Source organism: Dyadobacter sp. SG02 (assembly GCF_900109045.1).
GTDB lineage: Bacteria > Bacteroidota > Bacteroidia > Cytophagales > Spirosomataceae > Dyadobacter.
Genome location: NZ_FNYL01000012.1, coordinates 57,672 through 173,014 on the forward strand (window position 1 = coordinate 57,672; position 115,343 = coordinate 173,014).

The 115,343-nt window shown below is 50.2% G+C and carries 104 protein-coding genes, 1 tRNA gene and 1 pseudogene (2 of these 106 cut by a window edge); 45 read left to right on the forward strand and 61 right to left on the reverse strand.

Features of this window, described 5'->3' with window-relative positions; all coding sequences use genetic code 11:
• From BMW93_RS25080 to BMW93_RS25105, 6 genes are all read right to left on the reverse strand, one after another.
• A protein-coding gene (locus BMW93_RS25080; RefSeq protein ID WP_090382858.1) for a DNA polymerase III subunit beta crosses the window boundary here: on the reverse strand, positions 1 to 114 show its 5' portion. 1,083 nt of this gene lie to the left of the window's left edge; 114 of the gene's 1,197 nt are visible here — the first part of the coding sequence; it begins with the start codon at positions 112 to 114; the stop codon falls past the left edge of the window.
• A gap of 46 nt (positions 115 to 160) precedes the next feature.
• A complete protein-coding gene (locus BMW93_RS25085; protein WP_090382860.1) occupies positions 161 to 694 on the reverse strand; it encodes a hypothetical protein in 534 nt (177 codons plus the stop codon).
• A gap of 21 nt (positions 695 to 715) precedes the next feature.
• Positions 716 to 1,945 carry a hypothetical protein gene (locus tag BMW93_RS25090; RefSeq protein WP_090382863.1) on the reverse strand — a complete coding sequence of 410 codons (1,230 nt, stop codon included), beginning with the start codon at positions 1,943 to 1,945 and terminating at the stop codon, positions 716 to 718.
• A 473-nt stretch (positions 1,946 to 2,418) separates the two neighbouring features.
• On the reverse strand, positions 2,419 to 2,628 hold the full coding sequence (locus BMW93_RS36340) for a ParB N-terminal domain-containing protein (RefSeq protein ID WP_090382865.1): 210 nt from the start codon (positions 2,626 to 2,628) through the stop codon (positions 2,419 to 2,421).
• A gap of 348 nt (positions 2,629 to 2,976) precedes the next feature.
• Positions 2,977 to 3,186, reverse strand: coding sequence for a single-stranded DNA-binding protein (locus BMW93_RS25100; RefSeq protein ID WP_090382868.1), 210 nt, complete (start codon positions 3,184 to 3,186; stop codon positions 2,977 to 2,979).
• A 444-nt stretch (positions 3,187 to 3,630) separates the two neighbouring features.
• Entirely contained in the window at positions 3,631 to 4,503 is an 873-nt protein-coding gene (locus BMW93_RS25105; RefSeq protein ID WP_090382870.1) for a hypothetical protein, read from the reverse strand.
• A gap of 638 nt (positions 4,504 to 5,141) precedes the next feature.
• On the opposite strand from BMW93_RS25105, the gene BMW93_RS35730 reads away from it, so the two are divergent.
• The gene (locus tag BMW93_RS35730; protein ID WP_090382872.1) at positions 5,142 to 5,603 is read left to right on the forward strand and encodes a hypothetical protein; all 462 of its coding nucleotides are present in this window, start codon (positions 5,142 to 5,144) and stop codon (positions 5,601 to 5,603) included.
• Positions 5,604 to 5,831: 228 nt separating this feature from the next.
• Complete coding sequence (locus tag BMW93_RS25115) at positions 5,832 to 7,508, forward strand: hypothetical protein (protein WP_090382876.1); 1,677 nt, start codon at positions 5,832 to 5,834, stop codon at positions 7,506 to 7,508.
• A gap of 353 nt (positions 7,509 to 7,861) precedes the next feature.
• On the opposite strand, the gene BMW93_RS25120 is transcribed toward BMW93_RS25115, so the two are convergent.
• Positions 7,862 to 8,587 carry an AI-2E family transporter gene (locus tag BMW93_RS25120; protein ID WP_310590244.1) on the reverse strand — a complete coding sequence of 242 codons (726 nt, stop codon included), beginning with the start codon at positions 8,585 to 8,587 and terminating at the stop codon, positions 7,862 to 7,864.
• Positions 8,588 to 8,600: 13 nt separating this feature from the next.
• Here BMW93_RS25120 and BMW93_RS25125 point away from each other — a divergent pair, with 13 nt between their 5' ends.
• The 3 genes from BMW93_RS25125 to BMW93_RS35930 are packed head-to-tail and all read left to right on the forward strand — an operon-like array spanning position 8,601 to position 9,807.
• Positions 8,601 to 8,912, forward strand: coding sequence for a transposase (locus BMW93_RS25125; protein WP_090382878.1), 312 nt, complete (start codon positions 8,601 to 8,603; stop codon positions 8,910 to 8,912).
• 20 nt (positions 8,913 to 8,932) lie between these two features.
• Positions 8,933 to 9,334 (forward strand): IS3 family transposase, encoded by a 402-nt coding sequence (locus tag BMW93_RS35925; protein WP_090382880.1) that lies wholly within the window; start codon positions 8,933 to 8,935, stop codon positions 9,332 to 9,334.
• Positions 9,253 to 9,807 (forward strand): IS3 family transposase, encoded by a 555-nt coding sequence (locus BMW93_RS35930; protein WP_143061722.1) that lies wholly within the window; start codon positions 9,253 to 9,255, stop codon positions 9,805 to 9,807. The genes BMW93_RS35925 and BMW93_RS35930 overlap by 82 nt, the downstream gene beginning before the upstream one ends.
• Positions 9,808 to 9,963: 156 nt before the next feature.
• Here BMW93_RS35930 and BMW93_RS25140 read toward each other — a convergent pair whose 3' ends face one another.
• Together BMW93_RS25140 and BMW93_RS25145 are read right to left on the reverse strand one after the other, a co-directional pair.
• Complete coding sequence (locus BMW93_RS25140; protein WP_090382885.1) at positions 9,964 to 10,764, reverse strand: hypothetical protein; 801 nt, start codon at positions 10,762 to 10,764, stop codon at positions 9,964 to 9,966.
• Positions 10,765 to 11,110: 346 nt separating this feature from the next.
• Complete coding sequence (locus BMW93_RS25145) at positions 11,111 to 11,755, reverse strand: hypothetical protein (RefSeq protein WP_090382888.1); 645 nt, start codon at positions 11,753 to 11,755, stop codon at positions 11,111 to 11,113.
• A gap of 272 nt (positions 11,756 to 12,027) precedes the next feature.
• On the opposite strand from BMW93_RS25145, the gene BMW93_RS25150 reads away from it, so the two are divergent.
• The 4 genes and pseudogenes from BMW93_RS25150 to BMW93_RS35935 form a co-directional block, all read left to right on the forward strand.
• Positions 12,028 to 13,941 carry an ATP-dependent endonuclease gene (locus tag BMW93_RS25150; RefSeq protein WP_090382890.1) on the forward strand — a complete coding sequence of 638 codons (1,914 nt, stop codon included), beginning with the start codon at positions 12,028 to 12,030 and terminating at the stop codon, positions 13,939 to 13,941.
• Positions 13,925 to 15,859: a UvrD-helicase domain-containing protein gene (locus BMW93_RS25155; RefSeq protein WP_090382892.1), complete on the forward strand. Its 1,935-nt coding sequence runs from the start codon at positions 13,925 to 13,927 to the stop codon at positions 15,857 to 15,859. The genes BMW93_RS25150 and BMW93_RS25155 overlap by 17 nt, the downstream gene beginning before the upstream one ends.
• Positions 15,860 to 16,157: 298 nt before the next feature.
• Positions 16,158 to 16,430 carry a hypothetical protein gene (locus BMW93_RS25160; RefSeq protein ID WP_229240791.1) on the forward strand — a complete coding sequence of 91 codons (273 nt, stop codon included), beginning with the start codon at positions 16,158 to 16,160 and terminating at the stop codon, positions 16,428 to 16,430.
• Between the two features lie 8 nt (positions 16,431 to 16,438).
• Positions 16,439 to 17,224 (forward strand): annotated as a pseudogene (locus tag BMW93_RS35935) (recombinase family protein); the annotation flags it as partial.
• 736 nt (positions 17,225 to 17,960) lie between these two features.
• On the opposite strand, the gene BMW93_RS25170 reads toward BMW93_RS35935, so the two are convergent.
• From BMW93_RS25170 to BMW93_RS25190, 5 genes are all read right to left on the reverse strand, one after another.
• Positions 17,961 to 18,032: transfer RNA gene (locus tag BMW93_RS25170), tRNA-Arg, on the reverse strand.
• A gap of 100 nt (positions 18,033 to 18,132) precedes the next feature.
• Positions 18,133 to 18,804 (reverse strand): NUDIX hydrolase, encoded by a 672-nt coding sequence (locus BMW93_RS25175; RefSeq protein ID WP_090382895.1) that lies wholly within the window; start codon positions 18,802 to 18,804, stop codon positions 18,133 to 18,135.
• A gap of 18 nt (positions 18,805 to 18,822) precedes the next feature.
• Entirely contained in the window at positions 18,823 to 19,503 is a 681-nt protein-coding gene (locus BMW93_RS25180; protein ID WP_090382897.1) for a hypothetical protein, read from the reverse strand.
• 128 nt (positions 19,504 to 19,631) lie between these two features.
• On the reverse strand, positions 19,632 to 21,638 hold the full coding sequence (gene glgB, locus BMW93_RS25185) for a 1,4-alpha-glucan branching protein GlgB (protein ID WP_090382900.1): 2,007 nt from the start codon (positions 21,636 to 21,638) through the stop codon (positions 19,632 to 19,634).
• 129 nt (positions 21,639 to 21,767) lie between these two features.
• Positions 21,768 to 22,976 carry a dipeptidase gene (locus tag BMW93_RS25190; protein ID WP_090382903.1) on the reverse strand — a complete coding sequence of 403 codons (1,209 nt, stop codon included), beginning with the start codon at positions 22,974 to 22,976 and terminating at the stop codon, positions 21,768 to 21,770.
• Positions 22,977 to 23,192: 216 nt separating this feature from the next.
• Between BMW93_RS25190 and budA the strand changes: the two genes are divergently transcribed.
• From budA to BMW93_RS25235, 9 genes are all read left to right on the forward strand, one after another.
• Positions 23,193 to 24,020, forward strand: coding sequence for an acetolactate decarboxylase (gene budA, locus BMW93_RS25195; RefSeq protein ID WP_090382906.1), 828 nt, complete (start codon positions 23,193 to 23,195; stop codon positions 24,018 to 24,020).
• A 90-nt stretch (positions 24,021 to 24,110) separates the two neighbouring features.
• Positions 24,111 to 25,121 (forward strand): alpha/beta hydrolase, encoded by a 1,011-nt coding sequence (locus BMW93_RS25200; RefSeq protein ID WP_090382909.1) that lies wholly within the window; start codon positions 24,111 to 24,113, stop codon positions 25,119 to 25,121.
• A 91-nt stretch (positions 25,122 to 25,212) separates the two neighbouring features.
• Positions 25,213 to 25,890: a response regulator transcription factor gene (locus tag BMW93_RS25205; RefSeq protein WP_090382912.1), complete on the forward strand. Its 678-nt coding sequence runs from the start codon at positions 25,213 to 25,215 to the stop codon at positions 25,888 to 25,890.
• Positions 25,887 to 27,140, forward strand: coding sequence for a HAMP domain-containing sensor histidine kinase (locus tag BMW93_RS25210; protein ID WP_090382914.1), 1,254 nt, complete (start codon positions 25,887 to 25,889; stop codon positions 27,138 to 27,140). The genes BMW93_RS25205 and BMW93_RS25210 overlap by 4 nt, the downstream gene beginning before the upstream one ends.
• Before the next feature lie 169 nt (positions 27,141 to 27,309).
• The gene (locus BMW93_RS25215) at positions 27,310 to 28,848 is read left to right on the forward strand and encodes a Do family serine endopeptidase (protein WP_229240793.1); all 1,539 of its coding nucleotides are present in this window, start codon (positions 27,310 to 27,312) and stop codon (positions 28,846 to 28,848) included.
• Between the two features lie 73 nt (positions 28,849 to 28,921).
• Complete coding sequence (locus BMW93_RS25220; RefSeq protein WP_090382917.1) at positions 28,922 to 29,494, forward strand: DUF4136 domain-containing protein; 573 nt, start codon at positions 28,922 to 28,924, stop codon at positions 29,492 to 29,494.
• A gap of 104 nt (positions 29,495 to 29,598) precedes the next feature.
• Entirely contained in the window at positions 29,599 to 30,909 is a 1,311-nt protein-coding gene (locus BMW93_RS25225; protein WP_090382919.1) for a hypothetical protein, read from the forward strand.
• 157 nt (positions 30,910 to 31,066) lie between these two features.
• Positions 31,067 to 31,636: an REP-associated tyrosine transposase gene (locus BMW93_RS25230; RefSeq protein WP_229240795.1), complete on the forward strand. Its 570-nt coding sequence runs from the start codon at positions 31,067 to 31,069 to the stop codon at positions 31,634 to 31,636.
• A gap of 176 nt (positions 31,637 to 31,812) precedes the next feature.
• Positions 31,813 to 32,454, forward strand: coding sequence for an HAD family hydrolase (locus BMW93_RS25235; protein ID WP_090382924.1), 642 nt, complete (start codon positions 31,813 to 31,815; stop codon positions 32,452 to 32,454).
• Here BMW93_RS25235 and BMW93_RS25240 read toward each other — a convergent pair whose 3' ends face one another.
• On the reverse strand, positions 32,455 to 32,955 hold the full coding sequence (locus tag BMW93_RS25240; RefSeq protein ID WP_090382927.1) for a DinB family protein: 501 nt from the start codon (positions 32,953 to 32,955) through the stop codon (positions 32,455 to 32,457).
• A gap of 96 nt (positions 32,956 to 33,051) precedes the next feature.
• Between BMW93_RS25240 and BMW93_RS25245 the strand changes: the two genes are divergently transcribed.
• Positions 33,052 to 33,603, forward strand: coding sequence for an NADAR family protein (locus BMW93_RS25245; protein ID WP_090382929.1), 552 nt, complete (start codon positions 33,052 to 33,054; stop codon positions 33,601 to 33,603).
• A 49-nt stretch (positions 33,604 to 33,652) separates the two neighbouring features.
• On the opposite strand, the gene BMW93_RS25250 is transcribed toward BMW93_RS25245, so the two are convergent.
• A complete protein-coding gene (locus BMW93_RS25250) occupies positions 33,653 to 34,447 on the reverse strand; it encodes a class I SAM-dependent methyltransferase (protein WP_090382932.1) in 795 nt (264 codons plus the stop codon).
• Positions 34,448 to 34,648: 201 nt separating this feature from the next.
• Here BMW93_RS25250 and BMW93_RS25255 point away from each other — a divergent pair, with 201 nt between their 5' ends.
• The 4 genes from BMW93_RS25255 (at position 34,649) to map (ending at position 37,725) form a co-directional block, all read left to right on the forward strand.
• Positions 34,649 to 35,464, forward strand: a complete 816-nt coding sequence (locus tag BMW93_RS25255; protein ID WP_090382933.1) for a helix-turn-helix domain-containing protein — start codon at positions 34,649 to 34,651, stop codon at positions 35,462 to 35,464.
• A 73-nt stretch (positions 35,465 to 35,537) separates the two neighbouring features.
• On the forward strand, positions 35,538 to 36,011 hold the full coding sequence (locus BMW93_RS25260; protein WP_218147736.1) for a VOC family protein: 474 nt from the start codon (positions 35,538 to 35,540) through the stop codon (positions 36,009 to 36,011).
• Positions 36,012 to 36,159: 148 nt separating this feature from the next.
• The gene (locus tag BMW93_RS25265) at positions 36,160 to 36,945 is read left to right on the forward strand and encodes a DUF3050 domain-containing protein (protein WP_090382936.1); all 786 of its coding nucleotides are present in this window, start codon (positions 36,160 to 36,162) and stop codon (positions 36,943 to 36,945) included.
• A 15-nt stretch (positions 36,946 to 36,960) separates the two neighbouring features.
• Positions 36,961 to 37,725, forward strand: coding sequence for a type I methionyl aminopeptidase (gene map / locus BMW93_RS25270; RefSeq protein WP_090382940.1), 765 nt, complete (start codon positions 36,961 to 36,963; stop codon positions 37,723 to 37,725).
• Here map and BMW93_RS25275 read toward each other — a convergent pair whose 3' ends face one another.
• The 3 genes from BMW93_RS25275 to BMW93_RS25285 form a co-directional block, all read right to left on the reverse strand.
• Positions 37,726 to 38,415 (reverse strand): hypothetical protein, encoded by a 690-nt coding sequence (locus BMW93_RS25275; protein ID WP_090382944.1) that lies wholly within the window; start codon positions 38,413 to 38,415, stop codon positions 37,726 to 37,728.
• A 136-nt stretch (positions 38,416 to 38,551) separates the two neighbouring features.
• A complete protein-coding gene (locus BMW93_RS25280; RefSeq protein ID WP_090382946.1) occupies positions 38,552 to 39,400 on the reverse strand; it encodes an AraC family transcriptional regulator in 849 nt (282 codons plus the stop codon).
• On the reverse strand, positions 39,360 to 41,885 hold the full coding sequence (locus BMW93_RS25285; RefSeq protein WP_090382949.1) for a M1 family aminopeptidase: 2,526 nt from the start codon (positions 41,883 to 41,885) through the stop codon (positions 39,360 to 39,362). Before BMW93_RS25285 ends, BMW93_RS25280 begins: the two co-directional genes overlap by 41 nt.
• 116 nt (positions 41,886 to 42,001) lie before the next feature.
• Between BMW93_RS25285 and BMW93_RS25290 the strand changes: the two genes are divergently transcribed.
• The 3 genes from BMW93_RS25290 to BMW93_RS25300 all read left to right on the forward strand — a co-directional run bounded on the left by BMW93_RS25290 (position 42,002) and on the right by BMW93_RS25300 (position 46,119).
• Positions 42,002 to 44,371 carry a prolyl oligopeptidase family serine peptidase gene (locus BMW93_RS25290; protein ID WP_090382951.1) on the forward strand — a complete coding sequence of 790 codons (2,370 nt, stop codon included), beginning with the start codon at positions 42,002 to 42,004 and terminating at the stop codon, positions 44,369 to 44,371.
• 62 nt (positions 44,372 to 44,433) lie between these two features.
• A complete protein-coding gene (locus BMW93_RS25295; protein WP_090382953.1) occupies positions 44,434 to 45,216 on the forward strand; it encodes a DUF1080 domain-containing protein in 783 nt (260 codons plus the stop codon).
• Positions 45,217 to 45,234: 18 nt separating this feature from the next.
• Positions 45,235 to 46,119 (forward strand): cyclase family protein, encoded by an 885-nt coding sequence (locus BMW93_RS25300; protein WP_090382956.1) that lies wholly within the window; start codon positions 45,235 to 45,237, stop codon positions 46,117 to 46,119.
• 64 nt (positions 46,120 to 46,183) lie between these two features.
• Here BMW93_RS25300 and BMW93_RS25305 read toward each other — a convergent pair whose 3' ends face one another.
• Positions 46,184 to 47,473, reverse strand: coding sequence for a sorbosone dehydrogenase family protein (locus tag BMW93_RS25305; protein WP_090382958.1), 1,290 nt, complete (start codon positions 47,471 to 47,473; stop codon positions 46,184 to 46,186).
• A 124-nt stretch (positions 47,474 to 47,597) separates the two neighbouring features.
• Here BMW93_RS25305 and BMW93_RS25310 point away from each other — a divergent pair, with 124 nt between their 5' ends.
• The 4 genes from BMW93_RS25310 (at position 47,598) to BMW93_RS25320 (ending at position 51,392) form a co-directional block, all read left to right on the forward strand.
• Positions 47,598 to 47,924 carry a hypothetical protein gene (locus BMW93_RS25310; protein WP_090382961.1) on the forward strand — a complete coding sequence of 109 codons (327 nt, stop codon included), beginning with the start codon at positions 47,598 to 47,600 and terminating at the stop codon, positions 47,922 to 47,924.
• A 112-nt stretch (positions 47,925 to 48,036) separates the two neighbouring features.
• Positions 48,037 to 49,674 carry a T9SS type A sorting domain-containing protein gene (locus BMW93_RS25315; RefSeq protein ID WP_090382964.1) on the forward strand — a complete coding sequence of 546 codons (1,638 nt, stop codon included), beginning with the start codon at positions 48,037 to 48,039 and terminating at the stop codon, positions 49,672 to 49,674.
• Between the two features lie 119 nt (positions 49,675 to 49,793).
• On the forward strand, positions 49,794 to 49,991 hold the full coding sequence (locus BMW93_RS35280) for a hypothetical protein (RefSeq protein WP_143061723.1): 198 nt from the start codon (positions 49,794 to 49,796) through the stop codon (positions 49,989 to 49,991).
• Between the two features lie 222 nt (positions 49,992 to 50,213).
• Positions 50,214 to 51,392: an AGE family epimerase/isomerase gene (locus BMW93_RS25320; protein WP_090382965.1), complete on the forward strand. Its 1,179-nt coding sequence runs from the start codon at positions 50,214 to 50,216 to the stop codon at positions 51,390 to 51,392.
• Here the strand turns inward: BMW93_RS25320 and BMW93_RS25325 are convergent, their stop codons facing one another.
• Genes BMW93_RS25325 through BMW93_RS25335 form a run of 3 tightly spaced genes read right to left on the reverse strand, consistent with a single transcriptional unit; the run spans position 51,393 to position 57,418 of the window.
• Positions 51,393 to 53,567, reverse strand: coding sequence for a c-type cytochrome domain-containing protein (locus tag BMW93_RS25325; RefSeq protein ID WP_090382968.1), 2,175 nt, complete (start codon positions 53,565 to 53,567; stop codon positions 51,393 to 51,395). It lies immediately after the preceding gene.
• A gap of 45 nt (positions 53,568 to 53,612) precedes the next feature.
• Complete coding sequence (locus BMW93_RS25330) at positions 53,613 to 55,067, reverse strand: DUF1501 domain-containing protein (protein WP_090383294.1); 1,455 nt, start codon at positions 55,065 to 55,067, stop codon at positions 53,613 to 53,615.
• 32 nt (positions 55,068 to 55,099) lie between these two features.
• Entirely contained in the window at positions 55,100 to 57,418 is a 2,319-nt protein-coding gene (locus tag BMW93_RS25335; RefSeq protein WP_090383297.1) for a PSD1 and planctomycete cytochrome C domain-containing protein, read from the reverse strand.
• 146 nt (positions 57,419 to 57,564) lie between these two features.
• Here BMW93_RS25335 and BMW93_RS25340 point away from each other — a divergent pair, with 146 nt between their 5' ends.
• Positions 57,565 to 58,212, forward strand: a complete 648-nt coding sequence (locus BMW93_RS25340) for a hypothetical protein (protein WP_090382970.1) — start codon at positions 57,565 to 57,567, stop codon at positions 58,210 to 58,212.
• Between the two features lie 50 nt (positions 58,213 to 58,262).
• On the opposite strand, the gene BMW93_RS25345 is transcribed toward BMW93_RS25340, so the two are convergent.
• From BMW93_RS25345 to BMW93_RS25360, 4 genes are all read right to left on the reverse strand, one after another.
• Positions 58,263 to 60,041: a DUF885 family protein gene (locus BMW93_RS25345; RefSeq protein WP_090382972.1), complete on the reverse strand. Its 1,779-nt coding sequence runs from the start codon at positions 60,039 to 60,041 to the stop codon at positions 58,263 to 58,265.
• Between the two features lie 98 nt (positions 60,042 to 60,139).
• Positions 60,140 to 61,672: a DUF1501 domain-containing protein gene (locus BMW93_RS25350; RefSeq protein WP_229240797.1), complete on the reverse strand. Its 1,533-nt coding sequence runs from the start codon at positions 61,670 to 61,672 to the stop codon at positions 60,140 to 60,142.
• 11 nt (positions 61,673 to 61,683) lie between these two features.
• Positions 61,684 to 63,318, reverse strand: a complete 1,635-nt coding sequence (locus BMW93_RS25355; RefSeq protein WP_090382975.1) for a DUF1800 family protein — start codon at positions 63,316 to 63,318, stop codon at positions 61,684 to 61,686.
• 40 nt (positions 63,319 to 63,358) lie between these two features.
• Entirely contained in the window at positions 63,359 to 64,555 is a 1,197-nt protein-coding gene (locus BMW93_RS25360; RefSeq protein ID WP_177194194.1) for a T9SS type A sorting domain-containing protein, read from the reverse strand.
• A gap of 362 nt (positions 64,556 to 64,917) precedes the next feature.
• Here BMW93_RS25360 and rbsK point away from each other — a divergent pair, with 362 nt between their 5' ends.
• Together rbsK and BMW93_RS25370 are read left to right on the forward strand one after the other, a co-directional pair.
• Positions 64,918 to 65,829 carry a ribokinase gene (rbsK, locus tag BMW93_RS25365; RefSeq protein WP_090382979.1) on the forward strand — a complete coding sequence of 304 codons (912 nt, stop codon included), beginning with the start codon at positions 64,918 to 64,920 and terminating at the stop codon, positions 65,827 to 65,829.
• Complete coding sequence (locus tag BMW93_RS25370) at positions 65,826 to 66,767, forward strand: nucleoside hydrolase (protein WP_090382981.1); 942 nt, start codon at positions 65,826 to 65,828, stop codon at positions 66,765 to 66,767. Before rbsK ends, BMW93_RS25370 begins: the two co-directional genes overlap by 4 nt.
• Here BMW93_RS25370 and BMW93_RS25375 read toward each other — a convergent pair.
• The 19 genes from BMW93_RS25375 to hutH form a co-directional block, all read right to left on the reverse strand.
• Positions 66,764 to 67,996, reverse strand: a complete 1,233-nt coding sequence (locus BMW93_RS25375; protein WP_090382984.1) for a multidrug effflux MFS transporter — start codon at positions 67,994 to 67,996, stop codon at positions 66,764 to 66,766. The genes BMW93_RS25370 and BMW93_RS25375 overlap by 4 nt on opposite strands.
• Positions 67,997 to 68,402: 406 nt before the next feature.
• Positions 68,403 to 68,618, reverse strand: a complete 216-nt coding sequence (locus tag BMW93_RS25380) for a hypothetical protein (protein WP_090382987.1) — start codon at positions 68,616 to 68,618, stop codon at positions 68,403 to 68,405.
• Positions 68,619 to 68,836: 218 nt separating this feature from the next.
• Positions 68,837 to 71,068, reverse strand: coding sequence for a sodium-translocating pyrophosphatase (locus BMW93_RS25385; protein WP_090382989.1), 2,232 nt, complete (start codon positions 71,066 to 71,068; stop codon positions 68,837 to 68,839).
• 284 nt (positions 71,069 to 71,352) lie between these two features.
• Positions 71,353 to 72,513, reverse strand: a complete 1,161-nt coding sequence (locus BMW93_RS25390; protein ID WP_090382990.1) for a DUF2062 domain-containing protein — start codon at positions 72,511 to 72,513, stop codon at positions 71,353 to 71,355.
• Positions 72,514 to 72,534: 21 nt separating this feature from the next.
• Positions 72,535 to 72,900: a 3-hydroxyacyl-ACP dehydratase gene (locus BMW93_RS25395; protein ID WP_090383301.1), complete on the reverse strand. Its 366-nt coding sequence runs from the start codon at positions 72,898 to 72,900 to the stop codon at positions 72,535 to 72,537.
• Positions 72,901 to 72,905: 5 nt separating this feature from the next.
• A complete protein-coding gene (locus BMW93_RS25400; RefSeq protein WP_090382994.1) occupies positions 72,906 to 73,535 on the reverse strand; it encodes an outer membrane lipoprotein carrier protein LolA in 630 nt (209 codons plus the stop codon).
• Entirely contained in the window at positions 73,522 to 74,295 is a 774-nt protein-coding gene (locus tag BMW93_RS25405; protein ID WP_090382996.1) for a polysaccharide deacetylase family protein, read from the reverse strand. Before BMW93_RS25405 ends, BMW93_RS25400 begins: the two co-directional genes overlap by 14 nt.
• Positions 74,285 to 75,235 carry a beta-ketoacyl synthase chain length factor gene (locus tag BMW93_RS25410; protein WP_090382999.1) on the reverse strand — a complete coding sequence of 317 codons (951 nt, stop codon included), beginning with the start codon at positions 75,233 to 75,235 and terminating at the stop codon, positions 74,285 to 74,287. The genes BMW93_RS25405 and BMW93_RS25410 overlap by 11 nt, the downstream gene beginning before the upstream one ends.
• A complete protein-coding gene (locus BMW93_RS25415; protein ID WP_090383001.1) occupies positions 75,228 to 76,412 on the reverse strand; it encodes a beta-ketoacyl synthase in 1,185 nt (394 codons plus the stop codon). The genes BMW93_RS25410 and BMW93_RS25415 overlap by 8 nt, the downstream gene beginning before the upstream one ends.
• 12 nt (positions 76,413 to 76,424) lie before the next feature.
• Positions 76,425 to 76,685, reverse strand: coding sequence for a phosphopantetheine-binding protein (locus BMW93_RS25420; protein WP_090383004.1), 261 nt, complete (start codon positions 76,683 to 76,685; stop codon positions 76,425 to 76,427).
• Positions 76,686 to 76,708: 23 nt separating this feature from the next.
• Complete coding sequence (locus BMW93_RS25425; protein ID WP_090383006.1) at positions 76,709 to 77,335, reverse strand: hypothetical protein; 627 nt, start codon at positions 77,333 to 77,335, stop codon at positions 76,709 to 76,711.
• Positions 77,332 to 78,414 carry a beta-ketoacyl synthase N-terminal-like domain-containing protein gene (locus tag BMW93_RS25430; RefSeq protein ID WP_090383008.1) on the reverse strand — a complete coding sequence of 361 codons (1,083 nt, stop codon included), beginning with the start codon at positions 78,412 to 78,414 and terminating at the stop codon, positions 77,332 to 77,334. The genes BMW93_RS25425 and BMW93_RS25430 overlap by 4 nt, the downstream gene beginning before the upstream one ends.
• Complete coding sequence (locus tag BMW93_RS25435) at positions 78,411 to 78,824, reverse strand: thioesterase family protein (protein ID WP_090383010.1); 414 nt, start codon at positions 78,822 to 78,824, stop codon at positions 78,411 to 78,413. Before BMW93_RS25435 ends, BMW93_RS25430 begins: the two co-directional genes overlap by 4 nt.
• 17 nt (positions 78,825 to 78,841) lie before the next feature.
• Positions 78,842 to 79,261: a hypothetical protein gene (locus BMW93_RS25440; protein ID WP_090383011.1), complete on the reverse strand. Its 420-nt coding sequence runs from the start codon at positions 79,259 to 79,261 to the stop codon at positions 78,842 to 78,844.
• Complete coding sequence (locus BMW93_RS25445) at positions 79,258 to 80,127, reverse strand: lysophospholipid acyltransferase family protein (RefSeq protein ID WP_090383013.1); 870 nt, start codon at positions 80,125 to 80,127, stop codon at positions 79,258 to 79,260. The genes BMW93_RS25440 and BMW93_RS25445 overlap by 4 nt, the downstream gene beginning before the upstream one ends.
• Positions 80,128 to 80,129: 2 nt before the next feature.
• The gene (locus tag BMW93_RS25450) at positions 80,130 to 80,375 is read right to left on the reverse strand and encodes a phosphopantetheine-binding protein (protein ID WP_229240799.1); all 246 of its coding nucleotides are present in this window, start codon (positions 80,373 to 80,375) and stop codon (positions 80,130 to 80,132) included.
• Between the two features lie 292 nt (positions 80,376 to 80,667).
• Complete coding sequence (locus BMW93_RS25455; RefSeq protein ID WP_090383018.1) at positions 80,668 to 81,888, reverse strand: beta-ketoacyl synthase; 1,221 nt, start codon at positions 81,886 to 81,888, stop codon at positions 80,668 to 80,670.
• A 3-nt stretch (positions 81,889 to 81,891) separates the two neighbouring features.
• Positions 81,892 to 82,623, reverse strand: coding sequence for a 3-oxoacyl-ACP reductase FabG (gene fabG / locus BMW93_RS25460; RefSeq protein ID WP_090383020.1), 732 nt, complete (start codon positions 82,621 to 82,623; stop codon positions 81,892 to 81,894).
• Positions 82,620 to 84,149 carry a histidine ammonia-lyase gene (gene hutH, locus BMW93_RS25465; protein ID WP_090383022.1) on the reverse strand — a complete coding sequence of 510 codons (1,530 nt, stop codon included), beginning with the start codon at positions 84,147 to 84,149 and terminating at the stop codon, positions 82,620 to 82,622. Before hutH ends, fabG begins: the two co-directional genes overlap by 4 nt.
• A 146-nt stretch (positions 84,150 to 84,295) precedes the next feature.
• Here hutH and BMW93_RS25470 point away from each other — a divergent pair, with 146 nt between their 5' ends.
• Genes BMW93_RS25470 through BMW93_RS25480 form a run of 3 tightly spaced genes read left to right on the forward strand, consistent with a single transcriptional unit; the run spans position 84,296 to position 90,964 of the window.
• Positions 84,296 to 88,159, forward strand: a complete 3,864-nt coding sequence (locus tag BMW93_RS25470) for a trifunctional MMPL family transporter/lysophospholipid acyltransferase/class I SAM-dependent methyltransferase (RefSeq protein ID WP_090383025.1) — start codon at positions 84,296 to 84,298, stop codon at positions 88,157 to 88,159.
• A gap of 22 nt (positions 88,160 to 88,181) precedes the next feature.
• Complete coding sequence (locus tag BMW93_RS25475) at positions 88,182 to 89,714, forward strand: NAD(P)/FAD-dependent oxidoreductase (RefSeq protein WP_090383027.1); 1,533 nt, start codon at positions 88,182 to 88,184, stop codon at positions 89,712 to 89,714.
• Positions 89,715 to 89,716: 2 nt separating this feature from the next.
• Positions 89,717 to 90,964 carry an NAD(P)/FAD-dependent oxidoreductase gene (locus BMW93_RS25480; protein ID WP_090383029.1) on the forward strand — a complete coding sequence of 416 codons (1,248 nt, stop codon included), beginning with the start codon at positions 89,717 to 89,719 and terminating at the stop codon, positions 90,962 to 90,964.
• Here the strand turns inward: BMW93_RS25480 and BMW93_RS25485 are convergent, their stop codons facing one another.
• Together BMW93_RS25485 and BMW93_RS25490 are read right to left on the reverse strand one after the other, a co-directional pair.
• Positions 90,965 to 92,008 (reverse strand): beta-ketoacyl synthase chain length factor, encoded by a 1,044-nt coding sequence (locus BMW93_RS25485; RefSeq protein WP_090383032.1) that lies wholly within the window; start codon positions 92,006 to 92,008, stop codon positions 90,965 to 90,967.
• A 42-nt stretch (positions 92,009 to 92,050) separates the two neighbouring features.
• Entirely contained in the window at positions 92,051 to 93,682 is a 1,632-nt protein-coding gene (locus BMW93_RS25490) for a glycerol-3-phosphate dehydrogenase/oxidase (protein WP_090383034.1), read from the reverse strand.
• 196 nt (positions 93,683 to 93,878) lie between these two features.
• Here BMW93_RS25490 and lysM point away from each other — a divergent pair, with 196 nt between their 5' ends.
• Positions 93,879 to 94,343, forward strand: a complete 465-nt coding sequence (gene lysM / locus BMW93_RS25495) for a peptidoglycan-binding protein LysM (RefSeq protein WP_090383036.1) — start codon at positions 93,879 to 93,881, stop codon at positions 94,341 to 94,343.
• Between the two features lie 118 nt (positions 94,344 to 94,461).
• Here lysM and rplI read toward each other — a convergent pair whose 3' ends face one another.
• The 4 genes from rplI to BMW93_RS25515 form a co-directional block, all read right to left on the reverse strand.
• Entirely contained in the window at positions 94,462 to 94,908 is a 447-nt protein-coding gene (rplI, locus tag BMW93_RS25500) for a 50S ribosomal protein L9 (protein WP_090383039.1), read from the reverse strand.
• 20 nt (positions 94,909 to 94,928) lie between these two features.
• The gene (rpsR, locus tag BMW93_RS25505; protein WP_015811483.1) at positions 94,929 to 95,180 is read right to left on the reverse strand and encodes a 30S ribosomal protein S18; all 252 of its coding nucleotides are present in this window, start codon (positions 95,178 to 95,180) and stop codon (positions 94,929 to 94,931) included.
• A 3-nt stretch (positions 95,181 to 95,183) separates the two neighbouring features.
• The gene (gene rpsF / locus BMW93_RS25510; RefSeq protein ID WP_090383041.1) at positions 95,184 to 95,564 is read right to left on the reverse strand and encodes a 30S ribosomal protein S6; all 381 of its coding nucleotides are present in this window, start codon (positions 95,562 to 95,564) and stop codon (positions 95,184 to 95,186) included.
• Positions 95,565 to 95,695: 131 nt separating this feature from the next.
• Complete coding sequence (locus BMW93_RS25515) at positions 95,696 to 96,637, reverse strand: hypothetical protein (RefSeq protein WP_090383044.1); 942 nt, start codon at positions 96,635 to 96,637, stop codon at positions 95,696 to 95,698.
• A gap of 140 nt (positions 96,638 to 96,777) precedes the next feature.
• On the opposite strand from BMW93_RS25515, the gene BMW93_RS25520 reads away from it, so the two are divergent.
• A complete protein-coding gene (locus BMW93_RS25520) occupies positions 96,778 to 97,440 on the forward strand; it encodes a YggS family pyridoxal phosphate-dependent enzyme (RefSeq protein WP_090383048.1) in 663 nt (220 codons plus the stop codon).
• Here BMW93_RS25520 and BMW93_RS25525 read toward each other — a convergent pair.
• Positions 97,432 to 98,505, reverse strand: a complete 1,074-nt coding sequence (locus BMW93_RS25525) for a glycosyltransferase family 9 protein (RefSeq protein ID WP_090383051.1) — start codon at positions 98,503 to 98,505, stop codon at positions 97,432 to 97,434. The two genes, BMW93_RS25520 and BMW93_RS25525, sit on opposite strands and share 9 nt — an antisense overlap.
• A gap of 191 nt (positions 98,506 to 98,696) precedes the next feature.
• Here BMW93_RS25525 and BMW93_RS25530 point away from each other — a divergent pair, with 191 nt between their 5' ends.
• Positions 98,697 to 99,074, forward strand: a complete 378-nt coding sequence (locus BMW93_RS25530; RefSeq protein WP_090383055.1) for a DUF423 domain-containing protein — start codon at positions 98,697 to 98,699, stop codon at positions 99,072 to 99,074.
• 159 nt (positions 99,075 to 99,233) lie between these two features.
• On the opposite strand, the gene rodA is transcribed toward BMW93_RS25530, so the two are convergent.
• The 3 genes from rodA to BMW93_RS25545 all read right to left on the reverse strand — a co-directional run bounded on the left by rodA (position 99,234) and on the right by BMW93_RS25545 (position 104,218).
• On the reverse strand, positions 99,234 to 100,517 hold the full coding sequence (gene rodA / locus BMW93_RS25535) for a rod shape-determining protein RodA (protein WP_090383057.1): 1,284 nt from the start codon (positions 100,515 to 100,517) through the stop codon (positions 99,234 to 99,236).
• 22 nt (positions 100,518 to 100,539) lie between these two features.
• Complete coding sequence (locus BMW93_RS25540) at positions 100,540 to 102,528, reverse strand: penicillin-binding transpeptidase domain-containing protein (protein ID WP_090383060.1); 1,989 nt, start codon at positions 102,526 to 102,528, stop codon at positions 100,540 to 100,542.
• A gap of 121 nt (positions 102,529 to 102,649) precedes the next feature.
• Positions 102,650 to 104,218 (reverse strand): NFACT RNA binding domain-containing protein, encoded by a 1,569-nt coding sequence (locus BMW93_RS25545; protein ID WP_090383063.1) that lies wholly within the window; start codon positions 104,216 to 104,218, stop codon positions 102,650 to 102,652.
• Positions 104,219 to 104,366: 148 nt separating this feature from the next.
• On the opposite strand from BMW93_RS25545, the gene BMW93_RS25550 reads away from it, so the two are divergent.
• Positions 104,367 to 104,585 carry a hypothetical protein gene (locus BMW93_RS25550; RefSeq protein ID WP_090383065.1) on the forward strand — a complete coding sequence of 73 codons (219 nt, stop codon included), beginning with the start codon at positions 104,367 to 104,369 and terminating at the stop codon, positions 104,583 to 104,585.
• Between the two features lie 8 nt (positions 104,586 to 104,593).
• Entirely contained in the window at positions 104,594 to 104,998 is a 405-nt protein-coding gene (locus BMW93_RS25555; protein ID WP_090383068.1) for a putative toxin-antitoxin system toxin component, PIN family, read from the forward strand.
• A gap of 91 nt (positions 104,999 to 105,089) precedes the next feature.
• Here the strand turns inward: BMW93_RS25555 and BMW93_RS25560 are convergent, their stop codons facing one another.
• From BMW93_RS25560 to BMW93_RS25575, 4 genes are all read right to left on the reverse strand, one after another.
• Positions 105,090 to 106,664, reverse strand: coding sequence for a DHA2 family efflux MFS transporter permease subunit (locus BMW93_RS25560; RefSeq protein ID WP_090383070.1), 1,575 nt, complete (start codon positions 106,662 to 106,664; stop codon positions 105,090 to 105,092).
• A gap of 42 nt (positions 106,665 to 106,706) precedes the next feature.
• Positions 106,707 to 107,807: an HlyD family secretion protein gene (locus tag BMW93_RS25565; RefSeq protein WP_090383073.1), complete on the reverse strand. Its 1,101-nt coding sequence runs from the start codon at positions 107,805 to 107,807 to the stop codon at positions 106,707 to 106,709.
• A gap of 103 nt (positions 107,808 to 107,910) precedes the next feature.
• Complete coding sequence (locus tag BMW93_RS25570; RefSeq protein WP_229240801.1) at positions 107,911 to 109,251, reverse strand: TolC family protein; 1,341 nt, start codon at positions 109,249 to 109,251, stop codon at positions 107,911 to 107,913.
• The gene (locus BMW93_RS25575) at positions 109,229 to 109,873 is read right to left on the reverse strand and encodes a TetR/AcrR family transcriptional regulator (RefSeq protein WP_090383078.1); all 645 of its coding nucleotides are present in this window, start codon (positions 109,871 to 109,873) and stop codon (positions 109,229 to 109,231) included. Before BMW93_RS25575 ends, BMW93_RS25570 begins: the two co-directional genes overlap by 23 nt.
• A gap of 248 nt (positions 109,874 to 110,121) precedes the next feature.
• Between BMW93_RS25575 and BMW93_RS25580 the strand changes: the two genes are divergently transcribed.
• Together BMW93_RS25580 and BMW93_RS25585 are read left to right on the forward strand one after the other, a co-directional pair.
• Positions 110,122 to 111,879 (forward strand): M12 family metallo-peptidase, encoded by a 1,758-nt coding sequence (locus BMW93_RS25580; protein WP_177194195.1) that lies wholly within the window; start codon positions 110,122 to 110,124, stop codon positions 111,877 to 111,879.
• A gap of 47 nt (positions 111,880 to 111,926) precedes the next feature.
• Positions 111,927 to 113,300, forward strand: coding sequence for a T9SS type A sorting domain-containing protein (locus BMW93_RS25585; RefSeq protein WP_090383083.1), 1,374 nt, complete (start codon positions 111,927 to 111,929; stop codon positions 113,298 to 113,300).
• A 2-nt stretch (positions 113,301 to 113,302) separates the two neighbouring features.
• Here BMW93_RS25585 and ruvC read toward each other — a convergent pair whose 3' ends face one another.
• Positions 113,303 to 113,887: a crossover junction endodeoxyribonuclease RuvC gene (gene ruvC, locus BMW93_RS25590; RefSeq protein WP_090383085.1), complete on the reverse strand. Its 585-nt coding sequence runs from the start codon at positions 113,885 to 113,887 to the stop codon at positions 113,303 to 113,305.
• Here ruvC and BMW93_RS25595 point away from each other — a divergent pair.
• Both BMW93_RS25595 and BMW93_RS25600 read left to right on the forward strand, forming a co-directional pair.
• The gene (locus BMW93_RS25595; protein ID WP_090383087.1) at positions 113,886 to 114,887 is read left to right on the forward strand and encodes a lysylphosphatidylglycerol synthase transmembrane domain-containing protein; all 1,002 of its coding nucleotides are present in this window, start codon (positions 113,886 to 113,888) and stop codon (positions 114,885 to 114,887) included. The genes ruvC and BMW93_RS25595 overlap by 2 nt on opposite strands.
• Positions 114,884 to 115,343, forward strand: the 5' end (the start) of a protein-coding gene (locus BMW93_RS25600; RefSeq protein ID WP_090383304.1) for a glycosyltransferase. Its footprint extends 692 nt past the window's final position; 460 of the gene's 1,152 nt are visible here — the first part of the coding sequence; its start codon is at positions 114,884 to 114,886; its stop codon lies off the right edge, out of view. The genes BMW93_RS25595 and BMW93_RS25600 overlap by 4 nt, the downstream gene beginning before the upstream one ends.

Below are 115,343 nucleotides of genomic sequence, written 5' to 3' on the forward strand. Positions count from 1 at the left end.
TCGTCCCACGCAAAACGAAACGGCCTTCAACCTCTCAAAAAGCAGACGGGAAGAAAGAATAATTCTTACTGGATCAACCCGATCCAAAACGAGTACATCAGCTATTTTCTCCACAAGCTTAATTATGTTTTACTTAGAAATCGACTTCGGACGAAAATCATCATTGTTCGGTGGAAGGGAGTCCGTAGCCCCTTGATACATTCAAGTCCCTGATCGCACAATATATCTCAAAGAACCCCCGGCTGTTGACCACTGAGTCAATGACAATATTGAGAATAATTTCGGCATCCTCAATGTGTCCCATCCTACTATCTGCTCCACGGATCCCCCTCTCATTTTTCCGAAGCCCCCGTGTAAGAAAGCAATTCTTTTCTTCATAAATAAGCTCTCTGGACTTTTGAAAATCTGTACCCTTGGGTAGGTAGCCGCGCAATAATTTGTCTATCCCCTTATAATATACATCATACATTTTGGAAGGATCATGAACATTTTCCAACACAAAATTGCGTATCTCGTCCTTAGTAAACAGCTGCCCTTCGTTATCAATGGCCAGTTGTTGCCCTTTGACGCTATCTGCACGCATCAAAATCTCCAACCTTTCCTGCTCGTAGTCAGGATTTACATTTTTATCAAAATCCTCGTCAAATTTCGAAGGCAGCTTTTTCCCGCTCCCCGCTAATCCATTATCTTCCATAGAATCTTTTGAAGTAATTAGTTACACATTAAAAACCACTCTTTTTAGATATTCTATACTCTCCTTCAAGGTATCTTTTTCAAATGCCCTGGTATTCAAAAGTGACAAGCTGGCCTGACAAACAGGAATTTTCTTGGCTAGTTTATTCCCCCACGCGTTGGTAAGCCCTTTTTGTGTCAAATCATGCAGATAGTATGCGTATGCAAACGAAGCGTGGACCTGAGCAGCGTCGGTAAACCTCTTAACAATAACCTCATCATTGATGAAAGGTAGGATCTGCTTTGACCTCTCAGTACTAAACAGATACTGCCTGGCAAACTCGTCAGCTTTATTTTCATTAACCAGAAAAAGGTCCGGCTGGCCCGACAGGTGAACTTCCCTTTTTTGTATCTCTTCCAGATCATACAATACATGGTGTAGCTCATGGATCAAGGTATGCCATAGCGTTGTGTACCTATTCAGATAATCAGTTAATACAATACAGGGCTTCCCATTAATCACCATAGTAGCCCCCCGAACCTGGATCGCCCTCAGGTAGGGCTGGTAAATAACTGTAACCCCTATACGGTATAGCGCTTTAATGACGGTCAGCAGACCCGCTTCTATGTCTTGGGTGTAAGGCCTGAGCTTTGGCAGCAGATCAATTAATTCACTTCGACTAAAATCATAGGGGTTTGCAACATTTCTAAACTGTATTGAAGCTGACTTAACCCAAAACTCTCTCATTAAAGCATTTGAATCTCTTTTCGACCGGCTGAATGCCGTCTTGACCCCAATGTCAGAATACTCATATATGCTCTCTAAGCCAAAAAATGTATTTACGCGATCCTCAATACTTTCGACAGAATTAATATTTTTCACAAAATTCTCCGACTTCAATCCCTTCAGATCCAAGCTGGTTGACAAATAGCTACCTTTTCTTGCACGCTCTATCTGACCAATCACCGAAGGCTCCAGCTGGCCTGTATACATGACTGCAAAATCTTCAATTGTAACATCAAGAAAATGTGACAGCTTAATCGCGTTGACCAAATCCACACGCTTAGCAGTACCATCTAAAATAGGAATCAGGGATTTATGCTCGATTCCGATCAACTCTACGGCATTATTGATCGTTATTCCTAAATCCTTAATTCTTTGATCGAATCTTTTCTTTATCGTATTTTCATCTCCCGTTTGTACCGTTTGGTTGACTGGTTGAACCAGCTTCCTGAAGAGCACGGAATAATCAGAATCTCTTGAATCACTCATAACCGAAATTTTTCCATAAAGATAGCAACACACCCAATAAACCCAAATAAAAGTTTGGTAAATTTACCAAACTTTTATTTTCAAACTACATTTCATACCGGCAAGAGACTACCTGTTCATGCCAATTCGACACCGATGAACAGATACCAGCTTCCTCCGAAGACCATCAGGTGCAACCAGCAACTCATTCAGATAATCTCATAATGCCACGTGGTAAAAGTCCGCGCGACCCGGTCTACGCGACCCGGTCTACGCGACACGGTCCTTTCTTTTGTTTCTTTTCTTTGCGACCCGGGGGGCAAAGAAAAGAAGCCCGCGCCAAATGCGCGGGTTTGAACGTCCTACCCTCCTAACTCAACTATAAACCTGATCCGGCTTGTTGCATGCGGGCGATGGCTTGCGATTCATACAACGGATCCGGGATTTCATCTTCGGGCTTTGCGACCAGCACAGGGACAAGGGAAAGGCCGGCATTAACGCAGCCGGAGCCTCCGCTCACCGGCTACAAGTTCAAACTCTGCCTGAGCGGACTTCCTGACCAAAAGCGGTGACAGTATCCGGTGAACAAGGATCTCAGCTGCAAATTCTTGCAGCGCGGTTTGATCTATTTGTCTGTGGTAACCACCGGAGCAAAAACGGATTTCCAAAGGTGGCAAATATCGCAATTCCGCCGAAGCGATCACAGTCTCGACAGAAGCGGCTGACCGTGCTCGGTTTGCAGTTTTTTTTGAGTGTTGATTTTACTAGCCATGGTATTGGATGGATTGATGTGTTGAAATAAAAGGTTGAACAAGGTGGCGGTGAATCACCGCCACTTAAGATTGCCCTTAGCAAGAAGGCCAGGATCACAATGGCAGGTCATCATGCTCTGTTGCTGTGTCCGCCTGCCCGCTTTGATGGACCTGATCATACCTGAGAGATTGGCTTTTCTTTGTCATACCTACCACTATTTTGAATGCGGAGGTATGAAACTGTAACCCGGCCTTCGCATCACCATCGGAGTTATGCCACACATTTGCCGAAATCCGACCCTATAATTGTACTATGGTTCCTTTCGTCAACAGCTTTGCAGCCCCGGAGTTAAGCCAGTAGGCGCATCTGACAAATTCGGTCCGATCTACCCACGTGCCGCTGTTGTCCTTACAACCGCCGGGAACGGCCAAGTTGAAATTGATTACCGTGCGCTCATCATTCAAAGCGTTCAGCACCGCGTCCTTCGTAATTCTCTCTTCGATTTCCATTTCAAATAATATTTAAGAGTTGATAATTGTTTCCTCCGGCCTGCCCGGTCACAGGCTTTTATTTGTCTTGGATTTCTGTCTATAAATGCTGGGCGTTTCCATATGCTATTTGATTTTTTTGCAGAAAGAAGGGTCGACCGGCGCCCGACCTGGAAGGCGTGGCGACAGGAGCGTCAGCCGCGAAAGCCCTTGCAGACTAATTGCGACAAGCATTAGCTTTCGGAGAAATAAATCGAAGCAGAAACGCCAGTTTTTCGGCTCGTCCAGGTCAAGCGCATGCACTAGGGTTCGACGAAGATTTTAGCAGGACGCGCCTGCTGACGATGGTTGCTTGAAGGCTATAAATTTGTTTGACCGGCGGCAATTACAGAATGGGTAAAAAATAAAAGCCCTGTCTCAGAATAATTCCGAAACAGGGCACGATTATGCAAGATATTGGTTTGGTCACAGACCGCTGATGAGCAGCTCACATTCTTTCACATATCGAAAGCGCGGCTGACTCGAAGAGCAGTTAAATGTTTGTTGCTGTTCTGTCTGAAAGATTTTTTCGAACGACTTTTCAGCCAGTCCATGATCAAGCCATTTGTTAAAAAGGCCCGCAATAAAAGGCGCAGCGAGGCGCTGCTCAATATGTCCACGCGCGCTTAACGTATAGTAAAGTGCGGCGATCTGCAATCTGGAACCCTTTCCACGATTGCGAAATCTGTACCGACCGTCCTGGGTTTGTCCACCTAGCCAGCCTTCCTTCTGCAATAATACAATCAGCCGCGCGAACTTGGATTTCCTCTGGGCATCATCTCTGCCAGTCAAAACCTGATAAAACTCTATCACTTGATTCCTTGGAGTTGCTTTTGCCGGCATTGTTTCAAACAGGTGTCGGTACTGTGCATCCAAACTATCCCGCCAGGTGACAAGCTCAGGCTTGAAGACACTTGTGCCGGAATCCCGGGAAAGCCAATCCCGAATCCGCCTGATCGCTTCGATTTTTCGGGACAGGCTTAGAAAGTCAGTTTTTGCCAACAAGTCAGTAAAAATATCCCGCTGTAGACTCAACACCATAAGCATCCTTCGGCGAAGTGTATTCATACGGTGAAGCCTTCGCGCTGAAAGCCACCAGAATGCTATTGGCTCAGAAAGATAGGCCTCGTACTCATTCAGGAAGTTTTTCTCACTTCCGTCGATGGCGAACGAAACCCTGTTGTAGTAAAGTATCAACATTCGGTTAATGCACGAAAGCTCACTTTCATAGAAGCGCCCTGTGAGCTCTTCGGCCAAAAACTTAGTAAGTGGGTAGCGTAAATTTTGTTGTAGGTTCATCTGTCCTGTTGTTTCGTTTCTACTAAACCATTCTCATCGCCAATGATTTTCATGTTTGCCCTGAAAAGGTAATAAATCATGAAAGTGGCTCCAAGGAGCTCATCCCATAAATAGACCAACAGGGGCTCAACTCCTCGCTTCCAGGGATTTTTTTGCAGGCAGTAAAGGCATCTACGCCGCGCAGCCGGAACGAAAATGAAGCCAGCTGTTAAAGACTCACGCGCACATTTAAATCCTTAAAGCGACTGAATAGGCCGGGTTCAACCAAAGACAAATGCAATGTTGTCTAAACTTCACATACCTGGTTTGCTTCTTTTGAACCGCTTCGATAATGGTAGGTTTGCGGCAATTTCTATTGTCCAACAAGTGTTCACTACCTTTTCCGATGTGCAGTGCGATGTTTCGATATACGAGCTGACAAACAAATGATTTCCCGGTAAACGAGCCGAGCGACAATACTGCCAAAATCCGTGCGAATACCATACTGTCGCAGATAACAGCCATAACTTACATTACCATAGCAATTCATGTGCAATGTCGTCCCAATTGCATAGTTTAGCGGCAATGTCGTGATCGTTAACGATTTAAAGCCAATAGAGCGACTGAAAGAATCGAAAAACAACAAAGCCCCAACTTTTATGGATCAGATCGATACACCGAATATAGACGCAGATCAGCACCCTCACGACCTGGACGAGTACAAACAGTTGACAACCTTGTTTCAAGGTTATCTTAACCTTACGGTAACGACCCTGAATTATACATTACTGCTAGCTGGCGGGTCGACGGCTTATTTTCTTAACCAAAAAAACCCTGAGTCTCCGGCTAAGTACGGACTTTGGGTACCTGCATTTATCTGCTACGCTATTGCGTTGGGATTTTACAAGGCTATCCCCTCATCGAAGGAGCTTACCACTACGCTTCACGATATCAAAGGCCGACTCAGGCTACAACTTGCTCCACACAGCGAAAACTTAACGAAAACGTTGAGTTGGTCAAGTGTTCTGCTGGCCATCGTAGGAACGGGAATAGTGGTTCTTTTTTGGTTATCCAATTGCCATTGTCTGTTATCAGAATACTTTTTGGGGAACGTAAAATAGAAGTATTGTCCCTAGAAAAATCACCAAACTGAGAAATGGCAATCGCATAAATAACAGCATCAGGCAAACATCTCAATACTCGGATTTTACCGAAGTATAAACTTTGGCATTGAAAGTGCCTACAAAAAAACATAAGTGCCAACTGCACGCCTGGTGTTGTAGTGGCAATGCAGCGGATTGTATAACTTTGATGCGAAGCGTCCGAAAAGAATTAAACCTGATTTTTAAATGGATATAGAATTCCGTGAATTCTTTGAACATTTGCTCGAAGCAGCACATACTGCGCTTGCCGAAAAGAACGGAGAAGTAATCAAAATAAATATTACAAAAGAAATACCCGGATCGGTAGATCTTTCTTCCCTAACCCGGAATGCCCTATATGTGGTGGAAAATAATGTTGAAGAGTGGATAGGGTTGAGTGTTGAAGTATTCTTAAGAAGGCACTTTAAGAAAATTGTGGTCGACAACAGTTTCCCCTCGAAACTTTCACTTATTGATGTACATGGAGATTCTGTGACAGTTCGCGAAAGCACAATGAGGGCCGGGTCTGAAAAAAAAATAGATCTTTACTTTTTTACTTCGTGGCTAGTCGAGCTCAACGTTGAAGGATCAATTGGCCTGTTTGACTCAGACCATCTCTCGGTGGAAAGCTTCAAAATAGCCAATGACCGGTCGGCAGCAGTCCATATTGAGGACCTGGATTTACAGGGCAATGTTGATCAATTTTTCATTCACAACACCCTTGTCGAAAAGGCCAGGATCGATTTGCTTGGAACCGTCGGCAAAGCTGAGGTCATCAATGTAAATTTTCACTATTTCAATCCTGGACAGCTGTACATGAGCTCCCACAAGATGATTAATTTGGCTTGTGAGGGAGGCAAATCCGAGCAATTTGCCTTGATTTTACATTCCGATGCAGGCTCGATAGTCATGCAGAACACGGATCACGAGCACTTTAATCTTGAACAAAAGCAAGGAAAAATTACCAGTCTGGCACTTAAAAGAGTATCAGCGTTAAAAACGCTTACAATTACCGGACACAATCATGACGGGCAAGCCAATAGGATTGACGATCTGTACCTTCATTCGATCAATTTCACCAAGGACTTCGTTGGCGTATTCGAGTATTTCCAAGTTCGGAAAGCCGTTACATTTTACGATGTTGTAAATCAGGGGGCGATACGCTTTTCAGATGTAGACTTAGGCAATGCAGATCTCAGGATTGGAAAATCCCGGATTGGAAATTTCAGTTTTTTCAGTTCTAAGTTGTCTAAAAAAATCTATGTGGAAGCATCCAATCTCGAAGATATAAGATTTGCAGGCACTTTAGTTCCCACGCAGATATTGGGACTGAACACCAAAACGAGCAACAAGGCTAAATTGACCAATCAAATCCAGGTAGTCCAGCAAATGAAGACTGTTATGGAAAAAACAGGCGATAAAGACTTGTCAAAGTATTTCAGGCAACAGGAGCTCCGCCTTACATACGAAAAACTCGGGTTTTTCAATAAAAAGGAGTTTGAGGAAAAGCTCACATTGTGGTTCAATTTCTCCAACGCCCACGGTCAAAGCTGGATAAAACCCTTACTGATTGCCTTGGCGGCAAGTGGGCCAATCATTTTCTCGCTTTTTGTTTTCACGATAGGCTACAGGTTAGATTTCTCAGCAAAATCTTTTCAGACATTCAGTGATCTTTGGGGCCACTACTTCGACGTGATCATTCCTTCTTACGTTTATCCCGCCAAGAACAAACTTGCTTTTCTGGAAGCCTTTCTCGGCCAGGAGAAAAACGAGCTCTGGAAATTGCCTTTTAGTGCCCAAATGCTTGTGCTGCTGAACGATGTACTGATAATGCCATTCCTGATTATACAGACGGTAACTGCTTTTAGAAAGCATGTTGCTTAGAGTGCTATCCATGCTGACCTTACATTAGGATTCATTTTGGTACCACATAAATCAGCACAGTCCGGCCGCACCGTCACAGGGGCTGATCAGGGCAGTCCTGCAAGCAGCGGCCAAGTTAAAATTGCCAATATGCAAACCAAGATTTCGTTCGCATATCGGGCGTTGGAGATCAAAATAAGAATTACTGGCTGGGTAATCCGGGCAGCTTGACTATCAACCATGCCTGTGATACCGGCTATCAACAACTACGGGACACCTGCATGTTGTATAGTTCGGATGGTATTGTTCAGATCACGGCGCGGTCTGGTTGCCATATTCGTGCTTAGTACTAACCACTTTATAACCCGTCGTAATCAAGGTTGCACTTCGGGGCCTGCCGTCGGAACCGCATCCTGCGGCAATGTGTCGCCCAAGAGCTTGCCCCACGGTTTAAGTTCATCGATACGGTCGAATACAATTTTTAGAACCGCGACAAATGGAATTGACAGAAACATTCCACTAAACCCCCATAGCATGCCGCCTAACAAAACTGCGAGTATCGAGATAAGAGCGTTTACGGAGACTTTGGATGAAACTACCCTGGGTACGATTATATGATTGTCTACAAACTGGATAACCGAATAGCTTACCAGGATCAAAAGCGGAGTCGTGTAGCCATCCTTGGTGACAAATGAAACGAGTACCGGTAATGCGATGGCAATGATTCCACCGATGTAAGGGATCAGATTCAGGATAGCACCCAGAATACCTAACAATAGCGCATACTGGACATCGAGCACTAACAGCACAGCCCAGTTCAGGCCTGTAAATATGCAAGTTTCGATCATCAGCCCAACGATGTAGCTTTGTACTGCCCCTTTGGTTTCTTTCAGGATTTCGGAAACGGAAACGGAATTATCCTCCCTGAAAACTTCAAAAATGAAGTTAAGCATCAGGGGTTTGTAGAACAAGAGCAAAAACACATAGAGTGGTAGTGTAAGCTTACAAACGCGGGGAAGCTTACAAAATCGGGAAAGCTTACATTCGATATAGAAATGGAAGCTTGAGGTGGCTCCTAAAAGCGGCACACATTTTTGCACAACCTGATGCGAAATGGGAGGTCAGAAAGGGGTTAAAACCCGGAAGAGTTACGATGCTGACTTTAAGCAGGAATTAACGAGTATGTTGGCTTCTGGAAGAAGCGCGAAGGAAATTTCCGAGACGTTTGGAATTGCTGAAAATCTTCTATATCGTTGGAAGAGAATGGCAACTATGAAGACAAAAACAAAGAATGTGGAGAGTGAAGGTAGTAAGGCTGCAAAACTTGCTGCTGAAAATGCTAAGCTACGAGCGGAAGTTGAACGCCTGAAAACCGACCGTGAGATCTTAAAAAAGGCGTTGGGTCCCTTCAGCACGTCCGACTAAGAGACGTCTATGACTTAATAATGTCGCTCTCGAAGACAAATAAGGTAAGTTATCTGTGTTCGCTTTTTGAAGTAAGCCGCACAGCCTATTACCGGTACAGGCGAGGAGAAAGTCATAATGCGGACAAAAAATACAATCGCCCAAAGCATGAAATACGGATTGAGTTTATCCGCAATTTGAAGCGATATGGCAGTCGGCGTATCAAAGAGTCCTTGAAACAAAAAGGCATCAAGATTAGTCGCCGAAAAGTCGCTGAAATCATGCGAAAAGAGGGTTTGAGGACTATTCAACCAACTAGGTTTATTCCGAGGACGACCGATAGTAAACATGGGAAACGAGTTTGTCGAACCTTCTGCTTGAACAGCCAAAGCCAGATCGACCTAATGCAGTTTGGACATCGGATATTACATACATGCCGCTGAAAGGTGGAAAATGGGCGTATCTCTGCACTTGGATGGATTTGTATTCCAGGCAGATTGTTGGTTGGCAATTAGCCGACAATATGGAAGAAAGCCTTGTCAGGGAACCGTTGGTGAGGGCACTTTTAAAGCGAAGAGCCAAAAGGGGAATGATAGTGCACCGCCGGGCGGCCCCGTCGGATCGTGGCGGACAATATTTGTCGCGAAAAATAAAGAAAGTGATCAAAACTTTCAAGTTGAGACAAAGCATGTCCCGCGCCGATGATCCGTACGATAACGCATGGGCTGAGTCATTCTGGAGTAGGATGAAGGCCGAATTAGATATGCCCAAAGGCGGTTATGAGAATATTGAAAAATTAAAGTCTGCTCTATTTGAATACATCGAAGTATATTACAATACAAGAAGGCTGCATTCGTCTTTGAGCTATTTAAATCCAGCAGCCTTTGAGGCTGAATATTACCGACAGACGGGATAAGAATTGAAGTTTTTAATATTTACTAACCCGCAAAAGTGTAAACCAAAACGGAACCACGTCAGCTTTCCCAAATTAAGACAAGCTTACCAATTCTGAATAGTCTACATTACGAGCGATCTTCTGAGGATATCTCCGATCAATAAATCACAGACAATTTTACTGTTTTTTTGCTTTATCCGACTTTTGCTGATTCATCAACAACTCTTTTAGCAGATCGATTGTATTTTGCTTTTCTTTCAAAGCCATACTATCAATACTATTGCCTATCCTTTCCGATGCTCTAAGCTTTTTAGTCAAAGTCGAGTCAGCCTCTGACTTAGTCCCCATCTGAGCGTAAAGTGTGTCTATATGCCTGAAAGAAAGATAGAATACTGCTAACAAGACAATAAATTGTGCCACGAATACCAGTTGTAAAAGTTTAAGGTTTGTCGTTAGATAGTTCAAGGTTGAAAAAATATGGCTGTTGGCAACGGAACTATTATTATAGCTAGGAAACGAAGACATAAAAGTATAACCACCAGTAAAGGAAATAGAGTTTCCCAACCAAATTGCCAGTTTGTTGAAATCCTTCAAAAGCCTATCCAAACCATCGCGTATATCGTTATAATGTGCAAGCCCCGTTCCAATCAGCAAGATCGCTTCAATGAGGTACGAACCCGGCTGTTCAATTAAGCTAAGTGTAAATGGTCGGCGCCATTGATCCTCAGCATCTGGTCTTCTCAGATGTTGAAAGGCTTTTTCAAGATAAAGATTGACAAGGCCCTTCAGAATTAGGGTCGAATCTTCCTTTTCCGGTGGTATATCAGCTCTTCCGATAACCTCCAGCCGCGCCTGTTGAAGAACTAGGTTTTGAATCTCAGAAAATCCAATTACTGGGCTTGAGAAATACAAATAAATCTTGACCTGCTGAAAGTCATTCATCTCTTCACGATAGAATTCAGTTTTCCTATAATTCATCAGAAAAAATTTTTGATATGACCGAAGAAGCAAATATTGTAAAAGATCAAAATCACATCCAGAGCAATCACTCCTTGACGATATTTATTGTGCATAATTAAACAGATAAATAGTAAATTATATTCGTATTTGACCTCCTGAAAAGAATATTTCATCCAGTAAAGGACAAATCTTTGCTTTGAAAATAAATTCAGCCGCAAAGATCACTAATTTGCTGGATAGGATATCGGCATCCACACGTCGATCGCCAATAGCATGGCACTTTTCACTCCTGCTTTTTGAACCACTAGCAATCAACATTCGATAACAACTTGAGCATGCAACAAACCGGATCGAAGGAGTTTGACTATTTGCCGCGCGAATACGAATCCTCCTTAAAGGCTATTACCGCAACAACGATCGAGACCAGAAGCGTGCCAATCAGACATCCCCAGACAAGCCAAGGGATCTGCAGGACCGCCTTTTGGATAGACTTTTCCGAATTACTATCTGGATTAAAGACAATTCCGAGCAAAATAATGAAAGGAATCAACAAATGAGCAACAATACCAGCAACCTTGACCCAACGGGATTTTTGCTCATAAAGAACGCCTCCAACGATAGTAAGCAATGCCGCTATTCCAGAAAGGATATACCATTCGAATTTTGAGCCAGGATAGTATTCGTCACAAAGGTTGACCAAGAATCCTGTGAGGACCGAAAGTATTGGAACCGTCCACTTAAAGGGCTCATCTTTTACTAACTTATTTATTTTTGCGACAATGAGAACCGTTCCTGCTGTTCCTGTCACACCTAAGAACCATGCAGAATATTTTGAGACCTCAGCTGTGATTGCGACTCCGGCAACACTACCAGTGACAGCTATTGAAACCATGCAACCTAGCGCATAAAGGATAGTTGGCAAAACCCAACCAAGCGCAAGTATAACCAACGCCAAAGCGACACCGATAGCAATAATTATCGATGGGTTTAAAAAATTTTTTTCATTCATAGTTTCACGCATGTAGATAGAGGTGCCGTATTCTTGGTTAGCTACGGTGTAGACGCCATGATACTACAAAAAAATGATAAATACTTGATTACCGATAATTTACATACAAAACAACGGCGCTAATTACCCAACGGCCTTTAATTCCATTGGCTGTACCACTCATGCTAGGAAAATGGCGACATAACCGGGTAAATTGCTTTCTTAACCGACAACTAACACGTGCTTTGCTCGGAATAATAAAATTAGAAAATTGCCACAAAAACTGAAAACTTATGTATTTATCAAGATTGAAACTTTGGGATTTCCGAAAATTCGGCTCATCCAATGGCTTCGACCTCGCTAAACCAAATTTGGATCTTCCCTTTGACGCTGGAAACAATCTTTTGATCGGCGAAAATGACAGCGGAAAAACAGCCATTGTTGATGCAATAAAGCTAGTTTTAAATACGTACAGTTATGAATCCAATCGCATTGACGAGCTGGATTTCTACACAGGAAAATCCAGGTTGCGGATCGAATGCCATTTTGACGATTTCACCGACTCCGAAGCAAAAAACCATATTGAATGGCTTGGCTGGAAAACCGAGGCAGGAGGCAGAAAGCCAACTTTAAAGTTAATTCTTGACGTTTCAAAAACGGCAGATCGGATATTGGCCAGTGAGGTTAAAGCCGGCCCCGACAATGACGGCCATAGCCTCTCTTTTGAAGCGAAACAATTCCTGCGGGCCACCTATCTCCGTCCGCTGCGCGATGCCAGATCGGAATTAACGCCGAGAAAGAATTCGAGGCTATCGCAAGTTCTGCTCAGCCACGAAGCGTTCAAGCAGCAGCCAGGGATCGAGCACAACTTCGTCCAGAAAGTCAAAAAGCTAAACAACGCGATAGTAGGTTTTTTTGAGGGAAAGGATGGTGACGGCAATGACCTAGATACCAGCCAGCAACAGGGAAAGGAGCTCAAAACGATTATCGACACATACTTAACAAACTTCCTAGGCAAAAAGTCAAAGTTTGGCATCAATGGCGATAACCTTCGAGAGATTCTAGAATCTCTATTTTTGATTTTCGAAAGTGAACTAAACCTCGGATTGGGAAGTCACAACCTGTTGTGTATTGCAGCGGAATTGCTCCACCTAGAAAAAATTGGTTGGGAAGGTCTACGTCTAGGACTTATAGAAGAGATTGAAGCTCACTTGCACCCGCAGGTACAACTACAAGTAATCGAAACACTCCAACATGAGGTAACCAGGACAAAAGTTCAGCTCATTCTCACTACTCATAGCCCGAATATTGGCTCAAAGGTCCCACTCGCTAACATTATTGTTTGTAACAACGGAAGCGCGTTTCCCATGGGGGCTATTCATACCAAGCTTGTACCGACGGACTATTCTTTTTTAGAGAGATTTCTGGACGTCACCAAAGCCAATTTGTTTTTCGCAAAAGGTGTAATATTAGTGGAAGGTTGGGGAGAAGAGTTGCTTTTAGCGACCTTGGCAAGTAAAATCGGTATTAATCTTACCCGCCACGGAGTATCTGTCGTTAATATTGGTAATACAGCTTTTCTTAGATACTGCCGAATATTCCAACGCGTGAACCAACCCTACATGGATGTGCCGGTGGCCATCGTCACTGACGCCGACATCCCACCTCTTGAACACGGCGAGACTAAAAAGACCCCCGATCCCACTGACGGCTCCAAGATGATCGATGTCCCTTACACGGCAACTGAAATAGCAGCCTTACTTACCCAGGCAAAGGCTCAAAAAACTCAAAAATACAACGGTCAGCTTGTTAAAACTTTTGTATCCGAATTTTGGACATTGGAATATTGCATAGCGCTCAGTCCCCGACTCTCCAAACTCTTCTACAAATCCGTCTTGGAAGCGCTAAAAGAGCAAAAGATAGACGATGACGTTAGAGATCTTGCAAGCTATGAAACCGCGATATCTAATCTGGACTCCCATTTTAGTGATTGGACGTTGCCCCAAAATGAAATTGCTTATCAGATCATGGATCAAATTCTGACAGGAATCAATAGTGTTGGTGTGGCAAAAAAGAAGATATCAAAATCAGTAATCGGGCAAATCTTCGCTAAAAATCTCTCTGACTCATCCGAAGATTTTGACCTAAATAATCAAACAACAATTCAATACCTTTTGAAAGCTATTCGTTATGCTACCGGTCAATGATCAGCTCATTACAGAAATTGAACAAATCCTGCTTCCAACTGGAAAAACCTTTGACCCTGAGCGCAGAGAATTTATCAAGGATCTAACCACGTGCGACCTCAAAGCTGTTCCCGGTAGTGGGAAGACTACTGTACTTCTCGCCAAATTGATGGCGATCGAAAGACAACTACCTTTAATCGATGGCAAAGCCATTCTTGTGATATCCCACACGAATACCGCTGTGGATGAAATCAAGAAAAAAATCAGCAACCTATGTCCGAAATTGTTTTCGTACCCCAATTTCGTAGGGACAATTCAAGGGTTCGTTGACGAGTTTTTGGCAATCCCCTACTATTGCCAAAAGTACGGTCACAAACCTGTCCGGATCGATAATGAAATCTACAACGAAAAGATTGGGCAGCTAAGAACCAGGCATAATTTCCAGGCTCGAAACTGGCTGAGCAGAAGATCAGACGCCCAAACCCTGGTAGAAGGGCTTAGATTAAACACAAATTTTCAGCTCTGCGATCGAAAAGGGGTGCTGTTTAATATTGTCGGACCGACAACACCGACCTATCTGGCTCTAAAAACTATGAAGATCAGCTTACTGGAAGATGGATTTTTGTGCTTCGATGACGCCTATCTGCTTGCAAATCTCTACATGGTTGAGTTTCCAGAGATTGTACAACTTATTAGAAATCGTTTTTCGATTGTTTTTATTGACGAAATGCAAGACATGGACAAACATCAGCATGACTTGCTTGAAGCCTTGTTTTTTACTGGTAATAATTCAACGATCTACCAGCGCATAGGTGACCGCAATCAATCTATTTTCAGTGACGGCATTGATGAAGAAACCGCATGGACCCCGCGGCCAAAAACGCTGACAATTGCTGGCAGCAATAGATTGTCACCAGCGATTTCAAGGATAGTGAGTCCATTTGGTCTTTATGACAATATACCTATAACAGGCTATGGACCATCACCTTTACTACCTCACATACTGTTGTACGATGATGTGAATCCGCAATCAGTACTTCCCTACTTTGCCAACCTCGTCCAGGAGCATCGATTAGCGGGCAGAATCTATAATTTATCTGACCCGGTGAAAGCGATCGGTTGGGTAGGAAAACCCTTGGAGGCCAATAAAACCTTTATAAATAATTATCACGATGACTATAAGAAAGATAATCAGGGCCAAAAGATTGACTACAGTAGCTTGATTGGCTATCTGGAAATTTTGGCCAATACAGAGGTATCATACCGAGAAGCTAGATCTCGAATTTTGAGCGCTTTCCTGAAAATATTTCGTAACCAAGGACTGAAGATCAATGGAAGAGAATATACTAAAACGCAGTTTTTAAACGAGCTCAAAACGTCATCACCTCAACTTCTTGAGAGATTAAATCTGAACCTGCTACTGTGGTGCAACAAGCTGATCATGGAGAAAAATTCAGAAAAGTGCAGACAAGCCATTGTCGGTTTCATCCCAGGATTTTTGTACGAGTGGAAGACCGTAGGAACTTTGCACTCGGAGGTCATCTCGTTCCTGAGCTCAACCAGCACTTTGACTACTTCTCCTACTCAACCGACATCAGAGCAAAACTATGGCAATGTATATGAGTTTAATGGTTTAAAGATAGAGGTGACAACTGTTCATTCAGTGAAAGGGGAAACACATTCTGCAACACTATACATGGAAACAACCTACCACAAATGTGAGTCAGAAAAATGTCTTGACCAACTCAAAGGAAATTCCGCTACCAGTCTAAGCCAGGCAAGAAAAAAAGAAGCGAGTAAAATGATGTACGTTGGATTTTCGAGGGCGACATGTTTTTTCTGCTTTGCGGCGGCGAAAAGCCGCTTGTTAGCTCATAAGGATGAGCTGGAGCGTGCTGGCTGGGAAGTCCTTGAAATTCAAGAGCCACGCGTTTCATGAGTCATTTACGTAGGCAATATGTGCCCGCGCTGTTAAACTCAACCATGTATAACACGAGCTACCAGCACATACCGAAAGACCTGATGTCCCATGGATTTTTTTCAAATTCGCATTAGTCTTGAAATTATAAAAAAAACCTAATACGCTAGCTATAAGACCACTATACTTACCAACCTTTGCAAATCAACCAGCATTTGGTTCGACATTTGTTCCGTTGCAGTTAGGATATTCCACTTCTTGTGCTCCACAGGCAAAGGGCAAATGACGAAAGCTGTTCTTCAAAACGTTCATCTCCGCGTTGACCCATTCGAAAATCGAAAGGGTGTTTGATCCCCGTTATCGCAGGCCTAAATTATGGCTTGGAGAAAAGAACGAGGAAATGGGGAAACGAGGCGAACTTAACAATGAGCAAGTAATGAATGCCGTCAAACACCTGAAAGATACCGGCGAAGACATAACTATCGAGCAGGCAGAAAAGATGCTGGAATCGATGCAACACCTGGTCACATTGGCTATTAATCAGTATTTTCGTAAGGCTTCTGGTTCGAAGCGCAATTCGTCAACAAAATAATCAAGACCATGTCCAGAGCTATTCTATATGTCAGGGTAAGCACTGATGAACAAGCAGAAAAAGGCTATTCTCAGCGAGATCAAGAGGAAAGGTTGCGAAATTGGTGTAAATACAATTCCGTGGAAGTTGTCGAAGTGATCGTCGAGGACCATTCGGCAAAAACATTCTTGCGACCAAAGTGGCAAATGCTACTTGCCCGATTGAGGGAGAATAAACGACTTCGGATTGATCAAATCCTATTTACAAAATGGGATCGATTTAGTCGCAACGCTGGTGATGCGTACCAAATGATCAATATCCTCCGCAAAGCGGGTATTGAACCGCAGGCTATCGAACAACCACTTGATATCCGAATTCCAGAAAACAAGATTATGCTTGCTTTCTATTTAGCTGCGCCCGAAGTTGAGAATGATCGTCGCGCGTTAAATGTCTTCCACGGCATGCGGCGAGCTAAGAAAGAAGGACGCTGGGTTGCCACAGCCCCAATAGGATATCGTAATGCACGGTCATTTGACGGAAAAAAAATAATTGAGCCTGACACAAATAAGGCACCGATAATGAAATGGGTGTTTGAAGAACTTGCATTGGGTAGGTTTAACACGGAACAAGTATGGAAGCAAGCGGTCAGAAAAGGACTAAAGTGCAGTAAAAACAACTTTTGGCTCGCAATTCGGAATCCGGTCTATTGCGGACAAATATTTATTCCCGAATTCGAAGAGGAAAAGGCACAGCGTGTGAAGGGATTGCACGAGCCAATAGTGTCGCCATCAACGTTCAATTTAGTGCAGGATATGATTTCCGGACGAAAACGGAATCCATATCAAAAGCCAAAAATCGTCTCAGATGACAACCTTCCACTCCGGGGGTTCTTACGTTGTACCAAATGCGATAGAATGCTATCAGGAAGCGCATCGAAAGGAAGAAGCAATTACTACTACTATTATCATTGTTCCTCGTCGTGTGGTGTTCGATTTAAGGCGGACAACGTAAATGAAAAATTCGAACGTCAACTCAACATGCTATTACCGCGTCCCGGCCGGATGAAAATTTATTCTGATCTGGTGCTTAGTAGCTACAAGGAACAGACGAAAATACGGGAAAAGGAGCGGCGTGATTTGGTGGATGAACTCGACAAGATAAATGAGAGATTACGAAATGCCCGAATCAAATTGGTCGATGGGCTTATCGCGACAGAAGACTTCGAGCATGTTAAATCGCATTGCACAAAACGAATTGAAGAACTTGAAATTAAGCTGAACAGCTTTTCCGACGATCAAGCAGAAATAGGTGCCTATTTAAAGCATATCCTCACGGGACTCGAACACCTCTCAAAGCTTTATAAATCAGGCACCTTAGAAGAAAAAAGACAGATAATTGGTTCGATCTTCCCCGAAAATTTGACTTTTGACGGAATGGAACATCGAACCGCTCGACTGAACGAAGGGATTGATCTTATCTATCAGATAACGAGCAAGTTAAGGACACAAAAAAAAGGGACAAGTGCGTTTAAAAACGACTTGTCCCTTAGGGTGCTCCCGAAGGGATTCGAACCCCTATCGATGGTACCGGAAACCATTATTCTATCCATTGAACTACGGGAGCATTCGTTGGCTTTCGGCCGGTAACGGGGTGCAAATATAGCTCCTATTTTGAATTTCGAGCAAATCACGCCCGATTTGTTTTCAAATTTCTCCCCCGAAAATCATAACTTTTTCAGCAACTCCCAGTCGCCCACGCTTTTCAGGTAGAGATAGTCCAGTAATACCCCGTTTACGTTCGTGATCAGCTTGTGCCCTTCCTGGAATGGTACCACGAAGGTCTTGATGTATTCGTGGTCGGAAAGCAGGCCTTGCACAGTGTTGTGGTACGACTGGATAGCTTCCGAGGAGAGTTCCAGCTCGCAGTAAAACATGTACATCGCTTCGTCGCTCGTGCCGGTGGAGGGGTAAAATGGCTCGCTGTTGACGCTGATCAGCCGGGATTTGTCGACAGCGATGCCGGTTTCTTCGAAAACTTCACGGGCGGCCACGGAGGCCGCGTCGCTTTCGCTGTCGAGCATGCCCGCGGGGTGTTCGTAGGTCATGGAACCGTCGCAAATGCGGCGTTGCTGTACGAGGAGCAGGTATTTTTCCCTTGTTTCGACATCGATGAAGCATACGAGTACACTCACGACTTCGCCTTTGAGGAAGCAGATCGGCGGGATTTTATTGCCTTCCGGCGTGGTAGCGTCGGTGTAAAGGAGCGAGAACAGCACTTCGCCGTGACCATTGCGGCGGGTGTAAAGTTCGTCTACCCGATGGATGTCCAGGCCGTTGGCGACCAGCCGGTTTTTCCAAAGGTTGTATTTATGCGAATCGGTGAGATTCTCTGCCATAAGTGAGTATGGTGATTACTAGTTGTACAACGGAAACGACAGTGCCACGTAGGGAACGCCGTAAGTGGTCGAATAGCGGGTCTGACCGTTGATAAGCTTTTCAGGCGACGCGTAGGTGACGCGCCCGTGTACGTACGCGACTTTCAGGCCGATCTGATCCGTAATCCAGAAGCGGACATAGGCTTCCGACTGCCCGTTTTGTTTGTCCATAAAAAGCGGTAAAGCGTTCAATGTCGCCGGAGCGCTTTTCAGGTAAGCATTGTAGTGCACGCTGCCTTCGTCGTACAGCTTACCGCCTGCGTACAATGCATTGCGTTTTAGACCGAATGCGAGACCGAAAAGGTCCGTATTGGCACCGATATCAAATTTCCAAACCCTTAAATTGGCCCCGAACACGAAGCTGGCGCCATTGGCAGAAATCTTGCCAAATTTGAGCGTATCCGAATTGAGGGCACTGGTCTTGGGTAGCATGTCCGTGCGACCTGCGTAATAGCCCCAGCCACGCACACCCCATCCTATCCTGAACCACGGAAAGTTCGCGAGACTCAACTCCTGATGGTATGTGACGGAAGGCACCCAAACCTTGTCCTGATAGCCCAGGCCGAGGTCGATGCCGGAAGTAACGCGGGAAATATCCTGGGAAAAAGCTTTTGATAAACTTAAAAAAACAAAAAGTACTATGAATCGAATGGCTTTCATCTGATCGTGATGTTTGGATCGGCAAAGGTAAAAAAATAAGGCAGAGACCCCAGCCTCTGCCTCAAGATCATCTGCGAATTAAGTAAACGGTAGACACTCATCAGCCACTTCACCGTTGCTTCCCTCCATTATTTCCGCTTTTTGGCCGCCTTTCTAAGTACTACTGCTCCGAGCGGAGGCAGGTCGAGGATCAACGAATGCGCTTTCCCGTGCCATTGGTGGCTTTCCGCGGTGACGGGCTCGTAGTTGATGATCCCGCTGCCGCCGAATTTTTCCGCGTCCGAATTGAATATCTCCTGCCAGCTTCCTTCCGAGATCACGCCCACCCGATAGCTTTTCCGGGGAACCGGCGTCAGGTTCAGCGCGACGATCACATTGCGCTCTGGATCAGTTGATTTGCGGGCGTACACAAGCACTGAATTTTCGCGGTCCTGCGTATCGATCCACTCGAAACCGTCGTGCGAGAATGAGTAGTCGAACAATGCAGGCTCTTCCTTGTACAGTTTGTTGAGTGCAATCACGCATTCGCGGACGCCTTTGTGCGGCGCGTGTTCCAATAAATGCCAGTCGAGGCTCTGCTGGAAATTCCATTCGGAGGTTTGCCCGAACTCGCCGCCCATGAACATCAGCTTCGTACCCGGGTGCGTGAACATGTACGTGAACATCAGGCGCAGATTCGCGAACTTCTGCCATTCGTCGCCGGGCATTTTGTTAATGAGCGATTTCTTGCCGTAAACGACCTCGTCATGCGAGAAAGGCAGCATGAAATTCTCCGAGAATGCATATACCAAACTGAAAGTGAGCTGATCCTGGTGCCATTTCCGGAACGCCGGGTCTTTCTCAAAATACTTCAAAGTATCGTTCATCCAGCCCATCATCCATTTCATACCAAAACCTAATCCGCCCACAAATACAGGGCGCGATACGCCCGGGAATGCGGTTGATTCTTCGGCAATCGTCTGAACATCCGGAAACTCGGTATAAACGGCGACATTCATTTCACGCAACAGGGAAATCGCTTCCAGGTTCTCGCGCCCGCCAAACTCGTTCGGTATCCATTCGCCATGTTTGCGTGAATAATCGAGGTACAGCATCGACGCCACGGCATCCACACGCAGGCCGTCGCAGTGATAGCGGTCCAGCCAGAAAATAGCATTACTGATCAGAAACGACCGTACTTCGTTTCTTCCATAATTGAAAATATAGCTCTTCCAATCGGGATGATAGCCTTTGCGAGGGTCTTCGTGCTCGTACAATGCCGTGCCGTCGAAGCGGAAAAGCCCGTGCGCATCGCCGGGGAAGTGCGAAGGGACCCAGTCCACATACACGCCGATACCCGCCTGGTGCAACTGGTCTACGAGGTACATCAACTCCTGCGGCGTACCCATACGCGACGAGCACGAGAAATAGCCCGTAATCTGGTACCCCCACGACGGCGCGTAAGGGTGCTCCATAACCGGCATCAGTTCCACGTGCGTGAAGCCCATTTCCTTCACGTAAGGCACGAGGCTTTCGGCGATTTCCTTATAGGTAAGGTGCCTTTCCGGATCGGATGGGTCGCGCTGCCAGGAGCCCAAATGCACCTCGTACACCGAAGTCGGCGCATTCAGCTTGTTCTTTTCCCTGCGCACTTTCATCCACTCGGCGTCATTCCACTCGTACCAGGTATCCCAAACGATGGAAGCCGTGCGCGGAGCCACCTCGCACCAGAGCGCGAACGGGTCCGATTTTTCGAGGTGCTGCCCGTCTTGCGAAATAATGTAGTATTTGTAAACTTCTCCTACCCCGACATTAGGTATCCAGCCCTCCCAGATCCCGGAGCTATCCCAGCGCGGCGCCAGCGAATGCGTGCCGTGGTTCCAGCCGTTGAAATTCCCGATCACCGACAGGTAGGTCGCATTGGGTGCCCACACTGCAAAATAGGTCCCTACCACCCCATTGACCTCCATCACATGCGAACCCAGCTTCTCATAAAGCTTGAAATGCTTGCCCTGACGGAACAAGTGTATGTCGAAGTCTGTAAAACGGCTAATGGTTTCCACCGCATTCACCGACTGGGCCGCCACAGAAGTGCCGGCATCCTCGGCAGGATCGACGGTTGCGTTTGCTTTTTTCTTTTCGGTTGACTTAGCCATTTGTTACTCTTCAATTAAAATGTGTAATCTGTTCGAGGACGTAAGATTTACAATTTTATTAAACTATTTATTAAAATGTATATATTTTTTGTCCCCTAGGTAACGTCCCGGGCGCCACTTGAAGACAAATCAGATGTTGCCTGCGGCCTTTTCTACCTGATCCAGAACGCGCATGATGTTGCCGCCCCATATTTTTTCGATATCCTTCGCAGAATAGCCTCTTTTAACCAGTTCCTCGGTGATCGCACCGATCTGGCTAACGTCCTGCAAACCCACGACTTCGCCTCCCCCATCCATATCCATGCCAATGCCGACGTGATCCACGCTCGTAAGTTTGATCACGTGCTCGATGTGGTTCACCGCGTCCTGCACCGTAGGCATATCCGATTTGTACTTTTCATTGATCGCCTTCATTTCATCACGCAGGGCTTTCTTATCCGCGTCCGAAAAGTCGGTCTGGCGGATTTTAAGGCGCAATGCTTTCAACGACATTTCGTGCGGCTCGGAAGGCTTTTTCACAAAGCCGGGCACAAAGTTGATCTGGATCACACCGCCGTTTTTGGCCAGCGTTTTGATCATGTCGTCGGTCATGTTACGCGGCACATCGCACAATGCGCGGCACGACGAATGCGAAGCGATCACAGGCGTTTTCGTGAGTTTGATCACATCGTAGAAAGTGGAGTCGGAAACGTGCGAAATGTCGACCATAATACCCAAACGGTTCATTTCCTTTACCACCTCTTCCCCAAATGCGCTCAGTCCGTTGAATTCCGGGCCGTCGCCGTCTGTCGAAGAGTCGCAAATGTCGTTGTTCAGCGAATGCGAAAGGGTAATGTAGCGCAGGCCGAGGTCATAATAGAGTTTCAGATTTGTGATGTCCTTCCCAACCGGCCAGCCATTTTCCATACCGATAAAAACGGAGCGTTTGCCTTCTTTTTGTAAAAGGTAGGCATCTTTGGAAGTGGTGGCCAGTCCACAGGTCTGCGGATTGGCCTTCACAGCCTCGTGGATTTTGTCAAAAATCGCCAGTGCCTTCTTCTTGGCTTCCGCATTTGCGGCTTCTGTGCGCTTACCCTGCCCGAGGTAGACGGCGAAAAACATCCCGTCCATTCCGCCCCGGATCATGCGGGGGAAATCGATCTGTGAGCGCTCTTTTTCAAAATCGTGCTCCACGGCTACGTCGAAGCCGGGCTTCATCATGTTTATAGGAACATCGGCGTGGGTGTCGATGGTGAGTGCCGCGGCGTGGATCTTTTTGGCCTTGTCGGACATCACGGGCGATGCGAGTTGCGCATGCGTAAGCGCGGGAACGAGTAACAGGAGTAAAAACCTTTTCATTTTCTGGAGTAATTGGTGATTGGTAAAGGAATATTAGCTGTTTTTAAATTGATCTTTTTTTACCGCAATGTCAACTACCGCCCCGCTTTCCCTCCTATTCTCCTAATTATCCCCGGTCAGATGCTATAATGCCTTTGAATAGAATGTCACCGCGCGCTTTGCAAAGATTCGCCCGTATGCCGTCATTTGTAACCATTTGCCAAACCCTTTCCGCTCATGGTTCGTCTTTCCGCATTTCCCAAGATCATCTTCCATTGCCTCGTGGCTGGATTTGCAATCGGCTTTTTCGCAACTGACAGCTTCGCGCAATCCGCCAGAAAACGCCACACAACAGCACCCGAACAGGATTTTATGTACCAGTATTCGATCATCGACGCGCTGATGGCCGGTGTTTTCGACGGTGACCTGACGATCGGGCAACTCAAAAAGAAAGGCGATTTCGGGGTAGGCACATTCAACAGGGTCGACGGTGAGTTGCTGGTCGACAAAGGGCATGTTTACAAAATCAGCTATGACGGCTCGGTGAAGGAAGTCCCCGATTCCGACAGCACTTCCGCCGCATTTGTGAAATTCTTCCAAGCCGATACGGTGATCCATTTGAATGGCCCGGGGCTTACTTACGAAAAAGTACAGGAACAGCTCAAACACATCCTGAATCCGAACGGCATTTACGCATTAAGGATTTCCGCCGCTTTCCCGACCATGACCACCCGCGCCGAAAAGCCGGCTGGCAAGCCGTACACTTCGTTACCCGAGCACCTGAAACACAACCAGGTTGTTTTTGAATTGAAAAACACCAAAGGCGTTTGCGCCGGCTTCCTGCTACCGCCCTACCTGGCTCGTACCAATGTGCCAGGGTTCCATTTGCATTATCTGGCGGACGACCACAAGTCGGGCGGGCACATTTTCAGTTTCACTGCCGATGCGGTTACCATCGAAGTCGACTTTGCCAAAGGCTTCACCATTGAAAACAATACCAACGCGGAGTTTGGCAAAGTAAACCTCCAACCCGACCGCGGCGCCGAATTGAAAAAAATCGAATAGCACCGCAGCATTGCCGCAATTCCATTAGGGCGCAGAACTTGCCGTCTAGCCTTACAGCATTATATTTACGCCTGATTTTTACCCGCTTCCATGAAAAACAGCCTCCTGCTAACGTTCCTCATCCTGTTTTCCGCCGGCGCCGCCAATGCGCAGGTGACCTATTTTGCGGATCTGATAGGCAAGGGCTTCAAACAAGCGACGATCGTCCAGGCTTCCGACTACGAAGGCAGCGTTACCTGCACCCTTATTCGAAAAACAACACCCGAAAAAAGTGCCAAAGCGGTACTTTACGTGCACGGCTTCAACGACTATTTCTTCCAGGAGGAAATGGCCGAGCGGTACATTAAAGAAGGTTTCAACTTTTACGCCATCGATCTGCGGAAATATGGGCGCTCGTGGCTCAGTCATCAGAAGTTCAACAACGTCCGCGACCTTTCGGAATATTATGCCGACCTCGACACAGCCCTCGCGGTAATCAAGGGCGAGGGTAATGAAAAGGTGCTTTTGAGCGGGCATTCGCTGGGCGGGCTGATCATCTCGCTGTATGCAAGCGAGCGCGCGGGCAAGGAGAAGTTCGACGCGGTGTTGCTTAACAGCCCGATGTTTGCTTTGAATATCAAATCCGGCCTTAAAAAAACTGCTTTACCCCTGCTGCTAAAAAGAGCCGAAAAACACCCCGAAACCAACTTCGACCTGGGTATTAATCCGCTTTATGGTGAAAGTTTGCACATTACCGCCCACGGGGAATGGTCGTACAGTCTTGGTTTGAAGCCGTTTATCGCGCCGCCTGTCAATCTCGGGTGGATACGCGCGGTGTATCATGCGCAGGAACGACTTGCACAAGGCGTTACCATCAATAAACCGGTGCTGGTGCTGCATGCGGCCAAATCCATCGACGAGAAAAAATGGAGCGACCTTTTCTTCACCGGCGATGCTGTGCTGAATGTCGAGGATATTGCCCGCCAAGGCCAGAATATTGTAGGTCAATACAGCATCCAGGCCGTTCAGGGCGGTATGCACGACCTGATCCTTTCCAAGCAGCCCGTCCGCGACGAAGTGTATTCCACCATTTTCAATTGGGCCAAACGGACAGTTAAGTAGCCCTCCCCGCATGGAATGCCCCGCATTCCATGAATGTCGACTTCAGATTTCCTCCAAAATTTGTAGTTTCATTTGCACAAACATCACTGCTATGAAACTGCTGCTCATTGAAGACGAAAAAGCGCTGGCTACCAGCATACAAAACTATTTTCAGCGCGAAAACTTCATTTGCGAATGGGCGGCGGATTACCGGACGGCCGTGGAGAAGATCAATATTTACCGGTACGATTGCGTGCTGGTGGATTTGATGCTGCCCGATGGCGATGGTCTGGACGCCGTTCGGGAGCTGAAACGGACCTTCCCGGAGACGGGTATCATCATTATTTCAGCCAAAAACTCGCTCGACGACCGCATTACCGGCCTGAACCTCGGCTCGGACGATTACCTGACCAAGCCATTCCACCTTTCGGAGCTCAATGCGCGCGTGCAGGCTGTCATACGCAGGCGAAGCTTTCAGGGCAGCCAGCAAATACGTTTCGGGAAAATCCAGATCGATCCGCAGGAGCATTTGGTACTCGTAGATCAGCAGGAAATTGTGCTCACGCGCAAGGAATACGACCTGCTCGTGTACCTGATCGCCAACAAAAACCGCGTGCTGACCAAGGAATCCATCGCCGAGCACCTCTGGGGCGACGATGCGGATTTAATGGACAATTTTGATTTTATATACACACACATTAAAAACCTGCGAAAGAAGCTCATGGACAAGGGCTGCCCCGATTACCTGAAATCCATTTACGGCGTCGGCTATAAATTCAGCGAGCAATGAAACTGCTGGAACGCATTCTCAAATACCAGATTATCACCTCGTTGTGCGTGCTCACCCTGGGCGCCATATTGTTCTATTTTTCAGTCGATTACCTGATAGACAGGGAAGTGAACAAAGAGCTGATGCGCAGCAAGTCGAAGGTAAGCTGGCAGTTGCGGCATATCGACGAACTGCCCGTGTACATCCTGCAACTCGGCGACAGCCTGCAACTCGATCAGGTACGCTATCCGGGGCAAATGGTGCTGGTGGAGCGTAAGTTGTTCAACGAGTTTGAAAACGAATACCAGCCCTACCGGCAACTGATCTTCTACGAACGCGTCGAAGGAGGCTGGTACCGGGTGACAATCAGCAAGTTACTAGCCCAGCGAAAGCAGTTACTGGAAGCAGTAGTAATGACCGTGACGTTCATTGTGGCATTACTCCTGGTATCCCTGCTTGTGCTGAACAGCTGGCTTTCCCGCCGGCTCTGGCGGCCGTTTTACAAGACTTTGCGTGCTTTGGATTCGTACGAGGTCGAGAAACACGAGGTACTTACTTTTCCCAAACAGCATACCGTCGAATTTGAGCAGTTGAACCAGTCGGTGACACAATTTACGGACCGCCTTGCCGCAACTTACCAGAACCTGAAAGAATTTACCGAGAATGCCTCGCATGAAATACAGACGCCCCTGGCGGTGATTTTATCCAAAATTGAAGGGCTGTTTCAGGATGAGAGCCTGAAAGAGTCGCAACTGGTGGCACTATCGGAAATCAGCGAAGCGGCCAACCGGCTTGCCAAGCTGAACCAGGCATTATTATTGCTTACCAAGATTGAAAACCGGCAGTTTTTGGCGGGAACCGAACCGATCAGCCTGGTACCGATCATCAACCGGAAACTCCGCGATCTGGAAGATTTGATCGAGCAGCGGGAGATTACCGTCAAAACGGACATCGAACCAACGGGACCGGTAATGCACCCGGCATTGGCGGAAGTACTGGTCAATAATTTGCTGACCAATGCGATACGGTACAACGTAAATGGGGGAACGATTGATATTATGCTCAATGCGGGCAAGCTGGTCGTGCGCAACACCGGGGCGCCGATCCATATCGACCCGGAGCTGATGTTCGAACGGTTCCGGAAAGAAGGCACGCATTCGGCCTCGCTCGGGTTAGGGCTCGCATTGGCCAAAACGATCTGTCAGGTGAACGGGCAAACGCTCACTTACGAAACCGACGGTCCGTGGCACATTCTCACGGTGACCTGGTAACGATATCAAAATTTTTCATGGCTAGTAGTGAATAAAGGGAGGGTTTCTGACTCTCCTTTTTTTATGTATTTCAAAAAAAATTGCAACTACAAATTGTCTTCAGAATTCACACAGAATTGCCACAGGATCGCTACTGAAATTTGAACAACACTTAATCAATTTAATAGCGATGACAACAACCCGTAGTTTCAGAAAAATAGCAACAGTAGCCCTCGCATCCGCATTACTGGGCGGAACCTCCTACGCTACGTACGAACATTTTGGCAAACCCGATACCATTTCGACCTGGGTAAATAATGCGACCCCGTTTATGAAAGCCCGGCTGGACGGTAAGTCAGGCGCGGTAACGACCGGCGCGGAAGCTACCGCCGGCCCGGCGGCGATGATCCCCGCCGACTTTTCCTTCGCTTCCAAAAAAGCCACCGCAGCCGTGGTACACATTAAATCGACCTTGAAACCTGAGCGTACCGTCAGTCAAATGCAGATACCGGAAGAGTTCAGGGATTTCTTCGGCGGTCGCAGCCCGTTTGGTCAACAGGCACCCGAAGGCAAAATGGAGAAACCGCAAGCTACCGGCTCGGGCGTGATCATCAATCCCGACGGCTACATCGTGACCAACAACCACGTGATCCAGGGCGCCGAAACACTGGAAGTGACCCTCGCCGACAAGCATACTTACAAGGCGAAAGTGATCGGCAGCGACCCGAATACCGACATCGCATTGATCAAGATCGATGCGAAAAATCTGCCCGCATTGTCCTTCGGCAACTCCGAGAATGTACAGGTGGGGCAATGGGTACTGGCAGTTGGTAACCCTTACAATCTGACCTCGACCGTTACTGCGGGCATTGTGAGCGCGAAAGGACGCAGCATTAACATCCTCGGCGAGAATGCGAAGGCGCCGATCGAATCCTTCATTCAAACCGACGCGGCGGTGAACCCCGGCAACTCCGGCGGTGCATTGGTGGATTTGAATGGTAACCTGATCGGTATCAATACCGCCATTGCCAGTCAAACAGGCTCGTTTGCCGGTTATTCGTTCGCGGTCCCTTCGAGCATTGCCCACAAAGTGGTGGAAGATATTTCCAAATTCGGTTCCGTGCAACGTGGGTACCTGGGTGTAGGCATCAGCGAAGTAGATGCGGCGAAAGTCAAATCGTTTGACCTGAAAGTGGATGAAGGCGTACGCGTAGAGAATTTTGCGGATGAAAGTGCCGCGAAAGAGGCCGGCATCAAAATCGGCGATGTGATCACCCAAATCGACGGCCATGCCATTACCAGCGTACCGCAATTGCAGGAAGCCATCGCCCAGCACAAACCATCCGACAAAGTGTCCGTGAATGTGAACCGCGATGGCGTTGAAAAAGTGGTAACCGTTACGTTGAAGGGCATTTCGGAACCTTCCGTAGCCGACCGCTCGTCGTCCGCCGTCATGGAGCAACTGGGCATCGAGTTGAAAGACCTGACCAATCAGCAGAAAAAAGAGTACGGAATCGGTTCCGGCGCGCAGGTAACCTCGATTAATGCAGGCAAAATCCGCCAGGGTACCGATATGGAAGAAGGTTTTGTAATAACTAAAATCGATAAAACACCGGTTGCCAATGCCCGTGAAGCAGTGAAAATGCTGCAAGGCAAAAAAGGCGGGGTGATGATCGAAGGGCTTTATCCCGGCAACGATGAAACCCAATATTTTGCCATCGGCTTATAGTAAACCCCGGCCTTCCGGGTTAAGCACCTGGAAAATGCGTTTCCCGGAAGGCCTTTTAAAATGACCCATTCAAATGAAAAAGAACCTGATTTTGTTGGGAATGCTGACTGTGCTGGGCAGTATGGTGCTCGCGCAAAGTCCCCAACAGCCCACTTCCGGCAAGGCATTGACTTACAACTGGATTGTCCCAGACATGAAAACCAACCAGAACCCGATGTACGCCAGTTCGTTTTCGCGCCACCGCATTCAGAACGCCTTCGACAAGGCATTGGAAAGCCGGGGCCTTATGCGAAATACCCAACACCCCGACCTGCTCCTGCAATTCCACACGTACACACAACGCGTGCGTAAGAACTACTACGGTGGCGGGGGCTATCCGTTCGGGGCGTACCCGATGATGGGCTGGGGCCGTTTCGGCTGGGGATATCCCTACTACGGCGGTTTCGGCGGATACGGATTCGGAGGTTACCCCTATTCCAGCACCGGCACCGACGGTACTTTGATCCTCGATGTGGTGGATACCAAAACCGGGGATATTATCTGGCAAAAAGCGATTTCGGGAGACGTGAGCAATCCGAACCGGCTTGAAAAACAAATCAATAAGGGTGTTAAAAAACTAATGAAAAACTTTCCCGCACGGGGATAATGTTTTTCATTAACGCCCGAATCTTCAATATTTCAACAGAATCGCAGGGTACCTTGGTATCATCAAAAGTCAAAGAAGCTATTCAATTTTAACAGCTTAATACCATGAAACCGCTTCATTTGTTTGCCACTATTCTGCTCTCCGCCGCCAGCCTTACCGGTTACGGCCAGGATGATCAAATGGTTAGTAACGCGCAACAAAACATTGTCACTGACCAGAGCCTGCTTAAAGCCATTGCACCGTACGACGACGGCGTCCGCAATGATATTCTCGTAGCTACCCAATACCCCGACGTGCTCGGCAAACTGGCCGGTATCCGGGAGAAAAGCAGCACAGGTTTTCAGCAAATCATTCAGAATTACCCTCAAAAGAAACAAAGCTGGTTTTACGAAGTCAGCCGCTACCCCGAACTGATGCACAGGTTGGCGACACTGCCACGCAAAACTTCACGCGAAGCGATCGACGGAATGCTGGCGAATGTGAATCCCACTCCAGAGCTGAAAGAAGCCGCCTGGAAGTTGTACAATAACCACCACAACGACCTGGTGAAAGTCGATAACCTCAACGAAGAAGCCGGCAACTCCTTCCAAAGCATGATCGCCCTGCTCAACCCCGACGCGCAGCAGGCATTCAGAACCCTGGAAGAAATGCCCGACGTACTTTCGCTCCTGAACGATCACTCCGACCTCGTAACCCGCCTCGGTGAGCGTTTCAAAGACAACCCGGCCGACGTACGCAACGACCTTGCGGCCATCCATGACCAGGTCGAAGCCCAAAACAAGGAAGAGCTGGCCTCCTACCAGGATGAATTGAAACAAAATCCGCAGGCCATGCAGGAACTTAGTCAGGCCTCGCAGGAATACGCGTCTCAGGGTGGTTACAGCTATCCCGCGCCCACCGGTGACAAGGTAGTGAACTACGGCAGCCCTTATTCTTACTGGTTTGGCTACCCTTATTGGTACGGCTCCCCGATGTGGTATCCCGGTTTGTACGGCTATGGTTCCGGCTTCTATTTCGGACTCGGCGGCTATCCGATGGTATATGCAATGCCTTCACTGGGCTTTTCGAGATGGTTCTTCGGCGGCGCCTACCGGTACTATCCACACCTGTACCGCCAATACGACCACTACTACCGCACGATCGCCCCACGGCATTATGGCTATTCGCCCAGAACCGCCTTTATCGGTTCAGCTGCGAGACATTTCAATCCGTCGGTCGGCACACGCTCTTATTTGTTCGATAGAGGTCAGGCAATGCGCTCAGCTTCCCGTTCTTCGCAAAGCTATCGTCCCGTGCCGCGGAGTAATTCGTACAGTGCCCCTTCCCGTTCCTATGGCTCATTTGGAGGCCGGACATTTAATGGTGGTGGCGGTGGATTTAGCCGGGGTGGTGGATTTCACGGAGGAAGACGGTAATTTAATGCGCACTGGTTTGAAGGTGCACCTTCAAACTTACTATTCGCAGGCCTCCGGCCGGTCAGTACCATCCAGGCGTATTGACCGGCCGGAGGCCTGCGAATAGTAAGCACGAACGTCTACGTTCGTGCCAGCGCCTCCTTAGCACAGTACTACATTGTGTTACCTTTTCAGCAACACTTCGTATCAAGAGGAAAAAGCTATGTCTGAAAAGTACAGATTCTTCAAAGGTGGCTTGTTCTTCGTCACCATGACAGTCGTTGGTTGGATAGATGTTTTCAGCCGTAAACGCTATGCCGATGAGATCATCAAAAATCTCAACTATTGCATTGATTACAAGGGCCTGCAAGTGTATGAATTCGTAATCATGACCAATCACATCCATATGATATGTTCGGCGAAAGATGGCGATGTGAGCAAAATTATCAAGGATTTTAAGAGTTTTACCGCCAAGGAAATTATCCGGCTCATTCAGAAAAACAAGCGGGAAAGCCGGCGGGAATGGTTGCTTTATATGTTCAGGTATTTTGCCAAGGGTACCAGTCCAAAATGTGAGTTCCAGTTCTGGATCCATCGTAATCATCCCATTAGTCTGGAATCAAATCATTTTATCAGGCAAAAATCTAACTATATCTTGTACAATCCTGTGAAAGCTGGGATTGTGGCGGAGCCGCAACATTATATTTACAGCAGCGCCAATCCTGATACTAAGCTGAAATTAAGTTAGATGCTGGCGAAGCTGGTTTGAAGGTGCACCTTCAAACTTACTATTCGCAGGCCTCTGGCCGGTCAGTATCATCCAGGCGTATTGACCGGCCGGAGGCCTGCGAATAGTAAGCGCGAACGTCTACGTTCGCGCCATTCGTTATATTTACCGCCGAACCTTTACACTTTCTACCTATTATGCAGATCAGCGATCTCAAAATCCTCTTTTTCGACATTGGTGGCGTCCTCCTAAGCAACGGGTGGGGCCACGAATCCCGCATTCTGGCGGCGGAGAAATTCGGGCTTAATTACAAGGAGATGGACCAGCTCCATAACTTTATTTTCAATGTCTACGAGATCGGGAGCGTGAATCTCGATCAGTATCTCGACACGGTAATTTTCAATCATCCGCGCGATTTCGTCCGGGAAGACTTCAAGGAATTCATGTATGCGCAGTCGGTGGAATTGCCCGGCATGCTTGCATGGCTCAAAGAATGGAAGAAGGACTGCGGTTTCCGCATCATTTCCATCAATAATGAAGGAAAAGAGCTGAACGATTACCGCGTCCAGAAATTTAAGCTGCATACCTGCTTCGATGCCTTCATTTCGTCGTGCGAGGTGAAAATGCGTAAGCCCGACCCGCGCATATTCGAATTGGCCATGGGCATCGCGCAGGCAACACCCAGCCAGTGCGTGTATTTCGACGACCGCATTATGTTTGCCAATATGGCCAAAAACCTCGGCCTTCGCGCGTACCAGCACACGACCTTCGAATCGACGAAGGAAATCCTCGAAGAATTGAAAAAGGAACAATTCGACCGTTTCGGCCCGCCGCGCTGATCAGAATGTCCGGTCGTCTGCCGAGGGGCCGTAAATGGATGGAACCGCAATTTCGTTCAGCCGCATGTAAACCGTGAGCTGGCCGCGATGATGCACCCAGTGGTTGATCGTCGAACCGATTCCCTCGCGTTTGGGCTGGGTAAATAGTACCTGGCCCTGACGTTTCAAATAGAATGGCGCATCGAGGTCGTCGTCGGAAATTCCTTCCAGCGATTTTTTGGCACCATTAAAAACTTCCTCAAAATGGCCCACCAATTCCTCGCTGGTGGAAAATTCGAAACGTTTGTAAGTGGCAAAATCCACTTCGCCCTGTTCGATCATAAAAGTTATCCAAAGGGGGATTTCCGCTACCAATAGCGTGAGGTAGCCCATTTCCATCGAGGTAGGATGCGGTTTGTAACTAAATAATGTCACCGGAATGCGTTCCAGGCATTTGCGGGTCGAAGTATACTCCGCTTCCAGTTCTTTGATATAGGCGTCCACTAAGGTTCTGTTGCTCATAGCGTTGTTCGTTTTTTCAGGAAGGCCCTAAAAAATAATGCCTTCGTTCTCACAGCCAAAATCCGCCATCACCAGGGATCTTTTTTATTTTGCAAGATGAAGTACGACCTCGACTGGCTCTTGAAGGGATGGGAAGTGGAGCCCAAAATTAAATTCCTCCATTTCTGGGGGCATCAGCCCGCCCGAAACGGCCAGGTCACCCAATCGTGTCTGAGCCAGTGGTGGCCGTCGGCCATGACCATCGGCGATGTGGTATACCGCACCGCCGAGCATTGGATGATGGCCGAAAAAGCAAGGCTGTTTGGCAACGACGTCCTGAGGGAACGGATTATAGCCTGTTCATCGCCAGGCGAAGCAAAGGCACTGGGCAGGATGGTTGAAAATTTTGACGAACAAACCTGGGTAATGCACCGCCAATCCATCGTTCTGACGGGCAGCATTCAAAAATTCACTCAAAACCCCGGGCTCGGTTTATACCTTTTGAATACCTCGGATAGAATCCTGGTGGAAGCGAGCCCCGTCGATCCCGTTTGGGGAATCGGACTGGCGGCCGACGACCCGCGTGCACATAATCCGGCGCAATGGGAGGGCCTCAATCTGCTCGGGTTTGCATTGATGGAAACACGGGATCGGCTGGCGAACCGCTAGCATATATACGTCGCGATTCGCCGCTATTGATATTGCTCCGAATGGCGTATCAAACCGTCAGTATCGCAATGCTGGTGCCTCCAATATGCCGTATACCCCTGAACCGCGCATCGCGCTCGTAGAGCTCGTTCAGTGCCGTCCATACGCCCGGCCAATTGGTGTAGTCGTGCCAGATGATGAGGCCACCTTTGCGTATGATTGTGAACACTTTCTCGCTGTCATTGAGCACGTACTCGTAAGCGTGCGAGCCATCGATAAACGCCACATCTACGGAATTGCGGTATTCTTCAAAGTCGAAAGAGGCCGAGTCGCCAAACACCTGCCGAATTTTCGATGCCGCGGGATGCCCGATAAAACGTCCACCCGACACCTCTTTTTTGACATACCGCACCTCCCCTTCTTCGATTTCCATTTTCGTGGAAGCCAGTTCTTCGGCGGGCAGGTCAAGCGTAACGATCTCGGTATCAGTATCGCTGTTCAGCGCCATATTCAATGTAGTGCGGCCCTCGAATGTGCCGATCTCGAAGATGCGGCGGGGGTTCCACTTTTTGACGAGGTTACTGATGACTTTCAGCTCGAACTCGGTAGTGTGCCCGAAGCCACATTCGTAAACGCCTTCATAGGCCGCCGAATCACCACCGAAAAGCTCGAAAACATCGGTTTTAGGAATGATAAACGGGTCGACAGGCGTGCTGTCACCGGACGGTTGCTGCCCGTTATAACTGTTGTACAATTTCAGCAGCTCATCCCGGGAACCGGAATTCAGCATGCCGACCGTGAGGGTATATCCGACTCTTTTTAAAACGCCTGCATACAAACGGAGGTTATCGAGTGCTTTGCTCATACATGCATATGTGTTAAATTGAACGATTCGGGGCTAAACGCAAAATTTCGGTCAGAGCCTGCGCGCCCGGTTTGCAAGACACAGCAGACAAACGAGAGAAGATATTGATTTACAAGTAAATACATATTTAACACATTTCAAAACTTGTGCCAGATCAGCTAGTTAACGTCCTTCGGCAAGTTTTCAAACGGTGGGAACACGATGTATAAAACCCCAGATATCCGCGGACTGTATATGCCGGTCCAGCCGACGGTCAAACAATCGGCGGCGTGCGTTACCTACCAGGAATTCCTTCCGGATATGGCCTTGCAGCGCTTTATTTACTGCTATTGGCAATTGCGGACGACGGAACCGCTGGACGAGCCTTTCATTTACCGCGTCGTCGCCGATGGCTGTATCGATATCTTTTTCGAGCTGAATAACCCTGTCGAAAATTTTGTCATGGGTTTTTGCAAAAAATACACGGAGTTTCCGCTTGAAAATAATTTCGACTATGTGGGTGTACGGTTTTTACCCACGATGTTCCCACAAATCTTCAAAATCAATGCGGCGGAATTGAGCAATCGTTTTGAAAATCTGCAAGTTGTAATCCCCGAAACGGCGCAATTCATTGCCTCAACGTTCGAACCGGGATTATCTGCTCCGGAAATAAAACGCCGGTTCGACGGCTACTTCCTGGATTTCGTTGCAGGCATCGATTTCAACCACGATCCCCGCTTCTATGGCGCATTGGCGGCAATCCTACGGAACTTCGGCGTGCTGAATGTCGAAAAGGACCTCGATACCGGCCTCAGCCCACGACAGCTTCGCCGGCTTTTCGAATATTACGTCGGCGACTCGGCCAAGACGTTCAGCCAGGTGGTACGCTTCCAGAATATCCTCCGGGCAAAACCTTCGCAGCAAAGCCTCCGCGAAAACAAGTTGTTTTACGATAACGGCTATTACGACCAGGCCCATTTCATCAAAGAATTTAAAAACCTTTACGGTGTGACGCCCGGCAAAGCGTTCGGAAGGTGATTTTGTCCGTTTTTTACAATCCTGGCTCACAGCCCCGGCCGAAATTTGTACTATCAACAAAACGGACGGCATTATGAAACGGCTCATCACACTTTTCGCATTGGCGTGCATTTGCGCGAATGCATTCTCCCAAACCAATCCATCAACGCTAACCAGACACAAAATGAAACTGAACGCAGGCATCGTCACTTCCAAACTCGCTGAAACCAAAGCATTTTACACCCAGAAACTGGGCTTCGGCGTCACATTCGAAAACGAGTTCTACCTGCTGCTGCACACGCCCGGCGGCGCATCTGAACTCAGCTTCCTGCTGCCCGACCACCCTTCGCAGCAGCCATTATTTCACAAGGCTTTCCAGGGGCAGGGCATGTACCTGACCATTGAAGTGGAAGATGTCGACAAACTTTATAAAGAACTGAAAGACAAAGGGGTAACAATCCAAATCGAGCTTCGCGACGAACCCTGGGGCGACAGGCATTTCGCGATCTCCGATCCGAACGGGATTGGTATCGATCTCGTCAAATATTCGCCGCAGCAGGAAAAATAGGCCAAAAGCAGGATGCAGGCGCCCTTGGTTCGCTTGCATCCTGCTTTCAATAACTCGCGGCAAACCAGCTGTACCCGGTTCTATTTATTTGCAAAAATTCGAACAAACCTTCTCAAACAACGGTTGAGAAAAAAGAACTATGCAAATAATGAACAACTACATTACCAGAATCCAGCAGAACATTGAGCCGCTCCGGCAACAGATCATCCAGCACAAAGTTTATTCGGTTATCAATGACATCGAAGACCTCAAAGTATTCACAAAATACCATGTGTACGCGGTCTGGGATTTTATGTCGTTGCTCAAATCGCTTCAAAACAGCCTCACCTGCACGTCCGTACCCTGGTTTCCGACCGGAGACGGCGAAACGCGCAACCTTATCAACGAAATCGTGGCCGGCGAAGAGTCAGACGTCGATGTAGAAGGGAATTTCAAAAGCCATTTCGAGCTCTACCTCGACGCCATGGCGCAATGCGGTGCCGATACCACCGAAATCGGGAAGTTTATCGAAGTACTGCGCGAAACGGGCGATTTTGAAAAGGCATTCGATGCGGCAGGTACACCGGAAAAAGCCCGCGAATTCGTTCGTTTCACATTCGATACGATCGGCTCCGGCAAAGATTACCTGCAAGCCGCTACTTTTACCTTCGGGCGCGAGGACCTCATTCCCGGCATGTTCATGTCGATTATCGAAGACATCCACCGCAATTTCCCCGACAGTATTTCCATTTTTAAATACTACCTTGAAAGGCATATCGAAGTCGACGGCGACCACCACAGCCACCTCGCCCTGCAAATGACAGCCAATCTCTGCGGCGACAACGAGGCATTCTGGCAGGAAGCTGAAAAAGCAACTATCGTCTCACTGGAAAGGCGCATTGCGTTGTGGGATGGGGTTTATGAAGAAATAGCGAAGGAAAATATTGTGAAGTAACCGGTATACTCAACCATGTCAATTTCAAAAGAATCCGAACTAACCGGCATGCAGGAAGCCAGCCGCGCGGTAGCCACCACTTTACGCGCGATGCGTGAGCATGCGAAGCCCGGTATGACGGCCAGGGAACTCGACGATTTCGGGGGCGAAATGCTGAACAGCTTAGGCGCCAAGTCGGCACCTAAACTGACGTACGGCTTTCCGGGCTGGACCTGCATTAGTGTCAACAACGAAGTCGCGCACGGCGTACCGTCCGAGACGAAAGTTTTGCAGGAAGGTGATTTGATAAACATCGACGTTTCCGCCGAACTGAATGGCTTCTGGTCCGATAATGGCGGATCATTTGTATTGGGTGAGGATATTCATGGCCACAATAAGCTGGTGAATGCTTCGAAACGCATCCTGAACAAGGCGCTCAGCCAGATTAAAGGCGGTGTAAAGATTTCCGAAATCGGCCGGCTGATTGAAACAGAAGCCAAAAAGTCGGGCTATAAGGTTATTAAAAACCTGGCCGGCCACGGTGTGGGCCGCAGCCTGCACGAGGAGCCGCATGAAATTCTCAATTACTATGATCGCTACAATACGACGCGTTTCCGCAAAAACAGCGTCGTGGCGATCGAAACGTTCATTTCAACCGTCTCTTCAAGCACCGCTACCGAACGTGACGGCTGGACGCTCGTGGGCTCGCGCGGCGGTTATGTGGCGCAGCACGAGCACACGATCATCGTTACCGACGGCAAACCCGTGATCCTCACGGCTATGAACGGTATTTTCGATTAACTAAGACCAGAAGCCCTGCACCTGAATCCCCAGCGGCGAATCTTCCCGCTTTTTGAGCTCCTTGCGCAACCGGATACAGGTAGGGATATGCCCGGAAATATAGATGTTCGAATTGGCCAGCGGCCTGTCGTTGGTCCATTTGAGCATCGAATGCAGCCCGCCGTCACCGTTCTTCTTTACCGGCTGAATATTCCAGTTGAAATATTCTTTAAACTCCTCGCGGTGGTTCTCGTGGGCGATCGTAATGGCGCCGCTGATCTTGCGCGTACCGGCCAGCTGCTGCAACGCCAGGTAATGCCCGATACTGCTCATATCGCCCAAAACGACCATTTCCCCCGCGTGCGTGGGCCTGTGCATGGTCGCACCCACGCCGACGTACGTAATGCGGTCGCCCGTGCGGAGCGTACGTATCCATTGCGCGCCGGGACCGTCCTGTTCGGCGTGGATATACAGGGTGCAGGTGCGGATATCCTCATCCCAGCCGGCGGGGGTATAATCGCGGTAAATCCCCTCTCCGACGCGTACTTTAATATGCTGGACGCGTTTCCAGCCGCTCATATCCATATCGGGGAAGTGGACGTCCACTTCAAAAAAAGTAGCAGGTTCCCAGGCCCGTATGGCCAGCACGGTTCCCGTCTTTCCAAAGGCATTTTCAAGCAAGTGCAGCGCTTTCTGTTTGATGATGTTCATTTTCCGTGCGATTGGTGTTGTGGTCAGGCTGACGATCCAGCCGAAATTTTACTTTACAAAACAACACGCCCGCGCGAAAAGAATAAAGAGAAAAAGAGGGGTAAAGATTGGACAAATCGCGGTTTTAGCAAAACTACTATTTCCTGAATTCTTCCCGGAACTGCCCGGCCGACTTTCCGGAAACCTTTCGGAACAGCCGTGAAAAGTAAGTGTGATCGTCGTAGCCCAACCCGAATGCGATCTCCTTTATGCTCAAATCGGTATAGTACAGCAATCTTTTAGCCTCCATCATCACTTCGTTCTGTATCCAGTGGCTTACCGGCTGGCCGGAGGTTTCCTTCACCACTTCATTCAGATAGGACGTCGTGATACTCAGCATTCCGGCATATTCGGAAGGACTTTTCACAGTTTTGAAGTGTTGTAACAAAAGTTTGCGGAATTGCGAAGTTATGGCCGACGGCCGCGTTTGCACGGTCCGCTGCAAAATCTCCTTTTCAAAAAGCGAAGTAAAAATACCAAGGCATGTTTTCAGCATCGATTGTATGACCGCCTGCCCGTATTGCGAAGGCGACTCGTAAAATTCCAGCAGCAAATGAAGGCTTCGCATCAGTAAATCGGCCTGCGCGGAATCCAGGCTGACCGGAAAACCATGCAATGCATATTCGTCCACGACGGCCCGGTGGTGTTCGTCGAGCAGGCTCATGTCCACGCCGAGAAACCAACCGTAGGAGCCCTCGGTTTCAAGCGGATAATGCACCTGGCCCGGCATAATGCAAAAAACGCCGCTGCCCCTGAGCTCTATTTCCCGAAAATCGACCATCAGCCGTGCGTGGCCGTCTTCCTGGAAAAAGAAATTCCCGTGATCGTCGCGGTGGGCGTCCATATGCGGCGCATTCATCTGGTTCATCCGGTCGATGCGGTGCAGGGAAATGCCCAGGCCCGACTCATTGCTGAGATAATGCAGGGGAATGCTCTTTTTGGGCATAGGTCTCAGAAAGTTTGACCGAACGATCAAGCAGATCGGTCGCCTGCAAGATTTTGTTTTTCAAAAAGTAAGGGTAATCCGGATGATCCTTCAAAAAGGTTTGCGCGATTTCCGCCGCTTCCGGCGACGAGTGACCTGCGAATGTATTGTGCAGCCAGCGTGTAGGGAAGAAAATATCGCCCGTGAGCTGGATTTCCTGCAAAAGATCGAGCGACGGGTGGAGGTACTTCAATGCACTTTGCGCCCGTAGCGGATGGTGCAGATAGGTCAATGCGTCCAGTACCCAGGCTTCCTTTTCGCGGTTTTGTTCTTTTTTTAGCGTTTCAAAGAATGCGTCGCGGGCTGTCTCGCTGGCGCTCAACGCGGGTATTACAAACTGCATTCTAGCCTTCCGGTCGGGGTTTTTCGTCGCATTCAGCTGCTCACTCAGAATGGCTTTTCCGTCACCTTTTCCTTTCAATGCGAGCTCATAGGCAAGCGAAATCTTGTCTTCTTCGGAAAGTACGAGGCCTTTCACTTCCAGCTTGCCGGTCCAGAGCCCGTGCATTTTCTGCCAGCCGTCGTCCGTCAATGCAACCGCCTTAAATGCGCGGAAATAGGACGTCTGAATGCCTTTGTCCTTCGTGCCGTTCAAGAGCTGCCAAAGTGCCTGCTCGATCCGCTGCTGATGCGCGGCCCGCTGGTTTGCATTCAAAAACACCCACCAGCTGCTTTGCAGATTACCCAATAGATAGTCGACCAGAAGCGGGTTCTGTTCTTTGGGCAATGCATTTAATGTATAGTTTATCAGCTTTTCCGGCGCAGGGCCGTCGCCGCGAAGCAATCCTTCCCAGATATTCACCAGCATTGCTCCTTTGAAAACCGGGTCTGACACGTCCATATCATCATAATGCTCAAAAAACCATGCTTTGGCAGCGGTATCCATTTTAAAATAGCCATAACCTGTTCCGTCACTGTTCGGACAAACCAGGATTTCCGGGCATTGCTGCGCCAGCGAAACGAGCGGTTGCTCCCAGACACGCCCTGATACGGAATCCTTCGCCTGTACAATTTTGAGTTTTTCAACGCTATACTCCGGCATTCCGGGCGTTTTCACCCACACATTGCTCCACGTAGCAATGTCCTCCGTCGTCCGTTTGTCGATAATGCCGATCAGATCGTCCCAACGCGCATTTCCGAATGAATAGGTTTTCAAATACTCACGTAAGCTTTCGCGCATCAGTTTCTCTCCTATTTTCCGCTCCAACTGCCGCATTACAATCGGCGCTTTCATATAAATGATCGCCCCGTAAAGCGTCCCGGCGTTTTTGAGGTTGCCAAGCTGTTGCAAAATCGGGTTGGTACCCGCCGTTCGATCAACCTCGTAAGCATTGGGATAATGCGCGAGCAGAAAACGCAGGTCGTGATTGATTTCCGGAAAGCTCGGATGCACGATCTTGGCCGCCATGAAATTCGCAAACACTTCTTTCAACCACACATCATTGAACCAGTCCATCGTCACCAGGTCGCCGAACCACATATGCGCCGACTCGTGCGCGATTACGCTCGCACGCGCCATGCGCCGGTTCACCGAGGCATTTTCATCGAGAAACAATGCGGGTTCATTGTAAAAAATAGCGCCCGGATGCTCCATTCCGCCATACTGGAACGACGGCAACAGCACAAAATCAAACTTTCCGAACGGATAATCGATCGCCGTGTAATCTTCCAGCCACGCCAGCGATTGGGCGTGCAGCTTAAAAACCTCGTCCCGGTTGCGGTTCACTTTCGAGGTATCTGTTTCCCGGTAGTACATTGTCATCTCCCGGCCGTCCAGCATTCTGGTCTCTTTGAAAAACTTACCCACGGCAAAAGCAAAAAGATATGAACTCACCGGCTTCGTTTCGCCGAATTTGTAAACGCGCTTGCCATTTTCAACCGTTTGGGCGGTCAGCTTACCGTTTGAAACGGCCTCCCAGCCCTCGGGTGTCTTTAAACTCAGTTGATACGACGCTTTCAAATTGGGCTGGTCGAACAGCGGGAAGCAAGTCGAAGCGCGATCCGGCACGAAAAGGGTATACAAATAATCGTCACTCCGGTTCAGCGACTGGTCGCCCGCCGTAAAGTCGATCCCAATCTCGTTTTTACCCTTGTTTAAATGTTTTGCATCAATAACAATATGCTCATTAACAAACTGATACTCCACTTTTTCACCGTCAACACGTACCTCCTTCAAATGCCCGGCATCTGCATTAAAATCCAGCACCAGCGCTGAATCCAGCGCATTCAGCAGGAACGTAATGGTTTCCTTTCCCTCGATCTTCCCAGTCTTACCCGCCGGAATATCCAGCTCGATCTGGTAATGAATGCTATCGATGTGCTGCTTGCGGTACTGGTTCAAAGCGAACGAGACGCCTTTTTCGGGGCCTGGGCTTTGCGGGCGCGTGCAGGCAAATGCTACGCAAATGGCCGCGAGGATAAAAATCAGGGAGCGAGTAAAGGTCATAAGATTAAGAATACGCTCAAAAATAGCACATCCATTTTAATGCAAGACAAATCTCTGTTTCTATTCCGTTACGAGACGTAACATTTTATATATTGCTTCAAAAGTTGCACGTCGGAATGAAAAACCACATTTACAAACTCCTTCTTTTCACATCACTCTGTTATATCAATAACCTCCACGCCCAATCCCTCGCCCCGCTGACCGTCGAGAAAATCATGCGGGACCCGAAAATGTGGATCGGGACTTCGCCGACAGACATAACCTGGGCTGACGATTCCAAAACGGTGTATTTCAATTGGAACCCGGATAAAAACCCTTCCGATTCGCTGTATGCGTACTCGCTTGCAGGTAAGAAAATCAGTAAAGTAGCTCCGGCGGAAAGGCGACGACTGCCCGGCAAGAACGGTATTTACAACCGGGCCCGTACCATGCGGCTTTATGAGAAAAACGGGGACATTTTCATGATCAATTACAAGGATTTCGCGATCCGTCAACTGACGAATACCACTGAACGTGAGTCTGATCCGGCATTCGGCGTGGATGAAACGGCCGTTGTTTTCGAGCGCGGCAATAACCTTTTCAGCATTGCACTGGCTTCCGGGTTAGTCAGCCAGCTGACCGATTTCAAAACGGGCACTAAAAAGGCCGACGGCAAACCCGGCGAGCAGGAGCAATTTCTGAAAGCCGATCAGTTGGGTATGTTCGAGGTATTGAAAGAAAGAAAAGATAAAAAAGATGCAGGCAAAAAGGTTACGGAAGCCGACAAACCGGCCAGACCGAAGGAAATCCACCTCGGCGACAAGAATGTGACCAACCAGCGGGTAAGTCCCGACGGGCGGTTTGTTACCTACGCCCTTGTACAAGCGGACAAGTCCGCCAAATCCACGATTGTACCCAATTATGTAACGGAAAGCGGCTTTACCGAGGATATTTCAGCGCGGACCAAAGTCGGTGCGCCGGCTTCGGAGAGCGAGTTTTGGATATATGATGTGAAAAAGGATACCGCCAGAAAAGTCGCGACGAGCGATATTCCAGGCATTCACGACAAGCCCGATTACCTCAAAGATTACCCTAAACTGGATACCGCCTGGAAGAAAAAGGAACGGAAAGTCATTTTTCACGGACCATTCTGGTCGGATAACGGGCAGAATGCCGTTGTGATAGTCCGTTCGCTCGATAGCAAAGACCGGTGGATCATGTCGCTCGACCCGGCGACGCTTTCGCTGAAACTCCTCGACCGCCAGCGCGACGAGGCGTGGATCGGCGGGCCGGGCGTGGGCGGTTACCCGCAAAGCGCCGGGGAAATAGGCTGGCTCGACGACCAGACGATCTACTTCCAGAGCGAAGCTACCGGTTACTCGCATTTATATACATTCAATATTGCATCAGGTAAGAAAACCGCATTAACCTCCGGGCGGTTCGAGGTGCAGAATGTGGTGCTTTCGAGAGACAAAAAGGCCTTCTACCTCATTACCAACGAAGTACACCCGGGCGAACAGCACGTGTACCGCATGCCCGTGACCGGCGGCGCGCGTACCCGTCTCACGCACACGCCCGGCGCGCACGAGATGACGCTCTCGCCCGACGAAAAAAACCTGGCTATCCGACTCTCGAAAAGCACCGCGCCCTGGGAGCTCTATTTGCTTGATAATGCATCGGCAAAAAATGCGCAACCGGTTCAGATTACGCGTTCCGTTTCCCCCGAATTTTTCTCCTATCCCTGGCGCGAGGCGAAGGTCGTGACGATCAAAGCCACCGACGGTCAGGATATTTATGCGCGGGTTTATGAGCCGAAACAGTCGAACGGCAAGGCGGTGATATTTGTACACGGCGCGGGTTATTTACAAAATGCACACAAATGGTGGAGCCAGTATTTCAGGGAATACATGTTCCATAACCTGCTCACCGACAAGGGCTATACCGTGCTGGATATGGATTACCGGGCAAGCTCCGGCTACGGTCGCGACTGGCGCACCGGCATTTACCGCTTCATGGGCGGCAAAGACCTCACCGACCATACCGACGGCGCCCAATGGCTCGTAAAAACGTATGGCGTCGATCCGAAAAAGATCGGCATTTACGGTGGTTCGTACGGCGGCTTCATTACGTTGATGGCCTTGTTCACCACGCCCGACGTTTTCACGGCCGGCGCCGCATTACGCCCCGTAACCGATTGGGCGGCTTATAACCAGTCGTACACCGCCAATATCCTCAACGAGCCGCAAGCCGACAGTCTCGCTTACCGCAAGAGCTCGCCCATTTATCATGCGGCAGGTTTGAAAAACAATCTGCTGATCTGCCACGGTATGGTGGATGTAAATGTGCACTACCAGGACGTTGTGCGCCTTTCGCAACGACTGATCGAGCTGGGGAAAAACAACTGGGAGCTCGCCTCCTACCCCATGGAAGACCACGGGTTCGTGGAAGCATCGTCGTGGACCGACGAGTACAAGCGCATTCTGAAACTGTTTGAAGAGAAGTTATAGCGGGCGGGCGAGTATATTCTAAAATTTCAAGCCCTTATATCCAGCATAAAAACGACAACAATATGAACCGAAATTTCTCGAAGTTGAAAAGCATTTTCCTCGGCCAGGCACTCGCCATCGCATTCACCGGCCTCGCGTACGCACAGGTAGGCGTGGGTGTGAAGGCCCCCAAAGGCGCAGAAGTATACCTCGACGGCAGTCGCAAGATGCTCGACGAAAAATGGATTTACTGGGAAGGCCCGCGCTTTGCGGCCAAGCCTCCAATCAAATGGACGGTCGTGAACGACCCGGTGGATAAGGGTACGGTGATCAACTGTAACGATCCGGCGTCTGCGGGTGGCTTGTACGGCTCGGCGGATATTGTTACCAAAAAGCAGTTCAAGGATTTCCGCGCGCATGTGGAGTTCCTGATCACGAAACCCGGTGGAAACAGCGGCGTTTACCTCCAAAACCGTTACGAGATACAGGTGCTCGATGGCGATACCACCTCGCACGGGATGGCTGCGGTGATCAATGAATCCAAATCGCCCTATTATGCCTACAATGGCATCGGGAAGTGGAATTCGTACGATATTCAGTTCCGCGCGGCCCGTTTCAAAGACGGCAAACTGGTTGAGCAGCCCATGGTTACCCTGTATTTTAATGGTAAAAAAGTGCATACCAACCAGAAAATCAGCCAGGTTTGGGGTGGTAAAAACTCGGGTATCGATGGCGGTAACGACGGTGGTAAGGGCATTACCGACACGCCGGGCGGCCTGAAACTGCAATCGGAAGGCCACGACGTGTACTACCGCAATATCTGGATCAAGGAAACGAACCTGGACAAGCCGGACACCAACTTCTGATACACATTTTTGTAACCTATGGATCACAGGGTAGTTTTTGACTTTAATATTGAATTTACCAACGGCGGGGGCATTCAGGGACAGGATTTCCGGCTCGATATCGCCGGAGAAACCATCACCGACGCCGAACTGGCGGACTATATTATCAAAGACCTGCGGCTGTTAATGGTCGGGAAAGTCGAGATCCTCAATAAGTTCTACATTCAGGAAAAACATAAACGGCAGCCCGTAAACCAGCCGTCGCCGGAACTGCTTATTGATCTGAGCCATACGATTTTTGATGGGTTGATCACCTACAAGGGCCTTCCGGCACCGGTAATCTGCGATTTTCTCAGTCGGGAAGATTCAAAAGGCCGGTACGAAGAAGGTACCGAGTTCCAGATCGGGAAAATCGAAATGGTGAGCAATACCGGCACCTACATCGACTGTCCCTTTCATCGCTATGCGCATGGAAAAGACCTTTCGGAGGTAGCGCTGGAAGCATTTGCAAACCTCGATGCGATCACGATCTCTGCGATCGGCGTATTGGAAATAGGTATTGAATTTTTTCAAAACCTCGAAATCCGCAACAAGGCGGTGATCGTGCACACCGGCTGGTCGAAAAACTGGAACACGGAAGCCTATTTCGAAAACCACCCGTTCCTCACGCGCGAAGCGGCCGAATACCTGCGAGACTGCGGCGTTAAACTCGTGGGTATCGACAGCCACAATATCGACGACAACCGCGGTAACAGCCGCCCGGTACACACCATTCTGCTGGGTGCCGAAATCCTGATATGCGAGCACCTGTGCAATCTGGACAAGCTACCGGCATCGGGCTACCTGTTCAGCGCGGTACCGCCGAAGTTCAAGGGAGTTGGCACATTCCCGGTAAGGGCGTTCGCCACTTTGCCGAAAGCGTGATTGTCAGTCTGACCGAACCCGGTCGCCGGGCGCTCAGACTGACATTTATTTTACTTCTTCCAGCCTACTTCTTACTATAAGCAATCTTGAAAATAGTACCATTCAGGTCGTCGGTCACGTATAGTGCGCCGTCGGGTCCCTGCGCGAGGCCGCACGGGCGGTGCTGAATGGGGCCGGTCGGTTTGGCCAGGTCGGTACCTGCGAAATTGTCCGCAAAAATCTCCCATTTACCCGGCTTGCCATTTACAAACGGCACAAATGCCACGAGGTAACCTTTTTTCAGCTCCGACGACTGGCTGTGAAATGCAATGAATGCGCCGTTGCGGTAACGCGCCGGGAACATATTGCCGGTGTAGAACATCAATGCATTAGGCCCCAAATGCGCCGGGAAAGCCACCAGCGGATTGACCGTCTTTTCGCCGCCCGTCTTCTTGCCATCGCCGCCGTACTCGGGCGCGAGCATTTTTTTGTTCTGAAAATGATCGTAATAAATGTACGGCCAGCCCGCGTCGTCGCCCTCTTTCAGCCGGTATAGCGTTTCGGATGGCAGCTCGGCGCTGTGCTTCGGCGTGTAATATTGAGGGTACATGTCGTCGAACTTCCCGCGACCGTGCGTAGTGGCATACAATGCATTGGTTTTGTTGTCCCAATCGATCCCAACGGCGTTTTTCACACCCGTAGCATAGCGCGTACCGTCGGAAAACTGCTGATTGAGCTGCCCGGCCTTGAAACGCCAGATCCCGCCCGCCGAATCGAGGATCGAGCAGGGCGACATACCTTTGGCCGAGTTTGCCGCGCGGCAGTTGTCGTTATAGGAACCCACCGTTACGTAAAGATTCCCTTTGTTATCCAGGGCAAGCGGCTTTGCGTTGTCGCGGCCGTGGTCGGTTAGCCCGCTGATAATGCTCTCGGGTTTATCAAAATCGATGATTTCGTCCTTTTCGTTCAGCTTATATCTGAAAACGCCTTTATTCGAAGAGCTGTACAAAAAGCCATCCTTGATCGCGATGCCGGTACCGGGGTAATCGCCGAAAAGTTTTTGCTCGTCGATCGCGCCGTCTCCATTGGTATCGCGCAGGAGGTAAAGGCCCTTGCCGTCTTTGAGTTTGGAAAGCTTTACATACATGTCGCCGTTTTTACCCACCACCATATGCCGGGTAGCGCCGAGGTCGGTAGCCAGTATTTTGGCCGAAAAGCCTGCGGGCAGTTTCAGTTCTTTGGCATCAACAGGCGTGTAGAGGGCTGATTTTTCGAGGGTTTCGCTACGGTAACCGACCAGTACGGTAGCCGCTGCCAGGGTGGCAGCCGCGAGTACCGACAAGGCGCCGGCCGACCGGATTAAATTTCTTTGCATGCAATCGTAAAATTGGGTGAAAACAATTATTTTAGGTAAAAGCGTACGGGAACGCTTTTTTAACCAATACCCGAAAGCCGGAGTAACAACAACCCAATTTTAGTACCATTTAACCATTACAGCTATGGCCCCAAATGATCAAGACGACGAATTATATGATGATGACCTTCCCGGTAATTATCCGGCGGATGAAGATATTTTCCGCCAGGGCCTTATCGACCCGGACATAGATCCCGAGGACATATCCCGCGTGAAGCGCGAACTGGACATTGACGCCGATGACTGGAACGAAAAATCGTTCGAAGACGACCTCACCGGCGACGATCTCGACGTGCCTGGCTCGGAATACGATGATGAAGACGAGGAAATCGGCCGGGAAGACGAGGAAAACAACTATTACAGCCTCGGTGGCGACAACCACGAGAGCCAGGAAGAAAACCAGGGTGACTGATATGCCAATTTCGCATTATTATCAATAAATCAATAAGTTATAGGAATATTTTGAAGATTTTGTAACTTGAATTAGCGTTACGAACAGTTCTCTTCAATATATTCCTATAACCATGAAAAGACGTTTACTATTACTCGCCTTCGCATTGCTACTGCTGCGCATGCCAGCCTTGGCGCAGACCTGCGGATCGCTTAACAACACCATCACATTAAGCTCGCAGGCACAGGTGAATGCCTTTTCAACCACCTATCCGGGTTGTACCCAGGTTTTGGGCGATATTCGCGTGGAAGGCGCGGATATTGTCGATCTGAATGGGTTAACGAACATTCAGCAAATCGACCGAAGCCTGTGGATCATCAACAATCCGTTGCTAACGAATATGAGCGGGCTGTCCAACCTGAAATCGACCATGGGGTTTCAGTTAACCAACAATCCGTTGCTTACAAATTTCGCCGGGCTCGAATCGCTTGAGTCGGCTGGCATCACTGTTTCGAACTGCCCTGCCATCAATTCGCTTTCAGGGTTACAAAATGTCAAAAATTTAACCTCGCTTCATCTGACGAACACCACCATCGCGGATTTCAAGCCATTGACTTCTCTCGAAAAATTGGGATATGTTTCGCTCTCTGCACCCAACCCAAACATCAAAAACTTTGACGGGTTGCAAGGACTGACCGAGCTCGGGGGATTCCTCGTCGCCCAAGGCATGCACATCGATGATTTCAAAGGCCTCGATAACGTTACAAAACTGGGTGCTGCGGATTTTTGGGGAACCTTCGGCAGCTTGCAGGGACTCAACAAGGTGGATACAATTTCGTCCTGGCTGGTTTTTTTTCCAAATACCAATGTGCCGAACCTGAAAGGTTTCGATTCGCTGAAATTTGTAGACATGTTGATTATTTCGGGACCCTCTTTTACCAGTTTAGAAGGCCTGGAATCCCTGACAACGGCTTTATCATATATCAGGGTGGTAGACACACAGATAACGAGTTTCAAAGGATTGGGTAACTTGGAAAATCTCTACCTGGAAGCAACGGGGAATGCCGCATTAGTTAGCCTGGAAGGTTTCGAAAATGTTCATTTTAGCAATTTAATCCTCGCGGGCTCGCCACTACTAACGCAATGTGCCGTTCCGAGTGTGTGCATGGCCATACACGACAAAGCGCTCGCCATCGGGAATAACGGTACCGGCTGCAATTCTGTGGAAGAAGTCAGGGAAACACCCCTTTGCCAGGAAATACTCCCGGTGACGCTGCTTTCCTTCCGCGGCCTTCGCACGCCGGAAGGCAACAAACTCATTTGGGAAACAACCTCGGAAACCAATAACAAGGGGTTTGAGATTCAGCGGAGCCACAACGCCAGGCAGTTCGAAACGATTGGCTTCGTGACGGGCAGCGAGGATGGGAAAAGTCTACGTACGTACGCATTCACCGACCGTGCGCCTGCGAGCCCCATTACCTACTACCGCCTCAAACAGCTCGACCACGACGGACAATTCGAATATTCAAGCCTGATCGCGATCAAGGAGGGGCATCTCGCATCGACCATTTACCCCAATCCCGTCCGCGGCCGGCTTAACGTAAAGACTCCCAACACCGCCCAGCCTTTCAATCTCAAAGACCAGACCGGCCTTACCGTCATGGAATCATCCGTCCTCCCTGCCAACGGCATTGATACCAGCCATTTGCAGAGCGGCTTATACTTTTTAAGTGTGGGAGAAGAAGTATTCAAAGTGGTGGTGCAGGATTAAGTCGGGTATGGGGATAATGCTGGTCCCTTTCACGGGAAATCCATATCTTATATTTCAACTTAATGCTATATACCGCTATGCTTGAAACTAAAGGCACTGATCAAAACGGGTGAATCCAGTTGGATTCAAATCGTCGCATCGCATCCCCATCAAAAGTGATCGTCGCATTTCCTGAAATCGAAGTTGCTCCGCCCGCTAAGACAGATGAAAATACGCTTCTATGGAGCGACTTTTCTTTCGACAAAAGCCGGCAGCTATTGAAAAACCTCAAAGGTTCTCTGTCCGACGAAATTATCTCCGAAAGACGAAATGATTAGTGCTGAATGCGTACGGCATGGACGGTCTGCGATCTGCGGATAGCATACAACTGGCCACGGCAGTAGCGCTTAAAGGCACGGCCGATGTGTTTGTGACCTCGGACAAATTGCTGCAATCACTGCTAGACAAAGAACGGTTAGCGACAAAGCCCGCTTAGCGATTGACCAACAAGTATGAATGCGCCAAGCCTTGCTTTTCCCTGAAAAAACCAACCCGGAACCATGGCCGCATTTACGCCCGAAGCATTTAAGAAAGAGTTTATTGCGATTCTCGATTATTGGGAAAAATACGGGCCGGATCCCGAGAGGGGCGGGTTTTATGGAAGGGTTAATTATGAAAACCAGCCGGTGAAGGATTCGGCGCGGTCGGTAGTGCTGACGGGACGGCTTTTGTGGACGTTTTCGCTGGCGCACCGGTTGTTGAAAGAAGCTAAATACCTTACGCTCGCAGACCGTGCTTACCAGCAATTGGTCAAAAACTTCTTCGATGCCGAGCATGGCGGCGTGTATTGGTCGGTGAATGCGGATGGCTCGCCATTGGAAACCAAAAAGCAGATTTACGGCAATGCGTTTGCGATGTACGGACTGGCCGAGTATTACCGCGTTACGCATTTCAAACCTGCGTTGGAAAAAGCCCAATCCCTTTTTGAAGTGATTGAAAAGTACGCATTCGATCCGGTTAATGGCGGTTACCGTGAGGCATTTGCGCGCGACTGGTCGGCGACGGACGATTATATTTTGAGCAAAAGTCCGTGGATCAAGAGCATGAACACGCATTTGCACCTGGTAGAAGCCTATACCAACCTGTACAGCGTATGGCCCGATGCGAAGCTCAAAAAACAAACTGCCGGAATGCTCGACGTCATCATCACGCACATTGTGAACCCGAAAACAGAAACCATGCAGCTGTTTTTCGATGAAAAGTGGAAAGCCAAGGACAATATCGTCTCATTTGGGCACGACATCGAGGCCTCGTGGCTGCTTTTTGAAACGGCGGAGATATTGCACGACGAGAAGCTGATCGCCCGGATGAAAAAGAAATCCATCGCCATGGCGACTACGGCTTCCAAAGGCCTAGGGCCGGACGGCGCGTTGAACTACGAATACGACCCGGAAACGAAACATACCCAGACCGACCGTAGCTGGTGGGTGGCAGCGGAGCAGCTCGTGGGCTTTTATAATGCATATCAACTCACGAAAGACCCTCAGTTTAAAACCAAAGCCGAAAAAAGCTGGGATTACATCGTCAACGAGTTCGTCGACCACGAGCGGGGCGAATGGTTTGGTACTGTAAAAGAGGACGGTACGCCGGTGAAGGGCGATAAGATCAACTTCTGGAAATGCCCCTACCACAATGCTCGCGCCTGCGCGGAAATGTGGCGCAGGCTCGGCAAAGCGTAATTAATTCAAAAACATTTCGTCGACAAGCAGCAATGCGCGCTTGTCTTTGCTGCGGTGCCACGCTGGTATTTTGCTGAGCGGCTTAGCTACTATTTTAATGTAGGACACCTGCTGCGGTTTAAACGATCCCGCCACACTTTGCAGCGACGCCCTCTCCCCTTTCACCGGCATCGGCGCCTTGAACTTCGTGAGCAGTTTCATATTATCGCGCGTGGTACCGCCCCATATTTCGACAAGCTCCGGCGGAAAAATGCCTGTATCCTCCTCCACCATGTAGCGCACGCCCAGCGACGACAGCATTACAGGCTTCTTGAATTCCGACACAAATGCCATGTCGTTGTCTCTGACCCCCGCCCAGTTATTGGCCCAGGCAGGATTGTTGGCACCGATAACACCCAGTTTATGATCAAAGAACGTCTTCACGCCCTCGGCCTGGTGCACCCGGTTTAATGGAGCGAGTAATGTGCCGCTATCCGGTTGGTAGGCGCTTTTGTAGTAATCGAAAGTAATCATATCGCTGCCATACCAGCCATTCTTATAGGCCTTGGCGCGGATGCTCGTATTGCCGTTGATCACCGTTTTATGGTCTAGCAATGGAGATTTGATGCTATCCGGCTCCGAGCCGTCCATCGTGAAACGCACATCGACGCCCTTGATCGGGTGCTGAATGTCCACCACGAGTGACTGCGCGAAAATCGGCGAGGCGTTCTTCATTTGCGGCGGATTGAGTTTCAACGGGTTCTTGCCATCGTCTTTGAAACCTCCGATGATGGTCATGGCTTTGTTGGCCTGCTGCAATTGCTGCACATCTGCGGCAGATAGCTTCGTATCCCAAACGGCCACCGTTTTCACACTTTTCAATTGCGGCAGCAGCCCTTTCAAATCGTTCAGGCCGAGTTTGGTACCCGATAATGTGAGGTTTTGCAAATGCTTCAACCCTGCCAGTTCCTTCAAACCCGCCGCGCTGACGTCCGTGAAATTCAGGTCGAGCTTGCGGAGGTTTTCAAATTTGGAGACGCTTTTCAAATCGGCATCTTTGACAGGCATTTTATTCAAATTCAATGAAATAACCTGCTTGCGAATGTCACCGAGCTCGTCAAGCTGGCCCACATTATAGGCTGATGCATTGTAGATGTTCACCGCCAATGCGGGTGATTCGCGTGCGAGCGGCAGAATCGTCCGGTAGTCGGTATTCAAAGCTTTGACCTTGTCCTCGTCGGCAGCCGGGAAATCGTATTCCTCCTCGTGAGACTGCGGTTGCAGGAATGCCGTGGCCAGCATTCGGAGGGAATCAGAGGCAGGCAAATCGGTCAGTTTTTTATTAAAATCCGCTTTCTGTTTCACCCATAATGTGAGCAGCGAGATTTCCTGCAAGGTAAGCTGCGCCTTTCCGGATGGCGGCATATGCTTTTTCTCTTCCATCGGTAAATGCACCCGTTGCAGCAGCAGGCTCATTTGCGGATTGCCGGGTACCAGCAACTTGCCCGATTTCCCGCCCTTCATGATCGATTGCGGGTCGGTCAGGATGAGCTCACCTTTAAGTTTGTCGGGGTTATGGCAGCTTGTACATTTCTGTTCAAGAATCGGGCGGATTACATTAGTATAAACAACCGCCTTCTCCAATGGCACTTCCGCTATTTCCTTTTTACTCGAAATGGGCTCCCATATGAAATTGCTCCCATGCGTGAGCGCGGCTCCGTAATGCCCGGTGAGCACGAGCGCTACCACCGTCAGCAATGCACCTGCCTTCGCTGTGACCGATTTGTACCACCGGGCATTCCGAACCCAGTAGATCATCGATGCGAAAAAGAAAATGCCCGCGCCTGTCCATTTGTGGTAGGTGAGCGTAGCGCCTTCATAGCCTTCCTCCCGCGACAAAAACAGGCCCATGATCACCGTCACAGCCGCGAAAAGCGCGCCTATGAGCAGCAAGCCTTGCAGAAAGTTGCGGTAAAACGCATTGCCCGCATATTCCGGTCTGAAACGGAAGAATTCCAGCAGCATCGCCAGCAGCAGGATCACGATCGGGAAATGCAGGATGAGCGGGTGCATCCGGCCGATGGTTTGCAGCCACGCCGGGATCACGAGTTTGCCTTCGAAGAGCAGTAAAAACAGTATGAAAATGTTGGAAGCAACCAGTAACTGTTCCGCGAAAACCCTGAGTTTCAAATGCATTTAAAATTCCACCAAAAATTGACCAATGAAACAACTCTCAAAAAATCAGCTGATAATATCGCGGACCACCTTGCCCGAAACATCCGTGAGCCGGTAGCGGCGCCCCAAATGCTTGAATATCAACTTCTCGTGATTCAGGCCGAGCTGATGCAGGACCGTAGCCTGGAAATCGTGCACATGCACCGGGTCTTTGGCAATGTTGTAGCCAAGCTCGTCGGTTTCGCCGTATACGATGCCGGGTTTGATACCGCCGCCAGCCATCCAGATCGTGAAGCAACGCGGGTGGTGGTCGCGACCGTAGTTTTCAGGGGTCAGCTTGCCCTGCGTGTAGCTCGTCCGACCGAACTCGCCGCCCCATATCACGAGCGTTTCATCCAATAATCCTCTCTGTTTCAGATCCGTCACCAATGCAGCGGATGCCTGGTCGACGTCCATGGCCTGTTTGGTGATTTCAAATGGCAGGTTACCGTGCTGGTCCCAGCCCTGGTGATAGAGCTGCACAAACCGCACGCCGTTTTCGGAGAGTTTCCGTGCGAGCAGGCAGTTGGCCGCGTACGTACCCGGCACGAGGCATTCGGGACCGTACAGTTTGATAATATCATCGGACTCCTTAGACAAATCCATGACCTCGGGCACGGCAGTTTGCATGCGGTAAGCCATTTCATATTGCTTGATTTTCGCCGCAATCTCCGGATCGCCGAATTCCTGATACGACAGGTCATTCAGTTCCGAAAGTTTGTCGAGCATATCGCGGCGCTCTTTCCGGTCCATTCCGTCGGGATCGCGCAGGTAAAGCACGGGGTCTTCGCCCTTGCTGAACTGCACGCCCTGGTGTACCGAATCGAGGAAACCGTTGGACCATAATTTGGAATACACCCCTTGCCCGTTACCCACGCCGCGGGAGAGCAATACTGTGAAATTCGGCAGGTTTTTGTTCTCATTACCAAGGCCGTAACTCAGCCAGGAACCCATACTGGGCCGGTTGCCTTGCTGCGAGCCGGTTTGCAGAAATGTCAATGCGGGATCGTGGTTGATCGCCTCGGTGTACATCGAGCGGACAAAGCACAGGTCGTCCACGATTTTGGAAGTATAGGGCATGAGGTTGCTCACCCACGCCTGCGACTGGCCGTATTGTTTAAAATCCACGAAAGACCCCACGAGCGGGAATGACGCCTGATTGGCCGTCATACCGGTAAGCCGCTGCGTACCACGCACGGAAGGCGGTATTTCCTGGCCGAACATTTCGCGGAGCTTCGGTTTGTAATCAAAGAGCTCCTGCTGCGAAGGGGCGCCATTTTGGAATAAATAGATTACCCGCTTGGCTTTGGGTGCGAAATGCGGGATTCCGGGCGCCAGGCCTTCTTCTTCCAATCCACCGCCTTTCAGCAGGTCGGGCATGAGCAGCGAGCCTAATGCCACGCTTCCGATCCCGAGACTCATCGTGGAGAGGAACCGCCGCCTGTTGAAACTGAATCCGTGTTCAATGATTTCCTTTTCCATAGTCATCCGTCGCCGTTCATGCCGGCTTTGGTTTATGATTTTGTAATGGTTTCTTCGAGATTGTAAATCGTGGAAATGACGCGCATCAATGCTGCCTGCGCTTTTTTGTCCACGTTTTTGGTCAGTGGGTACTCCCCTACCATGACCATCTTATCGGCCTTTTGGGGCTGGATTTCCTTCAATTCCTTCGCATAATAGCCTGTGAGGACTTCCAGTTCCTTCTGGCTCGGGGTACGGCAGACGATCTGCCTGAATGCCTTCGTAATCCTGGCTTCGGTACTGGTCTTTTCCTGCAAAAGCCTTCCGGCGAGCACGCGCGAGGCTTCCAGCACCGTCGGGTCGTTCATCATCACTAGTGCCTGCAACGGTGTATTGGTTTTCAGGCGCCTTACCTCGCATAAATCGCGGTTACTGGCGTCAAAAATCGCCATCGTAGGCGGTGGAACGGTGCGTTTGATGAGCGTGTACATGCCGCGGCGGTACAAACTTGCTCCGTGGTCCTGATTGTATACCGATAGCAACCCACGCCCCGAAGTGGCGCCTTCCCAAAGTCCGGCGGGCTGGTACGGCTTCACGCTCGGGCCTCCGATGGTGCGGTTGAGCAAGCCGCTGCTCGCGAGCACAAGGTCTTTCACAAATTCCGCGTGTATGCGGTAGCGCGATCCGCGCGCGAGGTACACATTATCCGGGTCGCGTGCGAGGTGCTCCTTCGTCACCACCGCCGATTGCCGGTAGGTAGCCGACATTACCATTTGCTTCACAAACCGTTTGATATCCCAGTTGTGCTCCATGAAATCCACGGCCAGCCAGTCGAGCAGTTTCGGGTGCGTAGGCAGCTCGCCTTGCATACCGAAATCACCGGAGGTTTTTACAATGCCCCTTCCAAAGAATTCCTGCCACAGGATATTAACATACACCCTGGCGGTCAGCGGATTGCGCTTATCAAACAGCCATTGCGAAAGCCCCAGCCTGTTTTTAGGATATTTTTGATCAAATGGCAGGATAGCGGTTGGCGTACCGGCCTGCACTTCCTCGCCGAGCGCGTCATATGCACCTCGTTTGAGGACATAAGTTTTTCGCAGCGTGTCCAGATCGCCCATGACCGACACGATGAGCCGGTTGGTGTCCGGCTTGTTAATAAATGTCAGGATGTTCTTGACCTCGTCGTTACTGATTTCCATCAGCGGTTTCTTTGCATAAGTCTCCGGCCCGCCGATCACCGATTCGATACCCACCTCATTCACATTATTGAAGAATGCGAACATCTGGTAATATTCCTTTTGCGAGAACGGGTCGTATTTATGGTCGTGGCAATGCGCGCATTCGAGCGTTACACCCAATAACCCCTTACCGAACAGGTCGTTACGATCGGTCACGTACATAATGCGGTATTCCTCGGGGATCACGCCGCCCTCTTCGGTGATTTTGTGGTTGCGGTTGAAACCTGTTGCCAGAAGCTGCTCCTTCGAAGAATTGGGAAGCAGGTCACCAGCCATTTGCCAGGTCACGAAATCGTTGTAATGCATGTTTTTATTAAAGGCGTGGATCACCCAGTCGCGCCAGGGCCATTGGGTACGGTAGCCGTCGTCCTGGTAGCCGTGCGAGTCGGCATAGCGGGCGAGGTCGAGCCAGTGGATCGCCATTTTTTCCCCGTAAGTGGGGTTGGCGAGCAGCTTATCTACTACTTTTTCGTACGCATTCGGGCTGTTATCGGCCATGAACTCGTCCATCAACTGCAAGCTTGGCGGCAGGCCGTTCAAATCGAGGCTCAGGCGTTTCAGCAAGCGTTCCTTATCCGCTTCGGCGCTCGGTTCGAGACCTTTCTGTTCCTGCTTTTCGAGAATGAAATAGTCGATATCGTTTCTGGCCCAATCCTTGTGCTCCACCTCGGGCAGTTTCGGCTTTTTGGGCGCTACAAATGCCCAGTGCTTTTCGTATTTCGCCCCCTGTTTGATCCATTTGCCGATCAGGTCGATCTCCCGCTCCGACAGTTTGAGGTTGGATGCAGGCGGTGGCATGCGGAGTGTCGTATCCTCCGTCGTAATGCGCAGGTACACCGCCGATTGATCGGGCTTGCCGGCTATCAGCGCATGGGCTTTGGGATTGTCCTTCAATGCAGCGAATGCACTTTTGGGATCGTCCAGGCGCAGGCCCGCTTCCCGCTTGTTCGCGTCGGGACCGTGGCAGGCCAGGCATTTGTCGGAAAGAATGGGCCGAATGTCGAAATTGTAACTCACCTGCTCGGGCAGTTTCTCCTCAGCAGGGCTTCCGGGGTTGTTGTTACAAGACTGGAAGCTCAAAGCAGTGACCACCGCCCCGGTCAGCAGCAAAAAACTGGTCCTCAAATTCATCATCTTGGGTTCAGGTTCATCAATCACACTTTTTAGTTAGTATATAAACTTAACTAAAAAAATGTACATTTATTGAAGCAATAATGCCAATTAAGCACTAACAACTGTCCTGTGCTATACTGTTCCTATTCCATTTATTTTCTCCTATGAAGCAAAGAACTTTTTTACCTATTCTACTGACAATTATTGTGTTGGCAAGCTTCGCTCCGGCCAAAATAGGCCTTTTTGAGGCAGGAAAGGACATCGGCAACCCCAAGTTGACAGGTTCTTCGGCTTACGACCCGTCCACAAAGACCTACACGATGAAAGGCGGGGGCTACAACATCTGGTTCGATCGCGACGAGTTCCAGTACCTCTTCCGCGAAATGGATGGGGATTTCACCGTTTCCGCCGACTTCGAATTCGTTGGAAAGGGCCAGGACGGCCATCGGAAAGTGGGCTGGATGGTCCGGGAATCGACCGACGACAATGCCTCGCACCTGAGCGCGGTCATTCACGGCGACGGGCTCACCGTGCTGCAATGGCGCGTGAAGAAAGGGGATAAAATGCGCGACCCGGAAGACGAGATTTTCAGTAAGGAAAAAACCATTCAAACCATCGAAGTAAGCCGCGAGGGCAGCACTTACATGATGCGCGGGGCGGCGAAGGGCAAGCCGCTGCAATTAATAGGCACCCACGAAATGTCCAATTTCGGAAGCAAGGTGTTGGTAGGGCTGTTTATATGTTCGCACAACCCCGACGTGCTCGAAGAAGCGCGGGTAAGCAACGTCGTCGTTCAAAAAGGCAAAAAGTGAGGGAATACGAAAAGAGCAACGCCGTTGCCGGCATTGCTCTTTAAACTTAATTATTTACCAGCCTGTATCCAGGCATTGGCTTTATCTTCGAGCAGTTTCAGCGGTACGCAGCCCGATTCCAACACCAACTTGTGGAATGCGCGGATATCGAATTTTGTACCCATTTCCTTCTCCGCTTTGGAACGCAATTCCCTGATTTTCAACTGACCGATTTTGTACGACAATGCCTGCCCGGCACCGGCCATATAACGCTCCACTTCCGCGGTAATGCTCTCCTCCGATTCAGCTTCGTGATCCAGCGAATATTTGATGGCCTGATCGCGCGTCCAGCCCTTGGAATGCAGGCCGGTGTCGACTACCAAACGGATCGCCCGGTGCATTTCGGCGCTCAGCATGCCGAAATATTGGTAAGGGTCGGTATAAAGCCCCAGTTCCTTGCCCAGCGACTCGGTATACAATGCCCAACCTTCGCCATAAGCGCTGTACCAAAGGTTTTTACGAAATTCCGGCAACGCCGTATTTTCCTGTTGTAATGAAATCTGGTAATGGTGCCCTGGTATGGCTTCGTGCAGGAAAAGGCTTTCATCTGAAACGATATTATATTCTTTGGCATCCGGCACCGGCACATAAAAAATCCCCGGACGTGAGCCGTCAGGCAAACCCGGATTGTATTCGGCAGACGCCGATGCTTCGCGGAATGCCTCCGTCCTGCGCACTTCGAAAGGCGTTTTCGGGGTGAGTTCGAAAAGCTTCGTGAGGTTAGGTTTCATCCGCTCGTGGATCTCGTTGAAATGCGTGATCACCTGTTCGGCCTTGGTAAATGGCATCAGCTTCTTGTTGGCCCTCACCGCATTGAAAAACGATTTGAGGTCGCCCTGGTAACCTACCTGCGCCTTCACCTTCTCCATTTCCGCCGAAATCCGCGCTACTTCCTTCAATCCGGTCTGGTGGATTTCTTCCGCCGTCAGCTCGGTGGTAGTGTAGTATTTGATAAAGTAATTATACAAAGCCTTACCATTAGGAAGCGCCGAAAAACCATCGGTCATCCGGCCTGCGGGGAGGTATTCCTTTTGCATAAAAGCATGCATTTTTTCGAACGTCGGAATGATTTTCGATTCCACCATTGCCGCATATTCCTTTTCAAGCCTTGCTTTGTCCTCGTCGGAAAAGTCTTTCGGAAAATTTTTGACAGGGGAATAAAAGAGGTGTTCTTTCACAGGCCCGTGATCCATATCGGCGAACTGCGGGATCACCTTGTTAATCAGCGGCGCAGGCAAAACGTAACCAAGCTTTATCCCCTTGCGCATATTCACGACCGCCGTATCGCACCACACGACGAAACCGTCCACGCGTTTCAGCCAGTTATCGTAATCCTTCACGGTCTTGAACGGCTGCAAGCTGCTTCCACTCGCCATTTGCCCGATCATCAGGTGTGTCGAGAAAATCTGGTTGATCGGCATCAGTTCCACCGGGTATTTGAGGCCTTCCAGGTTAATGCTGCATTCCCATTCAATCAGGTCCCAGCTCACTTTTTCTTCTTCCGTGAGCTTTCCGCGGTCGTATTTGGCGAGTTCGTCCTGGTATTTCCTGTAAAAAGCGGTCATGCGCGACTTGCCCGCCTGCGAGAGATCGTCCGACATCTTGTCGTTGTAGCGGTTATCGCCGTTCATAGTCGCTTCCAGCGGGTAAAGGGGAAGCCTTTCTTCGTAGTAGCGGGCAAATACTTCACTAATCGGTGGCATAGTGCTTTCTGCTTTTTCTGATTTTTTCTGACAGGCCTGAATGAGCAGCACCGTCGCGACAAATGCGTAATAAACCAGTTTTTTCATGAATGATGGTAGTTGAGAATCTGTAAAGTAAACAAAAAGTGCCGGAAGAAATCAAAGTTCTCCGGCACTTTCAACAAGGCGACAGGCAAGTTTCCTGCTTACCCCGTGGTATTAATCGTATAGTTTCCGAGGATATTCAGCTCTCCTCCGCCCTCTACCTGGATGTTGCGGACAGTGATATTCTGGCCGACCGCCACCACATGGCCCGGGTTCACCCGCACGTAGTCGCCCGCACCCGGCGGACGTCCGGCCGACCATATCGAGCGGTCGAGCCACGCTCCCGAAGCGGTCGTTTCGATCGTATTCGAAAACAATGAAGTCGTTTTGAAATTCCTGAAAAGTAATGAGTCGGTAACGGAGCTTTCTGCCCCGAACCAGTCGCGCAGGATATCCGAATACACCCTCCTGAAATCGACCTGCATTTTCACCTCCTGGTTCGGATTGGTCGTGGTGCTGGTAGGCGGTTCGAGGTCGTTGTTGAGGTCGGGTACCACACCTACCATCTGTCGTTTGATACCCGTACCAAATACAAACATGGGCGCCGCAACGCCGTGGTCGGTACCCCGCGATGCATTGGAATTGGCGCGTCGTCCGAAATCCGAGAAGGTCATACCTACCACGCGGTCGGCGGTCCCTTGGAGGACCAGGTCGTTCTGGAATGCGGACACGGCTTCGGAAAGGCGTCTGAGCAACGTGGCATGCGTGCCGATGGTCGTATCGCTCGCCGTCACCTGGTCGCCGTGGGTATCGAACCCGCCAAGCTCCACGAAGTAGATCTTCGTTTGCAAGCCGCCATGGATGAGTTTTGCCACAATTTTAAGCTGTTCCGAAAGCTCGGTAGTAGTACCGGCCGTCGGATAGGTCGCCATCGTCGTACCGGTATCGTAAGCTTTTTTGATCTGCCCCGAATATCCGGTAGAAAGAACTTGCTGCTGCCGCACGTGCTTGATCATCTCACCGGCGTCGCAGCACGGTAAGTCGTTGGACGACATCCCCTGCCCGCCGTTGAGCAGCGCATAGAAGTTGTTGATATTCTCCACCGAAATATTCATCGGGCTTTGCGGCCCCAGCAGACTCGTCGAGTTGAGCACGCCGATCTGCAAGGCCAGCGGGTCCTTCATCGTGTCGTTCGGGTAATTTTGGGGATAACCCGGGAAACGATTGTTGAGGTAACGTCCCGCCCATCCGCTATTCGAATACTGGTTCGCATCCGTAGCCGTCATCCAGATGTCGGACGACCGGTGGTGCGATTGGTTGGGGTTCGGATACGATACCGAATTGACGATCGCGAGCCGCCCCTGGTTATACATTTCGCGCATACCGATCATCGACGGGTGCAAACCCGCCTCCGCCATGCCCGAAAGCGTCAATACTTTGGCCTGCGGGATGGCGATGTTGCTCCGGATACTCTGGTATTTGGAGTAATATTGAAGCGGGATCACCGTATTGAGCCCGTCGTTGCCCCCATTGAGGTAAATGATCACTAGTACCCTATCGGTAGCCGCCGCGGCCGTACCCATGAGCGCCTGCACGAGGGACGAACGGTTGCTGAGGCTGGTTATACCAAATCCGTTGACCATTACAGGTAACGTCATGGCTGAGGCTGATGCCAGAAAGTCTCTTCTTTTCATACAATTTCTAATTAAAACACCTCATACTCGGCCATTCTGATCATATACCGCATCAGGTTGGCACATCTGTTTCTTACGGCATTCGCGGCGTTGGTATTTGCCTGGTTGAAGCGGTACGCATTGAGCTCGTAGCGCCACTCGATCTTCGGCAGATTTCTCATGAAGACCACATCGATGAGGTAGGTTTTTTGTGTTTCCGTAAGGTCGATCGCAAACAGGTTTTTGGAAAATGCAGCCAGTACTTCTTCCGGCGTAAGGGCCGGGGTTCCCCCGCTGTCCGGGAAATTGGGCTGTAACTGCCTGATCCAGGCCAGGAAATCGAGTCCCAGCGTATAACCCGGCTTGATCACCAGGTTCGGAAAAATGATCGAATCGCTATTGCCGCGGCGCGCGGTGATCGTCGAACCGTTGATCCAGTTTTTGGAATAACCTACCTGATAATAAGGCGGATAACCAAACACCAGTGGCTGCGTGAGGAGTTCGAGGTTCATACCACCCATTCCCCAGAGGAAAAAACGGATGTAGTTGTAGAAACCTGACGTATCGCTCATCATATCCGGCACGGGCTGTTCGAAAAACCGCCCCATGCCCAAAAGGTATTCCATCGGCGATTTAATAATCGCGCCGACATTCTGGTCACTGAAAAATATCTCGCTTTTGAGCAGCTTTTCCAACACCGGTTTGATATTGTAATTGTTCTCCGGGCTCGCAAAAAAAGCCGCCAGCGGCACAATCACATTGTTTTCGATGTCCTGCGTCACATTCTGGTTGACATACCACCGGTACAGTTTCCGGCAAATATGTTTCGGCGTTTCGGGATGCCTCAGCAGCATATCGATCAGCTCGTTAATCTCGACATCCCCGGCCGTATCGTCGGACCGGCCCTGGATGGTAGTACCGCCATACTTGGCCGAAAAGGTTTTGTTGGAAGGGTCGTGGTAGTTCCGGTGGAAATTCGCGGTAAAATCGGTCGTCCCACTCATGTAGTAGTTGGTAACTATCCAGCCCGTCAGCACTCTCGACGCCGCTTTCACGTCTTCCTCCGTATAGTTAAGGTTACCGTAAAAGTCTTGCTGCCCCACCGTGAAGAGCTCCTGCAACTCCCTCGCGTAGTTTTCGTTAGGATTCTCTTTCATGTTACCATGCCCGTTCTGATAAACAAGCATCGCCGGGTCTTTGGTAATCCCGACCGTCATCGTCTTGAAATTGCCCAGGCTGTTGTCGCGCAGGAATTTGAGGTAACGGTACATGTAGCGGTAATCGGCCATGACGTTCTGTGAAACCACGAAATGGTTTTGCCAGAAAGCCGTCAGCTTCTCCAATACCGAGGGCTTACCGTTTTGGAGCATCATCAACCCCACCCACCAGTAGCGCAAATGCACGCTGTGTTCCCCGCTTTTGGCAGCGATGAACGGGTAACTCAGAAGCGGCTTCTGGTAATTGGGGCTCGTAGGTGTAAGGTCGATGGGCGGCGCCGGCGATGCCGTATAGGTGACGTTTGCAAACAGCTGGTCTACCGCGGTACCCGGGTTGAGGCCGGTAAATGCGGTGATTTCCGCCCGTGTGGGGCCAACGGTAGCTCTTCTGAGTAAGTGTGCTGCCTTGTTGGCCGTGAGTGGTACTGTATAAGGATCAAGATAAGCCATAAGTCATTGAATTAATATTTCCGTCCGGTTGAACACATGATCATCTGTTGATCAGCACTTTATATGATTTTGACAACCCATCGGTAAAGGAGAATTTCAGTAAATAAAGGCCTGGGGGCATGCGGCTCACGTCGATACCTTCGCCGGATTCTCCGTGCGATGCGTACATAGTGCGACCGACCGCGTCCGTAAGCCGTGCAGAAGCAAGGTTTTGTTTGATATAGGAAGAAAAGAACAGCTTGTCGGCCACCGGATTAGGATACACGGCCCAGTCGGGCTGGCCATCCATGGCTATGTTTACAATGCGGCTGTAAGCGAAAGTCTCATCGCGGTCAACCATTTTGAGCCGGTAGAAATTGTTACCGCCGACGGGCGTTTCGTCCGTAAAACTGTATTGCACAGACGTTGCCGGCGTAGCAATGCCCTCTCCGCGGGCATCCACGCTTCCGATCTGCCGCCACGATTTCGCGTCGTCGCTGCGTTCTATTTCGAAATGGCTGCTGTTGACCTCTTCGGACGTAACCCATTCGAGGTAGCTCGCGCGCTCCCGTGCCGCACCTGTGAAACTCACCAGTTCCACGGGTAGCGCTCCGTCACGCAATGCGCCCAGCGTGTAAACATTATACACATCCGGCACTATGTCGAGCAGGGTTGTGAGCGAACCGGACGAGGCCGTACTGGCCTGCCCGAAAAGGGAAGTGTCATCGACTGACGCGGGCAGGTTTACCCATTTGTTGCCGTCCCAGCCGACGATGGTCAGTTTGGAAAGCGCCCCGTTGCTCAGCAGCGCATTTACGGCGCTGTTGCCATTCCACGAGAGTGTAATGCGGGTCGGCGATGTGCCATTGATGTCCCAGTACTCTCTGGTGCTCACCGCGGCAAGCCCTTCTCCGAGGTTGTTGGTGTTAAACGGCCCTCCCGCCGGTAACACACCATAGTCGCCGCCGGTCGGATTACTCGTCACGGCCACAGCAGGGTTGACGCCGTAGTACGCTCCGATGGCCTGGTCTGAGCCGACCGAAAACGGTCGGAAAGCGCCGTTGTCGCCTACGGGGAAAATGAAAGCATCCGAGCCGGCCTTTTTTATGTACCCGTCGATGAATCCGCCTTCTCCCAACACGCCGGAAGTGACTGCTGCTCCGAAACTTACAATACCCATGGGGGAATCCCGCTTCGTAGAGATCGCGCTGTTGTCTTGTGCGCTAACTCCCTGACTTCCTCCCCAGAAAAACAACATAGATAGAATTATAGAACAAATTCTAGACATAGTTATAAGATTTTCCAATTCTACATCAAATATAAAATAAATCCGTCACATAATGTGGTACAAAATCATACCAACTACTACTACAAATTAATTACTATTCGGTAAAAGTACGGTAATTATCAAGCAAATAGCCCAAAGGGATGCTACAAAAGCGCTTTTTAGGCCCTAAAAATATTTTAAAATTCTTCTACAAGATGGCTAAGAAATTTAGACAGCAGATGAAACTATTCGCTTAGTTTTATTTTATTCCACATTATGAATACAAACCGGGGCACGTTAATTTGCGCGCAGCCGGGGAGGCACGGCGTCAATCAATCAATCGCGAAACGGAAATGAAACAGAAAGTGCTGGTGATCGGTAGTTCCAATACCGACATGGTTGTCAAGACAGAGCATTTCCCCAAACCGGGCGAAACGGTGTTGGGCGGCACATTTCTGATGAACCCTGGCGGAAAGGGCGCCAACCAGGCTGTGGCGGCCGCCAGGCTCGGCGCCGATGTGCGTTTTGTGGCCAGAACGGGCAACGATATTTTCGGCAAACAAGCACTCGGAGGCTTCGAAAAGGAAGGCATCGACACGCGTTTCATCACCGAGTCGGCCGAACTGGCTTCGGGTGTTGCGCTCATTACAGTCAATGCGCAAGGACAGAACGAGATCGTGGTGGCCTCCGGCGCCAATATGGATTTACAACCGGCTCATATTCCCGCCCATGCATTTGAAAATGTGGAATGGGCACTTCTTCAACTGGAAATTCCGGCAGAAACCGTCCGCTGGGCATTAGCTAAATGTGCCGAAATGCAGGTATGCGCGATCCTTAACCCCGCCCCCGCCATGCAGCTCGGCCCCGGGTTTCTAGACGGCCTCTATCTCATCACACCCAATGAAACGGAAACTGAGCTTATTACCGGCATTGCGGTCGAAAGTGAAGAGACGCTTCAAAAAGCGGCACAGTATTTTATTGAACACGGTGTGCGGAACGTCATCATCACCCTTGGTAGCAAAGGCATTTACCTCGCCAGCGAAAGTTTTACCGGCATTATCGCGGCGCCGGTTGTGGAAGCGGTGGATTCCACGGCTGCGGGAGACGTTTTCAATGGCGCATTATTAAAAGCCCTGGCCGACGGGGCATCCCTGGAACAGGCCAGTCGCTACGCCTGCCGTGCGGCCGCAATCTCGGTCACACGCATGGGCGCGCAAAGCTCGGCCCCTTATCATCACGAACTGGAATCCTTTTTTAAATCATGACCAAAATACCCGTCATCATAGATTGCGACCCCGGCATTGACGATGCGCTGATGCTCATGCTCGCGCACGGGAGCGGACGTTTCGATATAAAAGCCGTTACCATTTCGGCAGGTAACCAGACCCAGGCGAAAACCTTGCAGAATGCGCTGAAAGTGCTCACGCTCATCGGCGCAACGGACATTCCGGTGTACCACGGAGCCGACAAGCCGCTGTTCAGGGAATTGGAAATTTCGGATTACGTTCACGGTGAGACCGGCCTGGACGGACCATCGCTGCCCGTGCCGGTAATGCAGGCCCAGCCGATCAGCGCTGTGGAAGGGATCGCCGCGATACTTTCAGCAGCGGAAACGCCCATTACCATCGTGCCGACCGGCCCGCTGACCAACATCGCGACGTTCCTGCTCGCTTACCCGCATCTCAAAAGTAAAATCGAGCGCATTTCGCTGATGGGCGGCGGTATATTCCGGGGTAATATGACTCCCCTCGCCGAATTTAATATCTACGCAGATCCGGAAGCTGCCGCGATCGTATTCAGAGCCGGAGTACCCATTACCATGTGCGGGCTCGATGTGACGCACAAAGCGCTCGTCTTTCAGAAAGATATCGAATTGTTGCGGTCGCTGGGCAACCAGACCGCCAAAGCAGCCGCCGACATGATGGATTTCTTCTCCATTTTTTACCGTGAAAACCGAGTAGAGTTGCATGGCGGTGCGGCCTTGCATGATCCGTGCGCCATTGCCTGGCTGATAAACCCGGGCATTTTTACGACAAAATCCTGCTATGTAGACGTAGAAACGAAAGGAGAGCTTACCTATGGCGCAACGGTGGTGGATTTCTACAATACCCTCCAAAGGCAACCCAATGCAACGGTAGCTTACGACATCGACCGCGACGCATTTATGGATATGCTTTTCAACGCCATCAAGGCATTACCTTAAAGAAGTACGGAAACCTCGTCCTCGACGTCCTGGCGTGCGGCGCGGTGGCGTACCACGGTATTGCCCGCGTGGAGAATGACCAGGCCACCAAAGGCACAGAAGGCCATCATGCCCACCATCGGCATGGCGGTATTGTTGTGCAGAAAACTCACGATGGCCGAAATAACAGCTCCCGCGCCCATACGCCAGCTACCCATGAGCGCCGACGCACTACCCGTGTGCTTGCGGAAAGGTGCGAGCGAGAGCGCCGAGGCATTCGGACCGGTAAGTCCCTGCCCGGTGAGGAAAACGAACATCGTCCCGATCAGCGAGTAGAGCCCGAACCAGTTGTTATACACACCGACGATCAGGAACAGCCCTACAACGCTCTGGTAAACGAGTGTGACGCGGATGATTTGCTCGCTGGTGTATTTTTTGAGTAAAAAGTGGTTCAACTGGGTAGAGCCGATCATGGCAACGGCCAGGAATGCGAAAATCCAGCCGTATTGCTGCTCGGAGACTTTATAGATGTTCATGAACACATCCGAAGAGCCTGAAATATAGGCAAATGGCGCAGCCGTAGCCAAACCACCCGCGAGTGTGTAAATCAAAAACTGGGGCTGCGAAATCACGGTGATGTATCCGCCCAATACCGCCTCGGGACGAAGCGAAACGGTGTTATCGGCACTCCGGCCGGTCGGCAGGAAGAAGTAGATAGCCATAATAATGAGGCTCACGATACCGGCCAGGATCACGAAAATCCAGTACCAGGCAATCGAGGCCGTCACATAACCTCCCACCGTTGGGGCGATCATAGGCGAAACGGCGATGACCAGCGTGATCAGCGAAAATACTTCGGCACGTTTATCGGCCGGAAAAAGATCGCTCACAAGCGCCTGCGAGGCTACAAGGCCGACACAGCCTCCCATAGCCTGGAAAAAGCGCATGGCGATCAGCGCGTCTACCGACGACGTCAATGCGCAGCCGAACGAGGCGATCACGTAAAGGATCAGCCCGGCGTACAGCGGCTTCTTGCGGCCGAAGCGGTCGAGTAGCGGCCCGTAAAGTACTTGCCCGATACAAATACCAATGAGATAGCTCGTTAACGAAAGTTGTACTTTGTCGATAGTGGTACCCAGGTCCGCAGCAATTCGCGGGAAGCCCGGCAGGTACATGTCGATGGAGAAAGGACTGACGGTCGCCAGCGATCCGAGGATCAGGATAATAAAGAAGTATTGCTTACGGCTCATGGACTTACATTCACTCTATGCAAAGTTAACGGGCCAGGAAGCACATTAAGTTCCTGCGTTTCAATAAGTGCAATAATTTCATCAATCTGCAATAAAACGCGCTGCTCTGCCGGTGTTACAATTCGGCTGTTTTTGTATATATCCAATATGGCCGTAAAATCACCCGAAAAGCAAAGTGCATTAGAGCTTATGCAAATCAATAAATTCGGTGAGGCTAAGGATTTCGGTTTTGCCGAAGCGCTTTAAGTCCAAAAGATCGCGTTTATTGCCGGTAATCAGGTAGTCCGAACCGCTATCCTGGCACAAGGCGAGCAGGAAGTCGTCTTTCGGATCAGGTCTAGACGGCGCCTGGAATTTTCGTTAATTAGCGCGCTGACATACAGATTTGTATCAATTACAACTCTGGTCAATGCGAATCAGGATTTGTGCGGACCGCCCTTATTTCTTCGAAAATTTCCTCTTCCGTAATAGAATCGATATCAGGAAGTGTCTTTGTCAGCTCTTCCCATCGTTCGCTCCACGGACGTTTCTCTTCTTTGACAGATATCAAACCCATATCTGCCAGGTCGTCAATAAGGCGTCTGGCTTTGGGATTTTTTATTTCGATAATCAGCGTTTCCATGATGGTCAGTTTTAATCTAAAATAAAAATCTTAATACTCAAAACCAAATCGGATGTCCCAACGGCATTAAAGCACGAGAGTAGCAAAGAGTTGAGGGCATTTGATTAACACTTGTTGCCGCATTTCGCTACCAATGTTACATGCCTGACGGCATTTAAAGCTATAAACCAACAAAGCCCGGCTCACCGCCGGGCTTTGTTATATCTTATGAAGAGAAACTACTCCCCTTTTCTTTCCAACCGTACCACCGGTGTTTCGGATTCCGCTTTGTCGTCCGCTTGCGCAGCGACGGTTACGGCCTGCACCTGATCGTTGACCTTCACGCTCGCGGCACCGTGCGAGCCGGTACCGATGTGCGGGGCGATGACGAGCGATACGATCGACATGAGTTTGATCAGGATGTTCATCGAAGGCCCGGAGGTGTCTTTGAACGGGTCGCCTACCGTGTCACCGGTTACCGCCGCTTTGTGCGGCTCCGACTTTTTGTAGAAAGTCTCGCCGTTTATCACCACGCCTTTCTCGAACGACTTTTTAGCATTGTCCCAGGCGCCGCCGGCGTTGTTTTGGAAAATACCCATTAATACACCAGAAACAGTTACACCTGCCAGCGTGCCGCCCAATACTTCGGGTCCAAAAAGGAAACCGACGATCACCGGTACGAGCAACGCGATAAGGCCCGGGGCTATCATCTCTTTAATGGAAGCTTGTGTCGAAATCGCCACGCATTTGTCATATTCCGGCTTGGTAGTGCCTTCCATAATGCCTGGCAGCTCGCGGAACTGGCGGCGTACTTCTTCTACCATTTTCATGGCCGCACGTCCTACCGCCGCGATGGCAAGTGACGAGAAGATAAATGGTATCATGGCCCCTACGAAGAGGCCCGCCAGCACATTGGCTTTGTAAATATCGATCGAGTTGATGCCTGCCACACCGCAGAATGCTGCAAATAGCGCTAGGGAAGTCAATGCAGCAGAAGCGATCGCGAAACCTTTACCGGTTGCCGCGGTGGTGTTACCTACTGCATCCAGGATGTCGGTACGGCCACGGACTTCCTCGGGCAAATGCGCCATTTCGGCGATACCACCGGCATTATCGGCAATCGGGCCGAATGCGTCGATGGCCAGCTGCATGGCTGTGGTAGCCATCATACCTGCCGCAGCGATAGCCACACCGTACAGACCGGCGACTTCATAGCTCAGGAAAATACCGGCCGCCAGTACCAACGTCGGGATCACCGTAGACTCCATCCCTACGGAAAGCCCGCCGATAATGTTGGTAGCATGACCCGTAGACGACTGGTTTACAATCGATTGAACCGGACGCTTACCCATTGCGGTGTAGTATTCGGTTACCATCGACATAATCGCCCCTACGACCGAACCAAGCAGGATCGCCCAGTAAGCATCCATTGCCGTGAAATCGACGCCGCGGATGTTTAGATTACCTTCCGGTAGCATCCATAGTGTAAGCGGGTAGCTAACGATCAGAACCAATATGATCGAACCCCAGTTACCGCGGTTCAATGCAGCCTGCACGTTACCGTTATCGTCGCTCACGCGTACGAGGACCATGCTGATGATCGAAGAAATAAGCCCTACACCGGCAATCACCATCGGCAAAAGGATCGGCGCGATGCCGCCGAAATTATCGGTACCCTGCGCCACGATTTCACGGCCCAGTACCATTGTAGCAAGGATTGTCGCAACGTAAGATCCGAAAAGGTCGGCACCCATACCGGCTACGTCGCCCACGTTATCGCCGACGTTATCGGCAATGGTAGCGGGGTTACGCGGATCGTCTTCGGGAATACCGGCTTCCACTTTACCCACGAGGTCGGCACCCACGTCGGCTGCTTTGGTGTAAATACCGCCGCCTACGCGCGCAAAAAGGGCGATCGACTCGGCTCCGAGCGAGAAACCCGCAAGGACTTCCAACACACGTTCCATCGGAAGGCCGTTGACATCGGTGCTATCGCCCACGAATGTTGAATACAAAATAATAAACAAACCACCCAACCCAAGCACGGCAAGGCTGGCTACGCCGATACCCATCACGGAACCGCCGGTGAACGACACTTCCAGGGCTTTGGTAAGGCTCGTACGCGCCGCCTGCGTAGTGCGCACGTTCGATTTGGTAGCGATATTCATCCCGACATACCCGGCAAAAGCTGATATAAATGCCCCTACCAGAAACGATACGCCGATCAACGGACTCGAATTTTCAACCAGTGTACCGGAATAGCCCAGTATCACACTCACAATCAAACCAAAAACAATGAGTACACGCCATTCGGCTTTCAGGAAGGCCAGGGCACCATCTGCAATTGCGTCCGCTATGGTTTTCATTTCAGGACTTCCACCATCCTGCCGGACAACCCAGCCTCTTTTGAAGAACATAACCAGCAAGCCAACAAGGCCTAACGCCGGCACTAAATAGGTAATGTTACTCATGCTATGATCAACGATTTGGTTAAATGGTTTTTTATAATTCTCGTAAATATAGAGAAAGGCACCTCATAACAAAATCGCAAAACCCTTATTTTTGATCAATTCGTATAGATTTTATAAGATTTCGGAGAGATTTTGAGTCATTTCAGAATCGACATTTTGGTAACAAACTGGCTCTCAAGGAATAACAGGATTACCATCCGGCAGTTATCCGGCGATGATTTAATAGAATAATAAAATGAATTATTTGGTATAATCAATGAAAAACGGACTAAAAAATGCCCGTTTTATCGCTTCGGGCGAAGCAGGGAGAGAGCCAGAAAACTGACCACAAAACCAGCCGCGCCTACTGCTGCAGCAAGGAGCGTGCCACCCAAAAAATATTGTACAAAGTTGACATGGATCGATTCCGGCGTCAGATTTTCCAGGGAGGTTATCTGCACGCCATTGCGGTAAAACAGCCCGCCGAACTGGTAGCTGGCATAAAGGATGAATGGAATGGCCGGCGGGATGCTGATGTGCGCGGCGGTAAGGAACAACACTTTGTTCATCCGGAAAACGATCGATAGCGGAATCCCCACCATCAGCTGAAAGCCCCAGATGGGCACGATACCCATAAAAAAGCCGAAACCAATCGATTTGGCCTTGCTCAGATTGCTTTCGCCCGGCTTCACGGCCTCTTCGCGGATAATTTTCCAGAGGCCTTTTTTTTGAATGTAACGGAACAGCCGTTTCGGAAGGTAGTAAACCAGCGTGAGCGTCACCAGCCAGGTATTGAGGATGCTGATGCGCGTAAAATCGCGGAACGGACGGAAATGCGTCACCCGCTCGTCTTTGTCGTAAATCACCTGGATATTGATCGGCACGATCGGCACGTCTTTCCAGGCCATTTTGACGATCACTTCGATCTCCGTCTCGAATTTAGTCGTGAAAAGCGTCATTCTTTTCAGCGGCCCGAGCGGGTACAGGCGGAAGCCCGTTTGGGTATCGGGCAATGTAAGCCCGGTCTCGAATTTGAACCAGAAATTGGAAAATTTGTTCCCGAAAGAACTCTTACCGGGCACGCCTTCCTGCTGCATATTCCGCGAGCCCATGAGCAATGCACCCGGGTTTTGAATGGCCGCTTCAATGAAAAGCGGAATGTCGGACGGCAAATGCTGACCGTCGGAATCAATGGTAACAGCGTTCTCAAAACCCAGCCGAATGGCCTCCGCAAATGCTTTTCGCAGCGAAAAACCCTTCCCTTTATTCACGACATTGTCCAGCACACGGATTTTGGCGCCATAAGCCGCCAGAATGGTCGTCGTATCGTCGGTTGAACCGTCGTTCACCACAATCACCTCCTGCCCGGATGCATATCGTAAAACGCCGTCAATCACCCGCCGCAAAGTATTGCGGTTGTTGTAAGTGGGAATGATCACGCAGCATTGAATATCCGAAAGGGTCATTGTGGCTTTTGAATGTTGGGATTAAATGATCGGATGGAAACTGGCCCTGGCTTTGAAACAGGTCTTTTCACTATGCTTACCCGACGCGTTTACGTCCAGCAGTTCATCCCCTTTGTATTGAATGTGGATCGTCAGTTCGGGCGTCTCCGTCGGGTTCAGCACTTCCAGGAACTTGCAGGTGCTCATTTCCTTCAATGCGAATGCTTTTCCCAATGCGCTGGACAAAACCGCTTTCACCATTTCCAGTTGCACAACGCCCGGAAGTACGGGAGAGCCAGGGAAATGTCCTTCAAATACTGCGTGGGCCGCGTCGATTTGCAGTGTGCAAGTGATCTGGTTCGGTGTATGATCCAGGGCCGTGATCGTATATAAACTGCTCAAAGGCATGGTCATCAAAGGTCTTTAAAAAGGTTTTCGGCGATAGGCTGGTTGAATTTTTCCTGCTGGAACTTCATAATGCTTTTGTCCCCACCCTTTTCAAAAAACGAGAGCTCTTTCAACCGCAGCGAACTTTTGGAGAAGTTCATCGTGATTTTGGCATAGACATTTTTCAAACGGCGGTTCACGGGTGTGAGCACGATCTGGTATTGGTCTCCATCTTCGAGCACTCCCGATGAAAAGCCCTTATTCTGCTGGAAATCCCCGTTCACGAGCCCGATCATCAACTCCTTAATCTGCGCCGCCATGCGCCCTGCCTGTCCCACATTCTTTTCTTTGTTGCCTTCCTGCACCCGCAGCTTCTCGCCGTTGATCAGGATAATGTATTTCGAAGGTGTCCGCTGCTCCCAGCGCATTTTGTCCTTTTGCTGGTAGTAAAACAATCCCGACGATTTTTCGGGCTCTTTGAGCACGGCCAGGTATTTTTCTTCCGTAAACGAAGCCTGAATGGAGGTCGTAGCCTGCGAAGTCTTTCGTAGCTCGGCCAGCACCTTTTCCGGGTTAGCAGCCGGCTTGAATGACTGAGCGTTCGCGAAATGAGCCGTCCAAACGGCCATTAAGATTAATATTCTAATGATTTTCATAAGGTTCCTTCCCGATCAGCCGGGGAAGCGGTTCTATTTTAATGCCCATTTGACGGCAATGCCCGATAATGTCCGGCAGCGTATCGGCTGTCAGCGACAGGTGGTCATGAAGCAGAACGATGTCTTTGGGCTTTAATTTTGAAATGATCTTCTGAATGAGCTGGTACTTGTTCTTCGCACGCGTATCCATACTCCGGAGCGACCAGCCGATGGACTGCATTTGCAAATCCTTCAAAACGGTGACATAGCGTGGGTTAGTCACACCAAATGGCGGCCTGAAAAACACCGGAACGCGACCAGTAATGTCGCGGATCGCCTCGTTGCAGCGCTGAATGTCCGTCCGAAGCTTTTGCGTCGAAAACAGGGCTATCAGGTAATGATGGCTGTACGAATGGTTGGCAATGGTATGGCCTTCGTCTACAATGCGGCGCAACAGCTCCGGGTGGTTCACAGCTTTTTTCCCGATCACGAAAAACGTCGCTTTCAGGTCGTTTTCGAGCAATGTATCGAGAATGCGGGGTGTCGAATCCGGGTCGGGGCCGTCGTCGAATGTGAGGGCGATGGCTTTTACCCGGCCGCCTTTGTTAATGGATTTTACAAAATAATTAACCTGGATCTGCGCCGAACCATAGGCGGTAACGCCGATAAACAGTAATGCAATACCGGCCAGCACCAACCATAAATAATCGGTTTCCCAAAAGATAATGGAACTGAGCGCCGCCGCCGTAATGCAGAAGAATATGAGGAGGTTATGCTTCAACGGCTTTCAGAAGGGTTAATCCCAGATTGCTTTTTCTTAGTGTATTACAAATCAATACATTCCTAACTTCACTGTTTGCACCAAGCAAATCCATGGCATAATGCAGTGCAAATGCGGAAGCCGTCGGATAAACTCCGATCAGCGACAGATAATCGAGACTTCGCTTTGCGTCTTGCACGGGTACGCCCGCGGCGGGCGTCCCCGCGTATAACAACAGGTCAATATCACCTGGCTGCAAGCCGTTCCGATCCAGAAATGCATCGATTTCTTCCTGCCCATATCCGGCTCCGCCGCTGGTGTAGACATCGGCCAATGAAGCCTTTGCATTGCCCTGATTTTCAGCAGAGAGCATAAAAAACGAAGCACCGGAAGTAAGCGGGGCGTCTGACTTAAAAGCCAGCCGGCCCGCAATATCGTCCAGAATATCAATATGCTCATCGGCCGCGCCCACGAGCACGTGGCGGTCACCCTCGCGCAGGAGCATCGACGCGTCGAGCAGTGCATGTTCGAACGAGAGCGTATTTTGCGTGTGCGTCATGTTGTAGCCGTGATTGCCGAGGCTCAGCGAAATCTGTCCGGCCATGGTATTGTGCGTCGACTGGATGAATGAGGTAGGTGGAAGCAATCCCTCCACGGTGAGCGAGGTATTCAGGAATTTTTCAGTGTCCTGCAAACAGCCCAGCCCCGTCCCTACCACGATCGCATCCGGCTGTCCGATACCGGCTTGCCCAACGCAATCTTTGGCGCAAGCGACCGACATCCGCAATATCTTGCTCATCCGACGCAGCAAACCGGCGTCAATGTAAGCCTTATAATCAGGGCTGATCAATGCAGACGACGCTTCAACCGGCCCCAGCGCAGCGGAAAAGCCCGGATTGCCAAAGGTAGGCTGGTGCGAAATCGTGGACGCCGCCGAGAGGTACAATGCCGGTTTACTCATATTTCGTCAAAACCAATGATGAATTATTCCCCCCGAAACCAAACGAGTTGGAAAGTACCGCATGCACTTCCACACCTGTTTCCAGCTGCGTCGCAGGCACGAGGCCTGTTTCTGCAATCGGCGCGCGGTAATTCAGGTTCGGGAAAATAAGGTTATGCTGAATGGCCAGCACCGAAAACACCGCCTCAATGGCGCCTGCCGCCGCAAGGGTATGTCCGGTAAATGCTTTGGTGGAACTGAATGGCGGCACGCGGTCGCCAAATACATTTTGCAATGCTACCGATTCGGAATGGTCGTTGTTCTTCGTGCCCGTGCCATGCGCATTCACATACGAGATCTGATCCAGCCCGATTCCGGCGCGGCGGATGGCATTTTCGATCGCCAATGTAGCGCCTTTGCCGTCGGGCGACGAAGCGGTCTGATGGTAAGCGTCTGCCGCATTGGCCCAGCCGCTCACGTTGCAAATGGGGCTGTTACCCGTCAATTCAAGGCTTTTCTCCCCTTCCAGTAGCAGAAATCCTGCTCCCTCGCCCAGGTTCAGCCCTGCGCGTGAATCGTCGAATGGACGGCACCATTGGTCGTCGTAAATCATCAGCGACCGGAAACCGTCGATCGTGAAGCCACTCAATGCGTCGGAACCGCCCACGAGCACGCGGTCGAGCGTGCCTTGCAGGATCAGGCGCGCGCCTAACATAATGGCGTTCACACCTGAGGAGCAAGCGGTTGAAAGGGTATTAATGTAGCCCGTAATACCCAATTCCTTTGCAATGCGTTCGGTGGTGCTGCCGCTGTCGTGCGTGGTCAGCAGTTGGTAATCGGGGTTATTTTGGGCTAAATAATCTTTATAAAAAACCTCGCTGCGGTCCATACCGCCAACCGATGTGGCTGAAATAAGGCCGGTACGGATCACGCCTGAGCGTTTGTTATCGCCCCATGCCTCACGCGCCGCCTGCAAACCGAGCAGGGAAGTCCGCGAAACATATTCGGTGCCGACGCCCAATGCAGCGCGCAGCTCATCGTTGGACGCTTTCACTTCGCCGGCCAGCGACGCCTTCGTGCCTTGCAGGTAATGCAGCGGCCCGATGCCCGTTCTGCCCTCTCGCAAAGCGTTCAGGTTTTCGTTCACCGACATGCCAATGGCCGACACGACGCCGATACCGGTAATGCAAACGCCCATTCGGTGTGTTGGTTAAGCTGCTTTTCTTTTACGGATGTACGCTGCCATCGTGTCGACGGACTTGAAAGCCTCTTTGCCCTCTTCGGGGTTGGTGAGCTGGATACCGTGGTATTTTTCGAGCAGCACGATCAGTTCGAGTGCGTCGATGGAATCGAGGCCGAGGCCCTGGTCGTTGAAAAGCAGCGCGTCGTCCGCGATGTCCGCCACCGTCAGGTCTTCCAGGTTGAGCTGTTCGATAATCTGTTTTTTAAGGTCTTCTTTTAAACTATCCATACTTCTGATTAATTGAGCGTCCGTTAATATGCCGCGACCGAACCGGTTTGCGACAGGTGAAGGAGGTTTTCATTGTTAAATTCCGTTCCACTCTCCCTCTGTTCCACCAAAAAAAGGAATACATACGTGCTGCCGGCAGTCACTTCGAGCCATCCGCCAAGCAGCGCGCGGCTGCCCGAGGCTAGTAGTATTTCACTGTAATCCAGGTAAAAGCCGGGTGTGAATTTAGGCAAAACAGCAAACATATTTTCACCGTACCATTTGTTCAGAATGGCAATTTCGCCCAGTACGATGTTGGGCAATGTATATACGAAAAGCGAAGGGCTCGGCGATCCGCCCGTTTGGTAAGACTGCATAAAACGGCGGTCGGTTTCCGCGCTCGACGACGCATTAGCAAACACTAATGCAATCTCATCGTCGGCATATCCTTCAAAAATGCCCGGATTGGCCCGTTTGATGAACTCCGAAGCCAGGTAACCGGCCTGGGACAGCACATCCATTTTGTAAAATTTGGGGTATGCCAATTCCTGCTGCCTGTAAATCTGCTTGAACCAGGAATCCTCCGAACCCGCATCGCGCCGCGCGACTACTTCGCCGTTCACGAGGCATTCATCGGCCCGCAGGTTGCAATATGCCGTAATCACTTTCATAATTCCCTGATCATCAATGAAGCATTGCCGCCGCCGAAACCCGAGGCCGTTTTAAGGATCGTCCGAAGTTTCTCCGGTTTGTTCTCGAGAATGATATTGAGAGGCTGGGAAGTACCCGCATCGCGGTAGCCTATGCTTTTGATCAGCATACCGTTCCGCATCATCTGCATGCAAACGGCCGTCTCGATCACCCCCGCGGCTCCGAGCGTATGCCCGAAATATCCTTTCAGGCTGTTCAGCGGCTTTTCGGCCAGCGAAAGCCGGTTGAATGCGATGGCTTCCATTTCATCATTGAAAACTGTGCCCGTGCCATGCGCAGATATAAAATCGATCTCTTCCGCCCCTATTCCGTGTTTTTGCATCGTACGGCTCACGCTTCTTACCAACCCCTCGCCCGTGCGTGACGGCCCGGAAATGTGGTTCGCATCGTTGGCGCTCGTGCCTGTGAGCAGCTGCAACGGCGCATTTTTGAAAACCGATTTTGTAGCTGAAACCAATGCAGCCCCGCAACCTTCTCCCAATGTAATGCCGTTCCGTGCCGCGTCGAACGGTGCGCAAGGCTTGTCGCTTACGGCAAAAAGGGATTGAAAACCATATAGCACAAAATCCGAAGCGACATCGCAGCCGATCACGATAACATGCTCATATTGACCGGCTTCGACCATATTTCCCGCCACATTCAGGGCCAGTACGCCCGAAATACAGGCATTGGAAATCACCATCGGTAAATGCGCCAGGCCGAACTGCTGCATTACCGCAGTGCAGGTTTCGCTGAACTGATCGTGCAGGTTGTCGTCCAGCGCGCCTTTGGTAGAACTGATCAATACGATTGTGCGGTCGGAAGCTAAAATGGAAGCGTCGATGCGCTCATTAAGGCTTGCCAATGCTTTGATTACCAACTGCTGAAAACGCAATGGGCCATTCAAACCCGCTATTCTGGACAAATAAATGTCTTCATTATTAAACCCGACTGCCGGAGCGAGCGCAATACCGCTGCGGTTTTCGCTGAGCGCCTGCCAGTTATCCTCCGCATTGTCGCCCAGCGGGCTTACGATGACCTCGGCGCCAATGTAAATCATAGGTCGTACTGCGCTTTCCATTCCTTGTAAAAATCCGGCGAGATTAGTTCCAGCTCACGCGAATCGCGGTCGAGGAAGACCTGCATGGTTTTGCCTGTGGCGCAAAGCTGCCCGGTAGTGACGTTCATCACGTCGTATTCAAACTGTATTTTCGCCGATTTCGTAGGAATATACCGGGTGATGACTTTAATGACCTGCCCGTAATAAACAGGCGCTTTGTGATCGATCTCCGATTTCACGATGGGTGTTACGAAGCCTTTGGCGTGGATGTCGAGGTATTCCAATCCGAATTGTTTTCCAAATGCCTCCCTACCGTCCTCAAAAAATTTCAGGTAGTTGCCGTGCCACACTACACCCATGGCATCGGTTTCGCTGAATCGGATATCAATATCTATCTCGCAAGAAATCATGAATCAGTTATTAGGGGTTACTCGCTTACGACGATTTTTAGTTCACATCCCAGCAATATACGCCCATCCAGGAAACTTTCGCCCTTTACAAGGTAAATATTTCCCAACTGGTGCAGGGGCGTAACCACCGTGCGGATCGTACCACCAACCGGAGGCAACTCAGTCACAAGCACTTTGCTGACGGCCCCGATAAAACCGATTTTGGGCTCACCGCCTTCCAGACTATCCAGGTAACCGAACGCCGCCGCGCAGGTCTGTGCAATGTGTTCAATCAGTCCAGTTTCCTGAAAAAACCCATCCTCTACCAGTACATTATCACTGGTAACCGTAAAATCCGAGTCAAACCGCTCGCGTGTGGCGGCCACGAGGTTGTCCACCATTACAAATGGCGGGCGGTGCGGGATGTAATCGGTGATAGCGTCTTTCGCGACGATCATGGTTGAAAGAAATTGAAATAATTAAACCATTGCTCCGGGAATGCCTTCACTTTCCGTTCCAGCTCTTCCACGTACAGCTGCGCGATTTCCTCCGGCTTCATTTTGCTCTCAATCGGCTTTGTGCAGCTCAAATGATAGCTGTATTTGCCATCCTTGGCCGCAAAAACGAAGGTTACCGGTGCATTGAACTTCGAAGCGATCACAAACGGGCCATATGGGAACCTGGCTTTGCGGCCGAGGAAATCCATTTCGATGTACCTGGCCCCTTCGAGGTAACGATCCGCGTGAATGGCCACAAACTCGTTGTTGACCAATGCATTGCGAATGGATATAATATGCGAAAGGTCGTCCTTGATGGCAATCACTTTAAAGCGCGAGCCGCCGGTCGACAGATCCATGTACTTTTTGATATTCTCGACCTCCGCGTCCAGCATGACGATGTTGATCGTCGGGGTAATGCGGCCTTTGAGCAGGTTACCGGCGGTTTCCCAGTTGCCCACGTGCGCGCTGAGCAAAATCCCGCCCTTACCCGCATCCCGGATATCGATCAGGTATTGTTCGTTTTCAAAAACATGGGAGAATTGCCGATCTTTCCCCAGCAGGAACGCGGCCCGGTCCACGAGCGTTTGCCCGAAAATATAGAAGTTCCTGCGCGCCATTTTCCGGGCATCGGAACCGCTGATGTGAAGGGTGTTCTGGTAAAAATCCAGCAAAGCCTTCTTCGGCTTTGCCGCAAAAAGATAATAGTAGTAAGTAACCACCCGCAGGAGCCCGTAGGCAAACCCCAGCCCCAGGGTATTGATAAAAAACAGGAAAATTTTGTAACCCGTTAACGATCCTTTGGTCTTACCGTCCCAACGGCTCATTCTTACAATGCGAGTTTCTTGCGGACAAGCTGATAGAAATCACCGAAGGTCTCAATTCCCCTGAAATCTTCGCCGGTGAGCTTGATATTGAGGTTTTCATCTATGAGCACAACCAGATCGACGTAGTCGAGACTGTCCAGATCCAAAGTGTCTTTCAGACTGTTTTCAGGAAGAATCAAATCCCGGTCCACCTCGAATTCCTCAGATAAAAAGTCTCTGGTTTCTTCAATAACTTCTTCCCAACTCATTTTAACATCGTTAGCATACATAGCTGCAAAATTAGTTTATTCTTGCCGATAGTTTAAGAATATTCCCAAATTTTCAAATAAAAGACCTGCCCCGCACAATAAAATCCACTGGAAATCATTGCAGTTGACGGATGGAATATTGGAGGTAAACAAAAATACAAAATTCCGATTGGGAGCGCATGGCCGTTCACGAAGTTGTAGTAGTAGTGTGACGGCGCGGAAAACCCGGTCGGAGACCGGCAGCGGCTGAAACCGAGTCAGAGACTCGGCTTAACTTGTGGCGGAACTCTGGCTAACTCATCTTTTTAACGATCAGCGTGGAATTGGTGCCGCCGAAACCGAACGAATTGGAAAGGAAGCAGTTGATATGCTGCTCCCTGGTCTCGGGAATGATATTGATCCTGGCCGAATCCTCGTCCGGATTTTCGAAGTTGATATTAGGCGCAATGAAGGAGTTCTGCATCATCAGCAGCGAGTAAACGATCTCGCTCGCACCCGCCATCCAGCATTCGTGGCCGGTCATCGATTTCGTGGAGCTCACGGGCACCTCGCCACCGAACACCTCGTAAATCGCGCGAGCCTCGCTGCCGTCACCCACGGGCGTGGATGTGGCGTGCGCATTGATATAGTCGACTTCGCTGGTGGAAATACCGGCTTGTTTCAACGCCATTTGCAGGGAACGCGTCTGGCCGTCGATGCTGGGGTTGGAGATATGGTCGCCGTTGGACGAGAAGCCGTAACCGATCAGTTCGGCCAAAATCGGTGCGCCTCTTTTTACGGCTGCTTCGTAAGATTCAAGGATAACCGTAGCCGCACCGCCGCTCGGGATCAGTCCGTCGCGGTCTCGGTCGAACGGGCGGGAAGCCTTTTCCGGCTCCGATTCGCGGACTGAAAAGGTACCGAGGCCGTCGAAACTCGCCATCGCAGAGGCATTGATTTCCTGTGCGCCCCCGCATATCACACGCTCCTGCAAGCCCTGGCTGATCATCAGATAACCCATTCCGATCGAATGCGATCCCGACGCGCAAGCGGCGCTCAGAGTGAAGTTGATGCCTTTCAACTTGAATATCGTCGAAAGGTTCATATTCACGGTGCTATTCATGTTCTGGAAAATGGCCCCCGAGCCGATCAGCGTCGTATCATGCTTTTCACGGACCTTATCCACCGCCTCCACAACGGACGCCGCGGTGCTGTCGTTTCCATAGATAATGCCGGTCTCGGTCTGTTCGAGGAAGTCCACATCCAGGCCCGACAATGCCAGTGCCTCGTGCGTGGCCATGTACGCGTACACGGCGGGTTGGTGCATACCCACGCGCTGACGGCGCGAGAGGTAGTTTTTCAGATCGGGCTCCTGCACCATACCCGTGAGGGCCGAGCGGAAACCGAAATCCTTCCTTACCTGATCGAACACGATGCCGCTTTTACCGGCATACAACGATTGCTTGACCTCGTCCAGGTTTTTGCCCAGACAGGAATAAATGCCGATACCGGTAATGACAACCCTGTGGCTCATGGATTATGAGTAAATTCCTCCGTTGATATTAATAACCTCGCCCGTAATGTACGCGGCTTTGTCGGAAGCCAGGAAGCTCACCAGGTGGGCCACTTCCTCCGCCTTGCCAAAACGGTTCATCGGGATCATTTGTTTCAATTCGTCCTCGTTGAGGTCTTTGGTCATGTCGCTCGTGATGAAACCCGGCGCCACGGCGTTCACGGTGATTTTCCGCTTGGCTACCTCCTGCGCCAGCGACTTGGTAGTGGCGATAATCGCGCCTTTTGCCGCCGAGTAGTTGGTTTGCCCCGCCACACCTTTCATCCCCGACACCGATGCGATATTCACGATCCGGCCAGCGCGTTTCCGCAGCATTTGCTGGATGGCATTCTGAGTTACATTATAAAGTCCTTTTACGGAAATATTTAACACATCGTCCCAATCCTGCTCCGGCATCCACATAAACAGGCCGTCGCGGGTAATGCCCGCATTATTCACGAGAACACTGATGAACTTGTCTTCGTTCTTTTCGCGCCAGCCGTTCAATGCTGCGTCCACTTCCGCCTTGTTTTGCACATTGAAATGCAGTAGCTCGCCGCTGCCGCCATTGGCCTGGATTTCCGCCAGCGTTTCTTCCGCCGCGGTCTGGTTGGAGGCGTAATTGACCAATATATGTAAACCATGGTCTTTGGCGATCTGGACCGCGATGGCCCTGCCGAGTCCCCTGGATGCACCGGTTACCAATGCGCAATTCATAAGTGGAATGGGGTTTCTTTGATATATTCAAAAACGGCGGCAATGCTTTCAAACTGCGGCACGTCGTCTGTCACGAATTGAGCTCGCTCGCGGATCTGCGCGTAAACCGATTTCGCATTCGGCGAAAGTTTCTCTTTCTCTTCGGGATGCAGCAAATCGATCGCCTGGCAGATCGCCATGATGTGGATCGACATCACCTGGAACGCGTTTTCGAGCACCTGCTTCGCGATCACCGCCGAGTTGGTACCCATGCTTACGATATCCTGGTTGTCGTTATTGTTTGGAATACTGTGAACATAAACCGATGTCGACAGCGCCTGGCTTTCGGCCGTTGTGGACGTGGCTGTAAACTGCACACCCTGAAAACCGAAGTTCAGGCCCCACGTTCCCGCATTGAGGAATGGCGGGAATTTTCCGTTCAATTTACTGTTCATCAGGAAGTTGAGCTGGCGTTCCATCAGCATGGTGAGCTTGGTCAGTACCAGTTTCACCTTATCCATTTCCAGTGAAATATAATCGCCGTGGAAGTTGCCGCCGTGGAAAACGTTATCGTCTTCCGGCCGTACGATCGGGTTATCGTTGGTCGAATTCAACTCATTCTCAACCACTTCCTGTGCATATTGGATCGTATCCAGCACCGGACCGAGGATTTGCGGCACGCAGCGGATCGAGTAGTATTCTTGTATTTTTCTTTCAAATTCGGTTTTCTGCATCGCCGTATCGTCGCGGAACAGCTCTTCGCGACTGCGGATAAGCCCGCTTCCGGCTACGAAGTCGCGCATATGCTGCGCTACCATCTGCTGACCTTTGTGGTGTTTTACCGCATTCAGTTGCTTCGAGAACGAGTCGTCGAACGATTCGATAGCCTCGTTGATCATCGACGACGCGGTAATAGCCCATTGCACGAGCCTTTTGGCATAAATAATATTGATAGCCGCCATACCCGTCATACACGAAGTACCATTGATCAGCCCGAGGCCGTCGCGGAGTTCCATTTTGAGGGGCTTAATGGCCTTTTCGGCTAAAACTTCTGCTGTTTTCCGACGCAGGCCATGCTCGTACACATACCCCTCGCCTATCAGGTTTAACCCCAGATGTGAAAGCTGCACAAGGTCGCCACTGGCCCCTACGCTGCCGTGTTCGAAGATTTCGGGTACGACACCGTTATTTAAAAACGCCACCAATTGCTTGATCACGGCCGTACTCACACCGGAGTTGGCCTGTAAAAATGAATTCAGGCGCGCGAGCATCACCGCACGCGCATATATTTCGTTCAGCGGCTTCCCTACCCCGCTCGAATGGCTGCGGATCAGGTTGTATTGCAGATTGTTGAGCTGGTCGGTCTCGATACGGTATTGCGCCATCGGGCCAAAACCGGTATTGATACCGTATATGATTTTGTCCTTGGAGAAATTCGTTAAAAAAGCGAATGATTGGGATACTTGATGGAGGGTGTCTTCGGCTAAGATAAATTCCTTCTTTTCAAAAGCATATTGCTCGATCTGAGCTAATGAAATACGATTCATTTAATGATGGCATAATTGAATATGGTGTAAAATAAATCTTTTTTTGCGGCTTTGGCAAACACGACCCGGCAAGCGGCAGCAGGCACGGAAGTTGCCTGAGTGATACAATTCATTAATTTTGTCGGACATTCCCATTTCCCCTGTCAATGCTAGGAGATTTACTATTAAGGCTGAACAAATTCCTTTCCAGTCACAAAGCCGCGTTTTTCCTTAGCCTGCTCGTCATTGTCAGTATCCTCGTGGCCGGTATTGCGCGGCTAAAAGTAACCGAAAGTATTTTCGCGACGCTACCGAAGGGTAAAAGCTTCGAAGAGTTCAACCGTTTGGTGGAAAGTAAAAACATCATCAACCAGATCGTGTTTTCACTCGAAGTACCGGCCGAAACCGACACGGAAACGGCACGCGAACTCGCCGGGAACTTCACCGATTCGCTGGGCCGCTATACCAACGGCTACGTGCGCAACATACAAGCCGAGCGACCGAATGTACAGGAAGATGTATATCAATATGTATACAGCCACTTTCCGCTGCTGATCGAGCCATCCTATTATTCCCACATTCAATCCCGCATTGCCCCCGACTCGATCCGCGCATCGGTAGCGTCCACCTATAACCAGCTCCTCACTCCCGGCGGCTCTTTTTTGAAACAATTCGTACTAAATGATCCGCTGGGCATTACCGGCCGGTATTTCAAAGAACTCAATGCCGCCAACAATTCCAGCGCCATGGTGATGGACGACGGCATCATGTTCACCGCCGACCGTAAGAGTATCCTCATTTTCGCGTCGACCAGCTTCGATTCCGGCAGTTCCGACAAGAATGTGGCGCTTTTCGAGGTTATGGAGGCATTCAAAACCAAATGGAACCGCCAGCATCGTTATAACCGGTTTTCCTATTTCGGCACATTCGAAATCGCGGCACGCAATGCGATACAGGTGAAACAGGATTCGTATTTCACGTCGTTTCTGGCATTGGCAGGCATTCTGGCGTTGCTGATCGCCTATTACCGCAAACTGCTGATACCTGTCTATATTACAATGCCCGGAATTTTCGGGGCGCTGTTCGCATTGGGCATTATCGGCTACATCCGTCCGGAAATCTCGGGCATTTCCCTCGCTACGGGTGCGGTGATTTTCGGCATTCTGCTCGATTACGCTTTCCACTTTTTCACACACCTCAGGCATACCCATTCCATTCCCGTCGCGATTAAGGAAGTAAGCGGTCCGCTGCTGACCGGCAGCTTCACCACTGTAATGGCATTCAGCGCATTGCATTTCGCCAATTCGACGGTCTTGCAGGATTTCGGGCTATTTTCGTCGCTTGCCCTTTTCGGCGCGGCGCTTTTCACGCTCACCGCATTGCCGGTAATCCTGTCATCCGCCCGCTTCGACATTCAAAAAATACCCGGTGAACACAGTTCTTTCCGCATTCCGACCATTCCCGACAAATGGCGAGGGGCCACGCTGGCCGGTATCGCGGTACTCACGGCCATATTCCTCTATTTTTCCGGCGGCACCGAATTCGACGCGAGTTTTGAAAACCTCAGCATCCAGGACACCGAACTGAGCGGCCGCGAGGAAGCGCTCACGGGCATTAACCCTCGAAAACAGAAGCGCATTTACGTTTTTGCCTCCAACCCGAGGCGTGCCGCAGCCGAGCAGGTAAACCACGATGCATACTGGAAATTGGCCGCATTGCGCAATGAAGGCCGCGTTGTCAGTTTCGTATCGTCCGGCTCGCTGCTGATCCCGCAGGACCTCAAACGCGCGCGGATGCGCCGCTGGCATGACTTCTGGACGCCCGGCCGCACCGATTCCACGTTTCGCGTATTTAACCGGGCGGCTGCCCAAAACGGTTTCAATGCCTATGCATTCAATGATTTCAAAGGCTGGATAGCCGGGCGGGGCAGTTCCAATGTCTCGCTGGATACGCTTTTCAATGAACTCGGCATCGATAACCTGATCGATATCAAGTCGGGCGGGACTACCTTCATCTCTACCGTCGTAGTCGATCAGGCCAAACTTACCGATGTCAAAAAAGAACTGCGGGCCATCAAAGGCGTGGAGCTTTTCGACCGCGGCGAGCTGGCAGGAGAGTTACTGACGATGGTGAAGGACGATTTCAATTACCTGCTGCTGATTTCAGCTTCCATTGTATTCTTCACATTACTAGTCGTTTACGGCCGTATCGAACTGACATTGCTCTCGTTCCTGCCGATGGTGATCAGCTGGATCTGGATTTTGGGCATTGCGGCGATATTAGGTATCAAGTTCAACTTCGTGAATGTGATCGTGACCACATTCATCTTCGGCCTGGGCGACGATTTCAGCATTTTCGTCACCGACGGTCTTTTGAGCAAATACAAATCCGGCAAGGACACGCTACGCTCCTACCAGGCAGCCATCGCATTATCCGCGACGACGACATTAATAGGTACGGGTGTGCTGATTTTCGCCAAACACCCGGCTATCCATTCGATTTCGCTCATCAGCGTGCTGGGTATTGTCTGCATTCTGTTTATATCCTTCGTATTCCAGCCGGTACTGTTCGATTTTTTCGTACAAAAACGCATTGCCAAGAAGAAAGCGCCCGTCACGATGCTGCCGTTTTTGATCAGCATTTCGAGCTTTACCTACTTCCTGTCGGGCTGCCTGTTTTTGCATTCCAAACTCGTGACCATTCTTTTGTTACCAATGTCGAAGAAGAAAAAGAAGGCGGCGATCAACAATTCGCTTTCTTTTTATGCCAAAACGGTGATCTATTCCGGTCCGCATGTGAAAAAGAATATCTCGGGCCGGGAAAACCTGGATATGGACAAACCGGTGATCTTTATCGCCAACCATACCTCCTTCCTCGACATCCTCCTCGCCATTATGCTGCATCCGAAAATCGTATTGATGGTGAAAGGCTGGGTATATAAATCGCCGTTTTTCGGGCCTATTATCCGGTATGCGGGGTATGTTTACAGCGAGGATGGCCCCGAAGAGAACATTGAAAAAGTAAGGCAATTGATGGCGGACGGCTACTCCATCCTTATTTTCCCTGAGGGTACGCGCTCCGAGGATGGTAATATTGCCCGTTTTCACAAAGGCGCTTTCTACCTCGCCGAGCAGCTTGGCCTCGACATTCAGCCGCTATTGCTTCACGGCGCACATGATGTGCTGCCCAAAAACGATTTTCTCATACGCCCGGGCGCGCTCAATGTGCGCGTGCTCCCGCGTATTACGTACGCGGATGAGCGCTGGGGCACGACGCTGCGAGATAAAACGAAGGCCATCTCCGCATTCTTCAAGCAGGAGTTTGCCGCATATAAATACGAAATGGAGGACACCGGCTATCTCAAACACCGGGTTTTCACCAATTATGTCTTCAAAGGGCCGGTTCTGGAATGGTATTTCAAAATTAAATGGCGGCTGGAAAGCAAGAACTTTACCTATTACAATGAGCTGATCGGCGACCGGAAGCAAATTCTCGACGTTGGTTGCGGGTACGGTTACCTGTCTTTTTTCCTGCATTACAAGAATGAAGATCGGGTGATCACGGGCGTCGATTATGATGAGGATAAAATCGAGATCGCGGAAAACAGCTACAACAAGACCGGTAACCTGCGGTTTCTGTACCAGGACATCATGGCGGCCGAGCTCGGTACGCAGGATGTCATATTCTTAAATGATGTGCTGCATTATTTATCCAGCGAAAAACAGCGTATTTTACTCGATCGGTGCGCGGCGGCATTGGCGCACAATGGATTGCTTTTTATCCGCGACGGCATTACCGACCTGACCGCCAAACATCAGAATACGCAAAAAACAGAAGCATTGTCGACAGGCCTGTTCGCATTCAACCGGAAAACCGATGATTTCCATTTCTTTTCGTCCCGGGACATCCGCGACTTTGCGGCGCGGTATGGTTTTGGTTATGAAATGCAGGAGCATTCGGCGAACACCTCCAACGTGCTTTTCGTGTTACGCAAAACTTCCGCTCCTGTAACTACGCCGATTACTAACTAGGATTTCTCCAATAGCCATTTAAATGCAAACTTCCGCCGTGCAAAAGGAATACGATTTTGTGATTGTTGGAAGCGGACTGGGAGGTCTGGCTTGCGCCACCATTCTGGCGATGGAGGGTTACAGCGTGGTAGTATTGGAAAAAAACCACCAGATCGGCGGACATTTGCAGGTATATAGCCGCGATAAAAGCATTTTCGACACCGGCGTGCATTATGTAGGCGGGCTGGACGAGGGTGAAAATCTCCACCAGTTTTTCAAATACTTCGGCATTCTCGACAAGCTGAAACTGAAACGTCTCGACGACGATCAGTTCGACCTGATCCGCTTCGACGATGGCTGCGAATATGCCTATGCGCAGGGATTGGAGCATTTTGAACAAAAACTCATATCCTATTTCCCCGAAGAAGCGGAAGCCATTCGCACTTATTGCCTCAAACTGACTGAAACCTGCGCGAAATTCCCGCTCTACAACCTGGAAACGGCAGGCGACAGCTACCTCACCGACGAAGGTGTGCTCTCCCTGAATGCATATGACTACATCGCCTCCCTGACCGACAATGTTCGCCTGCGCAATGTGTTGGCGGGGAGTAACCTGCTATATGCAGGTGTGAAGCACAAAACCCCGTTTTACGTACACGCGCTAATCATGAAAAGCTATCTGACGGGCGCTTACAAGTTCGTGGACGGCGGTTCGCAGATTGCTATTCAGCTCAGCCGCGCGGTAAGGCAGCATGGCGGGGAAATCTACAAACATAAAAAGATCGTATCGGCCCATTACGATGAAAGAGGCCACATTACCGAAGTGGTATGCGAAAACGGCGAGACTTTCCGGGGAAAAGAATTCATTTCGAATGTACACCCGGTTGTTACCATCGACATTTTTGGTCAGGAGCGGTTTTTAAGTGTCTACAAAAACCGGGTCCAGGCACTCGAAAACAGCATTTCCACGTTCCTGGTACATATTTCGTTTAAGGAAAACAGTTTTGAATACCTGAATTACAACATTTACCAGCACCATACCGACGACGTTTGGGAAGGCGTGGAATATGACCGGGCCACCTGGCCGCAAACCTATTTCATTTGCACACCTTATATTTCCAAAAAGGGAGAATATGCCGATTCCATGTCGGTGATGTGCTATATGGATGCGTCCGAAACCGCCGAATGGGCCGGGACATTCAGCACGGTGGCCGAGCCGGGCAAGCGGGATGCCGAGTACGCGCAGTTCAAAAAAGAGAAAGAAGCACTGGTGATTGCCAAGCTCGAAACCGTTTTTCCGGGCATTTCGGGCAAAATCAAAGCGGTACACAGCGCTTCGCCGCTCACATTCCGCGACTACATCGGCAATGGTAACGGCACAATGTACGGCATTCTCAAAGATTCGGCTTCGCCGATGAAGACCCGCATCAATACGCGTACCAAAATACCGAACTTGCACCTGACGGGCCAGAATGTTTCCCTGCATGGCATTTTAGGGGTGACCGTCAGCGCATTTGTAACGTGCTTCTCATTTTTAGACAAAGAAAAACTCATTCAAAAAGTAAAAAACGCCTGAATATGCAAACTGTCGATGTGCTGGTTATTGGGGCCGGCCCTGCCGGAACCGTCGCGGCTTCTTACCTGAAAAAGCAAGGCTACGACGTCACGATCCTGGAAAAAGAAAAATTCCCCCGTTTCCAGATCGGGGAAAGTCTGCTGCCGTGCTGTATGGAGCATTTAACGGAAGCCGGTCTGCGGGAGGCGATCGAGCCATTGAATTTCCAGAAAAAAACGGGTGCGGCTTTCATGCGCGGTGAAAAGCGCTGCGAATTCCTCTTTGAAGATCAGTTTACCAAAGGCTGGACCTGGACCTGGCAGGTAAAACGGGCCGATTTCGACAGCAAACTGGCCGAGGCGACGCGTGAAAAGGGTGTGGACGTAAACTTCGAATGCGAGGTAACCGCCGTGGAATGCGGCCCGGAAAAGCAGATCGTAGATTACAAAGACGCCGAAGGCAATGCGCACCGCATTGAGGCCAAATTTATCATCGATTCGAGCGGTTACGGCCGTGTGTTACCAAGACTTTTTGATCTCAGCAAACCATCGGCATTCACGCCGCGTGGCGCCGTCTTCTCCCATTTGGAGGACAAAAACCGCACGGAAACGGCTAGTAACAACATTTTCGTGCATTCGTTCGACAATAATAAGTCGTGGATCTGGGCGATCCCGTTCTCCGATGGCTCGACGTCCGTCGGTATCGTGGGCGATCGCGAAAAGATCGAAGGGCTGGCCGAAAACAATGGCGAAGGATACAAGGCATTTATCAGAAACTTCGAAGATCTGCACGGCCGCTTTGCCGACTCCCAGCTCAAATTCGAGCCGCGGGCTATCTTAGGTTATTCGATCGGCGTGACGAAAATGGCGGGCGAAGGTTTTGTGCTTTCGGGCAACAGTACCGAGTTCCTCGACCCTATTTTCTCCTCCGGCGTAACCTTCGCCACCGCCTCCGGCCTGCTATCCGCCAAGATGACGCACAAGCATTTGCAAGGCGAGGCCGTAGACTGGAAAAAAGATTACGAAGAAGTGATCCAGAAAGGCATCGATGTTTTCCGCAGCTACGTGAGCGGCTGGTATACCGGTGATTTTCAAACCATTGTATTTGCCAAACATATTGACGAAGATATCAAACGTCAAATCTGCTCGGTACTGGCCGGCTATGTGTGGGATCACACCAACCCATTCGTGAAAAAACATGATACCATCCTGCCCACGCTCGCGAAGGTGATCAAAATGAAGGAAGCAGCGGAAGAGGCCGGGCAGAACTGATCAGGCACTCAGTAATATAAACCCGTGCTGCGAAGCTTTGTAATGATTGTAAATCAGGATATGCTTCGGAGTGCGGGTATTTTTTTGCGCCCACACGCATGCGTCGGGTATGCGCTTGCCCGCGAGCACCTGCGCGCCCACCCACGTCGCGAATGCGGAGCCCGTCGGATAGTCGCCCACCATATTTTTGTAGGTATACAAATTGCTCTCTTCGAACAATGCCTTTTGGAGATTGAAATACCAGTGATCGCTGCGGTTATCGCCGCTGATACCCATGATCACCGTGTCAACATCTGCTGCCTGCAAGCCGTTTCTCTGTAAAAATGCATGCACAACCGGTGCCAGCTCCTTTTCCGCCAGGTTATTGCTTTGAAATACATCTCTGATCTGCGCGATAGCACTGTCGGAACGTTCCGCATCGACCACAAACATAGCCGAACCTTCTCCATTGGCGGAGCCGGGAGAATCGAGCGTCAGCAGGTTTTCAGAAGTAAAATGCCCGGTTTTGAAAGAGCCTGCGAGCAAGTCGATATTATGGTTGTAATCTGAAATTTCTTCGATACTGCCTACGAGGAACGTTTTGCCGCGCTTTTCTTCCAGGAGCAGCATCGTATCCAGCAATGCAGCCTCGAATGCAAGGCCTTTATGTACGTGCGTGGTATTGTAGCCGGTCGTTTTGCTCATCAATGCAAGGTTACCTGCCACCGCGTTGGGTGTGCTTTGCACGAAATTGGTCGGGGTAAGCGTGCCCTCGTTGTAGTCGACGATCTGGTTCAGGAATTTGAGACAATCTTCGAGACCGCCGTTCGCGGTGCCGAGTACAATTCCTTCAATCTGTGCATGCTGGATGAGCGGAAGGCCGGCCCCTACTCCCATTCGCACGGCCTTGCCCATTCTTCGGAGCAGGCCGGCCGGTATGAGCTGACCGTATGCAGGTTCAATAGCAATGTACCTGTCGCCTTCATGCACCTTGATGTCGCCTTCGAAAAAAGCATTGTCAAACGTGCGCTGGGGCGATATACAGGCTGAATCGGTAATATACATTCTTGAAAATTAACTCTGGTGGTTCCGGGCAAACGGATGCAACTATCGGGCATCGGCGATAAACTTCCCGATTTCACTGGCGTACGCATCGGCATACTTCGTTTTCTCTTCGTCGGTCCAGCCCAGCTCGCGCGCCATCAGATCAGCAACAACCGGCAGGGAGTTTAAGGTTTCATCCCAGTCGGTAATTTCGAGGCGAATGCGGCGTGCCAGGAAATCGCGCGGGGTCACAACCATTTCATTCCGAACGGCGTGCACCACTTCCGCACGGATATATGGACGTGCACCGCTGAGCCTCTCTTTCAGTTGCGCATCCTCGCGTGCGAGCGACGCGACCAGGTGCGCGCGGGAACCGTATTTCAATACCAAATGCCTTGCAATGTCTTCCGGCAAAGCGTATTGCGACTGAATATCCTGCCAGCTTTTCTTGCGGTAGTTTTCCCCACCGGCTAGTACGTAATCGGCTGTTTTGCAAGCGCCACCGTCTCCGAGGATCTTATCTGCCTCGTCAATCGTATCCTTCGCCATCAGGCGGTAGGTCGTCCACTTTCCCCCGAGCAGGCTGACAAGCCCGGAAGCTTGGTCGATCTCCACCTCGTGATCACGCACAAGGCTTTTCGTCGATTTAGACGGATCCGCTGCTAACAATGGCCGCAATCCTCCGAAACCAGCCCGGAGCTCGCCCGGATCGATCGGCCTGGCGAGGTACGGGTTCAATGTAGCAGCCAAATATTCCCTTTCGGTGCGGTTAAGCGTCGGTTCCGCGTCGATCTCGTTGCATTCGGTATCTGTCGTACCGATCATCGTCGACCCCTCGAACGGGATCGCGAACACGACGCGCCCGTCGGACGTCTTCGGGATCAGCATCGCGTATTCGCTATTCAATGTATTGTGGGGTAAAGCAAGGTGCACTCCTTTGCTCGGACGAATGCGTTCGCTCAAAGACGCATTCGCCATGAGCCTCACATGGTCCGAAAACGGGCCGGTACAATTGATGACCAGCTTCGCGCGGATTGTCAATGCCTTGCCGGTCAGGGCGTCAGTGGTTTGCACGGCGCTTACCTTGCCGCTATTATCTTTTTCAAATCCGTTCACTTCCACATAATTGGCTACCGCCGCGCCATTTTCGGACGCCGATTGCGCCAATGCCAGGCAGTAGCGCGCGTCGTCGAGCTGTCCGTCGAAGTACAACACGCCGCTATGCAGCTTTTTCCGGTCGAGTGTAGGGATTTTGGCGAGCACTTCCCTTTTGTTGAGCCACTTGCTTTTCGGCAACGTATCATTGGTAGCGAACCTGTCGTAAAGCGACAGCCCGATCTTGAAATACAAACCTTCGAACCAGGAATTTACGGGTGTCATGAGCGCGAGCGGGCGCGCGAGGTGCGGCGCATTTTTCAACACAATGTGTCGTTCTTCCAGCCCGTGACGGACCTGTTTGAGTTGCGCGAAATCGAGCTTTTTAAATGCCTGTTCCAAATAGCGGACGCCCCCGTGAATGAGTTTCGTGGAACGGGAAGATGTCTCGGAAGCGAAGTCCTTTTTATCGATCAAAGCGACCTTATACCCTCTCAGAACCGCGTCCAGGGCGCATCCCGCCCCGCTGGCACCCGCGCCGATGATACAGATATCGAACAATTCATTTTGTAACCTGGCAAGCGATGTGGTGCGGTTCATTGAGACTTAATGCAGATTCAGCGTAGTTGTGACCACTGCAAAAGTACAAAGTTGCGCCCGTAAAAAACCATATTATCAAATCAATATGCATTGGCAATTTTGGCATAATAATTGCATCTTACCGGCAGGAAAGTTAACATTACCGCTACCTTCCATTTACAAACTCAAATCTTTCATTAACCAAAATCACACAAACATGGGACTAATCTCTTTTATCAAAGGCGTTGGAGAAAAAGTGTTCGGCAGTAAGGAAGCTCCCGCGGCTGCCCCTGCCCCCGAGGCGGAACCGCTGCGCGCCAGCGCATTGCTCGCGCACGTGAAGTCGATCGGACTTACCTACAATAGCCTGACCGTCAAAACATCCGGCGACACCGTTACCCTCGAAGGCGAAGTCGCCAAACAGGAGGATGCCGAGAAAATCGCGTTGGCGGTAGGTAACGTGGAAGGCGTGGCCGTGGTGGACAATCGCCTGACAGTGGCCACCCCGGAACCGGAAGCGACATATCATACCGTCGTGAAAGGCGATACCCTCTCTAAAATCGCGCAAACCGTTTACGGCGACATGATGAAATACCCGATCATTTTCGAAGCCAACAAGCCTATGTTGAAGGACCCCGATCTGATTTATCCGGGTCAGGTGTTGCGCATTCCGGCTTTGTAGCAAAACTGACCATGGACCATGGACCATAGACGATGGACCATGGCTAGCCTTGATGGTCTATGATCAAAAAAAGGACGACCCTCACGGGCCGTCCTTTTTTCATGCAATATCGAAACGCTTAGTCTTCCGCTGCAACAACGTTGAGGGTAACTTTGTGTTTCACTTCTTTATGAAGGTCGATCAAAGCGGCATAAGTACCGATTGATTTCACGTCATCGACAGTGATTTTCTTACGGTCGATATCGAAGCCTTTTGCTTTCAGGCTGTCAGCCACCTGTGTGTTGGTCACACGTCCGAAGATACGGCCGCTTTCACCTACCACAGTTTTGATATCGATTACCAGGTCGCCGATCGCCGTTGCGATATCTTCCGCGTCCTTTTTCAGCTTCTCAGCTTTGTGTGCCGCCTGGCGCACGTTTTCAGTAACAATCTTGCGGTTGGACGCATTCGCCAGCAACGCAAAACCTTGCGGGATCAGGTAGTTACGACCGTAACCTGCTTTCACAGTTACGATATCGTTCTTGTAACCTACCCCAGCAATATCCGTTAAAAGTATGATTTCCATTTTTGTAGCTCTTTACTGTATTATTTCAATTGGTCAGCAACAAACGGCAACAGTGCCAGGTGACGTGCTCTTTTGATTGCCTGTGATACTTTGCGCTGATATTTCAGGCTGGTACCGGTAAGGCGGCGCGGAAGGATTTTACCTTGCTCGTTTACAAGTTTCAGAAGGAAATCCGGGTTCTTGTAATCGATGTATTTGATGCCTGCTTTTTTGAAACGGCAGTATTTTTTGCGGTTAATGTTTTTTTCAACCGGCTCGTTTACGAGTGACATAGCTTATGCGTTTTCGGTTTTTGACTCAGTTGCTTCTTCTTTCTTTCTGCCTACCAGACCCTTACGTTTCTTTTCGTTGTAAGCAATCGAATGCTTATCCAGGGCGATAGTCATAAAACGCAAAACGCGCTCGTCACGACGGAACTCGGTTTCCAAAACATCCACCACGTTTCCTTCGTTCGCAGTATATTCTACTACGTGATAGAAACCGGAGTTTTTCTTTTGGATGGGGTAGGCCAGCTTGCGCAATCCCCAGTTTTCTTCATGTACAATCTTCGCACCGTTCGAGGTGATGATTGTCGTGAATTTTTCAACGGCGTCCTTTGCCTGGGCCTCAGACAAAATGGGAGTTAGAATGAACACCGTTTCATATTGCTTAGACATACGGTAATTGGTTATTGTATGATAAATTAAAAACCTCATTCTGACACAATGATCAAAATGAGGGTGCAAAAATAGGGCTTGAAATTTAAAATTCCAAGCCCTTCAATGACTTAACCGAACTTGCGGACGTATTATTTCACCGTGAAATCGCCCTGACCTATCTTGAAGCCTTCGCTATACAGCTCGATCACATACTTGCCGTCTTTCATCGGAATACCGCCACGACCGTAGAAAATATCCACCGACTGACCTGTATTCGTGAAACTAACAGTTTGTTTTGAACTGAAAATCAATTCCTTACCATTAAACATGAACGAACCCGAGCCAGTTGCCATGTCCGACAGCACCGCACCGTCCGGATCGAGCACACGCAGGTAAATATCCTTTTCGTTCTGCTTCGCAACCGCATTTTCGGACAGTTTGAAGTTCACTCTCAGCTTATCGATGCGCTTCGCCCTGTACTTACCGCCCTCGCGTTCTTTTCCTTTGGAAGAAACCGCATTGACGCTCACGTTCTCAGCATGAAGTGCGGAAGCCAACGTCACTTTCTCAGCAAGCTCCTTGTTTTGAGCGGAATACGTCGTTACCGAGTCGGCCAGCAGCTGTTTTTCCGATTCCAGACCGGTCACTTTCTGGTTCAACTCTTCGTTTTTCGTGGTCGCAATGCCTAGCTCCTGTTTCAAACGGGCAATTTCGCCGTCTTTTTCAGACAATACCGCTTCGTAGTTCTTGATCTTCTGGTTGTAGTTTGCCGCAGAATAGGTGTTGGCGTTTTTGAGCTCCTTTTTATCCTTTTCGAGCTGCGCCTTCAATGCAACCAGCGAGTCGACGCTTCCGCCCAGTTTCTGGATTTCTGCGATTTTAATGTCAAGTTCTGTGGAAATGGAATCCAGTTTGGTTTTAATGGAAAGAACCTCTTCGGTTTTGGCGGTAATGATCTCGTCCTTTGCGAGGTTTTCCTGCTTCTCGTGGTATATAAAGTATACAAGCACCAAATTAAGCAACAGCAAAACGGCCAACGCGGCCCATAGGAGAGTTTTTCTGTCTTGCTTTTGTTCCTGGTTGTAGTCCATACAGAAGGTTAAATTTTGAATTTAGTTGGTAAAAGAAGTATGTTTTTTTCAATTTTGAAACACGACAACCGCGATTTATAGCGTCCGGTCAATAAATTCTTGAATTAACCGCTTAATAATCAAATTTTTAGTCTCTCCACATGCCTTCCATAGCCGACAACCTGGCCCAGATAGAACAAGGATTAAGCAAAGAAACACGGCTGGTAGCGGTTACAAAAACCAAGCCAACCAGCTTGCTGACCGAGGCTTACGAGGCCGGAGCGAGGCTTTTCGGGGAAAATAAAGTCCAGGAGATGGTGGCGAAATACGAGGAGCTCCCCAAAGACATCGAATGGCACATGATCGGGCATTTGCAAAGCAACAAGGTCAAATACATGGCATCTTTCGTGCGCCTCGTGCATTCGGTCGACAGTTTTAAGTTGCTCAAAGAAATCGACAAGGAAGCTAAAAAGAACGATCGCATTATCGAATGCCTTTTGCAAATCTATATTGCAAAGGAAGAAACCAAATTCGGCCTTTCGGAAGAAGAAGCATTAGAAATCATCACTTCCGCCGAACTAGCCGCATTAGCGAACGTTAAAATCGTAGGATTAATGGGTATGGCTTCCAATACCGATGATCTGAATGTGGTTAGAAATGAATTCCGCGGCTTGAAAAACACATTCGAATCTTTCAAACCCCACGAAAATGAACAAGTTGTGATGCGTGAGCTTTCCATGGGCATGAGCGGCGACTACCTCATTGCGCAGGAAGAAGGCAGTACCCTCGTACGCGTGGGCAGCGCGATCTTCGGTTCACGATAGCACTTTCCGCACATCGTCCGCGCTCTTTTCTAGCACCGATTGCACCTGCTCCTGCACAAACTCGAACGGAAGCTGCGCGCAGGGCAAGCCCGCCTGCCTTACCAGTAATGCATTCTCCTGCCGGCCATACCTCCCCGAATAGGGATTGTAATTCAGGAAGTTATTGAGCGCGCCCATCAGGATAATGCCGAATGTGCCGGTTGCGTTGCCCAAATGCGACGGCCCGCTGTCGAGCCCGATAAAGAACGACGCCCGCCGGATCACTTCCGCCGTTTCCAGAATGCTCAGTTGACCGCACAGGTTGCGGTATGCGGGTGTTTTTACATTCAAATTACTCTCTAAACCGATTTCAACCAACTGGTAATCATACCTTTCCGCCAGCCAATGCACTAATTGGTTCCAGCGGCTGGCGGGCCAGTCTTTCGGCTCATAATTGGAGCGGCAATGCATGACGATGTATTTCCCGGGTAAACCGAGGCTATCAACCTTCGCTCTGTGGGACGGTTGCAGGTACAAACGCGGCTGGTCGTCGGCCGGAAACTTTGTTTTGGGAGGAATCAGATCGCCCGTCTGCGCGAAAACTTCCAGCAGGTTACCGTAATCGAAATAATTATGGACATTGATATCCCGCTTCAATGCAACCGGGTTCTCGGTAAATACCTGGCATTTGGGGCAATGGTTATTATTTTTGAATTGCAGCTCGATAACCTTATCGAACACATTACCTTCCATCAGTACACGTCGCTCGGTGACGCAGGATTCTCTGAAAACCTCGTCCACATTCGGGTTATGGCTCACCAGCTCCGCAAATGCAGGTTTTACAAACCAGACGATGTGTGCATCCGGATGTTGTTCGCGCACGTAACGTGAGATCGGCTCGGCGGCCACAATGTCCCCAAAATGCTCCGTACGGATGATAGCGATCAGTTCCTGACCTTTTTTCAAGCCCCGTTTCACGCCCTGGAAATACGTCCGGGCCTGGCGGCCTTTTAAATGCGCCTTGAAAATGTGTGTGTATTTATGATAGCGGTGCGTCCACAGCTGAATGAAGCGTTCTATGGTCATTGGTATGATCGTTTCCGTGTGATCGGCATTCCAAAATGCCTTTCCGAAGCGCGCAAGTTAATAAAATTGCCATAAAGAGTTGGTCGCGCCTGAGCCCGCAACTAACTTTACCCCGTCGATTGGGCCGGATTCTACTGAACGGCAAACGACTTTTCTCTCAATTTAACCAATACCAGATACCGGTTTACGATATGAAATTCATGATACAGGCAGGCGGCATTCTCGGCGCGCTGGCCGTCTCCCTCGGCGCATTCGGCGCACATGCATTAAAAGGAATGCTGGAAGCTTCCGGCCGCACCGAAACCTTTGAAACCGCTGTAAAATACCAGTTTTACCACGCGCTCGCGATGGTGCTCGTAGGCATACTCATGCAACGCGCGGGCGAGGACGCGGTACGCATGCTCGGCTGGGCAGGCAATGCATTCGCGGTAGGCGTGATCATCTTCTCCGGCTCGCTGTACGCGATCTGCTTCACCGGCATCACGAAATTCGGCGCCACGGCTCCGATTGGTGGAGTGGCGTTGATAGTGGGTTGGGTGCTGCTGGTGTTGGCGGCCGGAAAATTTTGAATGAGTGAATGAGTGAATTTTGAAAGAGTGAATGTGTGAATGTGTCAGAAATAGTCAAGAGGTCATGTATTGTCATGTTAATACAATAAATGACATCCTGACCTCTTGACTATTCACTCATTCACTCATTCAATCATTCAATCATTCAATCATTCAAAATCACCCCCTCGACAACGTAAACGGCCGCTGCGCGTCGATTTTCAGGAAGATGAACAAGAGTACCGAAAACGACCATAGCGACGAGCCGCCGTAGCTGAAAAACGGTAGCGGGATACCTATTACAGGCATCAGACCGATGGTCATACCGACATTGACGAGGAAGTGAAAGAAAATAATACCGGCCACACAGTAGCCGTATACCCTCGCAAAGCGGCTGCGCTGTCGCTCTGCGAGCACTACCAGCCGGGATATTAATGCTACAAAAAGGAACACGACGATGGCAGTACCCAGGAAGCCGTGCTCCTCTCCCACCGTACAGAAAATAAAGTCGGTACTCTGCTCGGGTACGAAGTCGAATTTGGTTTGGGTGCCCTGTAAAAAGCCTTTTCCGGTCATCCCGCCGGAGCCGATCGCGATTTTGGACTGGATCACGTTCCAACCAATGCCGCGCGGGTCGGAATCAGGGTCGAGCAGTACCATAATGCGGCCTCTCTGGTGCTTTTGAAGCACATTATTCATGAAGAAATCTACGCCGAACACGATCCCGATCATCACGCAGGCCACGATGATCGTGGCCCAAAGCCCGCCGCGGCGGCGGGTCATAACCGGCATCAGCCAGATCACCAGCCCGGCGATCACGATAATGGCCCCGGCAATGTACCATTTTACAAAAAGCAATGTGATGATCAGCAAAGCTGCGCCGATGATCCCGATCGCTGGAATGACGCCGGGCATCCCTTCGCGGTAAAGGACGATCGCAAAAGAGGCGAAAACCAGCATGGAACCCGTTTCATTCGACAAAAGGATCAGGAATGCAGGCAATGCAATGACCCCCATGATCGGGTAATAATCTTTCAATCTCCGGTTGAGGCTAATCGCGGGATCGCTCAGGTATTTGGAAATGGCAAGGCTGATGGCCAGCTTCGAAAACTCGGCCGGCTGCAACGAAAAACTGCCGAGCTTGATCCACGAGCGCGATCCGTTAATGTTCGACCCCGCAAAGAGCACCACGACCAGCAGGAATATGACTACCGCATATATCACGAAGGAAAATGTTTCGTAAAACTTGTAGTCGATCACCAAAATACAAATGATCAGCAATGCGGCCGTTCCGATCCACATCAGCTGCTTTCCGGCATTGTTCGAAAGGTCGAACATGCTCGTGTGGGCTTCCGGGTTATACACCGCGGCGTAAATGTTTAACCAGCCAATGATGAGGCAAGCGATATAAATCAGCACCACCATCCAGTCCACATTCTTGGTAATCGGCTTGCTTTCAGCCATTTCAATATCGGTTTGTATGTTCTTAAAGTGCTTTTGGCGTCTGCTTCGGCAAAGTTACAGGTCCCCTCATAGCCGCCGGGTTGGCCGGATGCGGTGTACCCGGCAAGCGGTTCGATGGGTCGTTCGGATCGCCGGTAGGCTTTTTTACCTCCTCTGTTTTCTTCTTCGTCTCCGCTTCGTCCGGCTTTTTCGTCGTCGGCAGCACCACCTTACTCATCAGGTCGAGCTTCATCATCCGCTCTTCAAGCGCTTTGTTGGTCACTTTGCGCGACAGATATTTCTCGACAATCAGGTTGGCGATAGGTGCCGCCGCCGAACCGCCCGCACCTGCATTCTCTACAAAAACGGCAATCGCTATTTTAGGATCATCCACAGGCGCAAACGCGATAAAAATCGAGTGGTCGTCCCCGCGCTTGTTCTGTGAAGTACCGGTTTTACCCGCAATCGTAATGCCTTCCACCCGGGAGCGCCGCGCCGTACCGGCCTCCACCGCCCCGATCATTCCCTCGATCACCGGCTCGAAATTGTGTGGTTCCACCCCGGTTTCGTGCCTCTCGAGAAATTCCGGCTTCACCGTTTTCTTGTCGCCGACGGCGTGGATCACGTGCGGCGTGTAGAAATACCCACGATTAGCGATAATGGCCGCCACATTAGCCATTTTCAAAGGCGTGATCAGCAACTCGCCTTCGCCGATACTGAGCGAGTAGATATTCGAGAATTTCCAGCGGTACTCGCCATAGAAGCGGTCGTAGTATTTTTTATTGGGCAAATTCCCTTTGTACTCACTCGGCAAATCGATCCCCAGCCGCTGCCCGATCCCGAACTTCGCGATATCGTCGTGCCAGGCATCCAGGCCCACAGCCGAGGCTTTGAAAGTGTTTTTGATATTGTTTTTATAGATCAGCCTTCTGAATACATTGTAAAAATAAGGGTTGCATGAATGCGTCACGCCGAGCGCCACTGTGCTCGTCGCGGGGTGATTATGGCATCCTACCGGGCAGTTGGCATGTGTAAAACCGCTTCCCGGCGTAATTACGCCCTCTTGCAAACCGATCAGCGCCTGGATCAGTTTGAATGTCGACCCCGGCCGGTAGCTCGCCATAACCGGCCTGTTGAACAGCGGCTTGTAAGGATTGCGCACCAATGCGGCGAAGTTTTTGGAAAAGTAGCGACTTGCCAGGATGTTCGGATCGTAAGTCGGGGCGGAAACCATCGAGATAATCTGCCCGGTCTTCGGTTCTATCGCCACCACACTGCCTACTTTGTTCACCATCAGGCTGTCGGCATACTGCTGCACTTCGAGGTCCAAACCGCTATAAAGGTTCTCGCCCGCAACGGCCATCGTATCGAGCTCCCCGTTTTTCCAGGGACCTTTGTAAACGCCCGCCACGTTCTGCATGACGAATTTCGTACCTCTTTTTCCCCTCAGCTCATCTTCATAAATGCGTTCCACGCCGCTCTGACCGATATAATCGCCCTGCCGGTAATAGGGTTCCTCCTGCTTTTCGAGCTGGCCTTTCGTGATCTCGCTCACATACCCGAGCGTGTTCGCAAGCGTCGGCGCCGTGTACGTGCGCAGGGAGCTTTTGGCAAACTCAAAACCCGAATAATCGACCATAATGTCCTGGATCGAGGCAAAATCCTCTTTCGAGAGCTGCCGCAAGAAAAGCGAGGGCTTCATGCGGCTATACGTACTGGCGGCATTCATCAGGCTGTCGAAATCGCGTCTTTCGATGCCTACTACCTGGCAAAAACGGAGCGTATCGTCCATTCTTACCTTAGAGGGCGTCACCAGCAGGTCATAAACGGGGGTATTATATACGATGAGCTTTCCATAGCGGTCGTAGATCTGGCCGCGGAAAGGGATTTCGGTAACACGTTTGATGGAATTGCTTGACGATTCGATGGAATAACTTTCATCCAGCACTTGTAGATAGAAAAGTCGCAGCAAGTATATGATCCCAACTAAAGCAAAAAAACCAATGATGACAAATCGACGACTTTCGAGCATTCTGCACTAAAAATTCCGGTTCTCAAATTTCACACGAAGTTCGCAATAGCAAAAGATTATTCAAAGGAGGTTTCAGGTTAATAAATAATAAAATCTTCATTTTTAGGACATTTCGCGCAACTCACTCGCCCTTAGCCACAACCATTACGATATCTTCCTTGTCGATCAGCACCAGGCCGTCAGGCAGGCCTTTCGGCTTTCGCACGAATTTTTTCGGCGTCACGATCACCGGGCAGAGCGAATCATTCTTGCGCTTCGAATAAAATGCCGCCAGTTCCGCTGCCCGCTCGATCACCGGCGCGGGGAATTTCCTGCCGGGCTGGTTTTTCACCACCACGTGCGAGCCGGTAACATCCTTCGCGTGAAGCCAGAGGTCTTCCTTATGCGCCTGTTTCGTGAGCAAATCGCTGTTTTTGGCATTCCGGCTGATGAGGATCGTGTAACCCATAAAATCGAGGCGCTTGAAAAGTTCGTCGATGGCCGGGCCCGCATTACCCTGTTCCAGTTTATGGGTTTTAATGTAAGCCCGCAAGTCCCGTAGCAATTCGATACTTTCAATATGCTCCAAATGATCCTGCAACTGTTTCCGGTCCGCCTCACGTGCGGCGAGGCTGTCGTTCAGCCGGTCGATCTCGATCTTCTCGTTTTTGGCTTTGCGGTAATAGCCCTCCGCATTACGTTGCGCGGAAAGGTCTTTTTTCAATTTAATGGTAATGAGCTGATCGCGGTAGAAATCATACAACTCGGCTTTCTCTGCCCGTTCCGGGATAATGTGCAGGTTGGCCATGATAATGTTGGCCAGCTCGTCATTTTTGGTCGCATTTTCCAGGTCGACGAGTTTTTGGAAGGTATTTTCGAGGTAATTATCCGTCTGCTGAATGCGCTTTTTGAGCAACCTTACAATATCCGCCTTCTCCTTATCCAGCCCGCTCAACCGGATGTAGGCGAGATAGAATGCATTTAATGCTTCGATAGGGTCATGCAAAACCTGCGCTACTTCTCCCGTTTCAAAAAGGGTTAATGCAGGGATATTTTCAATTCTGGTAATGTAGAAAACCGACGATTCAAATTCCCTCAAAACCTCCTGCACAATGGCCCAGCGCTCGGCCAGATCCTCCCTACCCTCCAACTTACCCGAAAGGTATTTGTTCGCGACTTTCCCAAACGTCGGGAAAAGCGGCTCGAAACGCCCATTATTCGCTACAAACGCCTCCCACGACTGATCGATCCCGCGGTTCAGGGATGCCACCGTCAGGTTCCGGTCGGTGGCAAGTTTGTTATTAAAAAGCTGTGTAACCTCGCCTTCCGCATTTACCGCAATGAAATTGGAGCGGTTTCCGAATAGCTTGAATATCAAATCCCTGCCGCTCTCAAAACGCACCTGAAGAGCCCGCTCGTTGTCACAAACCTTCAAAAAACCAACCATATCCCCTTCGAAATCGTTGAAAAGGTTCACACTATTCCTCCGGGCGCGGTCGAAGCGTTCGGGGAAGCTCAGGCAGGAGAAACTGTTGGTTAATGTGGCTTTGATGAAGAATGGTTTTATCAACTCCTCGTCGTGATCCTCCTCTGCGAAAACGATGATGAGCTCGTCCTTCTGCTGGCTGAATGCCTCCACAAAGCGCTTTCCAGCCAGTTCGGAATGCAGGCGCGGAGCGAGTTGTTTCAGGAAATGGTAATTCTGGTGCACTATTTTACTTGAATGTATTCGGGCAAATGTAGGGAGAAATGGAGGAACGAAGGATCATTAATAACAACCCTTCAAGAGTTTTTGCCTTAATGAGAACAAAGTATTACTAAAACCTTGTTAAGTTGTACCAACATTACCAGGCAGAAAAATGGAACAGACTACTAAACTCAATTCCATGCAGTTGTTCATGATCAGACTATTTGAAAAACAACTGAATGCTAGACAGGAAGAGGAAATCAAAGAACTGCTGACGGATTATTTCGCGAAGCAGATCGATCAGGAAATGGAGCAGATCTGGGCAGAAAAAGGGCTCACACAGGAAGATTTGAACCAGGCACTCGAAGAGCATAAGCGCACACATTATTGAAACCATGAATGATTTTAGTCATCGACACTAACTGCCTACTGGTCAGTATCCCAAAACAATCCGAGACACGTTGGCTGTTCGATGCTTTACGTGAAGGCAAATTTCAATTTGCGATTACCACTGAAATTCTGGGTGAATACGAAGAAGTATTTGGTGAGTTCTATGCTCCTACACTTGCAGCCAATGTTGTTGACTTACTAGCCACTGCCCGAAACAGTATTTGGGTTACCCCACATTACCGGTGGAACCTCATTCTGGATCAGGACGATAATAAATTCGTTGATTGCGCAATTAGTTGTCGGGCGGATTATATCGTTACGCATGACAGGCATTTCAATGTACTTTTAGAAATTCCGTTTCCTAAGGTCAATATTTTAACGATGCCAAAATTAAAGGCAATGCTTGGGCTTTGATTTTCAAAGCCTGAGCCTCAAACCACCAAAACAAGAGAAGCCCCCCGACTCCGGGAGGCTTCTTCTGCAATACTACTACACTTAAAAAACACTAGTGCACGGACGAAGCGTCGACTTTTGTTTTGCCGCTCCGCGTCCATAACACAAAGGGAACACAAATCAAAAACATCACACCCAGGTAGAGGAACACATCCATGTACGACATTACCTGCGCTTGTTTGGACACGGTGTAGTCCAGTATCTTGTAGCCGCTGTTCAGCGCCACGTCGGGCGTCATACCTTTGGCCATAAAGCTGTGTTGCAAACCTTCAACGCGCTGCTGCACAACGGGGTTGTTAACATCCAGCTTGGTCACGAGGTCGTTGCGGTGCGACATATTCTGGCGTGCGATAAAGGTCGTGATCACCGCCACACCGAACGAGCCGCCGAGCTGCCGCATCATACCCGTGAAGGCAGCGCCCTCTCCGATCTCACGGCCTTTCAATGTCGATAATGCAAGGGTGGTGATAGGCACAAAAAGCAGCCCCAGACCAATACCGCGCACGATCAGCATGCTGAAAAATGCGTCCTTACCCGTGTCGGGTGTCAATATCAGGTAACCCCAGTAACTATACACAAAGAAGAATACCATCCCGATGGCTACAAGGTACTGCTGTTTCACGCCGCGTTGCAGCAATTGGCCCACGACAGGCATCATCATAGCGGTCACAATTGCGGCGGGGACCATGAGCATACCCGATTGGGTCGCCGTCCAGCCTAATGTCGCCTGGGTGTAAAGCGGGATGATGAATGTCGAGCCGTACAAGCCGAAGCCGAGGATGAACGAAAGTATGGTTCCGACCCGCAGGTTTCCATTGCCCAACACCCGCAGGTTTACGATCGGGTTCTTGTAAGTCCATTCCCTCCAGATGAAGAAGAAGAATGAAAAAACAGAAGTTACGGAAAGGATCGTGATGATCTCGTCATTGAACCAGTCTTCTTCCTGCCCTTTTTCCAACACATATTGCAGCGAACCGACGGCCACGGCAAGGAAAATAATGCCCCACCAGTCGATTTCGTTGGCTGCCTTTTTATTAGCGAATTTCGGGCTTCTTACAAATTCCATCGTCAGCATCGCGGCGATAATACCCAGCGGGATATTGATGTAGAAAATGTAAGGCCAGCTGTAATTATCTACGATATAACCACCCAGCGGCGGGCCTAATGTAGGGCCTACGATCACACCCAGGCCGTAAATGGCCTGTGCGATGCCCCGTTTTTCGGGTGGGTAACTTTCGGTGATCAGCGTTTGCGCCGTTACCAGCAACGCACCGCCACCAAAACCTTGTATCAATCTGAAAAACACCAGCTCCCAGATATTATCGGCATTACCGCAGAGGAATGAGGCAACCGTAAATATGATGATCGAAGCGGCGAAGTAGTTGCGGCGGCCGAACTGCTGCGAAAGCCAGCTGGTCATCGGCACGATGATCACGTTACCGATCGCGTAGGCGGTAATCACCCAGCTCACCTCCGACAACGTGCCGCCCAGGTTTCCGCGCATGTCGTTGAGCGCCACGTTCACGATCGTGGTATCCACGATTTCCAGCAGCGCACACAATACAGCCGTGATGGTAATAATTACCCTGCGGTAGCCGTATTCGACGAGTGATTCCTGTAATTCCATTGGTTATTTGGTTTTTAGAATCTAAAATTCCGTTCGGGCACGTTAGTTCAGCTCCACATCCACGAACACGTTCATGCCCGGGCGCAGCTGCGCGATTTTTTCGTCGTCCGCTTTGGTAAATTCGATGCGTACCGGCAGTCGTTGTACCACTTTCACAAAGTTACCGCTCGCGTTATCAGGAGGCAGCAGGGCAAAGCGGGCACCTGTGGCAGGCGAGAATGATGCTACCTGCGCTTCGAATTCGTGTTCGGGGTAAGCGTCCACATGGATTTTCACATGCTGTCCCAATTTCATTTTAGTCAGCTGTGTTTCCTTGAAGTTCGCGGTAACCCATGGTTTGTGGGTCGAGATAATGCTGAACAACGACTGTCCGGCTTGCAGGTATTGGCCGAGTTGCGCATTCACTTTAGATACGCGACCGTCGGTAGGCGCGGTGATCACGGTGTATGATAAGTTCAGCTCCGCATTCGCGATTTCCGCCTGGCGCACCTTGATATTCGCATTCGCGACGGCCGATTGCACCGAAGTAGCCCTGGTTTGACGACCGGCTGCTTTCGCCTGACGTTCGGCAGCACCTTTCTGGGCTTCCAGCACCGCCAATGCGCGTTCCGCTTTTTGTTTGGTCGCTTGCGCCTGTTCAAATTCCTGCTGGGTGATCGAATGGTCCTTGATCAGGTTTTCGTAACGTGCGAAATCCTGGTTGGCGCGCCATACATTCACTTTCGCCTCTTCGATCTGCGCTGCTACCACTGCAATATTTGCTTCGTAAGTAATGCCGCTCGCCGCCGACGCATTAGTAGTTTCGTGTGCCACGGTCAGGCTGCCTTCCGAGCCCAAAAGGCCCGCTTTGGCTTGTTCCAGTTTAATGATCTGGTCGCGGTTATCGAGTACGATCAGCGTATCGCCCTTTTTCACGGTCTGGTTATCTTTCACGCGGATTTCGGTAACATAACCTGAAATTCTGGGGATTACCGGGCTGATGTCCGAGTCGATCTGCGCATCGTCGGTTTCTTCGTGGTGTTGTCCGTGGTTGTATTTGGTAAAACCCCAGGTACCGCCGCCAATGATCAGCACGGCCAGGATAATGAGGAAGCGGCTATTTTTCTTTTTAGGTGCTTCTTCGGTGGTGTTTTTGGTTTCCATATTCAATTGTGAATGACTGACCGGGTCGCCGGTCCGATGATTAAATGACTGAATAGTTCGAAGCTGTGCTTCTGGCGGCCTGTTGTCAGGCCTCCCGGCGTATTTAGTTGATGACGCCGGCTGTTTGTTCTAATTTTTTATATGCGACCACTGCGTCGGCTTTCGCCGCTTCGTAATCGATGCGCGATTGTACCTGCGCCACGTCGGCGTCGAGCAGTTCCGTGGTCGTCACCAAACTGTTGTCGTATTTATTTTTAGTAATGCGATAGTTTTCATTGGCTTGTTCCACGGCTTTCGCATACACATCGATCTTCCTTTTGCTCAGCACGTAGTTGTAATAGGCCGTGTTCACTTCGACGTGGATTTTGTCGAGAATGATCTGCTCATTGGTTTTCAATTGATAGGCCTTCGTGCGGGCTTCGGCGATTTTTGCGTGAGATTTCCAGAGCGATGCTACATCATATTTAAATCCGATACCTGCATTTACCGCATTAGGAACCGTCACTACGCCCGGGATATTCAATGCGACATAGCCGGCTGAAAGTGCCACACTTGGATACAAATCCGCTTTTGCTACTTTGATATCGCTGTCGGCCGCCTTCTGACGGATGCCGTTCGCTGCGAAGTCTTTGCGGTGCGAGAGGGCTGTTTGTTCCCACTCAGCCGCGTTGCCTTCTTCTTTCAATGCGGCAAAGCTGTCGGTGTCGGCTTCGAGCACGGTTTCTTCGGGCAAGCCAAGCAACAGGTTCATATTAATGGTAGTGATTTTCAGATCGTTCTGCGCATTCAGCAATGCCAGTTCCACGTTCGATTCCTGCAATTTGGCTTTCATCAGGTCGTTGCGGGCGAGCATTCCGTTTTTCTCGCGGTTGGTAAACTCCTGTACCCGCTCGCGCTCGCTCGTGAGGTTTTCAGTCACCAGGTCAACGGCCTTTTTAGCTTTGTAAAGGTTACCATAAGCAGCGACGGTATTCTGGATCACGGCTTCACGGTCGGCGTCGGCATCGAGTTTCACGGCTTGCTCCACATATTTGGCCGATTCGAGACCGTATTTGAAACGAAAACCCGAAAACAGCGGCAGCGAAGCGCTCGCCATTCCGTACATGGCCTGGTGTACATTCGGCATGCCGCCCGAGTTACCGGTGCTGTCGTTGCCTTCTTGTTTGATTTTCAGGTTGACATTGGGCGAGTTCACGCGCAGATAGGAACCCGAAACGCTCAGGCTCGGCAACTGGTTTTCTTTGATCTGACGGATACCCAGCCCCGCGAGATCGATATTGCTTTGGCTCAGTTTCAGCTGCTTGCTGTTTTGCAGGCTCATGGCAATGGCCTCTTCCAGCTTGATCGTGCGTGCGCTTTGTGCGTACGAATGGCCGGTCACGGTAATCCAGATGATCCCGGTTGCCAGACAAACCATTCTTTTAATTCTGGATGTGGTGTTCATTGGTTATTGTTGATTTGAATAAGTTCTTAAGATGATGGCTCAGCTCACCGCGCAGGTGCTGCTGAAATTCCTCGTCGTTCAGGTGGTCGAGTTCATTTAACTTTTTGTAAAAATCCTTGGAAGCGATGGCGTAGTTGACGGTACCGTACAACGTCGTGGTCATCAGGCTCACATTGATGTCCTTCCGGAACTCGCCTGCCTCCTGGCCTTCATGGATCATCCTTTTGATCAGTTCCAGGTTCCGCAACTTCAATCCGCGGATATATTCGGTAATGATCGGCGTCCGTTCCGACGACAGCTGCTCACGCAACATGATGTTGTGGAAGCATTGGTTGCCCATCAGACGGTCGATCACGCTGTCGATAAAAACATTGAATTTTTGGAGCGCCGAAAGCTCGCTGGTCATCACCAGTGTTTCGAGCCGCGTGCTCGACTCCGTCATGCGTAGCTGGAAAAGCGCCTCGATCAGCTTTTCCTTCGAACCGAAATAGTAGGATATCATCGAGACGTTCACATCCGCTTCCTGTGCAATATCCCTCACCGAAGTTCCGGCAAAACCTTTCTGTGAAAACAGCCGCTCCGCCACTTCTATTATCTGCAATTGTTTCGCGTTGTATTCCATGTAAGTAGCTCACTAGCAGGGGTTCTTTTCTTCTTTTTGCTAATGACAATACAAAGGTAACCGGCTTTAAATTAAAAATCAAACGATCGTTTGAAATAGTTAAACAAACGTTTGATTCGCAAAAGCAAATATTGGATTAATACCATTAAAAATTTTTAATGCCAAGATTAAAACCGGTGCAACTATCAGGGACGCTTTCCTTGTCTAAGACCGAGAAACCGACTGGTTACATATTTTCAAACCTATCTATGAAAGCAAATTCTACATTCAAGTCTCTCATAATCATAATATTAATCAACCTATCCCTAAATCTGTCAGCACAGCAAGCCGCACCATCCTGCGGGACCAGCGACTCCCTTACCACTGTTTACCTCGAAAAAATAAGCAAACAAATAGACCTCACGCGGGCGCGTACCAGCAACGGCCCTTTGCTTGAATACCGGCTGGGCGTGGATATCAACCATCAGACTTACCTCGATTATGGCGGGGACATTGGGCTGATCCGTCGCAGGGTTTATGAAATATTCAGGGAAGCGTCGGCGATTTTTGAGGAGGAGATGAACATCAAACTGACGGTTTACCACATTCATATCTGGGATAAGCCCGAGCCTTACGCATTAGCCACGTACATGGATTATTTTTCCAATGTAATGAACTACTGGGATGCGGCACGCCCGGAGGTCCGGGACGCCGTAGTGGGAATGTCAAACCGGTACGGTACTTTTCTCGGCGGGAACCGCATGCTAACCTCCAACTTTCCGGCGCCGGGCCAGGATTTTTCCGTAAGCGTGCTGTGCCACGAACTTGGGCACACGCTGGGCTCACCGCATACACACAATTGTTTTTGGCCGGGAGGCCCGATCGACCGCTGCTATGCACTGGAAGGCACTTCGGAAAATTGCAGCCAGGGCTTTATGGAAGAGCCGAACGGCACCATCATGTCGTATTGCCTGGGCGAAATGACTTTTCACCCGCTTTGCAGAAACCTGATGCGGAGTTTTGCAGAAGGGACTGTCAACCCGTCGTTCAAACTGCTGGCGCTGGAAGAAAAACCCGCCGCGCCAGGCCCTATCTCGCGGCTCGCGGGTGAGTCGGGTTCGACTGCAATTCCGGCATTTGAATGGTACCCGTCTGCAAGGGCCAGCCGTTATCGCGTTCAGATCGCCTCCGATGCCGATTTTAAGGGCATTACGGACGATACGCTGGTATTGCAGCCTTTCTTTCGCTCCCCGGGGCTGAATGCGGGTAGTTATTTTGTGCGGTACCAGGCACAGAATGCCACATCTTCCGCCGAATGGTCGCAGCCACTTGCGTTCAGGGTTGAAGACTCCGGCACGAACAGCGCGCCACCGGTCATTTTATCGGTCGCATTGGACCAGGCGGGCAATATAGTCGGGTCATTCAGGCTATTGTCGGGCATTACGGCTTACGAGGTCCGTACATCCGAGCAGTGGCGCGATCCCGAGGAAACTTTCAACTTAACGCCGAAAGGGAAACCGATCGAAACGTTCTCCATACAGCCCAATCTACCTGTGCTCCTGAGAATCAAATTCAGATACAGGGTACTCCGGAACAATCAATGGAGTGACTGGTCGGACGCCTTGAACGTGTTCACCATTCCGGGTTCAATCCCTTTTCGGAGCAATCCCGTAATGTCTACCGATCCGATTCTCGCCGTCCGCCAATGGACGCCGGCCCCCATGGCAGGGCCGGTGTCCGGTACCTTGCAGATCGCCACCGATCCGGGATTCAAAAACCTGGTCGTCGACGAGCTGTTTACCCATACCAATGCGCCGAACAACGGCCTATTCGACAAAAAACTCCTGTTTCCCGAGCTGGCGGAAAACACCTCCTATTACTTGCGTTCGAACATCGGATTAAAAACGGGCTTTCAATCGACCTGGGCCACCGGTCGACTCAACACAGGTATAAAAGATACCCGATTCACCTACCTGGGCATTCCACATCCGCCTTACTCAATGCACGCGGCTCCGGCAGTTACATAAGGACCGTCAGGTTACTTACATCACAGGAAAAGCTGTTCGTTGCCAGTGTGTCGGCCGGCTATTACGAAACCACCGACCTGGAAAACTGGACGCCTTTTTTGCCCTCCACTACGAATGGCAAGAGCCCGGAAAGAGTAACCGCCATTGCAGCCACTCCCGATGGAACGACTTACACAATCGACGGCCTGGCCGGAATGGTCAAGAAGACAGGCAACGAATTCACCCAGCTACCCATTCCGCCGCTTCAAGGAATAAGCGGCATGGAAGATCTGATAACCACCAAGGCCGCCGGCTTGTTTTATCTGAATTTTTCCGCCGGCGTCACGCAGTTTTTGAACGGGAAGTGGATTTCCCACAATAGTGCACTACAAGATCGCAGGCTTCTTTGCCTCGCTAAGGACAACAAAGAGAGGATTTGGACAATTACTGATAACGGAGCGGTCTGGTGTTTCGAAAATAACCAGTGGACATCCCAGCCACATATACCTTTCTGGAATGAGCTTGTCGGCATGGCATTTGACAAGGACGACAATGCGTATGCCTATGGCAACTGGGGTGTGGTATTACTAAACCGGAGCAAAGGTGAATGGGAAGTAGTCCGCCCGTTGTTTGACAAAAGCATTCAGAAGATCATTTTCGACGAGCAAAACCGGATGTGGCTGGTCATGTACCGCTGGCCGGTAGTTGCGGGTGACGACTTTCCCCAATTTGGATTGCTCCGCTACGCCAACGGCAAGGTAAATGCTTACACCGAAGGCCTGAACTTCCTCCGCGAACCTTTCGACATCGAGTTTTTTAAAGACCAACTCCTTGTACTGACCACCGGCGGCGAGCTCCACACCTTCAACGAACGCCAGATCCTCACTTTTGAACCGGAAGCGACCTATCCTACGGGAGCGCCGATCACCGTGAAGCTGAGCACCAATTCGGCATTTGACCCGGACAACCGCGTCGCCATCCAGCTGAACAACCAAACTACCGGCGCCCGCATTACCATTCATCAGACAACGGTAAACGGCCATTCAGTTACTTTCGCACTGCCTGATACGCTCCGTGGCGGCCAATATACCATCAACCTCCTCACGACCGCACCTGAAATTATGAGCAATGAAAGCCGCCCATTCCGCGTCGCGCCGAATGGCTCGCCCATCAACGAACAGCCGAATGAAGTGGTATTGCTGCAAAACATCCCGAACCCGGCGACGGGCCCGACCGAGATTGCATTTTACCTCCCGCAAGCAGCCGGGGCGCGGTTGGATCTGTTCAACGATCGCGGGCAATTTTTAAAGCAGCTTGGGAATGCGGCGTTTCCGAGGGGATGGAATTTTGTCCAGACCGATCTTACCAGCCTGCGATCCGGTGTGTACGTGTACCGGCTCACGACGGGCGACGTGGTCAAATCGTTGAAATTAATTCACTGATATTACTTCACCCGGCCGGGATTCTCGCTCACAAACGCGCCCCAGCCACCTTTTTTGGCCTTTTTAGCGCCGCCGGACGCCGCAGCGGCCGGTGAGTTGGCATGGTACTGATGGCAGATCGCGATGGCGATGCCGTCGGTAGCGTCCATAAACTCACGGCTGAGCTCCATTTTCAGGATCTTTTCGAGCATGTAGGCGACCTGCTCTTTGGAGGCATTGCCGCTACCCGTGACAGATTGTTTTACTTTTTTAGGGGAATACTCGACGATGGGAATGTTACGGGCCAGCGCAGCGGCCATGGCTACCCCCTGCGCACGGCCGAGTTTGAGCATGGATTGTGCGTTTTTGCCGTAAAAAGGGTCTTCAATGGCCATTTCGTCGGGCAGGTAATCCTCGATGAGCTGCGTCAGGCGTTCAAAGATTTTCTTCAACTTCAACTCGTGCGTACTATATTTGCTCAAATGAATCACACCATATTGAACCAGCGAAATCTGCTGTCCTTTGACCGAAATCACCCCGTAACCCATCACCTGCGTGCCGGGATCGACCCCAATAATGACCTTTTCCGAAACCTCCGTTTTTAACATGGTGCAAGATAAGGAACTCTCCCCGCCAAAGCCAAAAAGCAACCAGGCAAAGCTGCTATGGGTGATCAAACTCGTGGTGACGGGGCTCGTGCTGAGTTACATTTACCGCACCTTCCGGAACGAGCAAAAGGGGATTGGCGATATTGGAAACGTGTTTGGGGAGATATGGTCGGCGCAAAATGTGCCGGTTTTCGTCCTGATGGTCTTGCTCGTGCCGGTGAACTGGGCGCTGGAAAGTCTCAAATGGCAGAAGCTCATTTCGCGCATTATGCCGCTATCGTTCCGCGATGCATTGCGCGGTACCCTCACGGGCCTGGCTGTGGGCGTGGCTGTACCCGCGCAACTGGGCGATACGCTCGGGCGCGTGGCGGCATTGCGATCAGATCGCCGGTTGGAAGCGATCGGCGCGGCGCTCATTTCGAATGGAATCCAGTTTTATGTATCGGTGCTCGCGGGCGCCTGCGGGTGGATTTATCTGAATCACCAGCTCGCCATTCCCGACACGGCCCGATTGGCAGTCAACAGCATTCTACTCCTGATTATTTTCCTGGGCCCGGCATTGCTGTCATTCAGGAAGCAAATCGATACCTGGGAGCCATCGCGCGGATTTTTTGTTAAAATAAAGGAGTATTTAAATGTAATAGGCCGCTACGCGCCTGCCGAGCTGGCTACCGGTATCGGCTACGGACTGTTGCGTTACGTCGTTTTTCTATCCCAATTTGTGCTTGCATTGTCGCTGTTTCACTTTCCGGTGAGCGTCTGGCAGCTGGCAGCTTGCGTTACATTGATTTTTTTAGCCAAAACACTCATACCAGCCATCAACGTGCTGGGCGACCTCGGTTTACGCGAATTCACGGCCCTCGTAGTATTCGCCCCATTCAAACTGCCCGCCGAGCAGATCATCGCCGCCACTTTCCTGATATGGATATTGAACGTCCTCGGCCCGATCCTCGTGGGCATCTTCCTGATCTGGAAATATAAATGGAAGAAATCGAGATGAGCGGCGTGGCATTTACCTCGTGGGTCGCTGCGGCGATCTGGACATTGCTGGGCAGCTATGCGGTTTTTACTTTGGGGTTAACTTTCCTGTGGTCCAGGCTCCGCAAGCCTGCGGCGGCAAGCATTCCCGAAGATTTTTTGATAACCGTCATCATACCGGTGCGGAACGAGGCCGATAATATTCTTGCCTTGCTGGAAGATCTCCACAGGCAAAGTTTGCCCTTTACCCACTTTGAAGTGCTGGTCATGGACGACAGCTCCACCGACGACACCGCCGCGATCGTGGGCGCATTTGCCAGAGGTTCGAAGGCGCGGATAAAACTCATTCCCCTACCCGATGTACGCACTTCCGCGCCCAAAAAGCGGGCGATCGAAACGGCCATGACTCATGCGCAGGGCAAGCTCATCGTCACGACCGACGGCGACTGTCGCGCGCAGCCGGGCTGGCTGCACGCGA

What these genes read in the sequence shown, in the direction of transcription:
- BMW93_RS25085 (WP_090382860.1), bottom strand. Translation starts at nt 694, where the DNA reads ATGGAAGATAATGGATTAGCGGGGAGCGGGAAAAAGCTGCCTTCGAAA.
- BMW93_RS25090 (WP_090382863.1), bottom strand. Translation starts at nt 1,945, where the DNA reads ATGAGTGATTCAAGAGATTCTGATTATTCCGTGCTCTTCAGGAAGCTG.
- BMW93_RS25100 (WP_090382868.1), bottom strand. Translation starts at nt 3,186, where the DNA reads ATGGAAATCGAAGAGAGAATTACGAAGGACGCGGTGCTGAACGCTTTG.
- BMW93_RS25105 (WP_090382870.1), bottom strand. Translation starts at nt 4,503, where the DNA reads ATGAACCTACAACAAAATTTACGCTACCCACTTACTAAGTTTTTGGCC.
- BMW93_RS35730 (WP_090382872.1), top strand. Translation starts at nt 5,142, where the DNA reads ATGGATCAGATCGATACACCGAATATAGACGCAGATCAGCACCCTCAC.
- BMW93_RS25115 (WP_090382876.1), top strand. Translation starts at nt 5,832, where the DNA reads ATGGATATAGAATTCCGTGAATTCTTTGAACATTTGCTCGAAGCAGCA.
- BMW93_RS25125 (WP_090382878.1), top strand. Translation starts at nt 8,601, where the DNA reads ATGGGAGGTCAGAAAGGGGTTAAAACCCGGAAGAGTTACGATGCTGAC.
- BMW93_RS35925 (WP_090382880.1), top strand. Translation starts at nt 8,933, where the DNA reads ATGTCGCTCTCGAAGACAAATAAGGTAAGTTATCTGTGTTCGCTTTTT.
- BMW93_RS25140 (WP_090382885.1), bottom strand. Translation starts at nt 10,764, where the DNA reads ATGAATTATAGGAAAACTGAATTCTATCGTGAAGAGATGAATGACTTT.
- BMW93_RS25145 (WP_090382888.1), bottom strand. Translation starts at nt 11,755, where the DNA reads ATGAATGAAAAAAATTTTTTAAACCCATCGATAATTATTGCTATCGGT.
- BMW93_RS25150 (WP_090382890.1), top strand. Translation starts at nt 12,028, where the DNA reads ATGTATTTATCAAGATTGAAACTTTGGGATTTCCGAAAATTCGGCTCA.
- BMW93_RS25155 (WP_090382892.1), top strand. Translation starts at nt 13,925, where the DNA reads ATGCTACCGGTCAATGATCAGCTCATTACAGAAATTGAACAAATCCTG.
- BMW93_RS25175 (WP_090382895.1), bottom strand. Translation starts at nt 18,804, where the DNA reads ATGGCAGAGAATCTCACCGATTCGCATAAATACAACCTTTGGAAAAAC.
- BMW93_RS25180 (WP_090382897.1), bottom strand. Translation starts at nt 19,503, where the DNA reads ATGAAAGCCATTCGATTCATAGTACTTTTTGTTTTTTTAAGTTTATCA.
- glgB (WP_090382900.1), bottom strand. Translation starts at nt 21,638, where the DNA reads ATGGCTAAGTCAACCGAAAAGAAAAAAGCAAACGCAACCGTCGATCCT.
- BMW93_RS25190 (WP_090382903.1), bottom strand. Translation starts at nt 22,976, where the DNA reads ATGAAAAGGTTTTTACTCCTGTTACTCGTTCCCGCGCTTACGCATGCG.
- budA (WP_090382906.1), top strand. Translation starts at nt 23,193, where the DNA reads ATGGTTCGTCTTTCCGCATTTCCCAAGATCATCTTCCATTGCCTCGTG.
- BMW93_RS25200 (WP_090382909.1), top strand. Translation starts at nt 24,111, where the DNA reads ATGAAAAACAGCCTCCTGCTAACGTTCCTCATCCTGTTTTCCGCCGGC.
- BMW93_RS25205 (WP_090382912.1), top strand. Translation starts at nt 25,213, where the DNA reads ATGAAACTGCTGCTCATTGAAGACGAAAAAGCGCTGGCTACCAGCATA.
- BMW93_RS25210 (WP_090382914.1), top strand. Translation starts at nt 25,887, where the DNA reads ATGAAACTGCTGGAACGCATTCTCAAATACCAGATTATCACCTCGTTG.
- BMW93_RS25215 (WP_229240793.1), top strand. Translation starts at nt 27,310, where the DNA reads ATGACAACAACCCGTAGTTTCAGAAAAATAGCAACAGTAGCCCTCGCA.
- BMW93_RS25220 (WP_090382917.1), top strand. Translation starts at nt 28,922, where the DNA reads ATGAAAAAGAACCTGATTTTGTTGGGAATGCTGACTGTGCTGGGCAGT.
- BMW93_RS25225 (WP_090382919.1), top strand. Translation starts at nt 29,599, where the DNA reads ATGAAACCGCTTCATTTGTTTGCCACTATTCTGCTCTCCGCCGCCAGC.
- BMW93_RS25235 (WP_090382924.1), top strand. Translation starts at nt 31,813, where the DNA reads ATGCAGATCAGCGATCTCAAAATCCTCTTTTTCGACATTGGTGGCGTC.
- BMW93_RS25240 (WP_090382927.1), bottom strand. Translation starts at nt 32,955, where the DNA reads ATGAGCAACAGAACCTTAGTGGACGCCTATATCAAAGAACTGGAAGCG.
- BMW93_RS25245 (WP_090382929.1), top strand. Translation starts at nt 33,052, where the DNA reads ATGAAGTACGACCTCGACTGGCTCTTGAAGGGATGGGAAGTGGAGCCC.
- BMW93_RS25250 (WP_090382932.1), bottom strand. Translation starts at nt 34,447, where the DNA reads ATGAGCAAAGCACTCGATAACCTCCGTTTGTATGCAGGCGTTTTAAAA.
- BMW93_RS25255 (WP_090382933.1), top strand. Translation starts at nt 34,649, where the DNA reads ATGTATAAAACCCCAGATATCCGCGGACTGTATATGCCGGTCCAGCCG.
- BMW93_RS25260 (WP_218147736.1), top strand. Translation starts at nt 35,538, where the DNA reads ATGAAACGGCTCATCACACTTTTCGCATTGGCGTGCATTTGCGCGAAT.
- BMW93_RS25265 (WP_090382936.1), top strand. Translation starts at nt 36,160, where the DNA reads ATGAACAACTACATTACCAGAATCCAGCAGAACATTGAGCCGCTCCGG.
- map (WP_090382940.1), top strand. Translation starts at nt 36,961, where the DNA reads ATGTCAATTTCAAAAGAATCCGAACTAACCGGCATGCAGGAAGCCAGC.
- BMW93_RS25275 (WP_090382944.1), bottom strand. Translation starts at nt 38,415, where the DNA reads ATGAACATCATCAAACAGAAAGCGCTGCACTTGCTTGAAAATGCCTTT.
- BMW93_RS25280 (WP_090382946.1), bottom strand. Translation starts at nt 39,400, where the DNA reads ATGCCCAAAAAGAGCATTCCCCTGCATTATCTCAGCAATGAGTCGGGC.
- BMW93_RS25285 (WP_090382949.1), bottom strand. Translation starts at nt 41,885, where the DNA reads ATGACCTTTACTCGCTCCCTGATTTTTATCCTCGCGGCCATTTGCGTA.
- BMW93_RS25290 (WP_090382951.1), top strand. Translation starts at nt 42,002, where the DNA reads ATGAAAAACCACATTTACAAACTCCTTCTTTTCACATCACTCTGTTAT.
- BMW93_RS25295 (WP_090382953.1), top strand. Translation starts at nt 44,434, where the DNA reads ATGAACCGAAATTTCTCGAAGTTGAAAAGCATTTTCCTCGGCCAGGCA.
- BMW93_RS25300 (WP_090382956.1), top strand. Translation starts at nt 45,235, where the DNA reads ATGGATCACAGGGTAGTTTTTGACTTTAATATTGAATTTACCAACGGC.
- BMW93_RS25305 (WP_090382958.1), bottom strand. Translation starts at nt 47,473, where the DNA reads ATGCAAAGAAATTTAATCCGGTCGGCCGGCGCCTTGTCGGTACTCGCG.
- BMW93_RS25310 (WP_090382961.1), top strand. Translation starts at nt 47,598, where the DNA reads ATGGCCCCAAATGATCAAGACGACGAATTATATGATGATGACCTTCCC.
- BMW93_RS25315 (WP_090382964.1), top strand. Translation starts at nt 48,037, where the DNA reads ATGAAAAGACGTTTACTATTACTCGCCTTCGCATTGCTACTGCTGCGC.
- BMW93_RS25320 (WP_090382965.1), top strand. Translation starts at nt 50,214, where the DNA reads ATGGCCGCATTTACGCCCGAAGCATTTAAGAAAGAGTTTATTGCGATT.
- BMW93_RS25325 (WP_090382968.1), bottom strand. Translation starts at nt 53,567, where the DNA reads ATGCATTTGAAACTCAGGGTTTTCGCGGAACAGTTACTGGTTGCTTCC.
- BMW93_RS25330 (WP_090383294.1), bottom strand. Translation starts at nt 55,067, where the DNA reads ATGGAAAAGGAAATCATTGAACACGGATTCAGTTTCAACAGGCGGCGG.
- BMW93_RS25335 (WP_090383297.1), bottom strand. Translation starts at nt 57,418, where the DNA reads ATGAATTTGAGGACCAGTTTTTTGCTGCTGACCGGGGCGGTGGTCACT.
- BMW93_RS25340 (WP_090382970.1), top strand. Translation starts at nt 57,565, where the DNA reads ATGAAGCAAAGAACTTTTTTACCTATTCTACTGACAATTATTGTGTTG.
- BMW93_RS25345 (WP_090382972.1), bottom strand. Translation starts at nt 60,041, where the DNA reads ATGAAAAAACTGGTTTATTACGCATTTGTCGCGACGGTGCTGCTCATT.
- BMW93_RS25350 (WP_229240797.1), bottom strand. Translation starts at nt 61,672, where the DNA reads ATGAAAAGAAGAGACTTTCTGGCATCAGCCTCAGCCATGACGTTACCT.
- BMW93_RS25355 (WP_090382975.1), bottom strand. Translation starts at nt 63,318, where the DNA reads ATGGCTTATCTTGATCCTTATACAGTACCACTCACGGCCAACAAGGCA.
- BMW93_RS25360 (WP_177194194.1), bottom strand. Translation starts at nt 64,555, where the DNA reads ATGTTGTTTTTCTGGGGAGGAAGTCAGGGAGTTAGCGCACAAGACAAC.
- rbsK (WP_090382979.1), top strand. Translation starts at nt 64,918, where the DNA reads ATGAAACAGAAAGTGCTGGTGATCGGTAGTTCCAATACCGACATGGTT.
- BMW93_RS25370 (WP_090382981.1), top strand. Translation starts at nt 65,826, where the DNA reads ATGACCAAAATACCCGTCATCATAGATTGCGACCCCGGCATTGACGAT.
- BMW93_RS25375 (WP_090382984.1), bottom strand. Translation starts at nt 67,996, where the DNA reads ATGAGCCGTAAGCAATACTTCTTTATTATCCTGATCCTCGGATCGCTG.
- BMW93_RS25380 (WP_090382987.1), bottom strand. Translation starts at nt 68,618, where the DNA reads ATGGAAACGCTGATTATCGAAATAAAAAATCCCAAAGCCAGACGCCTT.
- BMW93_RS25385 (WP_090382989.1), bottom strand. Translation starts at nt 71,068, where the DNA reads ATGAGTAACATTACCTATTTAGTGCCGGCGTTAGGCCTTGTTGGCTTG.
- BMW93_RS25390 (WP_090382990.1), bottom strand. Translation starts at nt 72,513, where the DNA reads ATGACCCTTTCGGATATTCAATGCTGCGTGATCATTCCCACTTACAAC.
- BMW93_RS25395 (WP_090383301.1), bottom strand. Translation starts at nt 72,900, where the DNA reads ATGCCTTTGAGCAGTTTATATACGATCACGGCCCTGGATCATACACCG.
- BMW93_RS25400 (WP_090382994.1), bottom strand. Translation starts at nt 73,535, where the DNA reads ATGAAAATCATTAGAATATTAATCTTAATGGCCGTTTGGACGGCTCAT.
- BMW93_RS25410 (WP_090382999.1), bottom strand. Translation starts at nt 75,235, where the DNA reads ATGAGTAAACCGGCATTGTACCTCTCGGCGGCGTCCACGATTTCGCAC.
- BMW93_RS25415 (WP_090383001.1), bottom strand. Translation starts at nt 76,412, where the DNA reads ATGGGCGTTTGCATTACCGGTATCGGCGTCGTGTCGGCCATTGGCATG.
- BMW93_RS25420 (WP_090383004.1), bottom strand. Translation starts at nt 76,685, where the DNA reads ATGGATAGTTTAAAAGAAGACCTTAAAAAACAGATTATCGAACAGCTC.
- BMW93_RS25425 (WP_090383006.1), bottom strand. Translation starts at nt 77,335, where the DNA reads ATGAAAGTGATTACGGCATATTGCAACCTGCGGGCCGATGAATGCCTC.
- BMW93_RS25430 (WP_090383008.1), bottom strand. Translation starts at nt 78,414, where the DNA reads ATGATTTACATTGGCGCCGAGGTCATCGTAAGCCCGCTGGGCGACAAT.
- BMW93_RS25435 (WP_090383010.1), bottom strand. Translation starts at nt 78,824, where the DNA reads ATGATTTCTTGCGAGATAGATATTGATATCCGATTCAGCGAAACCGAT.
- BMW93_RS25440 (WP_090383011.1), bottom strand. Translation starts at nt 79,261, where the DNA reads ATGATCGTCGCGAAAGACGCTATCACCGATTACATCCCGCACCGCCCG.
- BMW93_RS25445 (WP_090383013.1), bottom strand. Translation starts at nt 80,127, where the DNA reads ATGAGCCGTTGGGACGGTAAGACCAAAGGATCGTTAACGGGTTACAAA.
- BMW93_RS25450 (WP_229240799.1), bottom strand. Translation starts at nt 80,375, where the DNA reads ATGAGTTGGGAAGAAGTTATTGAAGAAACCAGAGACTTTTTATCTGAG.
- BMW93_RS25455 (WP_090383018.1), bottom strand. Translation starts at nt 81,888, where the DNA reads ATGAGCCACAGGGTTGTCATTACCGGTATCGGCATTTATTCCTGTCTG.
- fabG (WP_090383020.1), bottom strand. Translation starts at nt 82,623, where the DNA reads ATGAATTGCGCATTGGTAACCGGTGCATCCAGGGGACTCGGCAGGGCC.
- hutH (WP_090383022.1), bottom strand. Translation starts at nt 84,149, where the DNA reads ATGAATCGTATTTCATTAGCTCAGATCGAGCAATATGCTTTTGAAAAG.
- BMW93_RS25470 (WP_090383025.1), top strand. Translation starts at nt 84,296, where the DNA reads ATGCTAGGAGATTTACTATTAAGGCTGAACAAATTCCTTTCCAGTCAC.
- BMW93_RS25475 (WP_090383027.1), top strand. Translation starts at nt 88,182, where the DNA reads ATGCAAACTTCCGCCGTGCAAAAGGAATACGATTTTGTGATTGTTGGA.
- BMW93_RS25480 (WP_090383029.1), top strand. Translation starts at nt 89,717, where the DNA reads ATGCAAACTGTCGATGTGCTGGTTATTGGGGCCGGCCCTGCCGGAACC.
- BMW93_RS25485 (WP_090383032.1), bottom strand. Translation starts at nt 92,008, where the DNA reads ATGTATATTACCGATTCAGCCTGTATATCGCCCCAGCGCACGTTTGAC.
- BMW93_RS25490 (WP_090383034.1), bottom strand. Translation starts at nt 93,682, where the DNA reads ATGAACCGCACCACATCGCTTGCCAGGTTACAAAATGAATTGTTCGAT.
- lysM (WP_090383036.1), top strand. Translation starts at nt 93,879, where the DNA reads ATGGGACTAATCTCTTTTATCAAAGGCGTTGGAGAAAAAGTGTTCGGC.
- rplI (WP_090383039.1), bottom strand. Translation starts at nt 94,908, where the DNA reads ATGGAAATCATACTTTTAACGGATATTGCTGGGGTAGGTTACAAGAAC.
- rpsR (WP_015811483.1), bottom strand. Translation starts at nt 95,180, where the DNA reads ATGTCACTCGTAAACGAGCCGGTTGAAAAAAACATTAACCGCAAAAAA.
- rpsF (WP_090383041.1), bottom strand. Translation starts at nt 95,564, where the DNA reads ATGTCTAAGCAATATGAAACGGTGTTCATTCTAACTCCCATTTTGTCT.
- BMW93_RS25515 (WP_090383044.1), bottom strand. Translation starts at nt 96,637, where the DNA reads ATGGACTACAACCAGGAACAAAAGCAAGACAGAAAAACTCTCCTATGG.
- BMW93_RS25520 (WP_090383048.1), top strand. Translation starts at nt 96,778, where the DNA reads ATGCCTTCCATAGCCGACAACCTGGCCCAGATAGAACAAGGATTAAGC.
- BMW93_RS25525 (WP_090383051.1), bottom strand. Translation starts at nt 98,505, where the DNA reads ATGACCATAGAACGCTTCATTCAGCTGTGGACGCACCGCTATCATAAA.
- BMW93_RS25530 (WP_090383055.1), top strand. Translation starts at nt 98,697, where the DNA reads ATGAAATTCATGATACAGGCAGGCGGCATTCTCGGCGCGCTGGCCGTC.
- rodA (WP_090383057.1), bottom strand. Translation starts at nt 100,517, where the DNA reads ATGGCTGAAAGCAAGCCGATTACCAAGAATGTGGACTGGATGGTGGTG.
- BMW93_RS25540 (WP_090383060.1), bottom strand. Translation starts at nt 102,528, where the DNA reads ATGCTCGAAAGTCGTCGATTTGTCATCATTGGTTTTTTTGCTTTAGTT.
- BMW93_RS25550 (WP_090383065.1), top strand. Translation starts at nt 104,367, where the DNA reads ATGGAACAGACTACTAAACTCAATTCCATGCAGTTGTTCATGATCAGA.
- BMW93_RS25555 (WP_090383068.1), top strand. Translation starts at nt 104,594, where the DNA reads ATGATTTTAGTCATCGACACTAACTGCCTACTGGTCAGTATCCCAAAA.
- BMW93_RS25560 (WP_090383070.1), bottom strand. Translation starts at nt 106,664, where the DNA reads ATGGAATTACAGGAATCACTCGTCGAATACGGCTACCGCAGGGTAATT.
- BMW93_RS25565 (WP_090383073.1), bottom strand. Translation starts at nt 107,807, where the DNA reads ATGGAAACCAAAAACACCACCGAAGAAGCACCTAAAAAGAAAAATAGC.
- BMW93_RS25570 (WP_229240801.1), bottom strand. Translation starts at nt 109,251, where the DNA reads ATGAACACCACATCCAGAATTAAAAGAATGGTTTGTCTGGCAACCGGG.
- BMW93_RS25575 (WP_090383078.1), bottom strand. Translation starts at nt 109,873, where the DNA reads ATGGAATACAACGCGAAACAATTGCAGATAATAGAAGTGGCGGAGCGG.
- BMW93_RS25580 (WP_177194195.1), top strand. Translation starts at nt 110,122, where the DNA reads ATGAAAGCAAATTCTACATTCAAGTCTCTCATAATCATAATATTAATC.
- BMW93_RS25595 (WP_090383087.1), top strand. Translation starts at nt 113,886, where the DNA reads ATGGTGCAAGATAAGGAACTCTCCCCGCCAAAGCCAAAAAGCAACCAG.
- ruvC (WP_090383085.1), bottom strand. Translation starts at nt 113,887, where the DNA reads ATGTTAAAAACGGAGGTTTCGGAAAAGGTCATTATTGGGGTCGATCCC.